The organism is Pseudocitrobacter sp. RIT415 (genome assembly GCF_003057695.2).
Lineage (GTDB): Bacteria > Pseudomonadota > Gammaproteobacteria > Enterobacterales > Enterobacteriaceae > Pseudocitrobacter > Pseudocitrobacter faecalis.
Window position 1 is genome coordinate 57,672 of the sequence record NZ_QBJC02000011.1, and the last position, 87,654, is coordinate 145,325.

82 protein-coding genes and 1 riboswitch (1 of these 83 cut by a window edge) are annotated in these 87,654 nt (G+C 54.2%); of the genes, 48 read left to right on the top strand and 34 right to left on the bottom strand.

Going from position 1 to position 87,654, the window contains the following annotated elements:
- Both DBY68_RS12720 and ptrB read left to right on the top strand, forming a co-directional pair.
- Positions 1-11, top strand: partial view of a tellurite resistance TerB family protein gene (locus DBY68_RS12720; RefSeq protein WP_108475308.1) — the final stretch only. It extends 631 nt beyond the left edge of the window; 11 of the gene's 642 nt are visible here — the last part of the coding sequence; its start codon lies off the left edge, out of view; it ends in the stop codon at positions 9-11.
- Positions 12-93: 82 nt separating this feature from the next.
- Positions 94-2,154 carry an oligopeptidase B gene (gene ptrB, locus DBY68_RS12725; protein ID WP_108475309.1) on the top strand — a complete coding sequence of 687 codons (2,061 nt, stop codon included), beginning with the start codon at positions 94-96 and terminating at the stop codon, positions 2,152-2,154.
- A gap of 1 nt (position 2,155) precedes the next feature.
- On the opposite strand, the gene exoX is transcribed toward ptrB, so the two are convergent.
- The 3 genes from exoX to DBY68_RS12740 all read right to left on the bottom strand — a co-directional run bounded on the left by exoX (position 2,156) and on the right by DBY68_RS12740 (position 3,837).
- Positions 2,156-2,815, bottom strand: coding sequence for an exodeoxyribonuclease X (exoX, locus tag DBY68_RS12730; protein WP_108475310.1), 660 nt, complete (start codon positions 2,813-2,815; stop codon positions 2,156-2,158).
- 23 nt (positions 2,816-2,838) lie between these two features.
- Complete coding sequence (locus DBY68_RS12735) at positions 2,839-3,507, bottom strand: carbon-nitrogen hydrolase family protein (protein WP_108475311.1); 669 nt, start codon at positions 3,505-3,507, stop codon at positions 2,839-2,841.
- A gap of 99 nt (positions 3,508-3,606) precedes the next feature.
- Positions 3,607-3,837, bottom strand: coding sequence for a DNA polymerase III subunit theta (locus tag DBY68_RS12740; RefSeq protein WP_015964045.1), 231 nt, complete (start codon positions 3,835-3,837; stop codon positions 3,607-3,609).
- Positions 3,838-3,973: 136 nt separating this feature from the next.
- Here DBY68_RS12740 and yobA point away from each other — a divergent pair, with 136 nt between their 5' ends.
- From yobA to lpxP, 4 genes are all read left to right on the top strand, one after another.
- On the top strand, positions 3,974-4,348 hold the full coding sequence (gene yobA / locus DBY68_RS12745; protein WP_108475312.1) for a CopC domain-containing protein YobA: 375 nt from the start codon (positions 3,974-3,976) through the stop codon (positions 4,346-4,348).
- A 1-nt stretch (position 4,349) separates the two neighbouring features.
- Positions 4,350-5,219, top strand: a complete 870-nt coding sequence (gene copD / locus DBY68_RS12750) for a copper homeostasis membrane protein CopD (protein ID WP_108475313.1) — start codon at positions 4,350-4,352, stop codon at positions 5,217-5,219.
- 14 nt (positions 5,220-5,233) lie between these two features.
- Complete coding sequence (locus tag DBY68_RS12755; protein ID WP_108475314.1) at positions 5,234-5,572, top strand: YebY family protein; 339 nt, start codon at positions 5,234-5,236, stop codon at positions 5,570-5,572.
- Positions 5,573-6,524: 952 nt separating this feature from the next.
- A complete protein-coding gene (gene lpxP / locus DBY68_RS12760) occupies positions 6,525-7,457 on the top strand; it encodes a kdo(2)-lipid IV(A) palmitoleoyltransferase (RefSeq protein WP_108475315.1) in 933 nt (310 codons plus the stop codon).
- Positions 7,458-7,466: 9 nt separating this feature from the next.
- Here lpxP and DBY68_RS12765 read toward each other — a convergent pair whose 3' ends face one another.
- The 5 genes from DBY68_RS12765 to yebS all read right to left on the bottom strand — a co-directional run bounded on the left by DBY68_RS12765 (position 7,467) and on the right by yebS (position 13,543).
- Positions 7,467-7,658, bottom strand: a complete 192-nt coding sequence (locus tag DBY68_RS12765; protein WP_108475316.1) for a YebW family protein — start codon at positions 7,656-7,658, stop codon at positions 7,467-7,469.
- Between the two features lie 129 nt (positions 7,659-7,787).
- Positions 7,788-8,027 carry a YebV family protein gene (locus tag DBY68_RS12770; RefSeq protein ID WP_015964053.1) on the bottom strand — a complete coding sequence of 80 codons (240 nt, stop codon included), beginning with the start codon at positions 8,025-8,027 and terminating at the stop codon, positions 7,788-7,790.
- Between the two features lie 116 nt (positions 8,028-8,143).
- Positions 8,144-9,580 (bottom strand): 16S rRNA (cytosine(1407)-C(5))-methyltransferase RsmF, encoded by a 1,437-nt coding sequence (rsmF, locus tag DBY68_RS12775; RefSeq protein ID WP_108475389.1) that lies wholly within the window; start codon positions 9,578-9,580, stop codon positions 8,144-8,146.
- A gap of 77 nt (positions 9,581-9,657) precedes the next feature.
- Entirely contained in the window at positions 9,658-12,291 is a 2,634-nt protein-coding gene (locus DBY68_RS12780; protein WP_108475317.1) for a PqiB family protein, read from the bottom strand.
- Positions 12,260-13,543: a membrane integrity lipid transport subunit YebS gene (gene yebS, locus DBY68_RS12785; protein ID WP_108475318.1), complete on the bottom strand. Its 1,284-nt coding sequence runs from the start codon at positions 13,541-13,543 to the stop codon at positions 12,260-12,262. Before yebS ends, DBY68_RS12780 begins: the two co-directional genes overlap by 32 nt.
- Before the next feature lie 144 nt (positions 13,544-13,687).
- Between yebS and DBY68_RS12790 the strand changes: the two genes are divergently transcribed.
- From DBY68_RS12790 to htpX, 4 genes are all read left to right on the top strand, one after another.
- Entirely contained in the window at positions 13,688-14,185 is a 498-nt protein-coding gene (locus DBY68_RS12790; RefSeq protein ID WP_108475319.1) for a GAF domain-containing protein, read from the top strand.
- A 97-nt stretch (positions 14,186-14,282) separates the two neighbouring features.
- Complete coding sequence (proQ, locus tag DBY68_RS12795) at positions 14,283-14,957, top strand: RNA chaperone ProQ (RefSeq protein WP_108475320.1); 675 nt, start codon at positions 14,283-14,285, stop codon at positions 14,955-14,957.
- Between the two features lie 19 nt (positions 14,958-14,976).
- Complete coding sequence (gene prc, locus DBY68_RS12800) at positions 14,977-17,025, top strand: carboxy terminal-processing peptidase (RefSeq protein WP_108475321.1); 2,049 nt, start codon at positions 14,977-14,979, stop codon at positions 17,023-17,025.
- A gap of 202 nt (positions 17,026-17,227) precedes the next feature.
- Positions 17,228-18,112, top strand: a complete 885-nt coding sequence (htpX, locus tag DBY68_RS12805) for a protease HtpX (protein ID WP_108475322.1) — start codon at positions 17,228-17,230, stop codon at positions 18,110-18,112.
- Between the two features lie 29 nt (positions 18,113-18,141).
- Here the strand turns inward: htpX and DBY68_RS12810 are convergent, their stop codons facing one another.
- The gene (locus tag DBY68_RS12810; RefSeq protein WP_108475323.1) at positions 18,142-19,515 is read right to left on the bottom strand and encodes an MFS transporter; all 1,374 of its coding nucleotides are present in this window, start codon (positions 19,513-19,515) and stop codon (positions 18,142-18,144) included.
- A 177-nt stretch (positions 19,516-19,692) separates the two neighbouring features.
- Between DBY68_RS12810 and kdgR the strand changes: the two genes are divergently transcribed.
- Complete coding sequence (gene kdgR / locus DBY68_RS12815) at positions 19,693-20,484, top strand: DNA-binding transcriptional regulator KdgR (RefSeq protein ID WP_108475324.1); 792 nt, start codon at positions 19,693-19,695, stop codon at positions 20,482-20,484.
- A 42-nt stretch (positions 20,485-20,526) separates the two neighbouring features.
- Here kdgR and DBY68_RS12820 read toward each other — a convergent pair whose 3' ends face one another.
- Complete coding sequence (locus DBY68_RS12820; protein ID WP_108475325.1) at positions 20,527-20,766, bottom strand: YobH family protein; 240 nt, start codon at positions 20,764-20,766, stop codon at positions 20,527-20,529.
- 164 nt (positions 20,767-20,930) lie between these two features.
- Here DBY68_RS12820 and mgrB point away from each other — a divergent pair, with 164 nt between their 5' ends.
- From mgrB to rlmA, 6 genes are all read left to right on the top strand, one after another.
- Positions 20,931-21,074, top strand: coding sequence for a PhoP/PhoQ regulator MgrB (gene mgrB / locus DBY68_RS12825; protein WP_015964064.1), 144 nt, complete (start codon positions 20,931-20,933; stop codon positions 21,072-21,074).
- Between the two features lie 73 nt (positions 21,075-21,147).
- Complete coding sequence (locus DBY68_RS12830; RefSeq protein WP_108475326.1) at positions 21,148-21,438, top strand: YebO family protein; 291 nt, start codon at positions 21,148-21,150, stop codon at positions 21,436-21,438.
- A 743-nt stretch (positions 21,439-22,181) separates the two neighbouring features.
- Positions 22,182-22,352, top strand: a complete 171-nt coding sequence (locus tag DBY68_RS12835; RefSeq protein ID WP_015964066.1) for a DUF2627 domain-containing protein — start codon at positions 22,182-22,184, stop codon at positions 22,350-22,352.
- Entirely contained in the window at positions 22,339-22,548 is a 210-nt protein-coding gene (cspE, locus tag DBY68_RS12840; protein ID WP_001062678.1) for a transcription antiterminator/RNA stability regulator CspE, read from the top strand. The genes DBY68_RS12835 and cspE overlap by 14 nt, the downstream gene beginning before the upstream one ends.
- A gap of 215 nt (positions 22,549-22,763) precedes the next feature.
- A complete protein-coding gene (ftsI, locus tag DBY68_RS12845; protein ID WP_108475327.1) occupies positions 22,764-24,506 on the top strand; it encodes a peptidoglycan glycosyltransferase FtsI in 1,743 nt (580 codons plus the stop codon).
- 64 nt (positions 24,507-24,570) lie between these two features.
- A complete protein-coding gene (gene rlmA / locus DBY68_RS12850; protein WP_108475328.1) occupies positions 24,571-25,368 on the top strand; it encodes a 23S rRNA (guanine(745)-N(1))-methyltransferase in 798 nt (265 codons plus the stop codon).
- On the opposite strand, the gene mntP is transcribed toward rlmA, so the two are convergent.
- From mntP to manX, 5 genes are all read right to left on the bottom strand, one after another.
- A complete protein-coding gene (gene mntP / locus DBY68_RS12855; protein ID WP_108475390.1) occupies positions 25,365-25,934 on the bottom strand; it encodes a manganese efflux pump MntP in 570 nt (189 codons plus the stop codon). The genes rlmA and mntP overlap by 4 nt on opposite strands.
- An 81-nt stretch (positions 25,935-26,015) precedes the next feature.
- A riboswitch (yybP-ykoY riboswitch) is annotated at positions 26,016-26,121 on the bottom strand.
- A gap of 197 nt (positions 26,122-26,318) precedes the next feature.
- Positions 26,319-26,777, bottom strand: a complete 459-nt coding sequence (locus DBY68_RS12860) for a DUF986 family protein (RefSeq protein WP_108475329.1) — start codon at positions 26,775-26,777, stop codon at positions 26,319-26,321.
- A 53-nt stretch (positions 26,778-26,830) separates the two neighbouring features.
- Entirely contained in the window at positions 26,831-27,682 is an 852-nt protein-coding gene (locus DBY68_RS12865) for a PTS mannose transporter subunit IID (protein WP_015964071.1), read from the bottom strand.
- A gap of 12 nt (positions 27,683-27,694) precedes the next feature.
- Complete coding sequence (manY, locus tag DBY68_RS12870) at positions 27,695-28,495, bottom strand: PTS mannose transporter subunit IIC (RefSeq protein ID WP_108475330.1); 801 nt, start codon at positions 28,493-28,495, stop codon at positions 27,695-27,697.
- A 62-nt stretch (positions 28,496-28,557) separates the two neighbouring features.
- On the bottom strand, positions 28,558-29,520 hold the full coding sequence (manX, locus tag DBY68_RS12875; protein ID WP_015964073.1) for a PTS mannose transporter subunit IIAB: 963 nt from the start codon (positions 29,518-29,520) through the stop codon (positions 28,558-28,560).
- 458 nt (positions 29,521-29,978) lie between these two features.
- Here manX and yoaE point away from each other — a divergent pair, with 458 nt between their 5' ends.
- A complete protein-coding gene (yoaE, locus tag DBY68_RS12880; RefSeq protein ID WP_108475331.1) occupies positions 29,979-31,538 on the top strand; it encodes a CNNM family cation transport protein YoaE in 1,560 nt (519 codons plus the stop codon).
- Positions 31,539-31,547: 9 nt separating this feature from the next.
- Here the strand turns inward: yoaE and DBY68_RS12885 are convergent, their stop codons facing one another.
- The 4 genes from DBY68_RS12885 to pabB form a co-directional block, all read right to left on the bottom strand.
- On the bottom strand, positions 31,548-33,122 hold the full coding sequence (locus tag DBY68_RS12885) for an EAL domain-containing protein (RefSeq protein ID WP_108475332.1): 1,575 nt from the start codon (positions 33,120-33,122) through the stop codon (positions 31,548-31,550).
- Positions 33,123-33,246: 124 nt separating this feature from the next.
- Positions 33,247-34,611, bottom strand: coding sequence for an L-serine ammonia-lyase (gene sdaA / locus DBY68_RS12890; protein ID WP_108475333.1), 1,365 nt, complete (start codon positions 34,609-34,611; stop codon positions 33,247-33,249).
- Between the two features lie 165 nt (positions 34,612-34,776).
- The gene (locus DBY68_RS12895) at positions 34,777-35,355 is read right to left on the bottom strand and encodes a CoA pyrophosphatase (protein ID WP_108475334.1); all 579 of its coding nucleotides are present in this window, start codon (positions 35,353-35,355) and stop codon (positions 34,777-34,779) included.
- A gap of 2 nt (positions 35,356-35,357) precedes the next feature.
- Complete coding sequence (gene pabB, locus DBY68_RS12900; RefSeq protein ID WP_108475335.1) at positions 35,358-36,713, bottom strand: aminodeoxychorismate synthase component 1; 1,356 nt, start codon at positions 36,711-36,713, stop codon at positions 35,358-35,360.
- A 59-nt stretch (positions 36,714-36,772) separates the two neighbouring features.
- On the opposite strand from pabB, the gene DBY68_RS12905 reads away from it, so the two are divergent.
- Entirely contained in the window at positions 36,773-36,958 is a 186-nt protein-coding gene (locus DBY68_RS12905; RefSeq protein WP_108475336.1) for a YoaH family protein, read from the top strand.
- A 4-nt stretch (positions 36,959-36,962) separates the two neighbouring features.
- Here the strand turns inward: DBY68_RS12905 and DBY68_RS12910 are convergent, their stop codons facing one another.
- Positions 36,963-37,307 carry a RidA family protein gene (locus tag DBY68_RS12910; protein WP_015964080.1) on the bottom strand — a complete coding sequence of 115 codons (345 nt, stop codon included), beginning with the start codon at positions 37,305-37,307 and terminating at the stop codon, positions 36,963-36,965.
- A gap of 129 nt (positions 37,308-37,436) precedes the next feature.
- On the opposite strand from DBY68_RS12910, the gene DBY68_RS12915 reads away from it, so the two are divergent.
- The 5 genes from DBY68_RS12915 (at position 37,437) to rnd (ending at position 43,837) form a co-directional block, all read left to right on the top strand.
- Positions 37,437-39,347 carry an ATP-dependent DNA helicase gene (locus DBY68_RS12915; RefSeq protein ID WP_108475337.1) on the top strand — a complete coding sequence of 637 codons (1,911 nt, stop codon included), beginning with the start codon at positions 37,437-37,439 and terminating at the stop codon, positions 39,345-39,347.
- Positions 39,348-39,425: 78 nt separating this feature from the next.
- Entirely contained in the window at positions 39,426-40,124 is a 699-nt protein-coding gene (tsaB, locus tag DBY68_RS12920; protein WP_108475338.1) for a tRNA (adenosine(37)-N6)-threonylcarbamoyltransferase complex dimerization subunit type 1 TsaB, read from the top strand.
- Between the two features lie 38 nt (positions 40,125-40,162).
- Positions 40,163-40,750, top strand: coding sequence for a Slp family lipoprotein (locus tag DBY68_RS12925; protein WP_108475339.1), 588 nt, complete (start codon positions 40,163-40,165; stop codon positions 40,748-40,750).
- Between the two features lie 204 nt (positions 40,751-40,954).
- Complete coding sequence (gene fadD, locus DBY68_RS12930) at positions 40,955-42,640, top strand: long-chain-fatty-acid--CoA ligase FadD (RefSeq protein ID WP_108475340.1); 1,686 nt, start codon at positions 40,955-40,957, stop codon at positions 42,638-42,640.
- 81 nt (positions 42,641-42,721) lie between these two features.
- On the top strand, positions 42,722-43,837 hold the full coding sequence (rnd, locus tag DBY68_RS12935; RefSeq protein WP_167405857.1) for a ribonuclease D: 1,116 nt from the start codon (positions 42,722-42,724) through the stop codon (positions 43,835-43,837).
- A gap of 57 nt (positions 43,838-43,894) precedes the next feature.
- Here rnd and minE read toward each other — a convergent pair whose 3' ends face one another.
- The 3 genes from minE to minC are packed head-to-tail and all read right to left on the bottom strand — an operon-like array spanning position 43,895 to position 45,710.
- Positions 43,895-44,164, bottom strand: a complete 270-nt coding sequence (gene minE / locus DBY68_RS12940) for a cell division topological specificity factor MinE (protein WP_015964086.1) — start codon at positions 44,162-44,164, stop codon at positions 43,895-43,897.
- A gap of 3 nt (positions 44,165-44,167) precedes the next feature.
- Positions 44,168-44,980: a septum site-determining protein MinD gene (gene minD, locus DBY68_RS12945; protein ID WP_108475342.1), complete on the bottom strand. Its 813-nt coding sequence runs from the start codon at positions 44,978-44,980 to the stop codon at positions 44,168-44,170.
- 22 nt (positions 44,981-45,002) lie between these two features.
- Positions 45,003-45,710 (bottom strand): septum site-determining protein MinC, encoded by a 708-nt coding sequence (gene minC / locus DBY68_RS12950; protein ID WP_108475343.1) that lies wholly within the window; start codon positions 45,708-45,710, stop codon positions 45,003-45,005.
- 126 nt (positions 45,711-45,836) lie between these two features.
- On the opposite strand from minC, the gene DBY68_RS12955 reads away from it, so the two are divergent.
- From DBY68_RS12955 to DBY68_RS12970, 4 genes are all read left to right on the top strand, one after another.
- A complete protein-coding gene (locus tag DBY68_RS12955) occupies positions 45,837-46,118 on the top strand; it encodes a YcgL domain-containing protein (protein ID WP_108475344.1) in 282 nt (93 codons plus the stop codon).
- Between the two features lie 82 nt (positions 46,119-46,200).
- Positions 46,201-46,860 carry a fumarylacetoacetate hydrolase family protein gene (locus DBY68_RS12960; RefSeq protein WP_108475345.1) on the top strand — a complete coding sequence of 220 codons (660 nt, stop codon included), beginning with the start codon at positions 46,201-46,203 and terminating at the stop codon, positions 46,858-46,860.
- 93 nt (positions 46,861-46,953) lie between these two features.
- Positions 46,954-47,400, top strand: coding sequence for a YcgN family cysteine cluster protein (locus DBY68_RS12965; RefSeq protein ID WP_108475346.1), 447 nt, complete (start codon positions 46,954-46,956; stop codon positions 47,398-47,400).
- 114 nt (positions 47,401-47,514) lie between these two features.
- Complete coding sequence (locus tag DBY68_RS12970) at positions 47,515-48,042, top strand: anti-virulence regulator CigR family protein (protein ID WP_108475347.1); 528 nt, start codon at positions 47,515-47,517, stop codon at positions 48,040-48,042.
- A gap of 37 nt (positions 48,043-48,079) precedes the next feature.
- On the opposite strand, the gene dsbB is transcribed toward DBY68_RS12970, so the two are convergent.
- Together dsbB and nhaB are read right to left on the bottom strand one after the other, a co-directional pair.
- Positions 48,080-48,610 (bottom strand): disulfide bond formation protein DsbB, encoded by a 531-nt coding sequence (gene dsbB, locus DBY68_RS12975; protein ID WP_108475348.1) that lies wholly within the window; start codon positions 48,608-48,610, stop codon positions 48,080-48,082.
- 128 nt (positions 48,611-48,738) lie between these two features.
- The gene (nhaB, locus tag DBY68_RS12980; RefSeq protein WP_108475349.1) at positions 48,739-50,289 is read right to left on the bottom strand and encodes a Na(+)/H(+) antiporter NhaB; all 1,551 of its coding nucleotides are present in this window, start codon (positions 50,287-50,289) and stop codon (positions 48,739-48,741) included.
- Between the two features lie 212 nt (positions 50,290-50,501).
- On the opposite strand from nhaB, the gene fadR reads away from it, so the two are divergent.
- The gene (gene fadR / locus DBY68_RS12985) at positions 50,502-51,206 is read left to right on the top strand and encodes a fatty acid metabolism transcriptional regulator FadR (protein ID WP_108475350.1); all 705 of its coding nucleotides are present in this window, start codon (positions 50,502-50,504) and stop codon (positions 51,204-51,206) included.
- Positions 51,207-51,248: 42 nt separating this feature from the next.
- On the opposite strand, the gene DBY68_RS12990 is transcribed toward fadR, so the two are convergent.
- Complete coding sequence (locus DBY68_RS12990; RefSeq protein ID WP_108475351.1) at positions 51,249-52,781, bottom strand: SpoVR family protein; 1,533 nt, start codon at positions 52,779-52,781, stop codon at positions 51,249-51,251.
- Positions 52,782-53,107: 326 nt separating this feature from the next.
- Here DBY68_RS12990 and DBY68_RS12995 point away from each other — a divergent pair, with 326 nt between their 5' ends.
- Both DBY68_RS12995 and dadX read left to right on the top strand, forming a co-directional pair.
- Positions 53,108-54,406, top strand: a complete 1,299-nt coding sequence (locus DBY68_RS12995) for a D-amino acid dehydrogenase (RefSeq protein WP_108475352.1) — start codon at positions 53,108-53,110, stop codon at positions 54,404-54,406.
- Positions 54,407-54,415: 9 nt separating this feature from the next.
- Positions 54,416-55,486 carry a catabolic alanine racemase DadX gene (gene dadX, locus DBY68_RS13000; protein WP_108475353.1) on the top strand — a complete coding sequence of 357 codons (1,071 nt, stop codon included), beginning with the start codon at positions 54,416-54,418 and terminating at the stop codon, positions 55,484-55,486.
- Positions 55,487-55,586: 100 nt separating this feature from the next.
- Here dadX and DBY68_RS13005 read toward each other — a convergent pair whose 3' ends face one another.
- Together DBY68_RS13005 and ldcA are read right to left on the bottom strand one after the other, a co-directional pair.
- Positions 55,587-57,320 carry a potassium/proton antiporter gene (locus DBY68_RS13005; RefSeq protein ID WP_108475354.1) on the bottom strand — a complete coding sequence of 578 codons (1,734 nt, stop codon included), beginning with the start codon at positions 57,318-57,320 and terminating at the stop codon, positions 55,587-55,589.
- A gap of 96 nt (positions 57,321-57,416) precedes the next feature.
- On the bottom strand, positions 57,417-58,331 hold the full coding sequence (gene ldcA / locus DBY68_RS13010; RefSeq protein ID WP_108475355.1) for a muramoyltetrapeptide carboxypeptidase: 915 nt from the start codon (positions 58,329-58,331) through the stop codon (positions 57,417-57,419).
- A 94-nt stretch (positions 58,332-58,425) separates the two neighbouring features.
- Here ldcA and emtA point away from each other — a divergent pair, with 94 nt between their 5' ends.
- A complete protein-coding gene (gene emtA / locus DBY68_RS13015) occupies positions 58,426-59,037 on the top strand; it encodes a membrane-bound lytic murein transglycosylase EmtA (RefSeq protein WP_108475356.1) in 612 nt (203 codons plus the stop codon).
- Here emtA and DBY68_RS13020 read toward each other — a convergent pair whose 3' ends face one another.
- Positions 59,038-59,772: a flagellar brake protein gene (locus DBY68_RS13020; RefSeq protein ID WP_108475357.1), complete on the bottom strand. Its 735-nt coding sequence runs from the start codon at positions 59,770-59,772 to the stop codon at positions 59,038-59,040. It lies immediately after the preceding gene.
- A 264-nt stretch (positions 59,773-60,036) separates the two neighbouring features.
- Here DBY68_RS13020 and DBY68_RS13025 point away from each other — a divergent pair, with 264 nt between their 5' ends.
- Together DBY68_RS13025 and DBY68_RS13030 are read left to right on the top strand one after the other, a co-directional pair.
- Entirely contained in the window at positions 60,037-60,294 is a 258-nt protein-coding gene (locus DBY68_RS13025; protein WP_108475358.1) for a GlsB/YeaQ/YmgE family stress response membrane protein, read from the top strand.
- A gap of 155 nt (positions 60,295-60,449) precedes the next feature.
- Entirely contained in the window at positions 60,450-62,552 is a 2,103-nt protein-coding gene (locus tag DBY68_RS13030) for a TonB-dependent siderophore receptor (RefSeq protein WP_108475359.1), read from the top strand.
- 125 nt (positions 62,553-62,677) lie between these two features.
- On the opposite strand, the gene DBY68_RS13035 is transcribed toward DBY68_RS13030, so the two are convergent.
- Entirely contained in the window at positions 62,678-64,315 is a 1,638-nt protein-coding gene (locus DBY68_RS13035; protein WP_108475360.1) for an alpha,alpha-trehalase, read from the bottom strand.
- 366 nt (positions 64,316-64,681) lie between these two features.
- On the opposite strand from DBY68_RS13035, the gene atzF reads away from it, so the two are divergent.
- The 8 genes from atzF (at position 64,682) to urtE (ending at position 76,316) form a co-directional block, all read left to right on the top strand.
- Positions 64,682-66,484, top strand: a complete 1,803-nt coding sequence (gene atzF, locus DBY68_RS13040) for an allophanate hydrolase (RefSeq protein WP_108475361.1) — start codon at positions 64,682-64,684, stop codon at positions 66,482-66,484.
- On the top strand, positions 66,477-70,094 hold the full coding sequence (gene uca, locus DBY68_RS13045) for an urea carboxylase (protein WP_108475362.1): 3,618 nt from the start codon (positions 66,477-66,479) through the stop codon (positions 70,092-70,094). Before atzF ends, uca begins: the two co-directional genes overlap by 8 nt.
- Positions 70,095-70,103: 9 nt before the next feature.
- Positions 70,104-70,778 carry a GntR family transcriptional regulator gene (locus DBY68_RS13050; RefSeq protein WP_108475363.1) on the top strand — a complete coding sequence of 225 codons (675 nt, stop codon included), beginning with the start codon at positions 70,104-70,106 and terminating at the stop codon, positions 70,776-70,778.
- Between the two features lie 57 nt (positions 70,779-70,835).
- Positions 70,836-72,107: an urea ABC transporter substrate-binding protein gene (gene urtA / locus DBY68_RS13055; RefSeq protein WP_108475364.1), complete on the top strand. Its 1,272-nt coding sequence runs from the start codon at positions 70,836-70,838 to the stop codon at positions 72,105-72,107.
- Positions 72,108-72,190: 83 nt separating this feature from the next.
- The gene (gene urtB / locus DBY68_RS13060; protein WP_108475391.1) at positions 72,191-73,756 is read left to right on the top strand and encodes an urea ABC transporter permease subunit UrtB; all 1,566 of its coding nucleotides are present in this window, start codon (positions 72,191-72,193) and stop codon (positions 73,754-73,756) included.
- A complete protein-coding gene (gene urtC, locus DBY68_RS13065) occupies positions 73,756-74,832 on the top strand; it encodes an urea ABC transporter permease subunit UrtC (protein ID WP_108475365.1) in 1,077 nt (358 codons plus the stop codon). Before urtB ends, urtC begins: the two co-directional genes overlap by 1 nt.
- Positions 74,825-75,616 carry an urea ABC transporter ATP-binding protein UrtD gene (gene urtD / locus DBY68_RS13070; protein WP_108475366.1) on the top strand — a complete coding sequence of 264 codons (792 nt, stop codon included), beginning with the start codon at positions 74,825-74,827 and terminating at the stop codon, positions 75,614-75,616. The genes urtC and urtD overlap by 8 nt, the downstream gene beginning before the upstream one ends.
- 1 nt (position 75,617) lies before the next feature.
- Positions 75,618-76,316, top strand: a complete 699-nt coding sequence (urtE, locus tag DBY68_RS13075) for an urea ABC transporter ATP-binding subunit UrtE (RefSeq protein ID WP_108475367.1) — start codon at positions 75,618-75,620, stop codon at positions 76,314-76,316.
- Here the strand turns inward: urtE and prpR are convergent.
- Positions 76,313-77,893, bottom strand: coding sequence for a propionate catabolism operon regulatory protein PrpR (gene prpR / locus DBY68_RS13080; RefSeq protein WP_108475368.1), 1,581 nt, complete (start codon positions 77,891-77,893; stop codon positions 76,313-76,315). The two genes, urtE and prpR, sit on opposite strands and share 4 nt — an antisense overlap.
- Positions 77,894-78,165: 272 nt before the next feature.
- On the opposite strand from prpR, the gene prpB reads away from it, so the two are divergent.
- From prpB to prpE, 4 genes are read left to right on the top strand one after another with little or no spacing between them, the layout of a single operon-like run.
- Positions 78,166-79,056: a methylisocitrate lyase gene (gene prpB / locus DBY68_RS13090; RefSeq protein WP_108475370.1), complete on the top strand. Its 891-nt coding sequence runs from the start codon at positions 78,166-78,168 to the stop codon at positions 79,054-79,056.
- A gap of 40 nt (positions 79,057-79,096) precedes the next feature.
- Positions 79,097-80,263 (top strand): 2-methylcitrate synthase, encoded by a 1,167-nt coding sequence (gene prpC, locus DBY68_RS13095; protein WP_108475371.1) that lies wholly within the window; start codon positions 79,097-79,099, stop codon positions 80,261-80,263.
- Positions 80,264-80,307: 44 nt separating this feature from the next.
- Entirely contained in the window at positions 80,308-81,759 is a 1,452-nt protein-coding gene (locus DBY68_RS13100; RefSeq protein ID WP_108475392.1) for a bifunctional 2-methylcitrate dehydratase/aconitate hydratase, read from the top strand.
- A gap of 21 nt (positions 81,760-81,780) precedes the next feature.
- Positions 81,781-83,667: a propionate--CoA ligase gene (gene prpE, locus DBY68_RS13105; protein WP_108475372.1), complete on the top strand. Its 1,887-nt coding sequence runs from the start codon at positions 81,781-81,783 to the stop codon at positions 83,665-83,667.
- A gap of 78 nt (positions 83,668-83,745) precedes the next feature.
- Here the strand turns inward: prpE and DBY68_RS13110 are convergent, their stop codons facing one another.
- Positions 83,746-84,147 (bottom strand): helix-turn-helix domain-containing protein, encoded by a 402-nt coding sequence (locus DBY68_RS13110; RefSeq protein ID WP_108475373.1) that lies wholly within the window; start codon positions 84,145-84,147, stop codon positions 83,746-83,748.
- Between the two features lie 85 nt (positions 84,148-84,232).
- Here DBY68_RS13110 and DBY68_RS13115 point away from each other — a divergent pair, with 85 nt between their 5' ends.
- Positions 84,233-85,159, top strand: coding sequence for an aromatic alcohol reductase (locus tag DBY68_RS13115; RefSeq protein WP_108475374.1), 927 nt, complete (start codon positions 84,233-84,235; stop codon positions 85,157-85,159).
- Positions 85,160-85,219: 60 nt separating this feature from the next.
- Here DBY68_RS13115 and ychF read toward each other — a convergent pair whose 3' ends face one another.
- Positions 85,220-86,311: a redox-regulated ATPase YchF gene (gene ychF, locus DBY68_RS13120; protein ID WP_108475375.1), complete on the bottom strand. Its 1,092-nt coding sequence runs from the start codon at positions 86,309-86,311 to the stop codon at positions 85,220-85,222.
- A gap of 115 nt (positions 86,312-86,426) precedes the next feature.
- The gene (gene pth / locus DBY68_RS13125) at positions 86,427-87,011 is read right to left on the bottom strand and encodes an aminoacyl-tRNA hydrolase (protein WP_108475376.1); all 585 of its coding nucleotides are present in this window, start codon (positions 87,009-87,011) and stop codon (positions 86,427-86,429) included.
- Positions 87,012-87,284: 273 nt separating this feature from the next.
- On the opposite strand from pth, the gene ychH reads away from it, so the two are divergent.
- Entirely contained in the window at positions 87,285-87,560 is a 276-nt protein-coding gene (gene ychH / locus DBY68_RS13130; protein WP_108475377.1) for a stress-induced protein YchH, read from the top strand.
- Positions 87,561-87,654 lie beyond the last annotated feature (94 nt).

Consider the following 87,654-nt stretch of genomic DNA (forward strand, 5'->3'; position numbering starts at 1 on the left):
AGCAACTTTAAACGTCTTGTCACAGGTTTCGCTTGCATCGTCGTTTAATTTGTCCACCCTTATAGGGTGTGACTAATACAGAAGAACAATGACATGCCGCCAAAAGCGAAACGAATTCCACACGCCATGACGCTTCATGGCGATACGCGTATCGACAACTATTTCTGGCTGCGCGACGACAATCGCGCAGAGCCAGAGGTTCTCGACTATCTGCATCAGGAAAATGATTACGGAAAAAGGGTGATGGATTCACAGCGCGACCTTCAGGAGCGCGTGCTGAAGGAGATCATCGACCGTATTCCTCAGCGGGAAGAGTCTGCGCCCTATATCAAAAACGGTTATCGCTATCGCCAGATTTATGAGCCAGGCTGCGAGTACGCGATTTATCAGCGCCAGTCGGTGCAAAAAGGGGAGTGGGAACCCTGGGATCTGCTTCTCGACGCCAATCAGCGCGCCGCGCACAGCGAGTTTTATACGCTTGGCGGGCTGACGGTATCACCGGACAACGATCTGCTGGCGATCACCGAAGATTATCTTTCTCGTCGCCAGTACGGTTTGCGTTTTTGCAATTTGCGAACCGGGAACTGGTACCCTGAAGTGCTGGAGAACGTTTCTCCCGGTATTGTCTGGGTCAATGATTCACAAACGCTCTACTACGTTCGTAAGCACCCCACGACGCTTCTGCCGTGGCAGGTATGGCGCCATCGCATCGGTACGCCAGCGGCGCAGGACACGCTGGTCTATGAAGAGAAAGATGATACGTTTTATGTCAGCCTGCATAAAACATCTTCGAAACACTATGTAGTGATTGCGCTCTCCAGCGCCACGACCAGCGAAATGCGGCTTCTTGATGCTGAGCTGCCGGATGCCGAACCGATCGTGTTCCTGCCGCGTCGAAAAGATCACGAATACAGCATCGATCACTTCCAGCATCACTTCTATATTCGCTCTAACCGTGAAGGGAAAAACTTTGGTCTTTATCGTAGCCACGTGCGCGATGAGAAACAGTGGCAAACGCTGATTCCGGCACGCGATGATGTGATGCTCGAAAGTTTTACGCTTTTTACCGACTGGCTGGTGCTGGAGGAGCGTCAGCACGGCCTGACCAGCCTGCGGCAGATTAATCGCCATACGCATGAAGAGAGCGGGATTGCTTTTGATGACCCAGCCTATGTCACCTGGGTGGCCTACAATCCGGAGCCGGAAACGTCGCGTCTGCGATATGGTTATTCGTCGATGACCACGCCGGACACACTGTTTGAGCTGGATATGGACACCGGTGAGCGTCGGGTGCTGAAACAGCAGGAAGTTAAAGGCTTCGACGGTGCATGTTATCAGAGCGAACATCTGTGGATCACGGCTCGCGACGGCGTAGAGGTTCCGGTTTCGCTGGTATATCACCGTGAACATTTCCGCAAAGGAAAAAATCCGCTGCTGGTGTATGGTTACGGCTCCTACGGCGCGAGTATGGATGCTGACTTCAGCGCTAGCCGTCTGAGTCTGCTCGATCGCGGGTTCGTGTATGCCATTGCCCACGTTCGCGGCGGCGGCGAATTGGGCCAGCAGTGGTATGAAGACGGTAAATTCCTGAAGAAGATGAACACCTTCTATGACTACCTGGACGTAACGGATGCGCTGTTAGCGCAGGGCTACGGCGATGCCAGACTGTGTTATGGCATGGGCGGCAGTGCAGGCGGAATGTTAATGGGAACCGCCATTAATCTGCGTCCTGAATTGTTCCACGGTGTGGTAGCGCAGGTGCCGTTTGTGGATGTTGTGACGACGATGCTGGACGAGTCGATTCCGCTGACTACCGGAGAGTTTGAAGAGTGGGGAAATCCGCAGGATGAAACCTATTACCACTACATGAAGTCTTACAGCCCCTACGACAATGTACAGCCAAAAGCGTATCCCCATCTGCTGGTCACCACCGGGTTGCATGATTCTCAGGTGCAGTACTGGGAGCCCGCAAAATGGGTGGCGAAACTGCGTGAGCAGAAGGTCGATGATAACCTTCTGCTGCTGTGTACGGATATGGATTCCGGGCATGGCGGGAAATCGGGGCGCTTCAAAAGTTATGAAGGCGTGGCACTCGAATTCACGTTTCTGATTGCTCTCGCGCAGGGCACCTTACCCGGCAGAAACGAACGCTAAGTTATTCGCCCAGATAGTGCTTCAAGGTAAGGCGCAGTTCCGGGCTCATCCGATCCAGGTTGTTGAACAACCACCGTAAATAACCTGGATCGTTTTCTGCCACTTCCGAGACCGCTTTACCGCGATATTTCCCAAAGGTAAAGGTGCGCAGCAGCGCCGGACGCCCGGTGACGTCGACCATTTGTTCCGGCGACCAGCCAGAAACATCCATAATATCAATCAATAAAGCGGCGGTAATGTAGCAATCATACAGCGCACGGTGATGATGTAACCCCGGCGGCGTAGCGACGCTCAGTTTGCGGGATTTATACAGCGCCATGTTACTGTATTTAATACCGGGCCATAACCGACGCGCCATTTTCATGGTGCAAATCCACTCGCCGTTCATCTCTGGCAGAACACGACGGTCGAAACTGGCGTTGTGCGCGACATACCACGGGCTGCCCTGATAAAAGGGCAGCACCTCTTCAATCCACGGTTGATCGGCAACCATCTCTTCTGTAATGCGATGGATAGCCATCGCCTGTGCACTGATCGGGCGATCGGGGCGAACAAGGTGACTCATCGGGTTGGTGATTTTTCCATCTACAACATCGACAGAAGCTATCTCTACGACGCCCCCCTGAAGATCACAGGTTTCGGTATCGATCACGCGTAACATGGCTTACTCCCGCCTAAAAGAAGCTAGCGTAATGGAATGATGTCGCCTTGCCAACCCTGAGCGCTTTTTCTGCCGGTCACCAGCAATTCTCCCTGATCTGCCCGGACGATCAGTTGCCCGGTCTCATCCCATAAAGCGCTGCCGCCGGAGAAGGTCTCACAGCTATAGTTCGATTTAAGCACCGCGATGGAATGTTTACGCGCAAACCACTGTAAACGTTGCGTATTCAGGCTTTGCTGTGATTCCGCGGTGCTGGTGAGGGTGGCCAACAGCGACGCCTGTGGCGAAAGATCGCAGCCATCGTTATTGAGATTCAACACGCTGATATAACGCGACTCCGGCGTCAGGCAAGTGCCGTTTCCCTGCGCGCAGGTATACGGTTTCGCTGTGTCGGGGGAGAATATGGCGACACCTTTGCAGCGCAGACCGTTTTCCTCCACCGGTAAACCGGCGACAATCGTTATCTGATGCTGGTGAGCCGCATCTGAAAGTGGCTGTAATTGTTCATCGCCAGGAGGTGAGGGGAGCCCGGATTCGCCCGTCAGGCCAGTCAGGGATAATTCCGGAAAAATTAATACCTTACATTCCAGTTTCGCCGCGGCGTGGATAAAACGAAGATGGTGGACAATATTTTCGGCGAGGCTGCCGTTCTGCGGCGCGAACTGCGCCGCTGCAATAGACCATGCCAGCATAGTTGCTTCCTTCAACAAGAGGTCAGTGGGTCGTTACTTCAGAATTTCCTGAAGAAGTTTACACCGTTCGCCGTAAGGAAGTGTAACAGTCCGTAAGGATTATTTTTGTTTAGGCTCGTAAGGCAAGCGCGAAAGGGAAACGGAGGCCAGACGATGGGCGATTAAACGCTCGCGGAACCAGTCACGAAGGTGTTCCGGCTGTTCACGTTCCACCACTTCGGCGACCACTGGCATGTTATAGCGCTCCTTAAAGGCGACGCCTGCGGCAGCAAGATCGACATTAACTTTATCCATCTCATCTTGAGGTAGTTTAGCCAGATTCGTATGCATCAGATTCTCTCCTTTTCAGGGCGCAACGTTACTAAGAGTCTCACAGAATGGCAAGCTTAATGGCGGCACATCTCGACTCAGGAATTATACAAGGTTATTCTTTCAGCTACATCCATAACAAAAGGGAATGAACAATATGGGATCCCGCGTCCTTCGCGTACTCTGCGCTACGCTGGTTTTTACCGGCTTCCTCTCTGCCCCGGCTGCCTGGGCGCATGCCCACCTTAAACACCAGGAGCCTGCCGCGGAAAGTGAAGTGAGTTCCGCACCGCAATCTATCACGCTGCATTTCTCTGAAGGGGTCGAATCACGCTTCAGCGGCGTGACGCTCACCGGGGCGGATGATAAAAAAGTCGAAACGGGCAAAGCGGTGCGCAGTGAAACCGATAAAACGCAACTGACGGTTTCGATTAATCAACCGCTGGCATCCGGAGTCTATACCGTTAACTGGCACGTGGTGTCGGTGGATGGGCATAAAACCCAGGGTCAGTATCAGTTTCGCGTAAAATAGTATGCTGACGACGCTTTATGTTGGCTTACGCTTCGTACATTTTGCCGCGCTGATGGCGGTGCTCGGATGTGCGCTTTATGGCGGCTGGTGGGCACCACCGCCGCTGCGCCGTCTTTTCAGCCAGCGCTTTGCACCGCTGATTCATTTTTCGCTGTTGGCCTGTGCTGCTTCAGCACTGTTGATGCTGATGGTGCAGGGTGGGTTGATGGGCGATGGCTGGCGCGACGTCTGGCAGCCTGAAGTTTGGTTTGCCGTTGCGGCGACACAATTTGGCGGTGTCTGGCTATGGCAGATCATTCTGGCGGGGGTGGCATTAACCATTGGTTGGGTGAAACCGCGCCAGATGATGCGTTTGCTGCTACTCCTGACGGCGGCGCAGTTTATCCTGCTGGCAGGCACCGGACATTCGGCAATGCGCGAGGGTGCCATTGGCGCGTTTCAGCGTAGTAACCATGCGTTGCATCTGCTGTTTGCGGCAGCCTGGCTTGGCGGCTTACTGCCATTTCTTTATTGTTTGCGACTGGCAAAAGGACGCTGGCGGCAGGCAGCAATTTATACCATGATGCGTTTTTCCCGTTACGGGCATCTTGCCGTGGCGGGCGTTGTCCTGACGGGGATCGTAAACGCGTTATTAATTCAGAATGGCTGGCCGCTGGACACACCTTATAGCCGCATGCTGCTTCTAAAATGTGCGCTGGTCGCCATGATGGTGGTCATTGCGCTGGTGAACCGCTACGTTGTTGTGCCGCGAATGGTCATGGCTGAGCCCGCTACGCAACGCTTTTTCCTGCGAACTACGCAGGTTGAACTTATTCTTGGGGCGCTGGTGCTGGCATGCGTCAGCCTGTTTGCCACCTGGGAACCTTTTTAAATAATGGCGAAGATATGAAAAAAATCGTTCTGTCTCTTTTATTGTTAACGACGGCGGGTTCCGCGCTGGCTGCCCCGCAAATTATCACCGTCAGCCGCTTTGAGGTGGGGAAAGATAAATGGGCGTTTAATCGGGAAGAGGTCATGCTGACGTGCCGCCCGGGTAATGCGCTGTATGTGATAAACCCAAGCACACTGGTTCAGTATCCGCTGAACGCAGAGGCGCAAGAGCAGGTTAAAGCCGGGAAGACCACCGCGCAGCCCCTTAGCATCATACAAATTGATGATCCTGCGCGTCCGGGAGAGAAAATGAGCCTGGCTCCGTTTATCGAACGCGCCGAAAAGCTATGCTAATTGTCTAAAACATCTAATTGATTCCAAATAAAAAACCGCTGCCATTCTGTGAATGTGCGAGCGGTTTTTTTATTATCTGCCGTTTTCTGACGCCGAAATTTTCTGACCGCTTTCGTCGCGGACTGGAAAACCTGGCACGGTCATCTATTCTTATAGAGCAAGGCGACTTAGCCTGCATTAATGCCAACTTTTAGCGCACGGCTCTCTCCCAAGAGCCATTTCCCTGGACCGAATACAGGAATCGTATTCGGTCTCTTTTTATCAGTCTGTTACGTTTTCTGCGGTGTTCAACATCCAGTACCCGGAACCCTACCTCTCGGTGTGTTCCTTCCCTTTATATCATAGCGCCTACTAAATTAACAATTAATTTACATTTTATTTTTTGATATAAGAACGTTTCGCAAAGTGCAGGAGAATCGCGAGCAAAGTTCGCTGTTTATGTTTGATAAGTCGATTTTATCAATGCATCGCGAAATAATTAGCCTTATAGTCTGTTTTTTATCACCTGGTATCAACGTGTTTTTAAAGTTCAAAGTTTAAAGTTAAGAATGCTCTGACAAATAGAATAAGTAAAAAACACAGTAAATATTTATTTCACTAATACGTCATCACTTAATGAATAATTAAGAATTGCCTGATTAATCATCTGCCGTGAGTGAACAAATCTGCGCATCGCCCGTCTGGCGGGGCGCTCAGGCTTTAAGGTAATCGTGTGGTGGGTACAAATCGCGCTATCCTTTTTGCTAAAAAAAGTGCATTCTAGCGATGAGTTAAGTTACAGCCTTCCGGTAAGTTTTTTTCTTTTTTCAGGTCTCTTTTGTAAAGTCTTGTCCTGAAAGTGAATTAGCCGAACGTATTACTGTCAAACTCTTATACGTACCGCATAAAGAGTGATGAAAAGGATTCATTTTTTCCTTACGCGCTACTTTTTTTCATGCTTCAGGAAAAAATGATGTCAAAAGAATTTGATACCCGGTTATTGCACCCGCGTAATTGGTTAACGTGGTTCGGCTTAGGTGTGCTTTGGCTCATCGTCCAGCTTCCTTATCCTGTCTTACATACCCTCGGTTCAACGGTGGGTAAAATGTCACGTCGCTTTCTTAAGCGTCGCGAGCGCATTGCTGCACGTAATATTGAACTCTGCTTCCCTCAGATGGATGCGGCTTCACGTGAAGCGATGCTTGAACAAAACTTTATGTCGCTTGGGATGGGCCTGATTGAAACCGGTATGGCCTGGTTCTGGAGTGATGCCCGCGTCAAGAAATGGTTTGACGTTGAAGGCTACGATAACCTCACCAAAGCGTTACAGCAGCATCGTGGCGTTATGGTTGTCGGCGTACACTTTATGTCACTGGAACTCGGCGGCAGGGTGATGGGGTTATGTCGCCCAATGATGGCAACCTATCGCCGTCACAACGATCCGCTGATGGAGTGGGTACAGACCAAAGGTCGCCTGCGTTCCAATAAAGCGATGATCGATCGCCGCAATTTACGTGGTCTGGTGCAGGCATTGAAAGCAGGTGAAGCCGTATGGTTTGCCCCTGACCAGGATTACGGCCCAAAAGGCAGCGTTTTTGCGCCGTTCTTTTCGGTAAACGAAGCCGCAACCACTAACGGCACCTGGGTGCTTTCACGTCTGTCAGGCGCGGCAATGCTCAGCATCACCATGGTGCGTAAAGCGAATAAGAAAGGTTATGTGCTGCACATCAGTGACGTAATGTCTGATTATCCGGTGAATGATGAAATCGATGCGGCCAGCTATATGAATAAAATCATTGAGAATGAGATTTTGCGTGCGCCGGAACAGTATCTGTGGGTGCATCGTCGCTTTAAAACGCGTCCTCGCGGCGAAGCGTCACTCTATCATGCGGCGTCTCCGCACTGATCGCTACCCTCAAAAATCGCTATATTCGTGGGCGGGATACCAAAACCCGTCCACAAAATCCTCTATAGGAAAACAACCCCCACGACGCAGCCGCTGATCGTCCATCGCAGCAAGGCATTGTTTTTCCGAGTTATATACATCCACGACAATATCATCACAGCCACCGTCAAGGTAGCAGATGAACAAAACCAGTGCGAACATCCTGCCCTCAGTCTGATAATAAGGTTATGACACAACGGATCCGTTAAGAATTAAGTGTAGGGGATGAAGAGCAGCGGCGGGGAAGGTTATGCAAATAAATAACCCGCCTGTGGGCGGGTTCCTTTTGGGTTATGCGAAGCGCAGTACCCAGGCATCAGAACGTTGGTCGTAATGTTTACGGTAAAGGACAGAGTGTTCGCCGTTGAGTACGGCAGGGACGCTGGTATCTGCATCCCAGGCGTCCAGTTGCATACATAAGTCAGGGTCGGATTTACAGGGGATGCTTAACGTTCGTTCACCGTGCTGCTCGCCATGCAGCTCGGCATCATCTATCTCGAATGCGCCGATGCGTACGTTGGTTTTACTCATGATGCTCTCCGTTGGTCGCTAAGATTGTGGTACGACCAGTTCAGGTCGCCCATTTTTTAGCGTAGCCAACGACGAGAATATCGCCAGTCAAAAAGTGCGCTATTTTTGCGCGCTCATCAGGTGTTTTCGGCAAAAAGTTTACCATCGCGAACCAGTTCGCGCGGATAACTGTTTTTCAGCCGCGAACTGATACGTTTCGCCAGCCCGAGCGGGAAGCCCTGATACGTGACCACCACATCGTCGTGATTTGGCGTGATTTCCGGGTAGATATCACGTCCCCGATACCACTCCTGAGCCTCAGCCTGGGTCAGTTCATGCCCAAGTTTATCGGTTTCAGCCAGCGCGATCACCGCTTCGTGTTGCCAGCGATAACCTTTGTTATGCGTTTCGGCAAGTTTAAGCCCGATGCGCGAGAAACGGACTTTTCCGAGCAGCGGTTCGATCTCAGCCGGAAAGAGCCAAATCTCTTTATCGCGCTGCCACAGGGTAAGTGCATCATTCCAGAACAGTCCGACCTGAGCGGCAGCTTCCGTGACGACCGCGGATTCGCGGGTTTTCATCGGCGTGAACGGGAATTTACCCACTTTGTAGCCCGGTGCTGGCAGAGGCTCGACCGAGGCGATTTTACGCAGACGCGCGACGAAGAAGCCTTCACAATCGTAAATCTGCGGGAAGACGTGGAGGAAACCTTCGGGCGTGAGTGCCTCTTTAGCTGACGGGAACAGCGTTGCCAGCGATTCAACCTCCACGGACTGCGGATACTGTTCCAGCAGCCAGGCCAGCACCGATTCGTTTTCGTCGCGGTTGAGGGTACAGGTTGAGTAGACCAGCGTGCCGCCGGGTTTCAGGGCGTGAAAAGCGCTGTCGATAAGCTCTCGCTGCGTGGCGGCAATCTCAAGATTACTTTGTACCGACCAGTTTTTCAGCGCGTCGGGATCTTTACGCACCACACCTTCACCAGAACACGGCGCATCGAGCAGAATGGCGTCAAAACTTTCCGGTACTGCCGCGCCAAAGACTCGACCATCAAAATGCGTCAACGCCACGTTAGCGATACCGCAGCGGCTGATATTGGCGTGCAGCACTTTTACCCGGCTGGCGGAAAACTCATTGGCGAGAATGGCACCCTGGTTGCCCATGCGAGCGGCAATCTGCGTGGTTTTCGAGCCGGGCGCGGCGGCAACGTCCATCACCCGTTTTGGCACCGCTTCGCCAGCAAACAGCGCGGCGACGGGCAGCATCGAGCTGGCTTCCTGAATATAAAACAGACCGCTAAGGTGCTCGGCGGTGCTCCCTAAGGGCAGTGACTCTTCATCTTCGCGTTCAATCCAGAAACCTTCCTCACACCAGGGCACTGGCGTCAGTTGCCAGCCATAAGGGGCGATGAGCGTCAGGAAATCGGCAACGCTGATTTTCAATGTATTGACGCGAATGCTGCGGCGCAGCGGGCGCTGACAGGCGGCAATAAAATCGTCAAAGGCGAGGTGAGCAGGCATGGCCTCACGCATCTGCGCGAGGAATTCATCGGGAAGAAAGACAGAGTTTTGAGCCACTGGGGAGTACCACACATAAACAGAGAGCGTGCAGTTTAGCATAAACGCCCCGGCGCAGTGACACCGGGGCGTTTACATTAACGTGGCAGGGCCGTGCCCCATTCACGCCACTCTTTCGGCTCTTCTTCCTGCAGGAGGAAGTGTTTGCCTGCCTGCGCTTTCGGCGCGAGCGGTGTGCCTGGCGGCGTGGCGAAGGCAATGCCGCCGCGAATGAACTGATTGAAGGTGCCGGTTTTCACCACACCGCCTGTCAGTCCGAAATCGAGGCTATAACCTGATGCCAGCCAGAAGACCGAGTTGTTGCGTACCAGATGCTGATAGCGCTTACTGATGCGTAACTCAACCATCACACGGTCGGAGAGCGATCCAAGTGTCAAACCCGTTACTGTTCCCACTTCGATACCACGGAACAGCACCGGTGTGCCAATCCCCAGCGAACCCGCTTCTGGCGCTTCCACAACCAGGTTCAATCCGTCAAGGTAACGAGAATCAGCAATCGTTGCTTCCTGCAATTCGAATTCGCGGCGTGGCGAACCCTGGCCCATTTCTACGTTGATGTAAGGTTGCAGGATAGTATCGAGGTGTTCTACACCGGCTGCGGAGATTTGCGGCGTCACCACCGAGAAACGGCTGCCGCGGCGAGCGAAGGTCTTCACATATTCCGGATAAAGCACCGCGCGCGCCTGAACTTCGTTGCGCCCGGCGTTCAGCTCCAGCGTTTGTACCTGTCCAATATCAATGCCCAGATAACGGATGGGCATGCCTGCCGCCAGTTTCCCGGCATCAAAGGCGTGCAGCGTAATTTGCCCACCCACCGCACGCGCTGCGGTTTCAGACGCAAACAGAATTCGTTTGTCACCTTTACGGGTATTTCCGCCCGCGCCGCTCAGGTTATCGAAGCTGATAGCGCCTTTCAGGGCGCGAGATAGCGGCGAGGCCTGTACGGTTAACCCGCTTCCGTTCAGTTGTACTTTTGCGCCGCCTTCAGCCCAGAACACGCTGTCAGGGGTTAGCAGGGAACGGTATTCTGGTTTGATGTGCAGCGAGATATCAAACGCGTTAGCGCGAGGGCTTACGGTAATGACTTCACCTACTTCAAATTTGCGATACAGCACCACGGAACCCGCCTGAATATCCGGCAAGGTTTCCGCCGTCAGGGTGAGGGTGGAGGTGGGCAGTTCACTCAGGCTATTTTCCTGCGCTTTTTCCAGGTTGGCGTAAAGCGGATAGTCGGCTTTCATCTCACCTTTTTCACCGGGCAGAATGCGGATCCCGCCGCTCAGCCACTCATTGGCGCTCGCGCCGAGGAATTCAACGCCGTCAAGGCCGACTTTGACATCCACGCGACTGTTCACCACAAACTTGCTGTCGCCATGGATCAGTTCACGATATTGCGGTTCGATAGCAACGGTGAACGTGACGCCTTTATTGGTTAGCTTACGCTCCATCACCTGGCCGACCTTTACACCGTGCAGAATTAACGGCTGCCCGGCATCGATGCCATAGCTTTCCGGCGCGGTCAGAGAGAGCGTCATGACATCTGGCTGCTGTAACAGTGTCTTACTGGCCGGGAGAACCGTAAAGCTATCGCGCGCCTCACCTTCGCCGGGTACCAGCTCGAAGGTGCTACCGGTGAGGAGCATGCTGAGGTTGGCGTTCTCAAGCGACAGTTTCGGCTCATGCAGCTCAATGCGGGTTTTCTCACGCAGCAGCGTAACCACGCTGGGATCAACGGTCATTTCACCCGTTACGGAGCTGTCGGTGTTGAGATTCAGTTTGGTCAGTTGCCCCACTTCCAGCCCCTGATAGAGCAGAGGAGTGGAACCCGCTTTCAGCCCCTGGCCGCTGGGAAGCTGCAATTTAACGATAACGCCGCGCTGGCTATGAGCCAGATCTTCATACAAGCCGTACTCGTCATTTTGCGCCGCCACCGCTGAGTTTTCCGGGGAGTCGAAGGCGATCGCCCCGTTAACCAACGCGGTTAAGCTTTCAAGCTGCACCTTCGCGCCGCTCAAATCCACGTCGGCTTTAATGCCCGACACGTTCCAGAAGCGGCTCCCTTTTTTCACCAGGTTGGTGAAACGGCGCTCAATCAGTACATCAATGGTCACACCGCGTTTGTTGGCATTAATGGCGTAATCGTACACGCGTCCAACGGGAATTTTACGGTAATAGACCAGCGAGCCGCTGCTTAACGAGCCGAGATCCGGTGCGTGAAGGTGAATCATCAGCTCGCCGTTATTCAGGCGATATTTGGGCTGTGTATCCAGCGCGGTGAAGTGATCGCGTGCTTTGCCTTTTCCGGGCATCATGCCGATATAGTTACCGCCGACCAGCGCATCCAGCCCGGAAACCCCTGCCAGAGAGGCCTTCGGCGTCACCAGCCAGAATTGGGTATCGTCACGCAGCGCGTCTTCCATATCGCTTTTGATGCTGGCCTTCACTTCGATACGGTTCAGGTCGTCGGTCAGGCGAATGTCCTGCACCGTACCCACTTCCACGCCCTGATAGCGCACGGGTGTACGGCCAGGCACGATACCGTCCGCCGACATAAAGTCGATGGTGATGGTGGTGCCGCGATCTTCGTAACTGTTCCAGATAAGCCAGCCTGCAATCAGCAACGCGATGATTGGCAGCAACCAGAAAGGTGAAATGCGACGTTTAATTTTAATTTTCGCTTCAGTCGGTGAAGCGGGCGTTTCCTGACTCATGAGCGTCCCAAAGTAAGCGGCTGTCCAGCCAATTAACAGCAAGAATAGTCAAAATAACCGCGGCACCGAAATAAAATGCAGCGGGGCCCATCGTAAAGGCGAGAAGCTGATCGCGATTAATCAGCGACATGGTTAACGAGATCACAAACAGATCCAGCATCGACCAGCGACCAATCCATGTTACGAATCGCAGCAACAGAATGCGTGTGCGTAAACCCTGTTCACATTTGGTATGAATGCTGATGAGCAGCGTAAACAACACGATGACTTTGGTAAACGGTACCAGGATACTGGCGAAGAATACCACGGCGGCAACGGCGACGTTACTGTCCGCCAGAGAAAGTATCCCTGACATGATGGTATCTTCCTGTCGCCCGCCATTAACGTAAATAATCGAAATCGGTAAAAAGTTTGCCGGGAGCAGAAAAATGATTGAGGCAATCAGCGCCGCCCAACATTTTTGCAGACTCTGCCGACGCCGCCTGTAGAGGGGAACATGGCAACGATGGCACCGCCCGCGTGAGTCAGGAAAGCCGGTGTGATGGCAATCCAGGCATACCCTCAGCCCTTCATTAGGGCGGGTCACCGGACGTTGTGGATAAAAGCGCTCCCAGAGTTCTTCGATATTCAGATGAATCATCGTCAGAATACTGAGTACCACCAGTGAGATAAACGCCAGCAGGCCCAGACCGGGTTGCAGAAATGCGTAATCCTGCACCTTAATGGACGCGACGGCGATCCCGACCAGATAAATATCCAGCATGACCCACTCTTTAAGCTTCTCCAGCATCAGCAGCACCGGGCGCAGGTTCATCCCCAGAATATTACCAAACCAGAGATAGGCGATGGCGATGACCAGCACCGCTGGCGCGGCGACGCTACAGAACAATACCATCGCGGCGGTAATGGGATCGCCCTGAGTGGTCATTTGCTGGATACCGTGCAGTACGTTCGCGTCAATACGTACGCCAAGCAGATGCAGTCGTAGCAGGGGCTCGCTCCAGGCGAACGGCATCAGTAACATCATGGCGATTGCCATGGCGCCAAGGCGCGTTAGCGACCAGTCGCGACCGTCGCGAACTTTGGCATTGCAGCGCGGGCAATAGGCGCATTGGTGCGATTTAACCGACGGTAACTGAAAAAGCGTATCGCACTGCGGGCAACGTTGGTATTGTGCCTGCGGAATAGGATCGCCTATCGCATGAATGCGAATTTTCTGTGTCGGTGTAATACGTGATGTTTTTAGTGGCATTTATTACATCGTAGAATGAATGTATAACTCTATCTTAACTCATGAATGGATTGAACTTGAGCCCTGACGCATTTAATGCTTATTTTATAGGGGTATGCGTCATCGATAGTATCAGTAATTGAAGTAGACAATAGTGGTTTAATAATGAACAAAACAGAACTTTACGCGGATCTTAACCGCGATTTTCAGGCATTGATGGCAGGTGAGAACAGTTTTTTAGCTGTAATCTCTAACACCAGCGCGTTGCTTTTTGAACGTCTGGCGGATGTAAACTGGGCAGGTTTTTATTTGCTGGAAGGTGATACGCTGGTTTTAGGGCCGTTCCAGGGCAAACTGGCGTGCGTGCGCATTCCGGTTGGTCGAGGGGTTTGCGGTACGGCGGTGGCGAAGAATGAAGTGCAGCGCGTGGAAGATGTGCACGCGTTTGACGGTCACATCGCGTGTGATAGCGCCAGTAACTCCGAAATCGTACTGCCGCTGGTCGTTAACGGACAAGTGATTGGCGTACTGGATATCGATAGCCCGCTCTATTCGCGCTTTAGCGAAGAGGACGAGCAGGGGCTGCGAGAACTGGTCGGTCATCTTGAAAATGTGCTTTCTGGCACCGATTATCAAAAATTCTTTGCCCGCGTCGAAGGATAATCAACGTATAACGTAGCATTTAGCGATGGCGTCATTATAATGACGCCTGTTCATGCCTGCGGCTTGTTGGCTACGTCCGTTGTAATCAGGAAATTTCATGGAAAATCAACCTAAGTTGAATAGCAGTAAAGAAGTTATCGCATTTCTGGCCGAACGTTTTCCGCGCTGTTTCAGTGCCGAAGGTGAAGCTCGTCCTCTGAAAGTCGGTATTTTTCAGGATCTTGTCGAGCGTGTTGATGGTGAGATGAACCTCAGCAAAACCCAATTACGTTCCGCTTTACGTCTTTATACTTCAAGCTGGCGCTACCTTTACGGTATCAAAGCTGGTGCGGTACGTGTCGACCTAGACGGTAACCCTTGTGGTGAACTTGATGAGCAGCACGTTGCCCACGCTCGTCAGCAGCTTGAAGAAGCCAAAGCCCGTGTTCAGGCTCAACGTGCTGAACAGCAGGCGAAAAAACGCGAAGCCGCCGCTGCTGCCGGTGAAGGTGACGCACCGCGTCGCGAGCGTAAGCCGCGTCCTCCGGTTCGCCGCAAAGAAAACGCTGAGCGTAAACCGCGCGATGCTAAACCTGCTGCAAAAGCCGTACGCGAAGAAAAGCTTACTCCTGTTTCCGACATTTCTGCGCTGACCGTTGGTCAATCCCTGAAAGTCAAAGCGGGCAATAACGCAATGGACGCCACGATTCTGGAAATCACCAAAGACGGTGTCCGCGTGCAGCTAACTTCTGGTATGTCAATGATAGTACGCGCAGAACACCTGGTGTTCTGAAACGGAGGCCGGGCCAGGCATGAACAAACTTTTTAGGCTCTCCGCCCTCGCTGGCCTGTTTTTAATAACAGGCCACGCCTTAGCGGTGGAAGATATTACCCGTGTTGATCAAATTCCGATTCTGAAGGAAGAGACTCAGCACGCAACGGTGAGCGAGCGCGTAACATCGCGCTTTACCCGTTCTCATTATCGTCAGTTCGATCTCGACCAGTCCTTTTCCGCCAAGATTTTTGACCGCTATCTGAACCTGCTCGATTACAGTCACAACGTCCTGCTGGCCAGCGACGTTGCGCAGTTTGCTTCGAAGAAAGGGCAGATTGGCGATGAGCTACGATCGGGCAAGCTCGACGTGTTTTACGATCTCTACAACCTGGCGCAAAAGCGACGTTTCGAACGCTATCAGTACGCGTTGAAAGTGCTTGAACGCCCGATGGACTTCACCGGCAACGACACCTTCAATCTTGACCGCGCAAAAGCGCCATGGCCAAAAGATGAAGCCGAGCTGAACGCCCTGTGGGATGGCAAAGTTAAGTTCGACGAACTAAGCCTGAAGCTGACCGGTAAAGATGAAAAAGAGATCCGCGAAACCCTGACGCGTCGCTATAAATTCGCGATTCGTCGTCTGGCGCAGACCAATAGCGAAGATGTATTCTCGCTGGCGATGACCGCATTCGCGCGGGAAATCGATCCGCATACCAACTACCTTTCTCCTCGCAACACCGAACAGTTCAATACCGAAATGAGCCTGTCTCTGGAAGGTATCGGCGCAGTGCTGCAAATGGATGATGACTACACGGTTATCAATTCCATGGTGGCCGGGGGCCCCGCGGCGAAGAGTAAAGCGATCACGGTTGGCGATAAAATCGTTGGCGTGGGCCAGGCCGGAAAAGGGATGGTCGATGTGATCGGCTGGCGTCTGGATGATGTCGTGGCGCTGATTAAAGGGCCGAAGGGCAGTAAAGTTCGCCTGGAAATCCTGCCGGCGGGTAAAGGGGCGAAAACCAAAATCGTTACCCTGACGCGCGAACGTATTCGTCTGGAAGATCGCGCCGTGAAAATGTCGGTGAAAACCGTCGGCAAAGAGAAAGTGGGTGTGCTCGATATACCAGGTTTCTATGTTGGCCTGACGGAAGACGTTAAGGTACAGCTGCAGAAACTGGAAAAACAGAATGTCAGCAGCGTTATCATCGATCTGCGGACTAACGGCGGCGGGGCATTAACCGAAGCGGTATCGCTCTCTGGCTTGTTCATTCCGTCCGGCCCGGTCGTGCAGGTGCGCGACAATAACGGCAAAGTGCGTGAAGATAGCGACAATGACGGCGTGGTGTACTACAAAGGCCCGCTGGTAGTGCTGGTTGACCGTTTCAGCGCCTCGGCATCTGAAATTTTTGCGGCCGCCATGCAAGATTACGGACGTGCGCTGATTGTCGGTGAACCGACCTTCGGGAAAGGCACCGTTCAGCAGTACCGTTCTTTGAATCGCATTTACGATCAAATGCTGCGTCCGGAATGGCCAGCGCTGGGTTCCGTTCAATACACCATTCAGAAGTTCTACCGCATTAACGGCGGCAGTACGCAACGTAAAGGTGTAACACCTGATATCCTGATGCCGACCGGTTCAGAAGAGACGGAAACGGGTGAGAAGTTTGAAGACAACGCATTACCGTGGGACAGCATCGACGCTGCGACCTATGTGAAGTCTGATGATTTAACGCCGTTTGGCCCGGAACTGCTGAAATTGCATAATGCGCGTATCGCGAAAGATCCTGAATTCCAGTACATCATAAAGGATATCGCGCGCTTTAACGCAATGAAGGACAAGCGCAACATCGTCTCTTTAAATTACGCTCAGCGTGAAAAAGAGAACCAGGAAGATGATGCCACACGTTTGGCCCGCGTTAACGATCGCTACAAACGTGAGGGTAAACCGTTGCTGAAGAAAATCGACGATTTGCCGAAGGATTATCAGGAGCCCGATCCGTATCTGGATGAAACCGTGAATATTGCGGTTGACCTGGCGCATCTTGAAAAAGAGAGGCCAGCCGCAACTCCTGCTGCCAGCAAGTAATTCTCCCTTATTAAAACAGGCACAAGCAATTGTGCCTGTTTTTTTACATCTCTAAACTGCGCGTAAGCAAGTGTGAGAAAAAATGTAAAGTTGTGTCTTTCTCGTGACTTACCCGCCGTGGATAGTTGAAAATTGTATTAATACCCATACGATGTGGGTAATCGCTTAGTGCGTTTTGTTAAAACGAGGTTAAAAGTAAATTATGATGCGAATCGCGCTCTTCCTGTTGACCAACCTTGCTGTGATGGTTGTGTTTGGGCTGGTGCTAAGCCTGACAGGAATTCAGTCGAGCAGCATGACGGGCCTTCTGATTATGGCTCTGCTATTTGGTTTTGGTGGTTCTCTCGTTTCGCTGATGATGTCGAAATGGATGGCCCTGAAATCTGTGGGTGGGGAAGTTATCGAGCAGCCGCGTAACGAAACAGAGCGCTGGCTGATGGACACCGTGGCGCAACAATCGCGCCAGGCTGGCATTGCTATGCCGCAGGTCGCTATCTACCATGCGCCGGACATCAACGCTTTCGCCACCGGCGCGCGCCGTGATGCGTCGCTGGTCGCGGTGAGTACGGGCCTGTTGCAAAACATGAGCCGTGACGAAGCTGAAGCGGTTATCGCCCACGAGATTAGCCACGTGGCTAACGGTGATATGGTGACGATGACCCTGATTCAGGGCGTGGTGAACACCTTTGTTATCTTCATCTCACGTATTATTGCGCAGATTGCTGCCGGTTTCCTGAGCGGTAACCGTGATGAAGGCGAAGAGGGCGGCAATGGTAACCCACTTATCTATTTTGCTGTCTCCATGGTTCTTGAGCTGGTGTTCGGTATTCTGGCCAGCATTATCACCATGTGGTTCTCACGTCACCGTGAATTCCATGCGGATGCCGGTTCAGCACGTCTGGTAGGGCGTGAAAAAATGATTGCTGCCCTGCAACGTTTGAAGACCAGCTACGAACCACAGGAAGCCAGCACTATGATGGCCTTCTGCATCAACGGTAAGTCGAAAACGCTGAGTGAGCTGTTTATGACTCACCCGCCGCTGGACAAGCGTATCGAAGCGCTGCGTACCGGTGAATACCTGAAATAGTAAAAAGCGCCTCAATTGAGGCGCTTTTTTTAGCCCTGTACGCGCGGTTGCGTCACCCTCAAGCCGCTAAACAGGGCCGCAACCACCGCCAGACTTCCCGCGAGCAGCAACGACACATGTGTTCCGCTATCGCCAAACGCATTAAACATCAACGCTACCAGCGCCGCGCCGGTGCTTTGCCCCAGCAGGCGAGCCGTACCCAGCATCCCGCTGGCACCACCGCTCCGCTGTCGAGGGGCAGCGGAAATAATGGTGTGGTTATTGGGCGACTGAAACAGTCCGAACCCTGCACCGCACAGGATCATGCGCCAGATGATGTCGAGATCGGAAGGCGAAGAGGGCAGCAGGGCGAGCGCAAATAACCCACAGGCCATCACCCCCATGCCGAATGCGCCGAGAAATCCGGCGTGGACTCGCTCAATCAGATAACCGGCCAGAGGGGCCATCACCATGGTTGCCAGTGGCCAGGGCGTCAGCAGTAATCCTGTTTCCACTTCGCTGCGTCCCATCATGGTTTGCAGGAAGAAAGGGAGCGACACCAGTGCCAGCATCTGTGCGCAGAAAGAGCAGATTGACGTGCAAATAGAGAGCGAGAACAACGGGATGCGCAATAAATCGACCGGTAATAGCGGCACCGGTAAACGCAACTGACGACGGATGAAAAAGAATCCAACGATCAGTAACAGCACCACTTCCGCCACCACCTGCGTGGTCGATTGCCCCTGCGCAAATCCACCCAGTGCGGTGATCAGCAGACCAAACGTCAGGGCATTCATGATTGCGCTGGGCAGATCGAAGCGTGTTGCCTGGCTGCGTAAGCCGTTTGCGGGCAGATAACGCACCGCCAGCAACCACGAGATAACGCCGAGCGGCACGTTCACGAGGAATAGCCACTGCCATGACGCAACAGAGAGAATCGCCGCGGCGATGGTCGGCCCGGCTGCTGAGGAGACCGCAACCACAAACGAGTTGATCCCCATGCCACGCCCTAACTGCCGCTGCGGATAGATAAGCCGTATGAGCGCGGTGTTCACGCTCATCAACGCCGCGCCGCCAAGACCCTGTGCCACGCGCGCGAGCGTGAGCATCTCCAGTGAATTCGACATCGCACACAGCCCCGAAGCGAGGGTGAAGACGATGAGACCGATTTTGTAGATCCGGTGATAGCCAATCATGTCGCCCAGGAAAGCCAGCGACAGTAGCGAGATGACTATCGCAATTTGATAGGCGTTGACTATCCAGATAGATGCCGCCGGAGACGCATGCAAATCGCTGGCGATGGTGGGCAGAGCCACGTTAGCAATAGCCCCATCGAGCACCGCCATCGTAATACCGAGCACAATGGTTAAGATGGCGCCATACCGTTGAGGTACGGGTAAGCCATCCGAAATTTTTTTATCCATGGGAAAAATGCGGTTTTTGAGAAATTATTTGTCAGAAAACTATTTTAGCATTGATTATTCGGCTGTATGTCGCAGATTTGTAACCAGGTTGCAGAAGATTCATTGCGACGAGCGCTTTGCGAAATTATAATAAAAACCGGTTCTATTTTTTATAAAACAGTTGCGATGAGGTGATAAATGGCAGTTGCAGATTTGGATAAACAGCCAGATTCTGTCTCTTCAGTATTGAAGGTTTTTGGCATCCTGCAGGCGCTTGGTGAAGAGCGCGAAATCGGAATTACCGAACTGTCGCAGCGTGTCATGATGTCGAAAAGCACTGTTTATCGCTTTTTGCAGACCATGAAATCATTGGGATACGTTGCCCAGGAAGGGGAATCTGAAAAGTATTCGTTAACGCTGAAGCTATTTGAACTTGGCGCCCGCGCTTTACAGAACGTCGATTTAATTCGTAGTGCAGATATTCAGATGCGTGAACTGTCACGTCTGACGAAAGAGACGATTCACCTTGGTGCGCTGGACGAAGACAGTATCGTCTATATCCATAAAATTGACTCGATGTATAACTTGCGCATGTACTCCCGCGTAGGCCGTCGTAACCCGCTGTATAGCACCGCCATTGGTAAAGTGTTGCTGGCCTGGCGCGACCGCGATGAAGTGCGTGAAATTCTGCAGGGTGTGGAATACAAACACAGCACCGATCGTACCATCACCAGCACCGAGGAACTGATGCCGGTGCTGGATCTGGTTCGCCAGCAGGGTTACGGGGAAGATAACGAAGAGCAGGAAGAGGGCCTGCGCTGCATCGGCGTTCCGGTTTTCGACCGTTTTGGCGTGGTTATTGCGGGGTTAAGTATTTCGTTCCCGACGCTGCGTTTCTCCGAAGAGCGCCTGCACGAGTATGTTGCGATGCTGCATACGGCGGCGCGTAAAATTTCAGAGCAGTTAGGCTATAACGATTACCCGTTCTGATAAGACACCTAATCAAAAACGCCGCGGTATCGCGGCGTTTTTTTATCCATTATCAATGACCGTTTCACTTTTTCGCAGGACCGGGCAATCGGTCAGGCCAATAATCCCACTATTGGAATGAACGTATTGTGCTGTGCTGGTGCCTCGCGCGGTCAGATATTTACATTGAAGACCTAAACCGCCAGCGTTCTCAGTACTGCCGATTAACACACCATAACCGCTGAGCAATATGCCAATCCAGACAATGGCCAGTATAATAATTGTTCTGATCGCAAATCTCATGACATCCTCACGTCTTTTCTATCCTTGATGATAGAGTAGCTTTTCAATATTGCGAGACAACTCCATGATTCCTAAAAGCAGAATTTATCTGTACAGTTAGCCGCGGTTTAAGATGTCCGTGTTAATTTGATCATCTGTTAATGCTATAAGTCGTGGAGTGTGGAGTGAAAAAATTTCGGTGGGTGTTACTGATTGTCGTACTGGCGGCCTGTTTGCTGCTCTGGACTCAGACGCTCAACGTGTTGTGCGACCAGGATGTACAGTTCTTTAACGGAATCTGTAGCATCAATAAATTCATTCCCTGGTAAAACATTTTTGCCATCAACGATTTCCTTCCTTAATGCGAGTGGTAGAATAGTCCGTTCCTATTGAGGTGGTGAAATGAGTGATCTAGTAAGTTCTGGGGCATTAAATCTGGCGTCTGTCGTGATATCTGTTCTGCTGTTGATTGTAGGGCTGGTACTTTGGTTCTTTGTTAACCGTGCAAGTTCGCGCACCAGTGAGCAAATAGAACTGCTTGAAGCATTGTTGGATCAGCAAAAGCGTCAGAATGCGCTGCTGCGTCGACTCTGTGAAGCTAATGAACCTGAAAAACCGGCAGTCGCTGAGAAAGCCGTTGAAGCAAAAAACGAAGATGAAGATGATTTCATTCGCCTGGTGGCGGAACGATAATCTCTTTTCCTCTTCACTCCGGCTGTCTGACCAGGCTGCCGGAGTCCGTAGGTTGCACCGAAGCGGTGCATCCGCTGTCATTGACGGTGTTACCTCTCCTTACCTTCCCCTTTACTGATGCATCACTGACCTGACTCGTTGTTGCCTCACATTCCTGGGTTCGTATCTCATTGTATTTATAATTAATTTTTTATCACTTTATCATTTTGTATATTTATCCATCATCTAAATGTATGAGTGATGGATATCGACTTTATTTGCGCAACCCGCTAGCCGCATTTGCCGTACGCTATTAGCGAAACGTTTTTATTGCGCTGTGATGGCATTCTGTCATTAAACGTTCATTATTTTGGTGCAACCTAAGGACATTATTTTGCTTTCGTGAATCAGCGTAGCGGTATAGCGAAATGTTACTTGCTTATAACCGGTTACCAAAATGCACCTTTTGAAAATTAGCGCGAAAATATTCTAAGGATATAAAAAATGTTGATGCCGCTTCGCTTTTCTGGACGGAATGAAAATCCTGGTCTATGGTAAAAAAGTCTTACGTTACCGTAAGGTAGGTGAGGCTTAAGACACGAGCCGGGGCGCATCAGATAACGCTTTGCCGCATAAATGCGTAGTCGATCAAATGATTGTTGTATGATTTGTGCGGCTGATCGAGACACGTTTAAAAATGGCTTGCCATTATTATCGTTGTATGTGATAACACGTTTTGGGTTAAACGAGGTACAGTTCTGTCTATGTATGGCATTATCAGTAAAGAAGTCCTGAGTAAACACGTTGACGTTGAATACCGCTTCTCTGCCGAACCTTATATTAGTGCCTCATGCAGTCATGTCTCAGTTTTATCTATGAATGCGCCCACGGGCGAAGAAAACACTCTAAGGAATTTTGCAAATGGCAAAGATTAAAGGTCAAGTTAAGTGGTTCAACGAGTCTAAAGGTTTTGGCTTCATTACTCCGGCTGACGGCAGCAAAGATGTATTCGTACACTTCTCTGCAATCCAGGGTAACGGCTTCAAAACTCTGGCTGAAGGCCAGAACGTTGAGTTCGAAATTCAGGACGGCCAGAAAGGCCCAGCTGCAGTTAACGTAACTGCAATCTGATTCGACTGCCACTGATGCTTTGATGCGTACGCGCATCATAATCAGCCTTAAAGCCTCGCAAATGCGGGGCTTTTTACATTCTTTACGAGATGTTTCTGTTTTCCCTTCTGGTCGTCCTTTGTTGCAAATCCACGAGCTTATTAGCATAGTTAGACGATGAATCTCTGAACTATTCCTGTTAAATCAGTCCGTTGCTTTTTAACGCTGGAGTCAGAGTGCAAGATAAATCCCGAGGGAAGCCCCCTCATTTTACCCCCGTCCGGTTTGGCCTGGTATGCGCCGTTATTTTAAGCTGTCTGGGCTTCCTCCTCGCGCGAGTTGGCTGGTTGCAAATTGTCTCTCCCGATAATCTGGTCAAGCAGGAAGATATGCGCTCGGTGCGCGAAGAACCGATTGATGTGCCACGAGGCATGATTGTCGATCGCGAAAACAGACCATTGGCCGTGAGTGTGCCGGTCAGCGCCATTTGGGTCGATCCGCAAACCCTGATGGAGAAGGGGGGAGTGGGGTTCGATAACCGCTGGCAGGCGCTGGCGAAAGCCTTGAACCTCTCCCTGAGCGCTTTGCAGGCTCGTGTCAACGCGCACCCACACAGCCGGTTTCTCTATCTTGCCCGTCAGGTGGATCCGCTTCAGGCGCAGTGGATTGATAAGCTGCATCTTCCGGGAATTAATCTGCGCGAAGAGTCGCGTCGTTTTTACCCCGCAGGACACGTGGCGGCGAACCTGATTGGTTTCACGAATGTTGACGATCAGGGCATTGAAGGTATTGAAAAAAGCTTCAACAGCCAGCTTATTGGCAAGCCGGGGTTGCGCAGGGTACGTAAAGATAAATTTGGCCGGGTGATCGAAAACATTACTGAAGTAGCCCCGGTTCCCGCACATAACATTCAGCTCAGTATTGATGAACGCCTGCAAACGGTGACGGAAGACGCGCTGGATAACGCCGTGCGCTGGAACAAAGCCGCGTCTGGCGCGGCGGTGCTGGTAAAAATTGATACCGGTGAAATATTGTCGATGGCGAGCTACCCGGACTACAACCCAAACAATCGCGAAGCTGCAACGCTGGATGATTTCCGCAACCGCGCAATCAGCGATACCTTCGAACCGGGTTCCACGGTGAAACCCTTAGTGATCATGACGGCGCTTCAGCAGGGCATTGTTCGTCCCGATAGTGTGGTCGATACCCATCCTTATGTACTGGACGGGCACCGTATTCGTGACGTGGGCTATTATCCAGAGCTCACCCTAACCGGTATTTTGCAAAAATCGAGTGACACGGGCGTCTCGCGTCTTTCACTGGCTATGCCGGTACAAAAGCTTCTGGATACCTACACCGCGTTTGGCTTCGGGCAACCGACCGGGCTGGGCTTAACCGGTGAAAGTCAGGGGCTGTTACCGCATCGACGTTACTGGGGCGAGCTGGATCGCGCGACGTTCGCATTTGGTTATGGTCTGATGGTCACGCCGCTGCAACTGGCACACGTGTATGCCACTATCGGCGGTTTTGGTATTTCGCGCCCGCTCTCCATTACCCGTATTGATCCGCCGGTCATCGGCCATCGGGTGATGCCCGAAACATTGGTACATCAGGTTGAACATATGATGGAAAGCGTGGCGCTGCCGGGGGGCGGCGGGACAAAAGCCGCCGTTCGTGATTATCGCGTCGCGGTGAAAACCGGCACCGCCAAGAAAATTGGCGGCGACGGGAAATATGTCGATAAGTATGTCGCCTATACCGCAGGCGTCGCGCCCGCCAGCAATCCACAATTTGCGCTGGTCGTCGTGATCAACGAACCGCAGAACGGGCAGTATTACGGCGGTGCGGTATCCGCCCCGGTATTCAGCCAGATAATGGGCGATGTTCTCCGTCTGGAAAACGTTATGCCGGATGGTTTGCCGCAGGGGTCAGATAATTTGATTGTTATGCATACATCTTCAAGCGCGCCTGCACTGTAAATCCTCCCACTCAGGGGCGAAAAGCGTTACACTTTCGCCCTTTCAATATTCCCCCGGAGTTGTTATGTCCTGGAGTTGCCCGCTCTGCCACGCGCCGCTCACCCGCAGCGGAAACAGCTATTGCTGTCCTCAACGCCATCAGTTTGATATGGCAAAAGAAGGCTATGTCAATCTACTGCCCGTGCAGCATAAGCGTTCCCGCGATCCGGGCGACAGCGCAGAGATGATGCAGGCGCGCCGCGCGTTCCTTGATGCCGGACACTATCAACCGTTACGCGATGCCATTTGCGCGAAGCTTGACGGGATAAAGCCAGCGCATTTGCTGGATATTGGCTGTGGGGAAGGGTACTACACACATGCTTTTGCAGAGATAGCAGGCCATACATGGGGACTGGATGTGGCGAAAAACGCTATTCGCGCCGGGGCGAAGCGCTACGCTAATGTCGATTTCTGTGTGGCTTCGAGTCAACGTTTGCCGTTTGAGGCGAATAGCATGGACGTGGTAGTACGTATTTACGCGCCCTGTAACCCTGAAGAGCTGGCCAGAGTGGTCAAACCCGGCGGATGGGTGATTACCGTCACCCCAGGGCCGCGACATTTAGTCGAGCTAAAAGGGCTGATTTACGATGAAGTTCAGTTGCATGCACCGCATTCGGAAACGTTGCCGGGCTTCACGCTGCAAACGCACGATGCGCTGGCTTACCCGATGCAGTTAAGTGGAACAGAAGCGGTGACGTTATTGCAGATGACGCCGTTTGCCTGGCGCGCTAAACCGGACGTGTGGGAGACGCTGAAAGGGCAGGAACACTTTGACTGCCAGACCGATTTTGCTATTCATGTCTGGCAGCGTTTGGACGATTAACCGGCGAAATGGCTGTAGAGAATTTCTGCGCCAATGCCGATGAGCACAAGACCGCCGAGAATCTCAGCCCGTTTGCCAAGCAGCGGGCCGATAAAGCGGCCAATCATCATCCCCAGCGTCGACATGGTGAAGGTCGCACAGCCGATGGCCAACGCCATCACCAGAATATTAACCTGTAAAAACGCCAGACCGACACCGACCGCCATCGCATCAAGGCTGGTGGCAATCGCGGTGGTCACTAATAACCAGAAACCGTGACGGCGGGGCGGTTCGCACTCTTCATCGCTATCATCGCCCCGGAATCCTTCGACAATCATTCGTCCGCCTAAAAAGACCAGCAGCACGAACGCCACCCAGTGGCTCCACTCCAGCACAAAGCGGCTGGCGAGCATACCCAGCCCCCAACCAATCAGCGGAGTAAGGGTTTCGATAACGCCAAAGATAAGGCCGGTACGAATGGCTTCAGAAAATTTTGGTTTGTGGAGTGTGGCACCTTTACCCATCGATGCAGCGAAAGCATCCATCGACATGCCAAGGGCGAGGAGAATAATTGCGTATGCGTTCATCAGAGCGTCCAGACCGGGAATATCCATATGACACACTCCTGCCCCCAGTAAACAGCAGTAAGCGTATCTATGGTCTCGCCTAACCATTCGCGTTTGAATGGTTCGTACGTGCCACGTTTTGCAACGAGTATGTTGACACGCACATTTTCAGATGACTGAAAATCGGCTACTCCCCAACGACGGACGCAACCTTAACATATTTTTAGAATATAAACCAAGAACAGAAAGTGTTATTTCTTTTAACTAAATGATAACGATTTTCATTTTCGAAATAAGGTGAGAAAAACGTTAATTAATATCGTGGGTTTATTGTGCTGATATAGCCAGAGCTATGTTTGACGTGCTGGAAAATAGCACAATCATAGCGCTGGCTATATTTGTAACTTATTGAGATGAAAGCAGAAGCCTGGATATTTTTTCGAGGTCGTCAATATTCTTCACGCGAACCAGCAAACGTCGTTGTTCTAATTGCATGACCAGAACACCATCCTCAGATAAATTCATCTGTTTCACCCGCGGATATTCAATCCAGATATTGGCGAAGAAAAAACCCGCCGATTTGAAAATGATTTTGGGGCTGCGGATCCAGAACAGATAAAGACCCATCAATGCCAGAGACGATAACAGCCAGGTGGTGATTTGTGCACCATTATTGTTGATGTTGTTATAGATAAGAATCGCGATGAGACCGACGAAAATTGCACCATCGATACGGTTACGACGCAGAAGGGGGATAGAAAGCAGCGTGGTGCCATGACGGCGGGGCATGATGAACTGGTCGTAAATGGCAAAAGCCAGCAGCGCGATGATGAAGAAAACCAGTACCCAATCCGTTATTGTCATTAAGCCTCCGAATAAAAAAACCGGGGGCGTAAGCCCCCGGCGCACAACAGATATTACAGGCCCAGCAGGCCGACAGCGTAGCCCGCGATACCGATGACGAAGAAGCCAACGATGATCCACAGCGGGTTAACTTTCTTACGCAGCAGCCACATACAGGCGAAGGTTAACAGCAGCGGCACCAGACCCGGCATCAGCTGGTCCAGGATTGTCTGCACAGTCGTGACACGCGTCTGGCCATCCTGACCGGTGATGGTCGAAACCACCAGTGGAATGTTGACGTGCGTCCACTTGTTAACCAATGCCCCCATGACAAACAGGCCGAGGATTGACGCTCCCTCAGTCAGTTTCTGCAGGAAGCCGCCGCCCATATCTTTAACGATATCGACACCTTTACGGTAGCCATACGCCACACCGTAGTAACGGGTCGCCAGACGCACAACGTTAAACAGGATGAAGAACAGCAGAGGCCCAAGCAGGCTGCCGCTCATCGCGATACCTGCACCGAGCGCCGCGAAGACGGGACGCACAGTACCCCAGAAGATCGGGTCGCCGACGCCTGCCAGCGGGCCCATCAGACCGACTTTGATACCGTTGATAGCCGCATCGTCAATTTCAGCGCCGTTAGCACGCTGCTCTTCCATCGCAAGCGTTACGCCGAGAACCGGTGCTGCAACGTACGGATGGGTGTTAAAGAACTCCAGGTGACGCTTGATAGCCTGTTTACGCGCATCGTTGTTCTCAGGATACAGACGACGGATCGCCGGCACCATGGAGAAGCAGAAGCCCAGCGCCTGCATACGTTCGAAGTTCCATGAACCCTGGAACAGGTTTGAACGCAGGAACACGCCACGGATGTCGCTCGGAGTGAGTTTTTTCTCGGTGGTAGTTTGAGTTGTATCAACCATGTCGCTCACCTGTTAGTCCAGTTCGTTATCAAGATCGTTCGCGCCAGCAGCCGGAGCCGCAGCACCCGCAACGCGGTTATATTTCGGGCTCAGCTGAATGTACAGAATCGCCATTACCGCACCAATCACACCCAGCGCAACCAGGTTGAAGTTGGTGAAAGCAGCGGTAACGAAGCCCAGGTAGAAGAACGGCATCAGGTAGCCTGCACGCATCATGTTAATAACCATGGCGTAACCGACGACAACAATCATACCGCCGGCGATGTTCAGACCGCTGGTGACCACTTCCGGGATCGCGTTCAGCATGTTCTGTACTTCGCTGGTACCCACGGACACCGCCACGATCACGGCCGGGATAGCGATACGCATCGCCTGCAGGAACAGGGAGGAGACGTGGATCCAGGAGAGTGCCGTCAGGTTGCCATTATCGGCCGCCTTATCCGCTGCGTGCTGGAAGGCCACGGTAATGGTACGTACGATGATGGTCAGAACCTGGCCTGCCGCAGCCAGAGGAATCGCCAGCGCGATACCGGCGCCGATGCTCTGCTGACCTGCAATAACCAGAATGGTTGAGATGATGGATGCCAGCGCGGCGTCAGGCGCAACCGCCGCACCGATGTTCATCCAACCCAGGGCGATCATTTCCAGCGTACCACCGATGATGATACCGGTTTTCATGTCGCCAAGAACGATACCGACCAGGGTACATGCCACCAGCGGACGGTGGAACTGAAACTCATCAAGGATCGACTCCATACCTGCGATACAGGCAACGATGAATATCAGCACAATTTGAAGAGTGGTAATCTCCATTGTACTTCTCCTATAAACGTAAGACTAAAGTGTGAAAACTGAGTGACAATTAACGAGATAGCTTATTTGCCAATCTTGTTAATCAGATCCATCATTTTCAGTTTCGGATCGTTGGAGACCTTACGGACTTCCAGCTCGATACCACGGGCGTTCAACTTCTTGAACGCTTCAATATCTTTTTCATCGACCGAAACGGCGTTATTCACCTGAGTTTTACCCTGGCGGAAGGCCATACCGCCGATGTTGATGGAGGTGAATTTCACACCACCTTCAGCAAGGCGTTCGACATCCGTCGGGTTCGTGAACAGCAGCATCACTCGTTCACCCGCGTATTTCGGGTTGTTGTAGACGCGAAGCATCTTGGCAATATCAACCACATGCGCGGTTACGCCCGGAGGAGCAACCTGCGTCAGCAGGGTTTTACGTACGGTATCTGCGGCAACTTCATCGCTGACGACGATGATGCGGCGGACGTTGGTTTCTTTAGTCCAGCGGGTAGCGACCTGACCGTGGATTAAACGGTCATCAATACGCGCGAGGCCAATGACCATATAGTCATTTTCACCCATCGGTTTAACCGGAGCCGCAGGTTTCGCTGCGACCGGGGCGGGCGCGGCTTTTTCAACCGGCTTCGCTTTCAGCGCTTTCACGCCTTCACGGCCCGTTTCAACGGCAATCGCTACCAGCTCATCAAACGACGGGTTATCATCACGCGCCATCAGCGTTTCCACTAACATCGGAATGTTGACGCCCGCGATGACTTCATACTGTTCTTTATCGACGACAATGCGACTGGCCGCGTTGAACGGGCTTCCGCCCCAGGTATCAACGAGGAACAGCACGCCTTTGCTGGTATCAAGCTTTGCCAGCTGTGCGTTGTATTTTTCGATTAATGTCTCGGCGTTTTCGCCAGGCACGAAATCGATCCAACCCACATTTTCCTGCTCGCCCAACAGCATCTCTGCCGTCTTCAGCAGTTGTTCTGCTGCCCAACCATGTGTGCCTATTACAATAGCAATCGTCACTTGCTACCTCCTTTTATTATCGTTGCATCAGGCGGGCTGATGCTTGTTGAAGCGATATCGTGACCGAATCGATTCAGATAAGGGTTTGAGAGAAAAAATTAATAACTGCCGAGAATTATTTTAGATAGTGAAAAAATAATTAATGTGATGAAGATCCGTAATTTAGTCAAAGGGGGCCAATTATTTTGCGGCGCAAAAAATAATCTTACTTATTGCAAAGACAGGTAAATCTTTGCCAAATTGTGATCAGTTTTTGCTATGTTTAGCTTCCGTTTAATTTTGCAGGAGTATAGGGCAGCAGCCCAAAGTATGGACCGTCACCGACGCCTTTACACGTTCACATCGCACATTTGTGCAGTACACCCCGGCCAGCCGCGCCACCGTTCCCTTTTGTCCGAAATTGTCACGCCTGTATTTGACAGCGCGATGACGCGTCATCTTATTAGCTGGAGTCGCTCATGGAATTGTTAATGGACCCGTCAATCTGGGCCGGTTTGTTGACGCTTGTCGTCCTGGAAATCGTACTGGGTATTGATAACCTGGTCTTTATTGCGATCCTTGCGGATAAACTGCCGCCGAAACAGCGTGATAAAGCACGCCTGATCGGCCTGTCGTTGGCGCTGATAATGCGTCTGGGCCTGCTCTCGGTGATCTCGTGGATGGTCACGCTCACCGCGCCGCTGTTCAGCGTGTGGGATTACTCGTTCTCCGGGCGTGATTTGATCATGCTGTTGGGTGGTCTGTTCCTGTTGTTTAAGGCGACAACCGAGCTTCATGAACGGCTGGAAAACCGCCAGCACGATGCTGGACACGGCAAGGGCTACGCCAGCTTCTGGGTTGTGGTACTGCAAATTGTCGTGCTGGATGCCGTCTTCTCCCTTGATGCGGTCATTACCGCCGTGGGGATGGTGAACGATCTGCCTGTCATGATGGCGGCAGTGGTGATTGCAATGGGCGTGATGTTGCTGGCTTCAAAGCCGTTGACGAACTTCGTCAACCAGCATCCGACGGTGGTGGTGCTCTGTCTGAGCTTCCTGCTGATGATCGGTTTGAGCCTCGTGGCGGAAGGTTTCGGTTTCCACATTCCGAAAGGTTACCTGTACGCGGCGATTGGTTTCTCAATCATCATCGAACTGTTTAACCAGATTGCGCGTCGTAACTTTATTCGTCATCAGTCAACGCTGCCATTACGTGCGCGTACGGCAGATGCCATTCTGCGCCTGATGGGCAGCCGTAAGCAGGCCAGCCCGCAACAGGAAGGGGATAACCCTACGCCTGTGTCAGTACCTGAAGGTGCGTTTGCGGAAGAAGAGCGCTATATGATTAACGGCGTGTTGACGCTGGCTTCGCGTTCCCTGCGCAGCATCATGACCCCGCGTGGCGAAATCAGTTGGGTCGATGCCGACCTCAGCAAAGACGAAATCCGCGAACAGCTGCTTTCGTCGCCGCACAGCCTGTTCCCGGTGTGTCGTGGCGAACTGGATGAGGTTATCGGTATCGTTCGCGCCAAAGAGATGCTGGTGGCGCTGGAAGCCGGAGATGACGTGGCGGCAATTGCCTCAGCCCATCCAGCCATTGTGGTGCCGGATACACTTGACCCGATTAACCTGCTGGGCGTACTGCGTCGGGCGAAAGGCAGCTTTGTTATCGTCACCAATGAGTTTGGCGTAGTACAGGGCCTGGTCACGCCGCTGGATGTGCTGGAAGCGATCGCCGGTGAGTTCCCGGACGCCGATGAAACGCCGGAGATCGTCGCCGATGGCGAAGGGTGGATTGTGAAGGGCGGTACCGATTTGCACGCGCTGCAACAGGCGCTGGATATCGATAATCTGGTCAACGACGAAGAGGATATCGCCACCGTTGCGGGCCTGGTGATCGCCGTTAACGGTCATATTCCGAAGGTAGGTGATGTGATTGAACTGGCGCCGTTGCAGATAACCATCACCGAAGCCAATAATTATCGTATCGACCAGGTGCGCGTGGTGAAGCAACCGTCAGAACATGACGAAGAAGAGTAACGCGAACCTTTAAGGCATAGCGGGCGGAGGTAGCCCGTTATGCTTCGCCAGCCACTGGGGGAATTCCGCCAGTGGCATCGGCGGCGCGTAGAGATAACCCTGCAGTAAATGCACGCCGTGGCGCTGCAAATAGTTTGCCTGCTCCGGCGTTTCCACCCCTTCCGCCACCAACTCAATGTTCAACCGCTGTCCCAGCGCAATGATAATGTCCGTCACCGTCGAGTTAACCGCATCAGTACCAATCGCGTGGGTAAATGATTTATCAATTTTCAGCACATCGGGATGCAGTTTCTCAAGCCACGAGAGCGAACTGTTGCCGGTGCCGAAATCATCAATTGCCAGCTGAACTTTCTTGCTGTGCAGCTCGCGTAAAAGCGTGCTGTTCACGTCGTGCAGCGCGTCGCGCTCGGTCAGTTCAATGGTTAACTGGACGGTGGGGTTTACGCTGAACCACAGGTTGTTGAGGTCTGCAAGAAGCAACTTGTCATCACGGAAATGCGCAGCGGCAGCGTTGATGCCGATATGGAACTTGGGATCGGCGGGAAAGTAATGCAGCTGTTGCGCCGTTTCATTGAGCACATAGCGAGTCAGCGGCAGGATCAGATTTTTGGCTTCGGCAATGGGGATAAACACATCTGGCGCAATCGGGCCGAGACGGGGATTATTCCAGCGCAGCAGGATCTCAACGCCGTCGCAGCGCTGGGCACGGGTGTTCATCAGCGGCTGGCAGAAAAGGGTAAATTCGCGCTGGGCAATGCCCATGTTGATTTCCCAGGAGAAGCTCATACGCCTGGCGGTGGCAATCCAGGTTATCCATGCGAAAAGCAGACTGAGGATCAGCGCCAGCGGTAGCCTGCCGGGTAACTCATGCAATGCCAGCGTCCAGAATGAGGGGCCGCTAACGGCAATGCTGAAAGGGTATGCCCGGGATGCCTGCGAATAGAACATCTCACCTTTACGCTGCAATCGCTGCTCGCTGATACCCACGCCGTCCATGTAATAGGCATTATCAATACCCAGACTGGTGCGCGTAATGAGCGGCGGGAAAGGGTCGAGAATCATCTCGCTGACCAAATCAATGTTAATCCCGATCACCACGCCATTGCGATCGTCCTGTGCCGCCGGGAACCACTGCATCAAAACGGGACTTCCTTTGACCAGCGAACGATCTATGGTGAGGATAATATTTGGCGTGCTGGCCGCTAACCTGGGCTGCAATTTGCGCAACGGAATGTTGCGCTCGCCAAAGGCGCTGGAGCAGTAAAGAACACCGTCCTTGACCAGGAAAATTGAGCGTGCAGTTTTTAAGGTTGCGACCTGCTGACGAAGCTGTAACAGGTTGTCATTACACGGTTTTCCGATGAGAGGCTGCAGGTCAATACGCTCTTTTTCCAGACTTCGCAGGATCTTTTCCATCGTGGTGACCGCGCGCAGGGTATAGCTTTCTATCTGCTGTTTATTTTCGCTACGCTGTAAAATAAATCCAATACCCAGCGTAAGCGAAAAGACACCCAGCGCCACCAGAACGCAGAGAAGAATACGCTTATGAAGATATTGTTTTACTATCCAGTGCGCAGATTGCATATCCGATGCTCAATACCTGGCCAGAGCCTTTCACGGCAACACATGCAAGTTTAGCGGTGCGCGAAGAAAAAAGTGAGGGAAAAGAGCGAAATAAATCGCCCATCCGAAGATGGGCGAGGAGTGGTTAGTCACACTGTACTTTAATCGCGAGGCCGCCGCGGGAGGTTTCGCGGTATTTGGCGTTCATATCTTTCCCTGTTTCATACATCGTTTCGATGACTTTATCGAGAGAGACGCGCGGCTCGCTGGTGCGGCGCATCGCCATGCGTGAGGCGTTAATCGCTTTTACCGAAGCGATAGCGTTACGTTCAATGCACGGAACCTGAACCTGACCTGCCACCGGGTCGCAGGTGAGACCCAGATTGTGTTCCATACCGATTTCCGCCGCCACGCAAACCTGTTCCGGGCTGGCACCCAACAGCTCAGCCAGACCCGCAGCCGCCATGGAGCAGGCCACGCCCACTTCACCCTGACAACCCACTTCCGCACCGGAAATAGAGGCGTTCATTTTATAGAGCGCACCAATCGCCCCGGCGGCGAGGAAGTAGCGAATGTAGATATCCGGGCTGACGGATTCAATAAAGTGATCGTAGTAGGCCAGTACCGCTGGCACGATCCCGCAAGCGCCGTTAGTCGGCGCAGTAACCACGCGCCCCCCGGCGGCGTTCTCTTCATTCACTGCCAGCGCGAACATATTGACCCAATCGACCACGTTCATCGGGTCGTTAGAAAGTTTATCGCTGGCAACCAGCAGACGACGCAGGGCGGAGGCGCGACGCGGTACGCGCAGCGGCCCCGGCAGCACGCCTTCGGTGTTCATGCCACGATCGATACAGGCCTGCATGGTCTGCCAGACATTCGCAAAATACGCTTCAATCTCTTTCTTGCTGTGCAGTGCCAGTTCGTTCTGCATGACCATGCCGGAAAGTGACAGGCCGGTCTCTTTGCAGTAGTTCAGCATTTCGGTCGCGGACGCGAACGGGTAAGGCACGCTTACCTCATCGACCGAGTCTTTGCCGAAATGCTCTTCATCAACGATAAAACCGCCGCCGATGGAGTAATAGGTTTTGCTATAGACTTCCGTTTCACCCGCCCAGGCGTGGATCTGCATACCGTTTTCATGCAGCGGCAGGTTGCCGTTGTGGAAGCGCATGCCGTTGTCTTTCGGAAAATCGACTTCTTTGCGTCCCTGCGCCAGCAGCAGCCGGCCACGGGTTTCGACGTCGCGGATAAACGCGGGAATAGCATCAATATCGACCGTCGCAGGCTCGTTGCCCGCGAGGCCCATAATAATGGCGATATCAGTATGGTGACCTTTACCGGTTAACGAGAGCGAACCGTAGACGTCAACCGCCACGCGGGTGACATCATCAATCAAACCTTTTTCGACCAGGTCATCGACGAACTGCTTGCCTGCTTTCATCGGCCCTACAGTATGGGAAGATGAGGGGCCAATCCCCACCTTGAACATGTCGAATATACTAATCACGTTGTTACTCCTGACAGGGTTGCCGGCGTGTTGCGGCAACGATGTTATAATTGCGCATAGTGTATGAGGGAACCGGATATTCGGCTGAACTATTCACATGAATTAAACTAATGAATCGATACTATTTTACTAATGCCGAACATCTTGCTGTTACGCTAAGTATAGTCAGGGTTTCAGGCCTACCTGTAGCGCCAGTTCACGAATAATGCCGGCGGTCATTCCCCAGACAAAATAGTGCTGGTACCACGAAAGCCATACACGGTGTGAATCTCCACGGCGATGAATATCGAGTGGATGGTAACGCCCAAGTCGCAGCGCCTCCGCCAGCGGCATTTCGAAAACGGATGAGACTTCATCGACGCTGGCGTGATAGTGCAGATTTGGCGGGATCACGCCAACTACGGGCGTAACCTGAAAACCGGTCACGCTATCAACCGGGGGCAGCATACCGATGACCTCAACGCTCTCTGGCGGAATGGCCACCTCTTCCTGCGCTTCACGCAGCGCGGCGGCTATCAGCGACGCATCGGTGCTATCGACCGCGCCGCCGGGGAACGCTACTTGACCAGGATGTTTGCGCAACGTTGCCGAACGCTGGGTTAACAGCAATCCCGGTTCAGGACGCCGCACGATGGGCACCAGCACCGCCGCCTGCCGCTGATTGACCGCTAAGCGGTTCGCCTGTGGGCGCAGCAGTTGAAAACGGGAGAGAAAATCGTCCAGGTTCAGAGCGGGGGATGCCATGGTTAAGACTCCAGTTGATGCAGAATACGGTTAACTTTATCAAACGTTTCCTGATATTCCGCGGCTTCGTTGCTGTCTGCCACGATACCACCTCCTGCGGAACAGTAAACCTGACCACGCCAGGCGGTGACGGTGCGAATGGTGATGCTGGTATCCATATTGCCACAGGCGCTGAGATAACCAATGCTGCCGCACCAGGCGTTACGGCGATGCGGTTCGAGTTCGTCGATAATCTGCATGGCCCGCACTTTCGGCGCACCGGTAATCGAACCGCCGGGGAATGCAGCACGAAGCAGGTCGCTGGCGTGGAGCGTATCCGGCAAGGTCGCGGTAATCGTACTCACCAAATGGTGCACCGCCGGGAAGGGCTCCACCACAAACAGCTCCGGTACGCGAACGCTGCCCGGCACCGCGACGCGGCCAATATCGTTGCGCATCAAATCGACAATCATCAGATTCTCAGCGCGTTCTTTCGGTGAATTCGCCAGCCGTTCAGCCTGTGCTGCGTCTTCAGTGGCGTCGGCCAGACGGGGAAGCGTACCTTTAATCGGTCGCGTCTGAATTTCGCCTTGTTCCAGCAGAATAAACCGCTCCGGCGAGAGGCTTAAAATCGCGCCTTCTTCAAGTCGGATAAACGCGCTGAACGGTGCGCGGTTACTGCGGTTAAGCTGAATGAACGCTTGCCATTCATCGCCGGTATAGCTCGCCTGAAAACGCTGAGCAAGGTTGACCTGATAACAATCGCCGCTCTGCAGATACGCCTGTACCTGGCGGAATTTTTCGCCGTAGGTTTCCCGGCTCATATTTGCCTGCCACGCCGAGGTTAACGTAAATGGCCGCCCCGATTGCTTCTGCTGATTCAGCAGCCAGTCCAGGCGCTCCTGGACGTTATTCTGGCTGACCAGCGTTACTGTCTGGCGACGATGGTCGACAATCAGCGCCCAGTCATAAATACCCACTGCCATATCTGGCAGGTCGATATCCTGCTGCGCATGATGGGGAAGCTGCTCAAAGCGGCGACCCAAATCGTAGCCGAAAAGCCCCAGCGCACCGCCGATAAACGGCAAATCGGCAAGGGGAGTAGTATTAAATGCACAACCATCCACTTCAGCGTGTAAAAGCGAGAGCGGATCCTGCGTTGACACGGTATGCTCACTGCCGCGCGTGATCGTGGTTGTTTCGCCGTGCGTCACCAGGGTGATGAGAGGTTGCGCAACCAGAATGTCGTAACGACTGTGAGGATGCTCTGCATGACCCGAGTGGAGCAACATCGCCCATGGCTGGTGACTTAACGGCGCAAAATAGTGCTCGGCGGCATCCTGTCGCCACGGTAGCGTAATCATTGACGGGAGTAACATCTTCCTCAAACCCAAACAGCGTGAAATAATAAGCGCCAACAATGTAGCAGGAGTCAAAGATGTTTGCAGGATTACCTTCGCTGACCCACGAGCAGCAGCAACAAGCGGTAGAACGTATTCATGAACTCATTTCTCAGGGAGTGAGCAGCGGCGAAGCGATTGCGCAGGTCGCCGCAGAAATTCGCGCCACTCACAAGGGAGAACAGATCGTGGCGCGATTTGAAGATGAGGATGAAGAAGAGTAGGGCATTACACCGCGGCGATAATTTTAATTTCGACCTTATACTCCGCTTTCATCAATCTGGCCTGCACGGTGCAACGCACCGGCGCATGGCCCGCAACAACCCATTCATCCCACGCTTTGTTCATGGCGGCGAAATCATCTCCATTGGCGAGAAAAATCGTCGCATCAAGAATTTTGGTTTTATCGCTACCCTGTTTTTGCAAAATTGCGTCAATCTGCGCCAGGGTGTTTGCTGTTTGCTCGTAGGCATCCGCTTGCAGATTTTCCGGTACCCCGGTGTAGTACAGCGTCTGGTTGTGAATCACGACATCAGACCAGCGGGCTTCGGCATCTATACGCGTAATCGTCATTGCAGTTTCCTCTGTTGAAATTCCTTTAAGGGCGCAAGAGTGCCATATTGTTGCCCGGTCGTCATCCGTTCGACTGGCGAAAGGACGGTCGGCCTGACATAATCACTGTCCAAATAAACAGGGGGCAGTGTGACGGACGATTTTGCAGCAGACGGTCAGTTAGCGAAAGCGATTACCGGTTTTAAACCACGCGAACCGCAGCGTCAGATGGCGCACGCCGTGGCGCAGTCAATCCGTGACGGCGAGCCGCTGGTGGTTGAAGCAGGAACCGGCACCGGAAAAACCTACGCCTACCTTGCGCCAGCGCTGCGCGCCGATAAAAAGGTCATTATCTCTACTGGTTCGAAAGCGTTGCAGGATCAGCTCTACAGCCGTGATTTACCGACGGTGGCAAAAGCCCTGGAATTCAAAGGCAAACTGGCGTTGCTGAAAGGGCGTTCCAACTACTTGTGTATTGAACGTCTTGAACAGCAGGCGCTCGCGGGCGGCGATCTGCCCGTCAACACGTTAAGCGATGTGATTTTGCTACGCTCGTGGGCGAATCAGACAATAGATGGCGACATCAGCACCTGTGTCAGCGTCGCGGAAGATTCGCAGGCCTGGCCGCTGGTGACCAGCACCAATGACAACTGTCTCGGTAGCGACTGCCCCCAGTACGCCGACTGCTTTGTGGTGAAGGCGCGTAAAAAAGCGATGGATGCCGATGTGGTGGTGGTCAACCATCACCTGTTTCTGGCCGATATGGTGGTTAAAGAGAGCGGTTTCGGTGAACTCATTCCCGAAGCCGAGGTAATGATTTTCGATGAAGCGCATCAGCTTCCGGATATCGCCAGCCAGTATTTTGGCCAATCGCTCTCCAGCCGACAGCTGTTAGACCTCGCCAAAGACATCACCATCGCCTACCGCACGGAACTGAAAGACACTCAACAACTGCAAAAATGTGCCGACCGCCTGGCGCAGGCCACCCAGGATTTCCGCTTGCAGTTGGGTGACCCTGGCTACCGCGGGAATCTGCGTGAACTGCTGGCGGATAACACCATTCAGCGCGCGCTTCTGCTGTTAGATGATGCGCTGGAGCTCTGCTATGACGTCGCCAAACTCTCGCTCGGGCGCTCAGCCTTACTGGACGCGGCCTTTGAACGTGCGACGCTGTATCGTGCGCGACTCAAGCGGCTTAAAGACGTCAATCAGCCCGGTTACAGCTACTGGTATGAATGCAACTCGCGCCACTTTACCATGGCGCTCACGCCGCTCACGGTTGCCGATAAATTCAAAGAAGTGATGGCGCAGAAGCCGGGTAGCTGGATTTTTACCTCGGCCACCTTATCGGTAAACGACGATCTGCATCACTTCACCGATCGTCTCGGCATCGGAGAGGCGCACTCACTTCTGTTGCCGAGCCCGTTTGACTATGCGCATCAGGCGTTGCTGTGCGTGCCGCGCAACCTGCCGTTACCTAATCAGCCGGGCGCGGCGCGGCATCTGGCAGCCATGTTAAAACCTATCATCGAAGCCAACGATGGGCGCTGTTTTATGCTTTGTACCTCACATGCCATGATGCGCGACCTTGCCGAACAGTTCCGCGCCACCATGACGTTACCGGTGTTGCTTCAGGGCGAAACCAGTAAAGGCCAACTGCTGCAACAATTTGTCAGTGCCGGGAACGCGCTGTTGGTGGCGACCAGCAGCTTCTGGGAAGGCGTGGACGTGCGCGGCGATGCGCTCTCGTTGGTGATCATCGACAAACTGCCCTTTACCTCTCCGGACGATCCATTGCTTAAGGCGCGAATGGAAGATTGTCGTCTGCGTGGCGGCGATCCGTTTGAAGAAGTACAGCTTCCGGATGCGGTCATCACCCTCAAACAGGGCGTGGGGCGTCTGATTCGCGACACGGACGATCGTGGCGTGCTGGTGATTTGCGACAATCGACTGGTGATGCGTCCGTATGGCGCAACCTTCCTTGCCAGCCTGCCGCCTGCGCCGCGCACGCGAGATATCGGACGCGCGGTGCGCTTCCTGGCGATGTCATCCATTCGTTAACAGGGGCGCAGCCTGGTACAAAGTGTGCTAAGATGCGCGCCATTTTATTGATCTGCAATTGCGAGAGCGCGACGAATCATGCGAATTCTGGCTATCGACACCGCCACGGAAGCCTGCTCGGCTGCCCTGTGGAATACCGGTGAAATCTGTGCTCATTTTGAACTCTGTCCTCGTGAACACACCCAACGCATTCTGCCTGTAGTGCAGGATATTCTTAGCCAAAGTGGCGTCACCTTAGCGGAGCTGGACGCGCTGGCGTTTGGCCGTGGGCCCGGTAGTTTTACCGGTGTGCGTATCGGTATCGGTATTGCGCAGGGGCTGGCGCTGGGTGCTGAACTGCCGATGATTGGTGTCTCGACGCTTGCGACGATGGCGCAGGGCGCATTCCGCAAAAGCGGCGCGACGCGTGTTCTGGCAGCCATTGATGCGCGAATGGGCGAGGTCTACTGGGCGGAGTACGTTCGCGACGACCAGGGGATCTGGCACGGCGAAGAGAGTGAAGCGGTGCTGAAGCCAGAAGCGGTGAAAGAACGCCTCATGCAGTTATCCGGTGAATGGGTCACCGTGGGAACCGGTTGGCCGGCATGGCCAGATCTGGCCGCCGACGCCACGCACCTCACGATTACCGATGGTGAGGTACTACTGCCCGCGGCTGAAGACATGCTGCCCATCGCGGTTTATCTGCTGGAGCAGGGCAAAACCGTCGCCGTTGAGAAAGCCGAACCTAAATATTTACGCAACGAAGTGGCATGGAAGAAACTTCCGGGCCGTGAATGAATCTTAGTAAGTAAATACTGAGAAAAAGGAGTTGCATCATGGCGGGTCAAAAAGCGGTCGTTCGCGTTGCTCTTGCGGGGCTTATTGCCGTCGCACTGAGTGGCTGCGTCAGCGTGCCGGATGCTATTAAGGGCAGTAGCCTAACGCCGCAGCAGGATCTGGTGCGCGTGATGGCGTCGCCGCAACTGTATGTCGGCCAGGAGTCCCGTTTCGGTGGGAAAGTTGTCAATGTGCAGAATACCAACGGGAATACGCGTCTGGAAATTGCTACCGTGCCGCTCGACAGCGGTGCGCGCCCGATTCTTGGAGAACCTTCACGCGGGCGAATTTATGCCGATGTGAGCGGTTTCCTCGATCCCGTCGATTTCCGTGGGCAACTGGTCACGGTGGTCGGCCCGATCGCGGGTACGGTGGAAGGCAAGATAGGCAATACCGCCTACCAATATCTGCGTGTTCAGGTCACCGGCTATAAACGCTGGCGCGTGACCCAGCAGGTGGTGATGCCACCGCAGCCGATCGATCCCTGGTTCTACGGCCCGCATCCGTGGCGTGGGGGATATGGCTATGGTGGTTGGGGATGGTATAACCCCGGCCCCGCTCAGGTACAAACCATCGTTACTGAATAACGAATTGATTTGTAAAAGAAAAGAGACAGCGGCTAGTCCGCTGTCTCTTTATTTAGCTGGTACTAGAAAAATAAAAAGTGACGCGCTTCGCAACCTGCGTTTTGTGTAATTAATAAACTGGTACGCTGAGTTAATATTATGTTAACGGATGGTTTATTAATTGGGGTTGTGATGACGACGAATACGCATTTTAGAGGTGATACTTTGAAGAAGGTTTGGCTCAACCGTTATCCGTCCGATGTGCCGGCGGATATCAATCCTGACCGTTATCAATCCCTGGTTGAACTCTTCGAACATGCCACGACGCGCTATGCTGATCAGCCCGCGTTCGTCAACATGGGCGAAGTGATGACGTTTCGTAAACTGGAAGAGCGCAGTCGTGCGTTCGCCGCCTATCTTCAGCAGGGGCTGGGGTTACAGAAGGGCGATCGCGTGGCGTTGATGATGCCAAACCTGCTGCAATATCCGGTCGCGCTGTTCGGTATTCTGCGCGCGGGCATGATTGCGGTGAACGTCAACCCGCTTTACACCCCGCGTGAGCTGGAGCATCAGCTCAACGACAGCGGTGCGGCAGCGATTGTGATCGTCTCCAACTTTGCCCATACCCTTGAAAAAGTGGTCGAGAAAACCCAGGTAAAGCACGTTATTCTGACGCGCATGGGCGATCAGCTTTCCACCGCGAAAGGGACGCTGGTTAATTTTGTGGTGAAGTACATTAAGCGTCTGGTGCCGAAATACCATCTGCCTGATGCTATCTCTTTTCGTCGCGCGCTGCACAACGGCTATCGGCTTCAGTATGTTAAACCTGAGATCAGCGCTGACGATCTCGCGTTCCTGCAATATACCGGCGGTACTACCGGTGTGGCGAAAGGCGCGATGCTCACGCACCGCAATATGCTTGCCAACCTCGAACAGGTTAACGCCACCTACGGGCCGCTGTTGCATCGCGGTACGGAGCTTGTGATCACCGCACTGCCGCTTTATCACATCTTTGCGCTCACCATGAACTGCCTGCTGTTTATTGAGTTGGGCGGTAAGAACGTGTTAATCACCAACCCGCGCGATATTCCGGGGCTGGTGAAGGAGTTGGCAAAGTATCCGTTTACCGCGATGACCGGAGTGAATACCTTATTTAACGCGTTGCTGAACAACAAAGAGTTTCAGCAGCTCGATTTCTCGACGCTGCACCTTTCGGCAGGTGGCGGTATGCCGGTACAACATGCGGTTGCCGACCGCTGGGTAAAACTGACCGGGCAGTATCTGCTGGAAGGCTATGGCCTGACGGAGTGCTCGCCGCTGGTGAGCGTAAATCCACACGATATCGACTATCACAGCGGCAGCATTGGCCTGCCGGTGCCGTCCACCGACGTTAAGCTTGTGGACGACGACGATAACGAAGTGGCGCACGGCGAGCCGGGCGAACTGTGCGTGAAAGGGCCACAGGTGATGCTTGGCTACTGGCAGCGTCCGGATGCGACAGACGAAATCATCAAAGACGGCTGGCTGCATACCGGCGATATCGCGGTAATGGATGACGAGGGCTTCCTGCGCATTGTCGATCGCAAAAAAGACATGATTCTGGTCTCTGGCTTCAATGTGTATCCAAATGAAATTGAAGATGTGGTGATGCAGCATCCTGGCGTTCAGGAAGTGGCCGCCGTCGGCGTACCGGCGGGAAGTAGCGGCGAAACGGTGAAAATTTTTGTCGTTAAGAAAGATGCCTCGTTAACCGATGACGCGCTCATTACCTTCTGCCGACGCCAGTTGACGGGCTATAAAGTGCCAAAACTTGTCGAATTCCGTGATGAATTACCGAAGTCTAACGTTGGTAAGATTTTGAGACGAGAATTACGTGACGAAGCCCGTACTAAAGTAGAGAATAAAGGCTGAGAAATTTTTAAGTCGCCAGACGCCGGCTATGCCGGCGTTTTTATTGGGCGCAACCTAAGAGAGTATGATTTGAACTATCAGATGATCACCACCAACGAAGCGCTCAGCACCTTGTGCGATGCCGTTTCGCAGGTCACTTCCATCGCGCTGGACACTGAGTTTGTCCGCACCCGAACCTATTATCCGCAGTTGGGATTAATTCAACTGTTTGATGGACAGCAAACGTCGCTTATCGATCCGCTCGGCATTACCGACTGGGCACCGCTACAGGCGATTTTGCAGAATACGGATATCACCAAGTTTCTGCACGCGGGCAGTGAAGACCTGGAAGTGTTTCTGAATGTTTTCGGTTCAATGCCAAAACCGCTGATTGACACCCAAATTCTGGCTGCGTTTTGTGGCCGCCCAATGTCCTGGGGCTTCGCGGCAATGGTGGAAGAGTATACCGGCGTTAAACTGGATAAAAGCGAATCGCGTACCGACTGGCTGGCGCGCCCGCTGACCGAGCGTCAATGCATCTATGCGGCCGCAGACGTCTGGTATCTGCTCCCTATCGCGCATAAGCTGATGGCGGAAACAGAACAGGCTGGTCGCTTAGAGGCTGCACTGGATGAGTGTCGTCTTATGCAGCAGCGCCGTCAGGAAGTGGTTGACCCGGCTGAAGCCTGGCGCGACATCACCAACGCCTGGCAGCTGCGTACGCGTCAGCTTGCGTGCCTGCAACTTCTCGCCGACTGGCGTCTGCGTAAAGCCCGTGAGCGCGATCTGGCGGTGAATTTTGTGGTGCGTGAAGAACATTTGTGGAGCGTGGCACGCTATATGCCGGGCAGCATGGGCGAGCTCGATAGCCTGGGTCTTTCCGGTAGCGAAATCCGCTTCCATGGTAAAACGCTGCTGAGCCTGGTGGCAAAAGCGCAGGCACTGCCCGAAGACGCATTGCCGGAGCCGCTGCTGAACCTGATGGATATGCCGGGCTATCGCAAGGCGTTTAAAGAGATTAAAGCGCTGGTGCAGGAAGTGGGGCAGGAGTCTGGCGTCAGTGCTGAACTACTGGCGTCGCGTCGCCAGATTAACCAGTTGCTGAACTGGCACTGGCAACTGAAAACCTTCGCCAGCGCACCGGAGATGATCTCCGGCTGGCGCGGCGAACTGCTGAGTGGCCGTCTTGACGCGCTGCTCGCCGAGTATCCGCGCTAAAAAAGAAACCCCGGTGGCCTGCGCCATCCGGGGTTTTTCTCACATCGACCAGTGATATCAGGACTTCGACTCTTCCGCTTCTGGTAAGGTCACGTTAAGTTCCAGAATCGAGATATCCCCGTCTTTCTGCTCCAGCTGTACGGTCACCATTTCCGGGTCAATCTGAATATATTTACAGATGACTTCCAGGATGTCCTTGCGCAGTTGCGGCAGGTAATGCGGTTCAGCATCGCTGCGGCGGCGTTCTGCCACAATAATCTGTAAGCGTTCTTTCGCGATATTCGCGGTGCTCTTTTTTCGTGAGAGAAAAAAGTCGAGTAATGCCATAATTTATCCTCCGAACAGGCGTTTGAGGAAACCTTTCTTCTCTTCTTCAATGAAGCGGAAAGGACGTTCTTCTCCCAACAGACGATCCACGGTGTCGGCGTAGGCTTTACCTGCATCCGACACTGCATCCAGAATAACCGGTTCACCCTGGTTGGATGCGCGCAGCACAGATTGATCTTCCGGGATAACGCCGACCAGTTTGATGCGCAGAATTTCCAGCACATCTTCCATGCTCAGCATATCGCCTTTGTTTACACGACCCGGATTGTAGCGGGTCAGCAGAAGGTGTTCTTTGATAGGCTCTTCACCGTTTTCCGCACGACGCGATTTTGAGGCCAGAATGCCCAGAATACGGTCGGAGTCACGCACGGAAGAGACTTCCGGGTTAGTGGTGATGATCGCTTCATCAGCGAAGTAAAGCGCCATCAGCGCGCCGGTTTCGATACCCGCCGGGGAGTCGCAGACAACAAAGTCGAACTCCATCTTCTTCAGCTCGTCGAGCACTTTCTCGACGCCTTCGCGAGTCAATGCGTCTTTATCACGAGTCTGAGACGCCGGGAGAATAAACAGATTTTCCGTGCGCTTATCTTTGATTAGCGCCTGGTTCAGCGTGGCATCGCCCTGAATAACGTTAACGAAATCATACACAACGCGGCGTTCACAGCCCATAATCAGGTCGAGGTTACGCAGGCCGATATCGAAGTCGATAACGACAGTTTTCTTTCCCTTCTGCGCCAAACCAGTCGCGATGGCCGCGCTGGAGGTGGTTTTGCCCACGCCCCCTTTACCCGAAGTCACAACAATAATGCGTGCCATAGAAATTCCTTGTTAAAAGGGATTAATTAAACGGTTGAATTGTCAAAGCGCTGTTGTCTAAGCGCAGACGCGCCGCTTTGCCATAAAACTCGGCTGGGATTTGATCGCTCAGCCAATATTCCCCGGCAATGGACATTAATTCCGCTGCCAGATGTGTACAAAAAATTTGTGCTTCTCGATCGCCAGATGCGCCAGCCAGCACGCGTCCCCGCATCATGCCATAAACATGAATGTTACCATCAGCGATAAGCTCAGCGCCTGCGCTTACGTGGTTTGTAACAATCAGATCACAGTTTGGCGCATAAATGCGCTGACCGGAACGAACCGGCATATCAATCAATCGCGTTTTTGTGATCGTGCTAACAGTTGGGGCAGGTTCTGGCTGAGGTTGCGGTTCGACGGGAGCAGGGCGGGCGATTTTTTCTTTACCCTCAGTGAGTAAAGGCAGGCCCGCTTTGTCGATTTCGGCTTTCATTCGCGGGTTCTTCGCGCCGCTCACGCCCACAATACGCAAGCCTGCAGCGTTAATCGCCTGCTGCAACGGCTGCCATTGGGTCGTCTCTTCCAGACTACTGACGTTGACCACCACCGGCGCGTGACGAAAAAAAGCCGGAGCCTGAGCCACCTTGTCTTCTAACGCCTGACGAATAATCTCGGGATTTGCCTCATGCAAATGCACCACTGATAAAGTGAAGCTACTGCCTTTAAGTTCGATTGGCGTGTTTGACATCCTGGCCTTACTCAATTTGCTATTTATCATCCAGCACAATGCGGTGATATTCCGAAGACTATCAGGCATGTTATAGTCACTGATATATAGAGGCAAGTCACCACGGGCTTAAATAAGAGTAAAAGTATGTTTTGTGTGATCTACCGGAGCGCTAAACGCGACCAAACCTATCTTTATGTCGAAAAAAGAGACGATTTCTCCCGCGTGCCTGAGGAGTTGATGAAAGGCTTTGGCCAACCGCAGCTGGCGATGCTGCTGCCGCTGGATGGGCGTAAACAGCTGGTAAACGCCGATCTTGAGAAAGTTAAACAGGCACTCAAAGATCAGGGATATTATTTACAGATCCCGCCGCCGCCGGAGAATTTACTGAAACAGCATCTGGCCGAATCAGGTAAACCGCAAGATTAATCCTGGTCTGTTATTGATGTTGGTCGAAAAATGAGTCTATTAGTTATAACAAATATGTTTGAAAAACGAATAGGGGAAACGAATGTATCAGCATCATAACTGGCAAGGCGCACTGCTCGATTATCCGGTGAGTAAAGTTGTTTGTGTTGGCAGTAATTACGCAAAGCACATTCAGGAAATGGGCAGCGCTATTCCGGATGAACCGGTGTTGTTTATCAAACCGGAAACCGCGCTTTGTGATATTCGCCAGCCGCTGGTGTTGCCGCAGGGACTGGGTTCAGTCCATCATGAAGTCGAACTGGCGGTACTGATTGGCGCAACATTGCGTCAGGCAACCGAAGAACACGTTCAAAAAGCGATTGCGGGTTATGGTGTGGCGCTGGATCTCACGCTGCGCGATGTGCAGGGAAAAATGAAGAAAGCGGGGCAACCATGGGAAAAAGCCAAAGGCTTTGATAATTCCTGTCCGATTTCTGGTTTTATCCCGGCGGCCGAGTTCGAAAGCGATCCGCAGAATACGCCGCTGGCGTTAACGGTTAACGGTGAAGTGCGCCAGCAAGGCACGACGGCCGACATGATCCACAAAATCGTCCCATTGATTGCTTACATGAGCCGCTTCTTTACTCTTAAACCGGGCGATGTCGTATTGACCGGTACGCCGGAAGGCGTGGGGCCTTTAGTGAGCGGCGATGAACTGACCGTACAGTTCAACGGTCTTTCTCTCTCAACCCGCGTGCTGTAATCCCTTCTTGCCGCCCTGATTGGGCGGCAAAACTTGCATCCCTGTGCCAGACTGGTTATAAGGTGCACCCCGGTTTTTGATGTGGACATCCTTATGAGCGAAATACCTTTCTGGCAAAGCAAAACTCTCGACGAAATGACTGACGCCGAGTGGGAATCGCTGTGCGATGGTTGTGGGCAGTGTTGCCTGCATAAACTGATGGATGAAGACACGGATGAAATCTATTTCACCAACGTTGCCTGTCGTCAGCTGAACATCAAAACCTGTCAGTGCCGTAACTACGAACGTCGCTTCGACTATGAGCCGGACTGCATCAAACTCACTCGCGAGAATTTGCCGACCTTCGAATGGTTGCCGCACACCTGCGCCTATCGCCTGCTGGCGGAGGGGAAAGATCTGCCAAAGTGGCATCCGCTGTTAACAGGTTCGAAAGCGGCAATGCACGGTGAGCGGATTTCTGTACGTCATATTGCGGTGAAAGAGTCGGAAGTCCGCGACTGGCAGGATCATATCCTTAATAAGCCGGAGTGGGCGGATTAAGGTGCCTCCATACTGAAAATAGACCCTGAATGAAAATTAAGAGTTAATGAGATTGAGCTAATTGCCATTATCCATTATCACTAATATGGATATTCAATTCGGGAAGCAACTATCATGTATCAGCCTCGTACTCTTAAGACTCTTCTTGCGGCGGCAATAACGTGTTTGCTTGTCGCCTCACCCGTTTTTGCAAACCCCGGCAATGGCAATGGCAATGGTAATGGGGGCAATCACGGCAATAGTGGTAATCATGGTAATAGCGGTAATCAGGGAAATCACGCAAGCAAAGGACAGGGAAATAATGGGCAGGCCAGCGGCAAATCGTCCGGAAGTCAGGAGCACCGTAAAAATTACGGTAAGCCTGACCATGTTAGCCGCGATATCCCTGTTTCCCGCGCCCGTGATCTTGCCGTCAATTATGGTTTAACAGGCTATGCCGCGCTACCGCCAGGCATTGCCAGGAATGTCGCCCGCGGCAAACCGCTTCCTCCGGGAATTGCAAAAAAAGCGGTGCCCGCATCGATGTTGAATGAATTACCTTACTATCCAGGCTATGAATGGCGTATTGTCGGTCGCGACCTGGTTCTGGTTGCCCTTAGCACCGCTGTTGTCACAGCGATTATTAATGGCGTATTTGACTAAGCCCCCTACAAAAAACGCTCCCTCGGGAGCGTTTTTCTTATCGACCAAACAGGTCGCGTTTTTTCGGCTTAAACGGCTGAGCAATAATCACCAGCACGGCGACCACCAGATAGGCCGCGAAGATACCGACCAGCCACTGCGGCATTTCCAGCGACAGGAACGACCACTGACGCACCGCGCAGTCGCCGGATGCGACAAATACCTGTGGCAGCCATTTATCGAGTGGCAGCCAGGTCGGGAAGCGTGCGGCAAAGTCGCAGGTCATAAACGGCGAAGGATGCAGCTGAATCATCGTGTGCTCCCAGGCAAGCTGTAAACCACGAATTGCGCTGTAAATCCAAATCACCATGGCGACGTAACGCAGCGGCGTTTTCGGGGCGATGGCACCGACAATACCTGCACCCATAATGCCGAACAGGGCGCAACGCTCGTAGATACACATGACGCATGGCTGAAGCAGCATAATGTGCTGGAAATACAGCGCCACGAGTTCAAGTGCAAAGGCAGTAAACGCCATCAACAACCACGCGCCACGGCCTCGTGAGCACTGGTTCAAATATCGCAACATAATCATTTCCCTGGAACATGTTTAAGAGCAGCAGTGTAAACCAAAAAAATTCTGCCGCCACTGACGTTTAGCAATTATTACGTAAATGAACATTAATTGCCCGGCACTATTAGCCGGGCAGTACCGTCTTAAGGCAGATGTGGGGAAGGGATCCAACCCAGCGCCAACAGCCAGTTGCTGGCGGGTTGCAGGGCAAATTCAACGCACAGTAGCCCCACCACCGTTAGTACAATGGTGTATGGCAGCGCCATCCAGACCATGCGGCCATAAGAAAGTCGTATGAGTGGTGCCAGCGCCGAGGTCAACAGGAACAGGAATGCCGCCTGGCCGTTAGGTGTGGCGACGGAGGGCAGGTTAGTGCCGGTGTTAATCGCGACCGCCAGCATCTCAAATTGTTTGAGGTCGATGGCACCCGACTCCAGCGCGGCCTTCACTTCGTTGATATAGACGGTTCCCACAAACACGTTGTCGGAAATCGACGACAGCAAACCATTGAAGATATAGAACAGCGAACGTTGTGCGTGCGGCGAGGCTTGCAGCACAAAGTCGATGATCGGCGCAAACAGATGCTGGTCAATAATCACCGCCACGACCGCGAAGAAGACAGTCAGTAGCGCGGTGAAAGGCAGCGCCTCGGTGAAAGCTTTGCCGATGGCATGTTCATCGGTAATGCCGGTAAACGAGGTGGCAAAGATGATAACCGACAGACCAATTAACCCAACCTCTGCCAGGTGGAAAGCCAGTGCCAGCACCAGCCAGACGCCAATTATCGCCTGAACGCACAGACGCATGGTGTCCTGGCGCGAGCGCTGTTTGCGGCTTCGCTCATCAAAATCATGCAGCGTTTTGCGCACAGTCTCCGGAAGCGTGGCTCCATAACCAAACAGCTTGAATTTCTCCAGCAGCAGACAGGTGGTGATGCCGCAAATAAACACCGGCACAGTCACCGGGGCCATCCGCATAAAGAACTCCCCGAAGTGCCAGCCAGAGGCTTTGGCGATAATCAGGTTCTGTGGTTCCCCGACCATCGTCATCACGCCGCCAAGCGCGGTGCCGACGCCTGCGTGCATCATCAGGCTGCGCAGAAACGCGCGGAATTGCTCCAGTACTTCGCGATAGTGCTTATCGATGTGGCTATCATCGAGCAAATCGTCATCGTCAGTACGGCTTGACGCCGCACGGTGATAAATGCCGTAGAAACCCACTGCGACGCTGATGATCACCGCCACGACCGTCAGCGCATCAAGGAAGGCTGACAAGAACGCCGCCGCAAGGCAAAACGCCAGCGAGAGCAACATTTTGCTGCTAATGCTCAGCAACAAGCGGGTGAAAATAAACAGCAGCAGCTGCTTCATAAAGTAGATACCGGCGACCATGAAGATCAGCAACAGCAACACTTCGAGATTAGCTGCAACCTCTTCACGCACATGTTCGGCTGAGGTCATACCGACAATCACTGCTTCAATCGCCAGCAGCCCACCGGGGATCAACGGATAGCATTTGAGCGCCATCGCCAGAGTGAAGATAAACTCGATAACCAGCAGCCATCCTGCGAGAAAAGGGTTAACGAGAAAGATAATCGGGTTAATTACCAGGAATATCAGGAGTAAAAGTTTATACCAGTCGGGGGATTGCCCGAGAAAGTTGCGCCATAACGCGCGACAGTATGAGATTTCCATGACCAATAGTCTGCCTCGTAGAAGTCATCTTTTGTTACAACCAGGGCTGAAACTCTAGCAGAGATCGCCGCAAAAAACGTCCTTAAGTGCGGAAAAGGAAAATCAAAAAATGAAACGGCGATCCCTTTTTAATTCGCTTCGTGTGCTATCTGCTGTTGAAGCGGTCTGGTATGATGAGTGGATTGCAACGCTGTGTAATGGAAATTCTAACTATGGTCATTAAGGCGCAAAGCCCGGCGGGTTTCGCGGAAGAGTATATTGTTGAAAGCATCTGGAATAACCGTTTTCCTCCGGGGTCTATTCTGCCTGCCGAGCGCGAACTTTCTGAACTGATTGGTGTGACCCGTACAACCTTACGTGAAGTGTTGCAGCGTCTGGCCCGTGATGGCTGGTTGACTATCCAGCACGGTAAGCCAACGAAAGTAAACAACTTCTGGGAAACGTCCGGCCTCAATATTCTGGAAACGCTGGCGCGTCTCGATCACGAAAGCGTCCCGCAACTGCTCGATAACCTGCTTTCCGTGCGTACCAACATCGCCACCATCTTTATCCGCACCGCATTTCGTCAGCATCCTGACAAAGCGCTGGAAGTGCTGGCTACCGCGCGCGAAGTCGAAGACTACGCCGATGCGTTTGCCGAGCTTGATTACAACATTTTCCGTGGTCTGGCGTTTGCCTCTGGTAACCCGATTTATGGCCTGATTCTGAACGGTATGAAAGGGCTCTATACCCGAATTGGTCGTCACTATTTCGCCAATCCGGAAGCGCGTAGCTGCGCGCTGGGGTTCTATCATCGCTTAACCGAACTGTGTGAGCAGGGTCTGCATGACCAGGTGTATGAAACCGTGCGTCGTTATGGCCATGACAGTGGCGAGATTTGGCACCGGATGCAGAAAAGTATGCCGGGCGGCGTGTAAGCATTCATAGAAAAAGCCTCTCAATTGAGAGGCTTTTTTGTATCACAACGCGCCCGGTCTCGGCGGGCAACGCTCCAGTAATTCAACACTGCCATCCGCATTTTGCTGCTCAAGATGCACTTCAAAGCCCCACAGACGGTGCACATGCTTGAGCACTTCACGACGGCCTTTGTCCAGCGGCGCGCGGTTGTGCGGCACATAGCGCAGCGTCAGCGAACGGTCGCCGCGCAGGTCCACATTCCACACCTGAATATTTGGCTCCAGGTTACTGAGATTATATTGTGACGAAAGCTGGGCACGAATTTCGCGATAGCCGCTTTCGTTGTGAATGGCTGAGATCTCCAGATAGTTATTGCGGTCGTCATCCAGTACCGTAAACAGGCGGAAATCACGCATGACTTTCGGTGACAGGAACTGGCTGATAAAACTTTCATCTTTAAAATCGCGCATCGCAAAATGCAGCGTTTCCAGCCAGTCCGATCCCGCCATATCCGGGAACCAGTAGCGGTCTTCTTCCGTCGGCGTCTGGCAAATACGTTTGATATCCTGGAACATGGCAAAGCCCAGCGCATAGGGGTTAATACCGCTGTACCACGGGCTGTTATACGGTGGCTGGAAGACCACATTGGTGTGGCTGTGCAGAAATTCCAGCATAAAACGCTCGGTCACTTTCCCTTCATCATACAGATGGTTGAGAATGGTGTAGTGCCAGAACGTGGCCCAGCCCTCGTTCATCACTTGCGTCTGTTTCTGCGGATAAAAATACTGGCTTACCTTACGTACAATGCGCATGATTTCGCGCTGCCACGGCTCCAGTAACGGCGCGTTTTTCTCCATAAAATAGAGCAGGTTCTCCTGCGGCTCGGAAGGGTAACGGCGCGCGGATTCCACCGTTTTCTCCTCTTCACGCTTCGGCAGAGTACGCCATAACATATTCACCTGGCTTTGCAGATACTCTTCACGGCTTTTCTGCCGGGCTTTCTCCTCCTGCAGCGAGATCTTTTGCGGACGTTTATAGCGATCCACACCGTAGTTCATCAGCGCATGGCAGGAGTCGAGCAGTTTTTCCACTTCATCGACACCATAGCGTTCCTCACACTCGCTAATGTATTTGCGGGCGAAAAGCAGGTAATCGACGATGGAGCTGGCATCCGTCCAGCTACGGAAAAGATAGTTATTCTTAAAGAAGGAGTTATGCCCGTAGCAGGCGTGCGCCATTACCAGTGCCTGCATGGTAATGGTGTTCTCCTCCATCAAATAAGCGATACAGGGATTGGAGTTAATCACAATCTCATAGGCCAGCCCCTGCTGGCCATGCTTATAGGCCTGCTCAGTCTCGATAAACTTCTTACCGAACGACCAGTGGGTATAGTTAATTGGCATCCCGATGCTGGAATAAGCATCCATCATCTGCTCAGAGGTAATGACTTCGATTTGATGGGGATAGGTATCCAGCCGGTAGAGTTTGGCTACCCGGTCTATCTCAACCAGATAGGTTTCCAGCAGGGGAAATGTCCAGTCGGGTCCGTCGCTTAAACGCGTGCTGTCCTTATTCATCGAATCAATCGTTGCCATTAGCGCGCCCTCATTGTTGGCGACTCTCTCTGTCTGGAGAGCCTCAGTAAAAGAATAGAACACCTGGGAAAAACTGTAACAAGCACCCATTTTTTTCTTCGCGATTTCTTCATTTTGATGACGATATTTTTACAATTATGCAGCATATTATGCTGGGTAAAATTATTGCTTAGCAGGAGATGTTGATTCTCGCATGCCAGCGCTGGCGGGGTTGTATGTGAACTACGTCACCATAAAAAAAGCCTATGTTGAATAATATTTTCATCTGGGTTATCAATTTGTAATCAGAAGATTGTTCTTTTACTCAATTCGATTCTGGAGTAGCTATGCACGTTGTCATACTGGGAAGTGGCGTAGTGGGCGTGACCAGCGCCTGGTATTTAAGTCAGGCAGGACATCAGGTTACGGTTATCGATCGGGAAGCGGGCCCGGCAATGGAGACCAGCGCCGGAAATGCCGGGCAGATCTCCCCCGGTTACGCGGCACCCTGGGCGGCGCCGGGCGTGCCGCTGAAGGCGATTAAATGGATGTTCCAGCGCCACGCACCGCTGGCGATAAGCCTCGATGGCACGCAGTTCCAGTTGAAATGGATGTGGCAAATGCTGCGCAACTGCGACACGCGCCACTACATGGAAAACAAAGGCCGCATGGTGCGTCTGGCGGAGTACAGCCGCGACTGCCTGAAAGCGCTACGTGAATCCACCGGGATTGCCTACGAAGGACGGCAGGGCGGCACGTTGCAGCTTTTCCGCACCGCACAGCAGTATGAGAACGCGATGCGCGACATTGCTGTACTGGAAGACGCGGGCGTGCCGTATCAATTACTGGAATCCGCCCGACTTGCCGAGGTTGAGCCTGCGCTGGCAAGCGTGGCGCACAAACTGACGGGGGGCCTGCGTTTACCGAACGATGAAACCGGCGACTGTCGGCTATTCACCCAGCGTCTGGCGCAGATGGCTGAAAACGCGGGCGTTACCTTCCGCTATAACACGCCTGTCGATGCGCTGCTGCGGGAAGGTGAGCACATCTATGGCGTGAAGTGCGGCGATGAATTGATTAAAGCCGATGCTTACGTGATGGCGTTTGGTTCCTATTCCACCGCGATGCTCAAAGGGTTGGTGGACATTCCGGTGTATCCGCTAAAAGGGTATTCGCTCACCATTCCGGTGAAGGAAGAGGCGGGTGCACCGGTTTCGACTATCCTTGATGAAACCTACAAAATTGCCATTACGCGTTTTGATAATCGTATTCGCGTTGGCGGGATGGCAGAAATTGTTGGTTTCAACACTGAACTGCTGCAACCTCGCCGTGAAACACTGGAAATGGTGGTGGGCGATCTGTTCCCGCGCGGTGGCTATATTGAACAAGCCACGTTCTGGACCGGCCTGCGCCCCATGACGCCGGACGGCACGCCAATCATTGGCAAAACCGCATTCAAAAATCTGTGGCTGAACACGGGCCACGGCACGCTGGGCTGGACGATGTCCTGCGGTTCCGGGCAGTTAATCAGCGATTTAATCTCCGGGCGTACGCCTGCCATTCCTTATGACGATCTAAGCGTGGCGCGCTACTCGCCGGGCTTTACGCCGTTGCGTCCTCAGCATCTGCACGGCGCTCATCAATAAGGAGAAAGCATGTCTCGTCCTGTAGAAGCCAGCATCGATCTTTCGGCGTTGCGGCAAAATCTCAACGTTGTACGGCGTGCGGCACCGAACTCCCGTGTCTGGTCGGTGGTAAAAGCCGATGCTTACGGGCATGGCCTGAAGCATGTCTGGGGTGGGCTACGCGATACGGATGGTTTTGCGATGCTCAACCTTGAAGACGCCATTCGGCTTCGCGAGTGGGGCTGGAAAGGGCCTGTTCTGCTGCTGGAAGGGTTCTTCCATGCCGATGAGCTGGAGCTATTTGATAAGTATCGCTTAACCACCAGCGTCCACAGTAACTGGCAGATTAAAGCCATCCAGGATGCAAAACTGCATGCACCGCTGGATATCTATCTGAAAGTGAATAGCGGCATGAACCGGCTCGGCTTTACGCCGGATCGCGTCAGTACCGTGTGGCAGATCCTGCGCAAAGTGCCGAACGTCGGCGCGATGACGTTGATGTCACATTTCGCGGACGCAGAAAAAAGCGAGGGTGTCGAACGCCCGATGCAGCGAATCGAACAGGCGGCAGAAGGGCTGGATTGCCCGCGCTCGCTTGCCAATTCAGCCGCAACGCTCTGGCACCCTCAAACGCATTATGACTGGGTACGCCCGGGCATTATTCTCTATGGTGCGTCACCTTCCGGCCAGTGGCAGGATGTGGCAAACAGCGGTATCAAACCGGTGATGACCCTGAGCAGTCAGATTATCGCGGTGCAAAACCTGAAACCGGGCGACACGGTGGGTTACGGCAGTCGCTTTACCGCCACCCAGGAGCAGCGTATTGGTATTGTTGCCTGTGGATACGCGGACGGTTATCCGCGTATTGCGCCATCGGGTACGCCGGTGATGGTGGATAGTGTGCGCACCACCACGGTGGGAACGGTATCCATGGATATGCTGGCGGTGGATTTGACGCCATGCCCGAATGCGGGAATTGGCGCACCCGTCGAATTGTGGGGCAACAGCATCAAAATTGATGACGTTGCTGCCTGCGCCGGCACCGTGGGATACGAGTTAATGTGCGCGCTGGCGCCGCGCGTGCCAGTTGTGACAGTGTAACCGTGTTGCCGGATGCGGCGTAAACGCCTTATCCGGCTTACAAAAGATCGCTAATCCCCTTAGGCCTGATAAGCAAAGCGCATCAGACAATCTCAGGCGGTTATTCCGCTTCGTCTTCTGCGACTTTAACCCCGACTTTAACGACTTCATTATCGGCTTTTTCCGCGACCGTCCACACCATCCCGGCAAACTCGACCTGATCGCCAACAACTGGCGTTGCGCCTAACAACTGTTGAACGATCTCGCCCAGCGACTGCTGCTTATCACGAAATTCCTCGACATCGTCAAGACCGTAAATCATCGCCACATCGGCGAATTTGGCGCTGGCTTCGAGAATAAAGTCACCAAAGAAACGTTGATCCAGCGCCACAGGCGGCGACTGACTGAACAGTTTGCCGAGCGCCGGAATATCGCGCTCGCGGGCAATTACGCACAGAATATCGCCTTCGCGTAACCGTGTGCTGCCGTTCGGATGTAGCAGCACGTTATCGCGGAACAGTGCGGCGATGCGCGTATCTTTCGGCATATGCAGGTCACGCAGCGCAGCACCCACGCACCATTTGTCGGCGCTCAACTGATAAATAAGCTGCTCCCACGGGTTTTCCGGATGAATATCCAACCCAACGCGTGACACTGGCAAGCCGACAGGCGGCACCACCACTTTGGCACGTTTCGCCGCCCAGGAGAGCGAGGTGCCCTGAAGCAGCAGCGACACCAGCACCACGAAGAAGGCGACGTTAAAGAACAGACGCGCGTTATCGAGCCCGGCCATCATCGGGAAAACAGCGAGGATAATCGGTACCGCGCCACGCAGACCGACCCAACTGATGAAAATGCGCTCGCGCAGGTTAAACCCGCGAAACGGCAGCAGGCCGATAAACACCGATAATGGGCGAGCAAAGAAAATCATCCACAGCGACAGCAGCAGGGCGGAAGCGGCAATTGGCAGCAGGTCAGACGGCGTCACCAGCAGACCGAGCACCAGGAACATGCCGATTTGCGCCAGCCACGCCAGCCCGTCGAAGTTTTGCAGTATGCCGAAGCGGTTACGAATGGGGCGATTACCCAGCAGGAAGCCGCATAGGTACACGGCGAGGATACCGCTGCCGTCCAGCGACGTGGTAATGGCAAAAATCATGATCCCGCCGCTGAGGGCCAGCAGCGGATACAGCCCGGTCGGCAGCGTGATACGGTTAATCATCTGCAACAGCAGATACCCCCCCGCAAGGCCAATCAGAATACCCAGACCAAACTGCTGAATGATATGCACGGCAAACATCCAGCTTAAGCCCGTTTCATGCTGTTGAATCATCTCGATCAGGGTGATGGTCAAAAAGACCGCCATCGGATCATTGCTGCCGGATTCAATCTCAAGCGTCGAGCCGACACGCTCGTTCAGCCCTTTGCCGCCCAACAGGGAAAACACCGCCGCCGCATCCGTCGAGCCGACAATCGCGCCAATCAGCAGGCCTTCAATCCAGTTAAGGTTAAACAGCCAGGCCGCCGCGATACCCGTCAGCCCGGAGGTAATTAACACACCTACCGTTGCCAGTGACAATGCCGGGCCAAGGGCGACACGAAATGAGCTCGCCTGAGTGCGCATCCCGCCATCCAGCAGGATCACCGCCAGCGCCAGGTTACTTACCATATAGGCGAACGGATAATTATCGAAAGGAATGCCGCCGATGCCATCTACGCCTGCGAGCATACCAATGGCAAGAAAGATAACCAGAATCGGGATACCAAGGCGGGAAGAGAATGAACTTAAAAGAATACTGCAGGTTACTAAGACTGAACCCAAAATAAAGAGACTAATGACTGCCGCGGCGTCCAATGTTCACGTACTCCCCGATAACGAACAAGCTAGTTACAAAAAGTTATCATAATTAGCGCGTGAACACTGAAACAATAAGAGTAATAAATGTGTTTTTTATTCCGTCAGGGTGGGATGCCCAGTGATAGTCAGCGTGGTGGCGCTTGACGTATGCACCAGCTTCGCCTGCGCACCCAGCGGCAACGTGACCGTGCGCTGTTCATGGCCGAAATCGAGCCCGCTGATGACCGGGATCGCCAGCTTTGAACGCAAATAGTCGTACATGGTCTGCAAATCATAACCTGCGTCGTAATCGTTTGGTGTGGCTCCGGTGAAGCTGCTGAGCACGATCGCCTTCTGACGCGGCAGAATACCCGCGTACAACAGTTGCAGCAGCATGCGTTCCACGCGGAATGGATGTTCGTTGATATCTTCGAGCACCAGAATACCGTCGTGGATTTGCGGCATCCATGGCGTGCCCACCAGCGACGTCAGCATCGCCAGATTTCCGCCCCACAGTTTACCCTCTTCACGACACTGCGGCCCGTCACCCGCCCATTCCAGCGTGAAGGTTTCATTGCGCAGCGCCTGCCAGAAGTGATGTACGGTAAAGTCGTTCAGGGTTTCCGCGCCAAAATTCCCCGCCAGCATTGGCCCGCTGAAGGTGACGACGTCACCTTTTGCCAGCAGCCCCATCTGAATAGCGGTGAAATCGCTGTGCCCGCAGATAAGCAGCGGATCCTGCTGCTGGCGCGCGATTAGGGACGGCCAGTCGATGGCATCCAGCAGACGGCTTGCGCCATAGCCGCCGCGTACCGCCAGCACTATCTGATTTTTACCTGTTAGTTCGGCGAGTTGATTGATATCGGCTAGACGTTCACTTTCGACGCCCGCAAAGCGCTGGCTGCGCCGAGGAATGACCTGCTGATGGTTGACCTGATGCCCTGCGCTTATCAGCCGGTTAACGCCCATTTCGGCGGCGGATTGATTGATGCAGTAGCCCGACGGGGCGATCAGATGAAACTGTGACATGGCAATTCCTTGCAGAGAACGAAACGAGTATCATGCCGCCTGAACCCGTTATTGTCATTACTGGCGACATACTTGAGCTAAAAAGGATAGTTGCGTGAAATTGAGATGGTTTGCTTTTTTAATTGTGTTACTTGCCGGATGCAGTTCAAAACAGGATTACAAAAACCCGCCCTGGGATCCGCAGGTGCCGGTAAAGCGCGCAATGCAATGGATGCCAATTAGCGAAAAAGCCGGTGCGGCGTGGGGCGTGAGCCCGCGTTTGATCACCGCCATCATTGCGGTCGAATCCGGCGGCAACCCGAATCTGGTCAGTAAATCCAACGCTGTTGGCCTGATGCAGTTGAAGGCCTCGACCTCCGGGCTGGACGTCTACCGGCATATGGGCTGGCGCGGTCAACCGTCCACCAGCGAGCTGAAAAACCCGGAGCGTAATATCTCTATGGGCGCGGCTTATCTGAGCATACTGGAACATGGCTCGCTGGCGGGCATTAAAGACCCGGAAGTGATGCAGTACGCGCTGATGGTCTCTTACGCTAACGGCGCGGGCGCGCTGTTGCGGACGTTCTCCTCCGATCGTAAAAAAGCTATCAGCAAAATCAACGATCTGGATAAAGACGAGTTCTTCGAACACGTTGTCGAAAACCATCCGGCTCCGCAGGCACCGCGCTATATCTGGAAAATGCAGAAAGCCATGGATGCGATGTAGTTAATCGCGAACCTTACTGGCGCGTTCACGCGCCTCTCGCTCCAGCGAAAAAATGATGCGCTGGAGCGAGCGTTCCGCCGCCGGGTTAACGTTCAAAAATCGAAAACTCAACCGCGGCGTACTGACGGTTTCGTTTTTATGATCGACCACTGTGCGCTCGCTGACCGCAATCAATTGCGCATCAAAATGGAATTTTCCCCATTGCCCCATATCCAGCTCCAGCTGAGAAAAACGCATTCCCGGCTGTAAATCACCTTCCGGCTGGCTATCCAGTAGCGCGCCCATTCCTCCCAGCGACAGGTCAAAAATTCGAAAGCTCAGCGCCTGTTTTCCGGGGAGCTGCACTTTGCCAAAGTAGGGCGGATGCAGCGGGGCGGTGATGCGGAAATATTCACGCCGCTGAATAAACCAGAGTGTCGGTGGAACGGGAAGAATGAACGCCGGAAGTCCCTGATGTTCGCCCGCCTGCAGCTGTGTCACCGTGAACTCCATTTTAGCGCCGGCGGTTTCGGCGGTGATGGTGACGTTCTCCACGCGCTGTACCGCGCGGTTTTCGTACTCCTGACTGCCAAAATCGAGTACCAGCGCGGTTTTACTCACCTCCAGAAGGCGACTGATAAACTGCCCGCTTCCCCATGAGACGCGTAGCGGCACGTTATCGCGATGAAGATCGCGCAGAATATTCAATACGGCCAGCGGGTTTTGTTTCAGGAATTGCGAAGGGTATTGATTCATCTGCTATCTCTTCTGGAGGATAAACCGTCTGGTTGTTATCGGTTGACGCCCAGGAAACTTCAGCCACAGTGAAAAAATTTTTTTGTGCGCTTTCTGCACGGCGTGCGGGGGATAAGGGCATGTTCAGGTCAAACATATTCAACGCATGAATAAAATATAAGCGTAGCGGCGAGATTTTTAAGAGTAATTACCTATACTTGAAACATTAGCGGCGCAGAATGTCGGCGCTTTTTTTGAGGTTTTTTTAATTGGAGGATGGTAAAAATGGGTGTTATTGCCTGGATTATTTTTGGTCTTATTGCGGGTGTTATTGCCAAACTGATTATGCCGGGAAAAGACGGCGGCGGCTTTATTCTGACCTGTCTGCTGGGGATCGTCGGTGCTGTGGTGGGCGGTTGGATTGCCACCACGCTGGGCTTTGGCGATCGCGCGATGGGCTTTGATATGCACAGCTTCCTGGTCGCCGTTGTGGGTGCCATTGTCGTGCTGGTTATCTTCCGCTTCCTGCGCCGCAACAACTAAGCATCACGCTGCAACGGCCCCGTTCGGGGCCGTTCTTCTTCCTTTCTGTTGATTCTCCACAAATTTTTCTTCCGCCGGGCGTCTGGCTATTGCGCATCAAATAAAAATGAGAATAATTAGCATTCTTTATTCTAATAATTGGTCAGACAAACATTATGCGCTTCGCCTATCGTACGCTCTCGGCAATGATTGCCCTCGCACTCGCCACACCGGCCCTGGCCGACAATGCTGAAACCACTATGGTCGTGACCGGTTCACAGGGGAGCAGTGAACTGCCTGCCTGGACTAACAGCGCCACCAAATCGGCTGTCGCCGAGAGCAAAACGCCGCAGGTCATCAATACCATCAGCAGTAAAGAAATTAGCCAACGCCACGCCAACTCGGTTAATGAGATCCTGCGCTATGCGCCGGGCGTTTCGACGGAAGTGCGCGGCAGCACCAGCTACATGAGCGAATATAAAATCCGAGGCTTTACCGTCGACAATGAATTTTATAACGGCCTGCAACTGCCCTATAACGTTAACGGCAACACCAAAGCGCGTATTGATCCGCTGCTGGTTGAAAGCGTGGATATTCTGAAGGGGCCCTCTTCGGTGCTTTACGGCAACGGTTCGCCGGGCGGGCTGGTGAATATTCAGGGGAAAAAGCCGCAAACCGAGCAGCGCACAGAAGTAGGGTTTAACACCGGTACCCGCAACCTGAAAGAGGGGTATCTGGATTCTACCGGACGTATCCTCGACAGCGACTGGAGCTACCGCCTGCTGGGTAAAGCGCGTGAAGGCGACGACCAGCCTCACACCACGCGTTACGAAGATTACCTGGTTGCGCCGAGCGTCACCTGGCAACCCGATAATAAAACACGCCTGACATTTGACGCGCTGGCGCAAAATACGCCAAGCCTGACGCCGTCCAATCCATTACCGCTTTCGTATCTGCGTTCCAGCTACGCCGGGCGTCGCGACTTTGCGGGTGATAAGTGGAGCGGTTTCGAACAGCGCCAGTGGATGGTGGGGTATAGCTTCGAGCATGAATTCGACAGCGGTTGGGGCATCGCCCAGAAAGCGCGTTACTTTGATATCGATACCCATCAGCGCAGCGCCTATTCCACCGGGAATGCGGGCAGCGCAAACGTCTATGAACTGAACCGCTTTGCCTACACCACAGATGAAGATCTGCACAGTTTTAATATCGATAACCAGGTCACCAAAACCTTCGCGCTGGGCGACTGGCAGCATCACCTGCTGGCGGGGTTCGATTACCAGAAACTGAATTCGCATTATAACTATCGCTACGCCTCGACCACGCCGGGCATCGATATGCTGCATCCGGATTACTCGCAGATCACCAGCGATAATTTAGGGCTCTACACCGCGCAGAAGAACCGCCTTTCTTACAACCAGAAAGGGTATTACTTCCAGGATCAGGTGGAGTTCGGCGGCCTGAATATTCTTGGCAGCATTCGCTATGATGAGTACCAGTCCGCTACCACGGATTATCTCAATGACCAGCAAAAAGCGTGGATCTCGCAGGATCGCGTCACCAAACGCCTGGGCGCACTGTATGCCTTTGAAAATGGGTTATCACCGTTTATCAGCTACTCGGAAGGGTTCCTGCCGGTATCGCCGCGCGGCAATTTGACCGCGCAGGACGTGAAACCGACCACCAGCAAACAGGTGGAGGGCGGGGTGAAATACCTGCTGGCAGAGTATGCGACGACCTTTACCGCCTCGGTGTTTAACATCCGTCAGAAAAACGTGGTAAGCGCAGACCCAAGCTGGAACTACCGCCAGACAGGGGAGATTGAATCGAAAGGCGCGGAGCTCTCTGTCGTCAGTCGTCCAACGGACAACCTCAACCTGATTGCCAACTACGCCTATACGCATGCTATCAACACGGAGGATGAAACCTATGAAGGCAAACGCCCAACGCAGGTGCCGGAAAATGCGTTTAACCTGTGGGGCGATTACACCTTTGATGGGAGCTTGTTAAGCGGCCTCACTCTGGGCGCGGGGGTGCGCTACACCGGGCCGATGGAGATTTCGCCGGCCAATAACGAAGGCAAGCTGGGCGGCACGACGCAGTATGATATGGCGATATCGTACGATATGTCGGCCCTCGACAGCAGCCTGAACGGCTTGATGCTGAAGGCCAGCGCGCAAAACCTGACCAACAAAGAAACCTTCAGCTGCTACGACAGCACCAACTGCTGGATTGGCCGCGATCGCACGGTGCAGGTGGGGGCGAGTTATACGTTTTGATGGTGAGGATTTTTCCCCCTCACCCTAACCCTCTCCCTCAGGGAGAGGGGACCGACCGAGCCGGTTTTGCAGACCTGCGCTGGTTTTCGCCCTCTCCCTGAGGGAGAGGGCGGGGTGAGGGTGCTCTACCTCGCCGCCTGTACTGGCGCATCTGGCACCGTATCGCACGGTTTCTCTTTCGGGCAAATCAAATCCAGCATCTTCAGCGTTACACCGTTGGTCCAGCCAAAGCCGTCCTGTAGCGGATATTCGCCGCCGCCGCCGCCCGTCCCGGTGGAGGTAATATCATATTTTTCCACCAGCTTTTTCTCCTTGTCGTAGGTGTGCTGCACGTTGCTCAGGAAGCGCCAGGTGACATCCATCGCCACTTTCTCCTGACCATAGTTCTGCAACCCTTCCACGGCGACCCACTGCAACGGTGCCCAGCCGTTTGGCGCATCCCACTGTTGCCCGCTGTTAATGGTCGTGGTGGTAATGCCGCCCGGTTTCAATAATCGGCTTTCCGTTGCCGCCGCCACTCTGGTTGCTCGCTCATGGGATGCGGCATTCACGTACAGCGGGAACAGGGCGGCAGCGGTCAACTGATTACGCACCTTGTGCGACTTCAAATCGTAATCGGCGTACCAACCCTCTTTATCGTTCCACAGATATTTTTCGATAGCCTTCTGGCGCGCGTTGGCGTCGGTATCGTACTGGTGACTTTTCGCCGTATCGCCCGCGGCTTTGCTGCCTTCGGCGATCAGTTTTTCCATCTTATACATCAGCGCGTTCAGATCGACGGGCACGATGCTGGTGGTGCGAATGGTGCCCAGTTGCTGTGGGTTATCCATCCAGCGTGAACTGAAATCCCAACCCGATGCGGCGGCAGAACGTAGATCGCGGTAGATCTCCGTAGCCGGGCGATTGGGGTTTTTCTTCGCGGTGGTCACGTCATCGAGCCAGGATTCCGGGCGCGGCGTATCGTTATCATCCCAGTAGCGGTTGAGCAGAGCGCCGTCGCGCAGTTTCACCACCCGCTTGTTGGCGTCGCCAGGCTGAAGACTTTCCGCGCCCTCCATCCAGTACGCGTGCTCTTTTTCCATCTGTGGCAGATAGGTTTTCAGCGCGTCGCTGTCATGTTTTGCCAGTAACTCAACCATCAGCGAGAAAAACGGCGGTTGTGAACGGCTTAAGTAGTAGCTGCGGTTACCATTGGGGATATGCCCCCAGGTGTCGATTTCCCAGGCGAAGTTTGCCACCATATCGGCCACTTTATCCCAGTGCCCGCTCTCCGCGAGGCCGAGCATGGTGAAGTAACTGTCCCAGTAATACACCTCACGAAAGCGCCCGCCGGGTACCACATAGGGTTTCGGTAGCGGCAGCAGTGAACTCCACTTTTCCGCTGTTTCGCTGGTGCGGGTTAAGACCGGCCACAGGCCATCAATGTGCTGGCGCAGGGTCTGCCCTTTGGGCGGTACATAGGTTTCGCCCGCCTGCGGCAGCGAGAAGTTCATCTCCACAAAGTGGCGCAGGTCAAAGCTGGTTTGGCTCTTTTGCATACGGTAATCCGCGAGGATCATCAACGGGTCGCTTTTGGGCACCGCGTCGGCAAAAGTTTTTTGATCGGGAAAGAGTTTCGCGCTTTGCACATCATTAAACAGCGGCCCAAGCAGAATATCAGGGGAGGCCGGGTACTCCTCCTGCGCCTGCGCGGCAAAAGCCAGCAGCAGAGCGCTTAAGGTGAGGGTGTGGCGCGCAACAGGATGCGCAGCAATGTTCTTCATCGGTTTTCTCCATTTCGGCAAACAGCAGGAGCGCTGCAATCAACCTGATGAAAACCTTAGTTGAAATTCCTCTTCGCCGTGGCGATTTGCGTGATTAATTGCTGTTTTTTCAGCGCGGATCCCATTGCGTCAGGTTAAAAATGAAAGCCCCTTAATCATTGGAATATCTTTTCACTGTCAGTACTGGTCATTATTTTTACTGATGATTATTTGCACAGTTATCGCTCATACATGTTCTGAAAGGGTGCAGTTAATTCTTATAAATAATAATGGTGATGAGTTAATTTGTTTTAAAACAGTAAGTTAATAATTTGGCATGCCGGTTGCTATATGAATTCCATCTTGTATACCAACAGGAATTCCAACATGGCAGTAATGACCGGAAAAACAGTTGGCGAATGGCAACAGGCCATTGCGCGAAATAGTGACAACGTATTTGCCTTATTACATGACCATCTTCATTCGCTGTCTGCGCAGGATAATGCGTGGATCGTGCTTGCCAGCGAAACGCAGCTTCGCGAGCAAATAGACGCTCTGTTGCCGCACTACCAGCAGCAGCCAGAACGTTATCCGCTATTTGGTATTCCCTTTGCGATTAAAGACAACGTAGACGCCGCTGGCTGGCAAACGACCGCAGCCTGCCCGGCGATTGCCAGCGTCGCGGAACGTGACGCCACCGCCGTGGCGAAACTGAAAGCAGCGGGCGCGATCCTTATCGGTAAAACTAACCTGGATCAGTTCGCCACCGGGCTGGTTGGCACGCGTTCTCCTTACGGTGCCGTCGCGAATGCGTTTAACCCCGATTATGTGAGCGGCGGTTCCAGTTCTGGATCTGCGTCGGTGGTGGCGCGCGGGCTGGTGCCGTTTTCATTAGGCACTGATACCGCAGGTTCAGGCCGCGTACCTGCCGGGTTTAATAATATTGTCGGGCTGAAGCCGACCAAAGGCTGGCTCTCGGCGACCGGGGTTTTCCCTGCCTGTCGTCTGAACGATACGCTTTCGGTGTTTGCCCTGACGGTGGACGATGCCTGGCAGGTTGCCACCCTCGCTGGAGGGTTCGACACCGAGGATGCCTATTCCCGAAGCAACCCGGCCACTGCGCCTGCGACTTTTTCACAAAACCCGGTACTCGCCATTCCGGACTCGTTGCTCTTCTTTGACGATAGCATGGCAGAGCAGGCCTGGCAGGCGGCGCTCGGTGCGCTGCGCGAAAGCGGCGTGACCCTAAAGCCCATCGATTTCACAGCGTTCTATCAACTGGCGGAACAGCTTTACCAGGGCCCGTGGGTGGCCGAGCGCACCGCGGCGGTGGGTGACACGCTGAATCACCCGGAGCAGATGAACTCTACGGTGCATACCATCATCGCAGCAGGCCTGAACTACAGCGCCGTTGAGGCTTTTAAAGCCGAATATCTGCGGGCAGAGCTGGCACGCAAGATTCAGACCGCGCTCGCCGGGGTTGATGCGCTGGTGGTGCCGACGTCACCAACCATTCATACCCTGGCTGATATGGCGCGTGAACCCATTCGCTTTAATTCGCAGTTTGGCACCTACACCAATTTCACCAACCTTGCCGATCTCAGCGCCCTCGCGCTGCCGGCCCCGTTCCGTGCGGATGGCTTACCCGCTGGCATTACGCTGCTCGCGCCGGCCTGGCATGACCGCGCGCTGGCCGATTTTGGTCGCCGCTGGCAGCAACAGTTAGCCCTGCCGCTGGGCGCAACCGGACACGCCTTCCCGGCTATCTCTTCGTCGCTGCCGCTTTCCGTGCATCACGTTCGCGTCGCCGTTGTCGGCGCACATCTGCGCGGTATGCCGCTCAATTTCCAATTGACTCAGCGCGATGCGGTGTTTGTTGAAGCGACAGAAACCGCCGCCCGCTATCGGCTTTTTGCGCTGGCGAACACGCAGCCGCCAAAGCCGGGCATCGCGCGTTATGCCGATGGCGCAGCCATCCAGGTGGAGCTGTGGGATATCCCGCTGGCGCGCTTTGGCGAGTTTGTCGCTGAAATTCCCGCCCCGCTGGGGATTGGCTCGCTGGAACTGGCCGACGGGCGCTGGGTGAAAGGCTTTATCTGCGAACCCGCGGCGTTGGATGACGCCACCGATATCACTGAATTTAAAGGCTGGCGCCACTGGGTTGGCCGCAAGGAGACGCATCATGTTTAACACCGTCCTGATTGCTAACCGCGGTGAAATCGCCTGCCGCGCTATCCGTACCTTAACGCGTCTGGGCATTACCAGCGTTGCGGTTTATTCCGACGCGGATAAAAACGCTGAACACGTTAAACAGGCGGATATCGCGCTGGCGCTGGGCGGGGAGAAAGCCAGCGACAGTTATCTGCGCATCGACAAAATCATCGCTGCCGCACAGGAAAGCGGGGCGCAGGCTATCTGGCCGGGTTACGGTTTTCTCTCGGAAAGCCTGGCGTTTGCCGATGCCTGCGAGCAGGCGGGTATCGCGTTCGTCGGCCCGACGGCGCAGCAGATTGGTGAGTTCGGCTTAAAGCATCGGGCGCGCGAACTGGCGGCGCAGGCTGGTGTGCCGATGACGCCGGGTACCGGGCTGCTGGACACCATTGACGAGGCGCTAAACGCGGCGCAGAAAATTGGCTATCCGGTGATGCTGAAAAGCACGGCGGGTGGCGGCGGTATTGGTCTGACACGCTGCGCCGACCGTGAAGCATTGGTGCAGGCGTGGGAGAGCGTGCGTCGTCTCGGCGAACAGTTCTTCAGCGATGCCGGCGTGTTTATTGAGCGCTGTATCGATCGCGCCCGGCACATCGAAGTGCAGATCTTTGGCGATGGCAACGGCAATGTTGTTGCCCTGGGGGAGCGCGACTGCTCTCTTCAGCGGCGCAATCAGAAGGTGGTGGAAGAGACGCCCGCGCCGAATCTGCCGCAAGCCACGCGCGAAGCACTACTGAATGCCGCCGTTGAGCTGGGCAAGCTGGTGAATTACCGCAGCGCAGGTACGGTGGAATTTATCTATGACCCCGAGCAGGACGCATTTTACTTCCTCGAAGTGAACACCCGTTTGCAGGTGGAGCATCCGGTCACCGAGTGCGTTACCGGGCTCGATCTGGTGGCGTGTATGCTGCGCGTCGCTGCCGGTGAAAGCATTGACTGGGCGCGTCTGGCGCAGGCCCCGCAGGGCGCGGCGATGGAAGTGCGCATCTATGCGGAAAACCCGCTGAAGAACTTCCAGCCGAGCCCCGGCGTGCTAACGGAAGTCGCCTTCCCGGACGGTGTGCGTATAGACAGCGGCGTGGCGACGGGCAGTGACGTCTCTGCATTTTACGACCCGATGATTGCCAAGCTGATTGTGCATGCGGATACCCGCGAGGCGGCGCTGGACAAACTGGCTCAGGCGCTGAATGCCACGCGGTTGCACGGTATTACCACCAATCTCGATTATCTGCGTCAGATAACGTCAAGCGAGGCGTTCACGGAAGGCCGCGTCTGGACGCGCTGGCTCGATAGCGTAGAGGCAGAATCGCCGGTGATTGAAGTGCTGCAACCGGGTACCTGGAGCAGTATTCAGGATTATCCGGGGCGTCTCGGTTACTGGGATATCGGCGTACCGCCGTCCGGGCCGATGGATGATTACGCCTTTCGGCTGGCGAACCGCATTGTCGGCAACCACCACACCGCCGCCGGGCTGGAATTTACGCTTCAGGGGCCAGTGCTGCGCTTTCACACGGATGCGGTCATTGCCCTCACCGGGGCTGATTGTCAGGCGCTGCTGGATGAGACGCCCGTGCCGCTCTGGCAGCCGGTCACGGTTAAACGCGGGCAAACCCTCAGCCTTGGGCGCGCAAAAGCGGGCTGTCGCGCGTACCTCGCCGTACGTAACGGTTTTGATGTGCCGGAATATCTTGGAAGCCGTTCCACCTTCGCGCTGGGCCAGTTTGGCGGCCACGCCGGACGCACGCTGAAAGTCGCCGATCTGCTGCCCGTTTCGCGCCCGGAGCTAAGCGCCTGTACTACGCCTGCACCGGTGAGCGAACCGCAGGCGCTGGCCGCGTCGCTGGTGCCAGAGTATGGCGATAGCTGGCGCATCGGCGTGCTGTATGGCCCACACGGCGCACCGGATTTCTTCAGTCAAAAATCGATTGATGATTTTTTCGCCAGTGAATGGCAGGTGCATTACAACTCTAATCGCCTGGGCGTGCGTCTGGTCGGTCCAAAACCGGAATGGACTCGCCCGGACGGTGGCGAAGCCGGGTTGCACCCCTCCAACGTGCATGACTGCGAATACGCCATTGGCGCAATTAACTTTACCGGCGACTTCCCGGTGATCCTTACGCGCGATGGGCCAAGCCTCGGTGGATTTGTCTGCCCGGTCACCATTGCGAAAGCGGAGCTGTGGAAAGTGGGGCAGGTGAAGCCTGGCGACACGATTCGCTTCTACCCGATAAGCGTGGCCGATGCCGTCGCACGGGAAAAGGCAATGGACCGCACGATCGATACGCTCCAGTCCAGCCAACTGGCGACATTTGCCGTGCCATCGTTGGCCGCGCGTGATGGCGTCTCGGCGGCGGCGCTGGTGTCGTTGCCCGCCAGCGCGACAACGCCCGCCATCGTCTATCGCCAGGCGGGGGATAACTACATCCTGATTGAATACGGTGACAACGTTCTCGATCTGGCGCTGCGCCTGCGCGTGCATCTGCTGATGGCGCGGCTGAACGATTTATCACACCCAGGCATTAAAGAGCTTTCGCCGGGCGTGCGCTCGCTACAGGTGCGCTACGACAGTCGCGAAATCAGCCAGCAGGCGCTGGTTACGCTTCTGCTGGAGCAGGAGTCGCACATGGGCGATGTCAGCGCGATGAAAGTCCCGTCGCGTATTGTCTGGCTGCCGATGGCTTTTGAAGACACCGCCACGCTGGACGCCGTCAGCCGCTATCAGGATACAGTTCGCGCCAGCGCGCCGTGGCTGCCAAATAACGTTGATTTCATTCAGCGCATCAATGGGCTGGCGAGCCGGGAGGCGGTGCGTGAGACGATTTTCGATGCCAGCTATCTGATCCTCGGGCTGGGTGATGTTTACCTGGGCGCACCTTGCGCTGTACCCATTGACCCGCGTCACCGCCTGCTGAGTTCGAAATACAACCCGGCGCGTACCTTTACCGCCGAAGGCACGGTCGGTATTGGCGGTATGTATATGTGCATCTATGGCATGGACTCCCCCGGCGGTTATCAACTGGTGGGGCGCACGCTGCCTATCTGGAACAAATTCCTCAAAAACCGTCAGTTCGCGGCGGGCGAACCGTGGCTGCTGTGCTTCTTCGACCAGGTGCGCTTCTATCCGGTCAGCGAAAGCGAACTCAATCAACTGCGTGATGATTTCCGTGAAGGACGGGCCACCGTGCGCATCGAAGAGAGCGAATTCGATTTTGCCGAGCATCTGCGCTTCCTTGAGGCCAACGCCGACGAGATTCGCCATTTCCGCGAGAAGCAGGCGCTGGCCTTTGAAAGCGAAGTCGCGCGCTGGCAGATGGATGAACAAGCCGTCGACGCAGAACGCCCGCATCAGGTCGTCCTTGAGGAAGCCGATGATGATGCGTTCGCCGTGACCGGCGATATGAACGGCAACATCTGGAAAGTGCTGGTAAAACCGGGCGAAGAGGTGACGGACGGGCAGCCACTGATCATCGTCGAAGCGATGAAAATGGAACTGGCAATCCACGCACCTAAAGCGGGAACAGTGAAACGCATCGCCTGTCAGCCGGGTCTCCCGGTCAGCCCCGGTGATGCGCTGTTGTGGCTGGAGTAAGGGGGCGGAATGGAAAGCAGCAAACGTAGCCCCGGCCTTGGTGAGCGCATCTATCACGCGCTGAAAAATGACATCTTCGATTTTCGCCTGATGCCCGGTGAGCATTTCAGCGAAAACGAAATTTCAGAGCGGATGGCCGCCAGCCGTACGCCGGTGCGTCAGGCCCTGTTTCGTCTCGAACAGGAGGGCTACGTGCAGGTGTACAGCCGGAGCGGTTGGCAAGTCAAACCGTTTGACTTCGCATGGTTCGAAGCGCTGTACGACTTTCGCATCGTACTGGAGTGTGAAGCGGTAAAGCGCCTGTGCGACATGCCGCCCGCAACATGCCAGAACCACCTCGCATCGCTGGTGGATTTCTGGATAGACGCCCCGCGCATGGCGCCTGGCAAAACCCTTTCGCGCCATGACGAGGCTTTTCATACCACACTGGTGCGCGCCAGCGGCAACGAAGAAATGGTGCGCGTACATATCGAGCTGACGGAAAAGATTCGCATTATTCGCCATCTCGACTTCACCCGCGAGGATCGCGTGGATGCCACCTATCAGGAGCACGCGCGCATTTTGCAGGCGGTGCTGCGTCAGCAAAGAGAAGAGGCGCAGCGCCTGCTGACGGAACACATTTCACAGAGTAAAGCCGAGGTCAGAAAAATTACCCTGCACCGGCTTCAGCAGGCCAGGTTGTAAGACGTTCCCGCTCCGCATCTGCGGAGACATTAATCAATATTATTTAGGGGTTTAGTGATGAAAAGACGTTCTTTACTGAAAGCTTTTGCCCTCTCCGCGACGTTTTTGAGCATGGGCATCTCGTTACAGGCATACGCAGCAGACACCATTAAAGTCGGCATCATGCACTCGCTCTCCGGCACGATGGCGATTTCAGAAACGCCGCTGAAGGATATGGCGCTGATGACCATTGATGAAATCAACGCCAAAGGCGGCGTGCTGGGTAAAAAGCTGGAGCCGGTGGTGGTTGATCCGGCGTCCAACTGGCCGCTGTTCGCGGAAAAGGCGCGCCAGCTGCTGAGCCAGGATAAAGCCGCCGTGGTGTTTGGCTGCTGGACGTCGGTGTCGCGCAAATCAGTGCTGCCGGTATTTGAAGAACTGAACGGCCTGCTGTTCTATCCGGTGCAGTACGAAGGTGAAGAGATGTCGCCGAACGTGTTCTATACCGGGGCCGCGCCGAATCAGCAGGCTATCCCGGCAGTGGAGTACATGATGAGCGAAGACGGCGGTGGCGCGAAGCGCTTCTTCCTGCTGGGCACCGACTACGTTTATCCGCGCACCACCAACAAAATTCTGCGCGCGTTCCTGCATTCAAAAGGCGTTCAGGATAAAGACATTGAAGAGGTGTATACGCCGTTTGGTTACAGCGACTATCAGACGATCGTCTCTAACATCAAAAAATTCTCCGCAGGCGGTAAAACGGCGGTGATCTCCACCATCAACGGTGACTCCAATGTTCCGTTCTACAAAGAGCTGGCAAATCAGGGCATTAAATCCACCGACGTGCCGGTGGTGGCGTTCTCTGTCGGCGAAGAGGAATTGCGCGGCATTGACACCAAACCGCTGGTGGGTCACCTGGCCGCGTGGAACTACTTTGAATCGGTCAGCAACCCGGTGAACAGCACATTCGTGGCGGATTATCGCGCCTATGCCAAAGCGCATAAATTACCGAACGCCGATACCGTGGTGACCAACGACCCGATGGAAGCGACCTATGTCGGTATCCACATGTGGGCTCAGGCGGTGGAAAAAGCAGGCACCACGGATGTTGATAAAGTGCGGGAAGCGATGGCGAATCAATCGTTTGCTGCGCCGAGCGGCTTCACCCTCACCATGGACGCTACTAATCACCACCTGCATAAACCGGTGATGATTGGCGAAATCGAAGATAACGGCCAGTTCAACGTCGTATGGCAGACCGAACAACCGGTGCGCGCGCAGCCGTGGAGCCCGTACATTCCGGGCAATGATAAAAAATCGGAAAGTCCGGTGAAGACGGGCGGTAAATAATCGCAGCGGTGGGGGCGGATGACGCCTCTGCCAACGGTTGGCTGGCCCGGCGTCGTCGGGCCACAAAAGAAGACACCGACACGATGAAAATTTTAAGCACTCTTTTTATTAGCTGTCTGTTGATGGCAACCTCGGCGCTGGCCGGCCCCGCCGAAGAGTACGGCAAGGCGAACCGCAGCCAGCAGGCGCAGTTGTTGCAACAGTGGGCGCAAACGCCGGACGCTTCCCGTCTGACGCTGTTACAGGCGTTGAACCGTGAAACGGTGGTGATGGACACCCAGGGGCAGCTTTTTTCACAACAACAGGGCACATTGACGCCGCTGGAGGGCGACGCTGTGCCCGCAGGCGCGACGAAAAAAGTGTTTATGAATAACCGCCTGCGTGGGCTGGTCGCCAGTGCGCTGTCGGCGCATCAACTGGTAAGCCCGGACGATGCTGTGCGGTTGCAGGCGGCGCAGGCGTTGCAGACCAGCGCGCAGGCAGATCAGTTGCCGTTTCTCAGCCAGCGTCTTGCTGCTGAAAAGAATAACGCCGTACATCAGGCGCTGGGTATCGCGGTCGCCGGATTACAGTTAACCGATAGCCGCCCGGCCCAGCGTTTGCAGGCGGTGAAATTACTGGGCGAGGCCAGCGACCCGCAGGTACAGGCGAGTCTGAACCGTCTCACCCAGCCAGAAAACGAACCGGATGCGGCGGTACGCGAGGCGGCTGCCGATAGCCTGAAACAGATCCAGCAACGCCTGAAATGGGGCGAATGGCTGGGGCTGGCGTTTAGTGGCTTATCACTGGGCTCGATTCTGCTGCTGGCGGCGCTGGGCCTGGCCATTACTTACGGCTTGCTGGGCGTTATCAATATGGCCCACGGAGAAATGCTGATGTTGGGCGCATACGCGACCTGGCTGGTGCAGGACGTCTTTGCCCGATACGCGCCGGACTGGCTGGCACTTTACCCACTGGCGGCGCTGCCGGTGGCGTTCGCCATCACCGCCGTGATCGGGATGCTGCTTGAGCGCACGATCATTCGCCATTTATATGGGCGACCGCTGGAAACGCTGCTGGCGACGTGGGGGATCAGCCTGATGCTGATCCAACTGGTGCGCGTAATATTTGGCACGCAGAACCTGGAAGTGGCGAACCCGGCGTGGTTATCGGGCGGCTGGAACGCGCTGCCGAATCTGGTGCTGCCGTACAACCGTATCGCGGTGATTGTTTTCGTGGCGGGCGTGCTGGCGCTGACCTGGTTGCTGCTCAATAAAACCCGTCTCGGAATGAACGTGCGGGCGGTCACACAGAATCGCCGGATGGCAGATTGCTGCGGCGTAGCGACCGGGCGCGTGGATATGCTGGCGTTTGGGCTGGGTTCCGGCATTGCCGGGTTGGGCGGCGTGGCGTTATCTCAGTTGGGCAATGTGGGGCCGGAGCTGGGACAGGGGTACATTATCGACTCCTTCCTGGTGGTGGTGACCGGCGGCGTTGGGCAACTGGCGGGCACCGTGGTGGCCGCGCTGGGACTGGGCGTGCTGAATAAGTTTCTCGAACCGCAGCTTGGTGCGGTGCTGGGTAAAATCGCCATCCTGGTGATGATTGTACTGTTTATCCAGAAGCGGCCACAGGGGCTGTTTGCCTTCAAGGGGAGGGTGATTGACTGATGAGCCAGCCACTGACACTGACTTTAGCCCGCCGCGCGCCGCGTGTGTCGGGCGCACTCGGCGCGTTGATTTTCATCGCGCTGCTGATTCTGCCGTTTCTGGCGCTGTTGCCTGCGGCGCATCCGCTGGCGATGTCAACCTACACGCTTACGCTAATCGGCAAAATTCTGTGCTATGCGATTGTCGCCGTGGCGCTGGATCTGGTGTGGGGCTACGCCGGTCTGCTCTCGCTTGGACACGGGTTATTCTTCGCCCTTGGCGGCTACGCGATGGGCATGTACCTGATGCGCCAGGCCGCGGGCGACAGCTTACCGGCGTTTATGTCATTTCTCTCGTGGACGGAACTGCCGTGGTTCTGGGTCGGTACCCAGCATTTTGCCTGGGCGCTGTGCCTGATCATTTTGGTACCTGGCCTGCTGGCGCTGCTGTTTGGCTACTTCGCTTTCCGCTCGCGGATTAAAGATGTCTACTTCTCGATCATGACACAGGCGCTGACCTACGCGGGTATGTTGCTATTTTTCCGTAACGAAACCGGTTTTGGCGGCAATAACGGCTTTACGGGATTCACCACCATTTTAGGCTTTCCGGTGTCGGCGACGGGCACGCGCATCGCGCTGTTTATCGCCACCGTGTTGCTGCTGGTGGCGGCGCTGGCAATTGGCGTGGCGCTGACTCGCAGCAAGTTTGGCCGGGTGCTGACCGGCGTGCGCGATGCGGAAAATCGCCTGATGTTCTGCGGCTACGATCCACGTGGTTTCAAGCTGTTCGTCTGGACGCTCTCGGCGGTATTGTGTGGTCTGGCGGGGGCGCTGTATGTGCCGCAGGTGGGCATTATCAACCCCAGTGAAATGTCGCCCACTAACTCTATTGAGGCGGCGATTTGGGTGGCGCTCGGTGGTCGCGGATCGCTGATTGGCCCGGTGCTGGGCGCGGGCATTGTGAACGGTGCGAAAAGCTGGTTTACCGTCGCCTTCCCGGACTACTGGCTCTTTTTCCTCGGCCTGATGTTTATTCTGGTGACCCTGTTTTTACCGCGCGGCGTGATTGGCCTGCTCAAACGGAGGAAGCATGACTGATTCCCTTTTTACCCAGCCGCTGCCACAAGACCGCTATCGCGATAAAACCGATCCGGTGCTGCAGCTGGAAAATATCAACGTTACGTTTGATGGGTTTCGCGCATTAACCGACCTCTCGTTGTCCATTGGCGTGGGTGAACTGCGCTGTGTGATTGGCCCTAACGGCGCGGGCAAAACCACGCTGATGGATGTGATCACCGGGAAAACGCAGCCAGATAATGGGCGGATTTTTTACGATCAGACTATCGATCTGCGCACCTTATCGCCCGTTGAGATTGCCCGCGCGGGGATTGGCCGCAAGTTTCAGAAACCCACCGTTTTTGGCGCGCTGACGGTGCTGGAAAACCTCGAAATCGCGCAAAAAAACGATAAATCCGTGTGGCACAGCCTGCGCGCTAAACTCAGCGGCGAGCAGCGGGATCGCATCAATGAAGTGCTGCATCTGCTGCGCCTTACCGACGCCAGCCAGCGCGCTGCGGGGTTGCTATCCCACGGGCAAAAGCAGTTTTTGGAAATTGGCATGCTGCTGGTGCAGGAGCCGCATCTGTTGCTGCTGGATGAACCCGCCGCCGGGCTGACGGATGCGGAAACGGAATACATCGCCGAACTGTTTCGGACGCTCGCTGGAAAGCACTCATTGATGGTGGTTGAGCACGATATGGGGTTTGTCGAGAGTATTGCCGACCACGTGACGGTGCTGCATCAGGGGCAGGTGCTGGCGGAGGGCTCGTTGCGCGACGTGCAGGCCAACGAGCAGGTTATCGACGTTTATCTGGGGCGCTAATATGTTGCAGGTTCAGGATCTTAATCAATATTACGGCGGCAGCCACATTCTGCGCGGCTTATCGTTCGACACCACGCCGGGTGAAATCACCTGCCTGTTAGGGCGTAACGGCGTGGGAAAAACCACACTGCTGAAATGTCTGATGGGCGTGATTCCGGCAAAATCCGGTGAGATCCGCTGGAAAGGGAAGGTGATTAACGGGATGAAGCCGCATCAGCGCGTGCAGCAAGGGATTGCGTATGTGCCGCAGGGGCGCGAAATATTCCCGCGTCTGACGGTAGAAGAAAACCTGTTGATGGGGCTGGCGCGTTTCTCCGGGCGTGACGCAAACGCGGTGCCGCAAGAGATCTATGAACTCTTCCCGGTGCTGCGTGAAATGAAACAGCGACGCGGCGGCGATTTGTCCGGCGGGCAACAGCAGCAACTGGCGATTGGCCGCGCGCTCGCCTGTCGGCCTGAACTGCTTATTCTTGATGAACCAACCGAAGGCATTCAGCCATCGGTCATCAAAGAGATTGGCGCGGTGATCAGAAGCCTCGCCAATCGCGGCGACATGGCGATTCTGCTGGTGGAGCAGTTTTATGACTTTGCCGCCGAACTTGCGGATAACTATCTGGTGATGTCGCGCGGAGCGATTATTCAGCGCGGGCGCGGTGATGAAATGGAGGCGCAGGGCGTGCGGGGGTTGGTGGCGATTTAGCGCGCCTGTTCCTCTTTCAGCCTTCGCCAGAAGGTGGTGCGGCTGACCCCCAGATAACGCGCGGCGGCGCTGCGATCGCCGCCACACTGCGCCAGCGCGTCGGTGGCTGACGGGGGAAATGTGAGCGTATTTTCCGCGTCATATAGCTCTGGCAGAAGTGCAGGGAGGTCCTGCTCATCGCCGATCATGTCGCTACTGAGCAGCAGCGCCAGCCGCTCGCAGAGATTGCGAAGTTCGCGAATGTTGCCAGGCCAGGCGTAGCGCAACAGCGGGGGCAGGCAGAGTGTGATGCGTCGATGAAGGGCGTCGCTCAGGGGCGAATCCAGTGCCGCCAGCGATTGCGTCAGGTAGCGTCGCGCCAGCAGGGCGATATCGTCACCACGCTCGCGCAGAGCGGGAATGCGTAGACGTAAGGCGCTCAGGCGGAAAAAGAGATCGGCACGAAAACGCCCCTCGGCAACCGCCTGTTGCAGATCGCAATGCGTTGCGCTTACCACGCGAAACGTAACGCTCAGCGGCTGTTGCCCCCCGACGCGCGTCACGCGCTTTTCCTCCAGTACGCGAAGCAAGCGCGTTTGCAGATGCAGCGGCATTTCACCAATTTCATCGAGAAACAGCGTTCCACCGTTGGCGGTTTCCAGCAAGCCGCTGCGCCCGCCGCGTCGCGAGCCGGTAAACGCGCCTTCTTCATAGCCAAACAACTCGGCTTCCAGCAACGACTCCGCTATTGCCCCGCAGTTGATCGCCACAAAGGGGGGCGAGCCACGGCCCGCGCGTGGGCGATGGCGGGCAAAATACTCCTGATGCAGCGCCTGCGCCGCCAGCTCTTTCCCGGTGCCGGTTTCGCCTTCAATTAACACCGCCGCCGGGGAACGCGCATAGAGCAGAATCGTTCGGCGCACCTGTTCCATTATTGCTGATTCACCGACCAGATCGCCCAGACCGTAGCGGGTACGCAGGGTGTCGCGTTGGGCGGTGCTGCGCACGGTGTCGGAAAAGCGGGTCATATCCAGCGCATCGCTGAACGCCTGGCGCACCGTGGCAGCCGAATAGAGAAAGACTGCCGCAAGCCCGGCCTCTTCGGCGAGTTCGGTCACTAGCCCGGCACCGACCACTACGCGGATCCCGGCGGCTTTCAACTCGGTTATCTGGCTACGGGCATCCTCTTCAGTGACATAGCTGCGCTGATCGAGCGGGAGATGAAAACTTTTCTGAAACTCCTGCAGCGCGGGAAGCGGCGCTTTGTAGGTGATGACGCCGATCCGGTCGGCCACGCGGCGTGCTTTGCCCAGCGCCTGTAACAGGTCAAATCCGCCGGGGTGGATAAGGATAACCGGCACCGAGAGGCGACTTTTCAAATACGCGCCGTTCGAACCGGCGGCAATAATCGCGTCGCAGTGTTCGGTGGCCAGTTTCTGGCGGATGTACTGCACCGCTTTCTCAAAACCGAGCTGAATCGGCGTAATGGTCGCCAGATGGTCGAACTCAAGGCTGATATCGCGGAACAGATCAAACAGGCGCGTCACTGAGACGGTCCAGATAACCGGTTTTGCCGCTGGCGTGATGTTATCGGTCATGACAACGCACTCACATGAGGGAGACCTGATCTGTTGTAGTTGTGTTTCATAGATGTTTCAAAATCAAGAGGCGAAACAATCCCTGAAACGTTAGCTGAAGCGCTTTACCCGCATGCTTACGCGATATCGCGTGAAGCAGTATATTCAACATGATGATTTTATTATCAATATTCTGCTGTTTTGTTTTTTGTGATCCCACGCAGCCGTTCTGGCACATCGCTTGCTCTTGTTTTGTTACGTGAAAGCAACATTTAAACAACAAAGAGGTGTGCATGAGCACTCAATCACCGGGTCAGGCGTTCCGCCAGGCACTGAGCAAAGAATCACCGCTGCAAATTGCAGGCACCATCAACGCAAACCACGCTTTGCTGGCGCAGCGGGCCGGGTTTCAGGCGATTTATCTCTCCGGCGGCGGCGTGGCGGCGGGGTCGCTTGGGCTGCCTGATTTAGGCATCACTGGTCTGGATGATGTGCTGACCGACATTCGCCGTATTACCGATGTCTGTTCGCTGCCGCTGCTGGTGGACGTTGATAGCGGGTTTGGCGCTTCGGCATTTAACGTGGCGCGTACGGTGAAATCGGTGAGTAAAGCCGGTGCGGCGGGGCTGCATATTGAAGATCAGGTGGGAGCGAAACGCTGCGGCCATCGCCCGAATAAAGAGATTGTCTCAACCGAAGAGATGGTCGATCGCATTAAAGCCGCCGTGGATGCCCGTACCGATCCGGACTTTGTGATTATGGCGCGTACCGACGCGCTGGCGGTGGAAGGGCTGGAGGCAGCCATCGAACGCGCCCGCGCCTATATCGAAGCCGGGGCCGACATGCTGTTCCCGGAAGCCATTACCGAGCTGTCGATGTATCGCCAGTTTGCCGATGCGGTGCAGGTACCGATTCTTGCCAATATCACCGAATTCGGTGCGACGCCGCTGTTCACCACTGACGAACTGCGCAGCGCGCACGTGGCGATGGCGCTTTATCCGCTGTCGGCCTTCCGCGCCATGAACCGCGCCGCGGAACAGGTCTATAACGTCCTGCGACAGGAAGGCACGCAGAAGAGCGTTATCGACATTATGCAGACCCGCAGCGAACTCTACGAAAGCATCAACTACTACCAGTTTGAAGAGAAACTCGACGCCCTGTTTGCCAGCAAACGCGGCAAGTAAACGGTTTTACCCTACACAACATAATAATGACGAGGCCAGTATGAGCGAAGCGACCATTTTGCAAAACACGACTGCCACAAAACCGAAAAAATCCGTGGCGCTCTCCGGGGTGCCTGCCGGAAATACCGCCCTCTGTTCCGTGGGCAAAAGCGGCAACGATCTGCACTACCGCGGCTATGACATTCTCGACCTTGCGAAGCACTGCGAGTTTGAAGAGGTGGCGTATCTGCTGATTCACGGCAAACTGCCTAATCGTGATGAACTGCATGCCTACAAAACGCGGCTGAAAGCGCTGCGTGGCTTACCTGCTAATGTGCGGGTCGTGCTGGAATCATTGCCAGCGGCATCGCACCCTATGGATGTGTTACGTACCGGCGTCTCCGCGCTGGGCTGTACATTGCCAGAGAAAGAGGAACATTCGGTATCCGGCGCACGCGATATCGCGGACAAACTGCTGGCGTCGCTCGGCTCCATTCTTCTCTACTGGTATCACTACAGCCACAACGGTGAGCGTATTCAGCCGGAAACCGATGACGACTCCATTGGTGGTCATTTTTTGCACCTGCTGCACGGACACAAACCGCCACAAAGCCAGGTGAAGGCGATGCACGCCTCGCTGATCCTCTACGCCGAACACGAATTTAACGCCTCAACGTTTGCCTCGCGGGTGATAGCCGGAACCGGTTCGGATATCTATTCCGCCATTATCGGCGGGATTGGAGCGCTGCGCGGGCCGAAGCACGGCGGGGCCAATGAAGTGTCGCTCGATATTCAGCAACGCTATGAAACGCCGGACGAAGCCGAGCAGGATATTCGCCGCCGTATCGACAACAAAGAAGTGGTTATCGGCTTCGGTCACCCGGTGTATACGATCTCCGACCCGCGCCATCAGGTGATCAAAACCATCGCCCATCAGCTTTCCCGTGAAGCGGGTTCCATGAAGATGTATGACATCGCCGACCGCCTGGAAACGGTGATGTGGGAAACCAAGAAGATGTTCCCCAATCTCGATTGGTTCTCGGCAGTTTCCTACAACATGATGGGCGTGCCCACCGCGATGTTCACGCCGCTGTTTGTGATGGCGCGTGTGACGGGCTGGTCGGCCCACGTCATAGAACAGCGCCAGGACAATAAAATCATCCGCCCGTCAGCCAACTATACCGGGCCGGAAGATAAACCTTTTGTCGCGCTGGAAAATCGCCAGTGATTCATCTGCTTACCTCTGACAATAACGAAAACGGGAAAACCAATATGTCTCAACCGATGACCAATCTTCATCAGGCATTCGACCAGGAAATCGTCGATATCGTGGATTACGTGATGAATTATCAGATTGATTCTGGCGTTGCGTGGAATACCGCGCATTACTGCCTGCTCGACACGCTGGGCTGCGGGCTGGAAGCACTGGAGTATCCGGCATGTAAAAAACTGATGGGGCCGATTGTGCCGGGAACGGTGGTGCCCAACGGCGCCAAAGTACCGGGCACCCAGTTCCAGCTCGATCCGGTGCAGGCGGCTTTTAACATTGGCGCGATGATCCGCTGGCTCGATTTCAACGATACCTGGCTGGCGGCGGAGTGGGGGCATCCCTCTGACAATCTCGGCGGAATTCTGGCGGTCGCCGACTGGCTGTCGCGTAACGCGGTAGCCGCAGGTAAAGCGCCACTCACCATGCAGAAAGTGCTGGCGGGCATGATTAAGGCACATGAAATTCAGGGCTGCATTGCGCTGGAAAACGCTTTTAACAAGGTGGGGCTGGATCATGTGCTGCTGGTGAAAGTGGCCTCGACAGCGGTGGTGGCTGAGATGCTCGGCCTGAGCCGTGATGAGATCTTAAACGCCGTTTCTTTGGCGTGGGTTGATGGGCAGTCGCTGCGTACCTATCGGCATGCCCCGAATACCGGCACGCGTAAATCCTGGGCGGCGGGTGACGCCACATCACGCGCGGTGCGGCTGGCACTGATGGCGCAGACGGGTGAGATGGGGTATCCCACGGCGCTGACCGCCAAAACCTGGGGCTTCTATGATGTCTCATTTAAAGGGGAAACGTTCCGCTTCCAGCGTCCTTACGGCAGCTACGTGATGGAGAACGTGCTGTTTAAAATCTCCTTCCCGGCAGAGTTCCACTCGCAAACAGCCGTGGAAGCCGCGATGACGTTACATCAAAAAATGGTCGCGGCGGGGAAAACCGCGGCGGATATTGAGCGCGTGACTATTCGCACGCATGAAGCCTGTATTCGTATTATCGATAAAAAAGGGCCACTTACTAACCCCGCTGACCGCGATCACTGCATTCAGTATATGGTGGCGATCCCGCTGCTGTTCGGGCGTCTCACTGCCGCAGATTACGAAGAGAATATCGCCTGCGACCCGCGCATTGATATTCTGCGCGCCAAAACCCATTGTCACGAAGACCCGGCGTTTACCCGCGATTATCACGATCCGCAAAAACGCTCAATTGCCAATGCCTTAACCGTCGAGTTTTCGGACGGTAGCCGCTTTGAGGAAGTGGTGGTGGAGTATCCGATTGGCCACGCCCGTCGCCGTGAAGAGGGGATCCCGCTGCTGATCGAGAAATTTAAAACCAACCTGGCGCGCCAGTTCCCGGCGCGTCAGCAGCAACGCATTCTGGAGGCCTCCCTGGACCGTCAGCGTCTGGAGCAGATGCCGGTCAACGCGTTCCTCGATCTGTTCGTCATCTGATCCGTTCAGAAGGAGACTTCGATGTCTTATGAGACGTTCTATCAGCGGTCGATTGACGACCCGGAGGCATTCTGGGCCGAGCAGGCCCGGCGCATCGACTGGCATACGCCGTTTACACGCACGCTCAACTATGACAATCCGCCGTTTGCCCGCTGGTTTTGTGGCGGTACGACTAACTTATGCCATAACGCGATCGATCGCTGGCTTGCCACACAACCGGAGGCGCTGGCGTTGATTGCCGTGTCGGCGGAAACCGGTGAGGAGCGAACATTTACTTTCCGCGAGCTGCACGCCGAGGTGAATCGCACGGCAGCGATGCTGCAAACGCTTGGCGTCTCCCGCGGCGACCGGGTGCTGGTGTATATGCCGATGATCGCCGAAGCGCATATTACGCTGCTGGCCTGCGCACGCATTGGCGCGATTCACTCGGTGGTGTTTGGCGGGTTCGCCTCGCACAGCCTGGCGGCGCGGATTGATGATGCGCGTCCGGTGCTGATCGTCTCTGCGGATGGCGGATCGCGCGGGGGCAAAGTGATCCCTTATAAAAAACTGCTCGACGATGCCATTTCGCTGGCGGAACATCCGCCAAAACGGGTGCTGCTGGTGGATCGCGGGCTGGCGCCGATGCAGCGTGTGGCTGAACGTGATGTGGATTACGCGACGCTGCGTGAGCAGCATCTCGATGCCCTGGTGCCGGTTGTCTGGTTAGAATCGAGCGAAACCTCCTGCATTCTCTACACCTCCGGCACCACCGGCAAACCGAAGGGCGTTCAGCGCGATGTCGGTGGTTATGCCGTGGCGCTGGCGACGACGATGGCGACGATTTTTGGCGGTAAAGCGGGCGGTGTCTTCTTCTGCACCTCGGATATTGGCTGGGTAGTGGGGCATTCGTATATCGTCTATGCGCCGCTGCTGGCGGGCATGGCGACGGTGGTTTTTGAAGGTACCCCGACCTGGCCGGATTGTAGCGTCTGGTGGAAGATCGTTGAAAAGTATCAGGTTAGCCGAATGTTTTCGGCACCGACCGCTATCCGTGTGCTGAAAAAATTCCCGACTGCGCAAATTCGCAACCACGATATATCGTCGCTGGAAGTGCTGTATCTCGCCGGGGAACCGCTGGATGAACCAACCGCCAGTTGGGTGACCGAAACGCTGGGCATCCCGGTCATCGACAACTACTGGCAGACGGAATCTGGCTGGCCAATTATGGCGATCGCCCGCGAGCTTAGCGATCGCCCGACACGCCTCGGCAGCCCCGGCGTGCCGATGTTCGGCTATCACGTTAAATTGCTCAACGAACATACCGGCCAGGAATGCGCGGCGAATGAAAAGGGCATGGTGGTGATTGAAGGGCCGCTGCCGCCGGGCTGTATTCAGACCATCTGGGGCAATGATGAGCGTTTCGTCAATACCTACTGGTCGCTGTTCGACCGCCCGGTCTACGCAACCTTTGACTGGGGGATTCGGGATGATGACGGTTATTACTTTATCCTCGGGCGCACGGACGATGTGATTAATATCGCCGGACACCGCCTCGGCACGCGCGAGATTGAGGAGAGCATCTCCGGCTACGGTAACGTCGCGGAAGTCGCGGTAGTGGGCGTAAAGGATGCGGTAAAAGGGCAGGTTGCCGTGGCGTTTGTTATTCCTAAACAGGGTGATAGTCTGCTGCTACGCGATGTGGCGAAGGAGGAAGAGCAGGCAATCCAGCATCGGGTGGATGACCAGATTGGCCATTTCGGACGACCGGCGCGGATTTACTTTGTTTCACAATTGCCGAAAACGCGATCCGGCAAAATGCTCAGGCGTGCGATGCAGGCGATTTGTGAGGGAAGAGACCCAGGTGATTTAACCACGATTGAGGATCCGAATGCGCTGGTGGAGATAAGACGGGCGCTGGGGGAGTGAGGGTAGATTGTGAAAATCCACGCGAGTGCGTGGATTTTTTCAGGCTGCAGGAGTCGCCAGATTGTCATCGTACGTTTCTTAATTGCCGTCATACTTTGCCCTGGCAACCCTGAAATTATCAGTGGATGTGATGATCCACGACCACAATGGCAACATCTGCAGAAGCATCTCTTTTCCCATATCCGTAATCGCGTAAACCACTCTTGGCAATTTTTCCTGATAATCACAGCGAGAGATAAGCCCATCCCGCTCAAGATGTCGTAGGGTTCGGGTCAGCATTCTTTGAGTCACACCCGTAAGATTGCGTCGTATCTCGCCATAACGAAGCGCGCCGCCAGTACCCAGAATGTGTAACACTCCCAGCGACCAGCGATTACCAACATGGGCAAGGATCTCACGCTTCAAACCTTCATCGTCGTGGCTTAATTCGTCGCAAAATTCTTTTGAAAACTTCAGCAATGCTTCCTGTTCAGACGTCATCCCGCCTCCGGTATCATTCATGTGCCTAATTGAGCCAGACCCTGTCAGATGTCAGGATGACCCTGTACTACGACAGGAGACAAGCATGAAGCGTGAAAATAAATCTGTAAATACAGTGCTTATCCTCGGCGCGGGGGAACTCGGCATCCAGGTTATCCGGGCGATGAGTGACAAAGCTCAACATGGGCAGGTGAAAATCAGTGTGTTACTCAGAAAAGAGGCGGCTAACGCCATTTCAGGCTCGCGTAAGGATAGGCTTGATGAGCTAATGAAACTGGGCGTGACGGTCGTCATAGGGGATCTGGAGAAAAATGATTGTTCAGAGCTGAGTAAGATCTTTGCTTCTTTTGATGCGGTTATCAACTGCAGTGGTTTTGTCGGAGGGCCGGGCACGCAGATGAAGGTGACGCAGGCGGTATTGGACGCAGGCGTAGAACGCTATTTCCCGTGGCAGTTCGGCGTAGATTATGATGTCATCGGCAAAGGTAGCGGACAACAGGTATGGGATGAGCAGCTTGACGTTCGCCATCTGCTGCGGGGGCAGAACGCAACTGAGTGGGTCATTGTTTCTACCGGTATTTTTACCAGCTACCTCTTTGAGCCCAGTTTTGGTGTCGTTGATACCCAAAGAAAAACGGTTTATGGCCTGGGTGACTGGCAGTATGCAATCACGCTGACTACCCCTGAAGATATCGGTCGGCTGACGGCAACGATATTCTTTCATCAACCCGCTTTTCGTAATGAGATTGTCTATATCGCCGGGGATACGCTCACCTATAATCAGTTGGCTGATTTAATGCAGGAGCACTGGAAAACAGAAGTAAAAAGAGAATTACGCGTCAGAAAACAGCTTCAGGATGAGGTGCGCGATAATCCTGATGATGTGGGCGCAAAATACCGGCTAGCTTTCGCCAGACCTGACGGCGTCGCGTGGGATAAAAAAACAACTTTCAATTATCTGCACGGTATCAACACGACCACGGCGGCGCAGTGGCTCATAAAGCAGGCATGACATTAAAAAAATCCACGCATTCGCGTGGATTTTTTATGACATTGATGAGAACTAACTGTCTTAGACGTTGAACAAGAAGTTCATCACATCGCCATCTTTCACGATGTAATCTTTCCCTTCTGCACGCATTTTGCCGGCTTCTTTTGCACCCTGTTCACCTTTATAGGTGATGAAGTCTTCAAACGCGATGGTCTGGGCGCGGATGAAGCCTTTTTCAAAGTCGGTGTGGATTTTACCGGCTGCCTGCGGTGCCGTCGCGCCGACAGGAATTGTCCATGCGCGCACTTCTTTCACGCCCGCAGTGAAGTAGGTTTGCAGGTTCAGCAGGGCGTAACCTGCGCGGATCACGCGGTTCAGGCCCGGCTCTTCAAGGCCCAGTTCCTGCATGAATTCGTCGCGCTCTTCGTCGTCAAGCTCGGCGATATCAGATTCGACAGCAGCACACACCGGAACGACCACAGAACCTTCGGCAGCAGCGATTTCGCGCACTTTATCCAGGTATGGGTTGTTCTCGAAGCCGTCTTCGTTGACGTTAGCGATGTACATGGTCGGCTTCAGGGTCAGGAAGCTCAGGTAGCGGATAGCGGCTTTATCTTCGTCGCTTAAATCCAGCGCGCGCAGCATGCCGGCGTTTTCCAGCTGCGGCAGGCATTTTTCCAGAGCCGCCAGTTCCGCTTTTGCATCTTTGTCGCCGCCTTTGGCTTTCTTCTGCACACGGTGAATCGCGCGTTCGCAGGTATCAAGGTCAGAGAGCGCCAGTTCGGTGTTGATAACGTCGATATCTTCTGCCGGATCCACTTTGCCGGAAACATGGATGATATTGTCGTTTTCGAAGCAGCGAACCACGTGGCCAATCGCTTCCGTTTCGCGGATGTTGGTCAGGAACTGGTTGCCCAGACCTTCACCTTTGGACGCGCCTTTTACCAGGCCTGCGATGTCGACGAATTCCATGGTGGTTGGCAGGATGCGCTGGGGTTTAACGATCTCAGCCAGCTGGTCCAGACGCGGGTCGGGCATGGGTACAACACCGGTGTTCGGCTCAATGGTACAGAACGGGAAGTTCGCCGCTTCAATACCTGCTTTTGTGAGCGCATTGAACAGGGTGGATTTGCCCACGTTAGGCAAACCGACGATACCGCATTTAAATCCCATGTTTAAATCACCTTAATCTTTTGATAATCAACCTGTTAGAGATAACAGGTATCAGAAAAGTAAATAACTCTGCCTATTATACACGGCATGCGGCAAAAATGCCGCAGTTCAACGGTTATTGCGCCTTAAAGGCGTGCAAACGGTTGGTGGCTTTGGTTAAGCCATCTTTCAGCCAGATTTCCGTACAGCGGGCTGCTTCGTCTACCGCTTCGTCGATCAGCTTCTGTTCAGATGCCTGCGGTTTGCCGAGAACAAAACCGACAACCTTGTTTTTATCGCCCGGATGGCCAATTCCAATGCGTAAGCGATGAAAATTGGGGTTATTACCCAGTTTGCTGATGATGTCTTTCAATCCATTATGGCCGCCATGACCACCGCCGAGCTTAAACTTCGCCACACCCGGGGGCAGGTCGAGTTCATCGTGCGCCACCAGAATTTCATCCGGATTAATACGATAGAACGTTGCCAGCGCGGCGACGGCTTTGCCACTCAGGTTCATGAATGTGGTTGGCACCAGCAGACGCACGTCTTCACCCGCAAGATTAATGCGCGAGGTGTAGCCAAAAAACTTACTTTCTTCTTTCAGCGGGGCACGTGCGCGCTCCGCCAGCAAATCGACATACCAGGCACCCGCGTTATGGCGCGTCGCAGCATACTCTGCGCCGGGGTTAGCCAGGCCGACAATCAGTTTAATCGTCACGTTATTATTCCTGCACTGGTCGTATTTCTGGCGCGTAGTTTACGTGGTGATCGCGCACTTGACAAAAATAAGCGCCCAAAGCGGCAAAAACTGAATAGTTCATTCGGGTGACCATTCGGACTTGATGTAATTCAGTAACTTAAATGTAAAGTTTTGTTGCGTTAATGTTCGTAATTGCGATCACCATCGCACAAATTGCCAAAAGTGGTGTCTATACTTTACACACAAGGAGAAGGGATATTTCCCTTAAGCCCAAAAGCTCGGAGGTGACATATGAAACGTAAAAACGCTTCGTTACTCGGTAATGTGCTCATGGGTCTGGGCCTGGTCGTGATGGTCGGCGGTGTCGGCTACTCTATCTTAAACCAGTTGCCACAGTTCAATTTGCCACAGTTTTTCGCGCATGGTGCTGTGTTAAGCATCTTTATCGGCGCAATCCTCTGGCTTGCCGGGGCGCGTGTCGGCGGACACGAACAGGTTTGCGACAGATACTGGTGGGTACGCCATTATGATAAACGTTGTCGCCGAGACAAACGCACCAGTCACTGATATCTGATAAAAAAAATGGCTCCCGAAGGAGTAATGCCAGTCAGTTAAGCGACTGACTGGCTCTTTTTATGCGCTTTTGGATACTTCCAGGGCC

Excerpts from the sequence above, each read along its gene's own strand:
- yoaE (WP_108475331.1), top strand. The coding sequence starts at position 29,979 with ATGGAATTGTTAATGGACCCGTCAATCTGGGCCGGTTTGTTGACGCTT.
- urtB (WP_108475391.1), top strand. The coding sequence starts at position 72,191 with ATGAAAATTTTAAGCACTCTTTTTATTAGCTGTCTGTTGATGGCAACC.
- manY (WP_108475330.1), bottom strand. The coding sequence starts at position 28,495 with ATGGAGATTACCACTCTTCAAATTGTGCTGATATTCATCGTTGCCTGT.
- ptrB (WP_108475309.1), top strand. The coding sequence starts at position 94 with ATGCCGCCAAAAGCGAAACGAATTCCACACGCCATGACGCTTCATGGC.
- yebS (WP_108475318.1), bottom strand. The coding sequence starts at position 13,543 with ATGCCACTAAAAACATCACGTATTACACCGACACAGAAAATTCGCATT.
- proQ (WP_108475320.1), top strand. The coding sequence starts at position 14,283 with ATGGAAAATCAACCTAAGTTGAATAGCAGTAAAGAAGTTATCGCATTT.
- htpX (WP_108475322.1), top strand. The coding sequence starts at position 17,228 with ATGATGCGAATCGCGCTCTTCCTGTTGACCAACCTTGCTGTGATGGTT.
- DBY68_RS12895 (WP_108475334.1), bottom strand. The coding sequence starts at position 35,355 with ATGGCATCCCCCGCTCTGAACCTGGACGATTTTCTCTCCCGTTTTCAA.
- kdgR (WP_108475324.1), top strand. The coding sequence starts at position 19,693 with ATGGCAGTTGCAGATTTGGATAAACAGCCAGATTCTGTCTCTTCAGTA.
- DBY68_RS12790 (WP_108475319.1), top strand. The coding sequence starts at position 13,688 with ATGAACAAAACAGAACTTTACGCGGATCTTAACCGCGATTTTCAGGCA.
- prc (WP_108475321.1), top strand. The coding sequence starts at position 14,977 with ATGAACAAACTTTTTAGGCTCTCCGCCCTCGCTGGCCTGTTTTTAATA.
- ldcA (WP_108475355.1), bottom strand. The coding sequence starts at position 58,331 with ATGTCACAGTTTCATCTGATCGCCCCGTCGGGCTACTGCATCAATCAA.
- urtA (WP_108475364.1), top strand. The coding sequence starts at position 70,836 with ATGAAAAGACGTTCTTTACTGAAAGCTTTTGCCCTCTCCGCGACGTTT.
- DBY68_RS12990 (WP_108475351.1), bottom strand. The coding sequence starts at position 52,781 with ATGGCAACGATTGATTCGATGAATAAGGACAGCACGCGTTTAAGCGAC.
- DBY68_RS12835 (WP_015964066.1), top strand. The coding sequence starts at position 22,182 with ATGTATGGCATTATCAGTAAAGAAGTCCTGAGTAAACACGTTGACGTT.
- DBY68_RS12995 (WP_108475352.1), top strand. The coding sequence starts at position 53,108 with ATGCACGTTGTCATACTGGGAAGTGGCGTAGTGGGCGTGACCAGCGCC.
- prpE (WP_108475372.1), top strand. The coding sequence starts at position 81,781 with ATGTCTTATGAGACGTTCTATCAGCGGTCGATTGACGACCCGGAGGCA.
- prpB (WP_108475370.1), top strand. The coding sequence starts at position 78,166 with ATGAGCACTCAATCACCGGGTCAGGCGTTCCGCCAGGCACTGAGCAAA.
- DBY68_RS12955 (WP_108475344.1), top strand. The coding sequence starts at position 45,837 with ATGTTTTGTGTGATCTACCGGAGCGCTAAACGCGACCAAACCTATCTT.
- DBY68_RS12755 (WP_108475314.1), top strand. The coding sequence starts at position 5,234 with ATGAAAAAAATCGTTCTGTCTCTTTTATTGTTAACGACGGCGGGTTCC.
- tsaB (WP_108475338.1), top strand. The coding sequence starts at position 39,426 with ATGCGAATTCTGGCTATCGACACCGCCACGGAAGCCTGCTCGGCTGCC.
- DBY68_RS12885 (WP_108475332.1), bottom strand. The coding sequence starts at position 33,122 with ATGCAATCTGCGCACTGGATAGTAAAACAATATCTTCATAAGCGTATT.
- DBY68_RS12860 (WP_108475329.1), bottom strand. The coding sequence starts at position 26,777 with ATGACAATAACGGATTGGGTACTGGTTTTCTTCATCATCGCGCTGCTG.
- DBY68_RS12905 (WP_108475336.1), top strand. The coding sequence starts at position 36,773 with ATGTTTGCAGGATTACCTTCGCTGACCCACGAGCAGCAGCAACAAGCG.
- rlmA (WP_108475328.1), top strand. The coding sequence starts at position 24,571 with ATGTCCTGGAGTTGCCCGCTCTGCCACGCGCCGCTCACCCGCAGCGGA.
- prpR (WP_108475368.1), bottom strand. The coding sequence starts at position 77,893 with ATGACCGATAACATCACGCCAGCGGCAAAACCGGTTATCTGGACCGTC.
- DBY68_RS13025 (WP_108475358.1), top strand. The coding sequence starts at position 60,037 with ATGGGTGTTATTGCCTGGATTATTTTTGGTCTTATTGCGGGTGTTATT.
- mntP (WP_108475390.1), bottom strand. The coding sequence starts at position 25,934 with ATGAACGCATACGCAATTATTCTCCTCGCCCTTGGCATGTCGATGGAT.
- prpC (WP_108475371.1), top strand. The coding sequence starts at position 79,097 with ATGAGCGAAGCGACCATTTTGCAAAACACGACTGCCACAAAACCGAAA.
- DBY68_RS13110 (WP_108475373.1), bottom strand. The coding sequence starts at position 84,147 with ATGACGTCTGAACAGGAAGCATTGCTGAAGTTTTCAAAAGAATTTTGC.
- yobA (WP_108475312.1), top strand. The coding sequence starts at position 3,974 with ATGGGATCCCGCGTCCTTCGCGTACTCTGCGCTACGCTGGTTTTTACC.
- DBY68_RS12830 (WP_108475326.1), top strand. The coding sequence starts at position 21,148 with ATGAGTGATCTAGTAAGTTCTGGGGCATTAAATCTGGCGTCTGTCGTG.
- ychH (WP_108475377.1), top strand. The coding sequence starts at position 87,285 with ATGAAACGTAAAAACGCTTCGTTACTCGGTAATGTGCTCATGGGTCTG.
- nhaB (WP_108475349.1), bottom strand. The coding sequence starts at position 50,289 with ATGGAAATCTCATACTGTCGCGCGTTATGGCGCAACTTTCTCGGGCAA.
- DBY68_RS12865 (WP_015964071.1), bottom strand. The coding sequence starts at position 27,682 with ATGGTTGATACAACTCAAACTACCACCGAGAAAAAACTCACTCCGAGC.
- DBY68_RS12740 (WP_015964045.1), bottom strand. The coding sequence starts at position 3,837 with ATGCATACGAATCTGGCTAAACTACCTCAAGATGAGATGGATAAAGTT.
- minE (WP_015964086.1), bottom strand. The coding sequence starts at position 44,164 with ATGGCATTACTCGACTTTTTTCTCTCACGAAAAAAGAGCACCGCGAAT.
- ychF (WP_108475375.1), bottom strand. The coding sequence starts at position 86,311 with ATGGGATTTAAATGCGGTATCGTCGGTTTGCCTAACGTGGGCAAATCC.
- urtC (WP_108475365.1), top strand. The coding sequence starts at position 73,756 with ATGAGCCAGCCACTGACACTGACTTTAGCCCGCCGCGCGCCGCGTGTG.
- DBY68_RS13050 (WP_108475363.1), top strand. The coding sequence starts at position 70,104 with ATGGAAAGCAGCAAACGTAGCCCCGGCCTTGGTGAGCGCATCTATCAC.
- DBY68_RS13030 (WP_108475359.1), top strand. The coding sequence starts at position 60,450 with ATGCGCTTCGCCTATCGTACGCTCTCGGCAATGATTGCCCTCGCACTC.
- DBY68_RS12780 (WP_108475317.1), bottom strand. The coding sequence starts at position 12,291 with ATGAGTCAGGAAACGCCCGCTTCACCGACTGAAGCGAAAATTAAAATT.
- DBY68_RS12970 (WP_108475347.1), top strand. The coding sequence starts at position 47,515 with ATGTATCAGCCTCGTACTCTTAAGACTCTTCTTGCGGCGGCAATAACG.
- copD (WP_108475313.1), top strand. The coding sequence starts at position 4,350 with ATGCTGACGACGCTTTATGTTGGCTTACGCTTCGTACATTTTGCCGCG.
- DBY68_RS12810 (WP_108475323.1), bottom strand. The coding sequence starts at position 19,515 with ATGGATAAAAAAATTTCGGATGGCTTACCCGTACCTCAACGGTATGGC.
- DBY68_RS13100 (WP_108475392.1), top strand. The coding sequence starts at position 80,308 with ATGTCTCAACCGATGACCAATCTTCATCAGGCATTCGACCAGGAAATC.
- DBY68_RS13115 (WP_108475374.1), top strand. The coding sequence starts at position 84,233 with ATGAAGCGTGAAAATAAATCTGTAAATACAGTGCTTATCCTCGGCGCG.
- exoX (WP_108475310.1), bottom strand. The coding sequence starts at position 2,815 with ATGTTACGCGTGATCGATACCGAAACCTGTGATCTTCAGGGGGGCGTC.
- minD (WP_108475342.1), bottom strand. The coding sequence starts at position 44,980 with ATGGCACGCATTATTGTTGTGACTTCGGGTAAAGGGGGCGTGGGCAAA.
- DBY68_RS12765 (WP_108475316.1), bottom strand. The coding sequence starts at position 7,658 with ATGTTCGCACTGGTTTTGTTCATCTGCTACCTTGACGGTGGCTGTGAT.
- cspE (WP_001062678.1), top strand. The coding sequence starts at position 22,339 with ATGGCAAAGATTAAAGGTCAAGTTAAGTGGTTCAACGAGTCTAAAGGT.
- atzF (WP_108475361.1), top strand. The coding sequence starts at position 64,682 with ATGGCAGTAATGACCGGAAAAACAGTTGGCGAATGGCAACAGGCCATT.
- DBY68_RS12770 (WP_015964053.1), bottom strand. The coding sequence starts at position 8,027 with ATGAGTAAAACCAACGTACGCATCGGCGCATTCGAGATAGATGATGCC.
- rnd (WP_167405857.1), top strand. The coding sequence starts at position 42,722 with ATGATCACCACCAACGAAGCGCTCAGCACCTTGTGCGATGCCGTTTCG.
- DBY68_RS12925 (WP_108475339.1), top strand. The coding sequence starts at position 40,163 with ATGGCGGGTCAAAAAGCGGTCGTTCGCGTTGCTCTTGCGGGGCTTATT.
- dsbB (WP_108475348.1), bottom strand. The coding sequence starts at position 48,610 with ATGTTGCGATATTTGAACCAGTGCTCACGAGGCCGTGGCGCGTGGTTG.
- fadR (WP_108475350.1), top strand. The coding sequence starts at position 50,502 with ATGGTCATTAAGGCGCAAAGCCCGGCGGGTTTCGCGGAAGAGTATATT.
- lpxP (WP_108475315.1), top strand. The coding sequence starts at position 6,525 with ATGTCAAAAGAATTTGATACCCGGTTATTGCACCCGCGTAATTGGTTA.
- minC (WP_108475343.1), bottom strand. The coding sequence starts at position 45,710 with ATGTCAAACACGCCAATCGAACTTAAAGGCAGTAGCTTCACTTTATCA.
- DBY68_RS12735 (WP_108475311.1), bottom strand. The coding sequence starts at position 3,507 with ATGCTGGCATGGTCTATTGCAGCGGCGCAGTTCGCGCCGCAGAACGGC.
- urtE (WP_108475367.1), top strand. The coding sequence starts at position 75,618 with ATGTTGCAGGTTCAGGATCTTAATCAATATTACGGCGGCAGCCACATT.
- uca (WP_108475362.1), top strand. The coding sequence starts at position 66,477 with ATGTTTAACACCGTCCTGATTGCTAACCGCGGTGAAATCGCCTGCCGC.
- DBY68_RS12960 (WP_108475345.1), top strand. The coding sequence starts at position 46,201 with ATGTATCAGCATCATAACTGGCAAGGCGCACTGCTCGATTATCCGGTG.
- pabB (WP_108475335.1), bottom strand. The coding sequence starts at position 36,713 with ATGTTACTCCCGTCAATGATTACGCTACCGTGGCGACAGGATGCCGCC.
- DBY68_RS12965 (WP_108475346.1), top strand. The coding sequence starts at position 46,954 with ATGAGCGAAATACCTTTCTGGCAAAGCAAAACTCTCGACGAAATGACT.
- urtD (WP_108475366.1), top strand. The coding sequence starts at position 74,825 with ATGACTGATTCCCTTTTTACCCAGCCGCTGCCACAAGACCGCTATCGC.
- DBY68_RS12910 (WP_015964080.1), bottom strand. The coding sequence starts at position 37,307 with ATGACGATTACGCGTATAGATGCCGAAGCCCGCTGGTCTGATGTCGTG.
- DBY68_RS13020 (WP_108475357.1), bottom strand. The coding sequence starts at position 59,772 with ATGAATCAATACCCTTCGCAATTCCTGAAACAAAACCCGCTGGCCGTA.
- dadX (WP_108475353.1), top strand. The coding sequence starts at position 54,416 with ATGTCTCGTCCTGTAGAAGCCAGCATCGATCTTTCGGCGTTGCGGCAA.
- DBY68_RS12820 (WP_108475325.1), bottom strand. The coding sequence starts at position 20,766 with ATGAGATTTGCGATCAGAACAATTATTATACTGGCCATTGTCTGGATT.
- DBY68_RS13035 (WP_108475360.1), bottom strand. The coding sequence starts at position 64,315 with ATGAAGAACATTGCTGCGCATCCTGTTGCGCGCCACACCCTCACCTTA.